Origin of the sequence: Mariniphaga anaerophila (assembly GCF_900129025.1) — a bacterium.
Lineage (GTDB): Bacteria > Bacteroidota > Bacteroidia > Bacteroidales > Prolixibacteraceae > Mariniphaga > Mariniphaga anaerophila.
In genome coordinates this window covers 1-115,343 of the sequence record NZ_FQUM01000006.1, presented here as the reverse complement: position 1 = coordinate 115,343, position 115,343 = coordinate 1, and the positions used below count along the sequence as shown (strand labels likewise).

The following is a 115,343-nucleotide window of genomic DNA, read 5'->3' as shown; positions in this document are numbered from 1 at the left end:
AGGCAGACTGAAAGGTTTGCCTTTTTTTGTTCCCGGGTTCTTTGATTTCAGTATTTGCGCAGATGGGGAATCAGTATTTTGTACCTCATAAATAGGTAAATCGAATACAACGCCAAAGGTTCGTGTTATGTACCTTTGGGTATGAAACTTTCGATTTTTATAGTGATGCTTTTATTCCTCTTGTGGAGCTCTCCTTTTTTGGCAGAAGGACAGAGCAGTGAGGCTCATCACAAGGTGAACATAGAAATTCCGGAAGTAGCGCTTTTGGGTTTGGTTTCAGAAGAGGCCGGGGCAATTGCTCCGGATGAAGCCGGAGCGCCGGTGAATCTTGAAAACTTTGATCAAAATAAAGGAGTATGGATAAATTACTCGTCGATTATCAGGAGCCAGACCCATCGGAGAAAAGTGGTTGCCACTGTTCAGGGGCAAGTTCCGGATGGTGTGCTGTTGTCGGTTGAAGCCACTGAAGCCAGAGGAGCAGGGAAAGGGGCGCTTGGAAAGCCAGCCGGCCGGGTTTATCTTTCGAACGAACCGGTTGAGGTGATTTCGGACATTGGAAGTTGTTTTACCGGCAAAGGCATGAACAACGGGCATCTTCTTTCTTACCATCTGGAGGCTGAAAGTTCAGGAACTGAATTCAAAAGTCTGTCCCAAAATCAAACAATTGTTCAGGTTGTTTATACTTTAACAGACCTCAATTAACAGATTATCCATATTGTTTTCTGTCGTAAGAACTGTATTTTAGCGATAAAATTGGAAGTTGTTTACCAAAAACCATTTTACATGATTTGTAACGCTTTTTTGAAAAGATTGTCCTTTGCGGGGATGCTCTCTTTTTTTATTCCATTATTTTCGTGGGCAAATATTGTGGTTCTGAATGGGTTAACCCACGAAAACCAGGCGCAGCCGGGAGAATCTTACCGGGGAACTATTCAGGTTCAGAATGCTTCGGAACATAACAGAAGTGTGAAAATTTATCAGCGCGATTACTGGTTTTCCTACACTGGCGAAAGCAGGCACGATTTGGCCGGCACTTCGGAGAGGTCGAATGCCAATTGGATTTCTTTTAACCCTGAATTAGTTGAGTTGCAGCCCAACGAAATTGCATCGGTAAATTTCGAAGTGAAAGTTCCGAATGATTCTCTAATCGGGACTTATTGGAGCGTACTTATGGTTGAGGGGATTGTCCCTCCGGACACTTCGGCAACTTCGGGAGGCGTTACAATTAATACCGCTATTCGGTATGCAATTCAGTTGGTAACCCAAATTGGAGAAACGGGCACCAGCGACATAAAGTTTTTGGGAATGGAGCTCGGAAAACAGGATGAAATGCCGCTGTTGCATGTGGCTCTCGAAAACACAGGCGAACGCATGCTGAGGCCGGAACTGGCTCTTGAGTTGTTCGACGACGAGGGAAATTCGGCTGGCATTGTAAAAGCTGAAAAAAGAAAAACTTACCCGGGAACGTCGGTAATGATTACCCTCGAATTGAAAGGGATAAAGCCGGGGAATTATAATGGCATTTTGGTAGCCGATTGTGACAACGATAATGTATTTGGAACGAATGTGTCATTTGAAATTTAACAATGCCCGTTAGGCTACTCACCATATTTTCGTTTTTTGTTTTTGCTGCTTCCGGCCTGTTCGGTCAGTCGGCGGGTAGTGTCAGGCTTGTTTCAACGCGGGACAAAGTGGACGTTCTGCCCGGTCAAATTGTGAACCTTGCTTTTTTTGCGGAAAATAAAACGAATACTATTCAGAATTTAGATGCCGGAATGAACGCGCCTTCGGGATGGAGGCTGATTTCTCCTGCAAAAAGTTTTTCGCTGCAGTCGGGCGAACGAAAGTTTTTGATTTTTTCGGTGCAAATTCCTTCGGTAAATCCTGTTGGCAAGTTTAAGGTGGAACTGTCGGTCAATCAGGTTGAAAACGGAGATGTTTTAGATTTAGTTCCTGTTGTGGTAACTGTAGGCGAAGTTGAAAAAATTGAAATGCACCTGGTAGAATCGCCACAACATATTAAGGCGGGAGAAGAGTTCCGTTCTGAATTTTTACTGCAAAATCTGGGGAATACTGGTAAAAAAGTATTTATCGAAACCCGTAATTGCTCCGTGGAGGGGCAGGCCGAAATTGAAATTGCTCCGGGACAATCGATTCGTTTTTTTGCAACCCACCCGTCATCAGATGCAATTACCGAAACCGTTAAAAATTATTATACAGTGCGGGCTTTGGTTTCGGGAAAAGTAACAGAAAGCATTTTCAGCTCTTACACAACTTTTCCTGTAAAAGAGGGAAAAAAGGATTTATACCTCAGATTTCCGGTTGAATTTGGTGCCACCTATCTGGCTTCCAACCAACGGGGAAGTTACGAACATGCGTATCAGTTTGAGCTTTCGGGGAGCGGTTCGCTGGACGAAAAAGGGAAGCACCGGATGGAATTTTTGGCGCGTGGTCCGAACAACACTAACCTTAGCTTTTTAGGACTGTACGACCAGTATTTTGTTTCGTATGCTAACGATAATCTTGAATTATTTGCCGGAGAAAAGTCCTTCTCTTTTACCCCGTTAACAGAATCTTCGCGTTTTGGGCTGGGGGCAGAAAGTAAGGTGAAATTTAATAACGGGCTGAATTTCGGTTTTTTATATGTTAAGCCCCGTTTCTATCAGGAAATAGATAATGAAATGGCTGCTTTTGCAGGGGTTGAGTTCAATAAAAAAAATAATGTTGGCTTCTACCTGGTGTCGAAGCAGTTGGCTGCCAGTCCCGAAATGACACAACTGGCCAGTTTGAATTCGCAGTTCCAGCCTTTCAGTCGCACTTCCGTTGAACTGGAATTTTCGAGAGGGCGTTTCGGCGAAACCTGGGATAATGCAATGCGGGCAAATTTAAGTTCGCAGTTTTCTGTTTTTAATCTGGCCGGAAACTATTATTACACCGGTAAAAACTACCCGGGGTACTATTCAAACTCAACGTTTTATTCCGGTAATTTTTCGGTGAATCTGACCCCGAAATTAAGTCTTGGAATATATGCCAAAGAGGATTTTATTAACGCCCAGTTGGACACGTTTTTTGTGACTGCCCCCTATTCCAGGTCGTTTCAATATATGGCAAATTACAACTTGGCTTCACGCGCATACCTGAAACTTTATTGGCGGCAGTACGAGCGGAAAGACCGTCTGGCGCTCGATAAGTTTCATTACAAAACAAACTCTATAAACGCCCAGGTTATTCATCGTTTTAACAGGTTGGAATATAATATTCTGGGAGAATACGGCGAAACCACGAACTTTATGTTGGAATCGGGGCAGAATCAACAAACCATGTACCGGGGCTCGGTAAATTTGGCTTACCGTTTTAATTCGAAACATGCGGTGCGGGTTTTCGGTAGCTGGTCAAATGTTAACCGGTTCATTTCCGGAGATCAGCAGAATTTTATGGCCGGTATGGCGGTAGTTAGTCAGCTCGCGAAAAATTTGCGTGCCAATTTTCATATTCAGAATGCCTATAATATTGAAGATTATTATCGCAACCGTAATCTTATGCAGCTGAATGTGGATTTTACTCCTGTTCCGCGGCACAAAATTTCTTTGCGTAGTTTTTATACGTTGTTCCGGCAGGAAACCGAAAATCCGGAACTTACATTTTCTTTGAATTACGCATACAAGTTTGGAATTCCACTCAAGAAGATTGTTGATGCCGGCGACCTGAAAGGATATGTGACTCGTGCGAACCATGAGCCTGCCGAAGGAATTGTGGTTTCGTTTTTTAACAAAACAGCCATCACGGGGAAAAATGGCGAATTCAGTTTTAAAGCTGTGCCCACGGGAACTCACATTTTGTACATCGACCGGTCCGGATTGGCAATTGACGAAATTCCGGAAATTGCCGACCAGCTTAGCGTTGAAATTCTGGAAGACGAAACAACAGAATTAAATTTCAGAATTGCAAAAGGAGCAAGGCTTCGCGGTAGTTTTGAGGTTCAGGAAAGTGCGCTGGCTATTTTGCAGAAAGGGGAGGTGAAAGTTCAAAATATTATTGTTGAACTGAAAAATGAGCAGGAACAATTTCGAATTACCAGTGAAGCAAACGGGAAATTTTCTTTTCCGTTGGTGCGGCCGGGAGAATGGACGTTCAGGGTGTATACCAACAGTTTGCCGGAGGGGTATGAACTGGAGAATCCGGTTGTCAGGATAAATTTGGAGCCGGGGCAGGACAAGCACCTGGAGTTGGATCTGAAGCCCAGGAAACGGAATATTATTTTTAAATCTGACAACAAGGTCCTTCAGCCGTTAAAGCAATTGAACAATCAGCCTGAAAGCCGCGCTGCACAACAGATGGAAATTGAAAAGGAGTCGGAGTCGCACTCCGATACTTTTTATTCAGTTCAGGTTGGGGCTTTTGGCAGTAAAAAATCAAACGATGCCACCTATTTTCAGGAGGCTCCTTATGATTTTGAAGTGCAAATTGGTACCTTGTACAAATATTTCATTGGCCGATTTCCCAAGTTGGGAGAGGCCGAAAAAGAAAAGCAAAAGTTGGAGAAAATATACAAGAATGCTTTTGTGGTGAAGTTTGAGAACGGACGCCTGGCGCAGTAAAAAAATGAGTAAGTACTGAAATAATTATGAATACATTTTCGAAATACGGATGCGTGTTAGTTTTTATTCTGTTTCCATTCATCGTGTGGGGACAATGGGATACCGGGCAGTTTTCTGTCTCTTTTTCGCTGCCTGAAGTTGCCCTGGTTGATGTTGAACCGGGCGTAGATAACAGCATTCATTTTACAATTCTGCCGGGTGCAGAGTCGGGAAATTCATTAACTGTCGGAAGCTCCAGCAATAATTCGCTTTGGTTGAATTACACATCTGCCTTGCCGGCAAATCAGCACTCTCGCAAAATTACTGCGGAAGTTTCGCAGGGGACAGTCCCTTCAGGGTTGAAGCTTTTTCTCGAAGCCTCCCGTTTTTCGGGGAACGGCGCCGGTAAGCGCGGGCAGCCTGCCGGAAGGGTAGAACTTTCCAATCAGCCGCGGCCGGTTGTTACCGGAATTGGTAATTGCTATACGGGAAATGGGGTTCGGGCAGGCCACCAGCTTACTTTTTCGGTTGAGGTTGCCGATTATTCAGAAATAGAATCTGCCGGCGAATATAATTTTGTTATTCTCTATACATTAACTGATAACTAATGAAATACAAAAGTATATATCTGTCGTTTTTGCTGCTTTTCGTTCATTTGTATTTAGCGGGTCAGCAGATGAGTGTTGTTGTAAATGGAGACGCAGGACTAAGTGGGTTTTTACCGTCGTTAACCGAGGCCGGCAATGATTACGAGCCTTCTGTTGAGAGCGAATCGTCTCTTTTTGTGTCGGTGTTGTATGCAGATTATTTTGACTACGTGTTCAGTCCAAACAAAAAGTGGAGGGTTTTTGTCCACAAGTCGGATGTTGGCTGGAACTCGGATATTAAACTTGAAGCGCGCAGAACCGGTTCAGGAACCAGGGTTAGCTGGTTCTCTTCAAATGCGAATATTCACGATGGGACAAACTACCGTGAAATCACAAATAACCCGTCCTTTTTTTTCAGAGGAAAGCACGGAATATCAACCATTCCCATTTCGCTGAAATTTAGTGGTTTTTCAGTGATTATGGGTGCCGGGGATTTTGAAACAACCCTGGTGTTTACTGTTTATGATGATTGGTAATTACCAGTCAAATTTTAAATCGTAATCATCCGGATTTAGTTGCCATTTTTCAATCAGCCATTTAGCTGCCCTCAAATCATACCGGTTTCGGGTCATCTGCGGAGAATCTTTTACCATGTTTACCACGCCGGTTATCATTTCCGGACTGTTTTCTTCAAGGCAGTCAATTGCGTTTAAGGCGCGGGTGCGTGCAAATTCGTTCGGATTTTTCAGAATAGAAAGCAGTGCTTTTTTAGCCGTTTCTTTTTCTCCGAGCCTGTAAAGTGTTTCTGCTGCAACAGCAATTACATCGGGCGATTTGTCATGAAGCACGGCTGTTAGTGCTTCTGTTGCCGGAGTAGCATTCTTTCCCAATATCAATAATCCTGTGGCTCCCCAGTATCTGATTGCGCTATCATCATTTTTTAGGAACGACTGCATTTGAGCGAGATTCTCTGGTTTGCCCAGCGTTGCAACTTCGGCTGCCTCAATAATGGGTTTTAAATCGATGTTGCCGGATCGCATATAATCATACATTGGAGTTCCGTTGGCGCGATTTTCCCAGTCAGCCTCCGGAATAAACCCGGTGTCTTTTATTTTGTAAACCCACTCCATGTTTGCGTTTCGCATGCGTTTTAGCACATCGGCATAAGCAGGGGCGTTTGCCAGGTTATTTACTTCCCACGGATCGTTTTCTGTGTCGTACAATTCTTCAACCGGCTTGGTGTTCCAGAAAATGCCTTGCGTTTCGTTGCATTCTCCGGCGAGGTAAGCTTGCTCCCAGGAGCGGATCGAAGGCGCCCTCCACAAATACTCCAGATGTTGTCCGTAAACGCGGTAAGGTACGTAGTTCCGGATGTATCGGTATTTTTGGTCGCGCACGGCACGGCACATATCATATCGTTCGTCCATCCTCCCTCTAAACATGTATGCATATTGCGGATCGTCGGTTTTTTGTTTGCCCAGAAAAGCGTTTCCCTGCATAAAGTCCGGTATTTTAATGCCGGCAATACTCAGAAGAGTTGGCGCCAAATCAACGAAACTAATAAGACGATTTATTTTTGAACCGGTTTTTTCTTTAGGAAACAGGTATTTGTATTTTTCAGGAATGCGAATCAGGAAAGGAACGCGGGTGCCTGTTTCGTACACGTAACGCTTGCTTCGTGCCAAAACACCACCGTGGTCGCCGTAATAAAAAACAATGGTGTTTTCTGCAAGGCCTGACTCTTCGAGTTCCCTGAGCTTTTCTCCAACCCACGCATCCATGTCTTCCACCTTGTCGTAATATTGCGCCCAGTCGTGCTTTATGGCCGGCGTTTTTGGATGGTACGGCGGAATCGGAACTTCGTCCGGACTGTGGCGCAGCTGCTCGTCGGGAATGGAGTCGTGCATACAGCTTTCGTGCGAAATTGTTGTGTTGAAAATGGCGAAAAACGGCTGTCCTTCGGCTCTGTTTTTATAATGGGCATCACGGCTACAGTCGTCCCAAATTTGCTTTGGGTCTATTGATTCCGTGTTGTAGTCGGTTTTTACGTTGTTGCTGCAATAGTAGCCCGCTTCGCGCAAAAATTCAGGGTAAGTTTTTACCACTTCCGATTTTGGATAGTAACTGCGCATGTGCTGGTTGCCGTTTGAGTTGGCATAAACACCGGTAATTATGGTGTTTCGGGCCGGAGCGCAAACAGGGGCATTTGCATAGGCATGAGTGTATAAAAAACCTTCAGATGCTAATTTGTCGAGATTGGGCGTGGTTGCAAATTCATCGCCGTAACATCCCAGCAGCGGGCTGTTGTCTTCGCTGGTGAGCCAGAGTATGTTGGGTAGCTCTTTCGGCGTTTTGTGCTGGCAGCCCGAAAATAAGAAAACTATGAGTGTTGCAAAAACGAGGGTAAAAAAGCAGGTGAGATTTTTTGGTTTCATATTAAAGACGTTATAGTTGAATAGTGCCTTAAATATAAGAATAGAATGCGGGAGTATTTGATAAAATACCGGAAAATATCATGCTTTAGTCTGGACAAAAGGGGATTGCACAATGGCCGGTGCATTGCGTAGTAATTTTAATTGGATGAATAAAGAAAAAGGCAGGTAGGTTTTTTAACGAGAAAGTGGAGTCAATTGCATTGGAACAAAAAGTGATGTCTGTGTTCAGTAATTGCGCGTTTGTTCTTTCTCTATTCGCAGGTGCAGGTCTCGAGGCAATCAACAATCTGACTCAGAATATCATATTTCAAATAGTAATACGTATTTTTCCCTTCACGTTTTGCGCACAAAACACCTTTGTCGCGTAAAATGCCCAAATGATGCGAAGTGGTCGATTGTTCAATTCCTAATAATTCGTGTATCTCTGTGACAGTTAGTCTCTTGCCGCCTTCCAGATGCTTTAAGATTGCAATTCGCATTGGGTGTGCGATAGCTTTTAACATATTTGCTGCAGTGTTTAATCGATTAGCATCCAACACCTTGATATCTACCATTTTTATGAATTCTTTAAAAATGCAAATATATAAATATTTAGGAACTAATCTGATGGCTTTTAAAATTTAGACACTTTATGAATAATTCATTTTTTGCCTGATTTTTTTTATTGAAATTATACTTTATTCAACTAATTTATTCTATGTTCGTTATCGAAAAGGAAAAAGTGAGTTTGTCGAATGTCGAAAATAAATGCCATAAGGCTACCTATTGAGCAGGAGCTGAAAGATTTTGAACCATATTTCAGGAAATCATTAAAGAGCGATGTGCCGCTTTTAGGAACTATCCTGAATTTTTTGTACCGTACAAAAGGAAAACAACTGCGGCCGATGTTTGTCTTTTTGTCCGCAAAACTTCATGGCGAAACCAACGATTTTTCGCAACTGGCAGCCTGTTCGGTTGAGTTGCTTCATTCGGCTACCTTGGTACACGACGATGTGGTGGATGAATCGTACGAACGACGTGGCACCTTTTCCATCAATGCTTTGTGGCGGAACAAACTGGCTGTGCTGGTTGGCGATTATATTTTGGCAAGAGGGTTGCTGTTGCAGCTGGAGCACAAAAAATACAACTTTCTGCATCTGATTTCCCAGGCTGTTCAGGATATGAGTGAAGGCGAAATTCTGCAAGTAAAAAAGAGCCGAAAACTCGACATCGACGAAGAAACTTATTTCGAAATCATTCGCAAAAAAACGGCGTCGTTAATTGCTACAAGCATGGCAATTGGTGCGGCTTCTGTAACTGATGATCCGGCGATTCCCGAAAAAATGTATCGCATTGGACAGGATGCAGGAATAGCATTTCAGATTAAAGATGATATTTTTGATTACCAGGCAAAAGGAATTATTGGAAAGCCTACGGGAAACGACATTCGGGAAAAAAAGATAACTCTGCCGTTGCTTTATGTTCTGCAAAATTCTCATGATTCTGAACGGAAGCGCATTCTGCGCCTGATTAAACGTAAAAACAAAAATGCCAAGGTGATCGGAGAACTTATTCGTTTGGTTGGTGAAAAAGGCGGAATTGAATATGCCACTGAAAAGATGAATGAGTTTAAGGACAAAGCGGTGAGCGCATTAATGGAGTTCCCCGATAGCGAAGCACGCACGTCGCTTATTGATTTGATGGAGTATATTACCACTCGTAAAAAGTAAGTTAGCTCCGCAGTTTCGGATTGTTTTTGTGGCGTTCTTTGTCGCGGTTCGTTTTTTTCTCCAGATTTTTTTGAAAAGCTTCGTTTAAATCTACTCCTGTTTGGTTGGCCAGGCAAACCAGCACCCAGAGTACGTCGGCCATTTCGTCGGCCATGTTATATTTTTCGTCTGATTTTTTAAACGACTGGTCACCATATTTTCTGGCAATGATGCGTGCCAGCTCACCAACCTCTTCGGTTAAAATGGCCATGTTGGTCAGCTCACTAAAATAGCGCACTCCCACGGTTTTAATCCATTGGTCTACCATTTGTTGTGCTTCGGAAATAGTTATCTCTTTTGTGTTCATAATCAGAAGTCTTTCATTTTTGAATCAATAATTATTGTGACCGGCCCGTCGTTAACCAGCGAAACTTCCATCATGGCACCAAAAATGCCGGTGCCGATTTTTTTACCCAAGGCCTCTTCTGTTTTTGCAACAAATTTTTCGTACATCGGTACGGCAAAATCAGGTTTTGCTGCCCGAATGTAAGATGGGCGGTTTCCTTTTTTTGTGCTGGCGTGCAAGGTAAACTGGCTAACAACAATTATATCGCCACCAACATCTTGCACCGAAAGGTTCATCACACCAGATTCGTCATCGAAAATTCGGAGCTGCACCATTTTTTTTATCAGCCAGTCGATGTCGTCGTCTGTGTCTGCGTCTTCAATTCCTATAAGTACCAGCAGTCCTTTGCCTATCGATGAAATAACTTTTTTTTCTACGGTAACTTTGGCTTCCGATACTTTTTGAATGACTAATCTCATTTGAATGTATTTTCCGCTAAATTAAAAATTTAAGCAATTACAAAACTTTTTTGCCTTTGGTTTTGTTTATGTTTTCAACACAAAAGATGAAACAAAAATGCAGAAGTTATTGATTTTCATTGTGCCCAAAACCATGTGCTTATTGCCACTCTTTTTGTTGTTGAGCTGTGCTACGCAACGAGGAATGGAAGATGAGCCAACTGTTATCCGTACTTTTCCTGCCAATTCGAGCCGGTTGCTTCAGGTTGAATTTTTAAAGGGAAAAGCATTTAATCACCCCTCTTTTGCTGTTTGGATTGAAGATTTGGAAGGCAATTTTCTGGAAACACTTTACGTAACCAATTATGTTGGAAAAGGTTGGTTTCGGTATGGAGAGTTGACGCAGGGAAAGTGGAAAGACGAACCTGGTAACGCCCGGCGTCCGGCAACTCTGCCGTATTGGGCACACAAGCGTAACATCAAGGCACCGGATGGTTTGTATGTCCCTTCGCCCGAAACTGCTGTTCCGGATGCTGTCACTTCGGCAACTCCGCTGGGCGATTTCAGGTTGGAAACGGCTACCAGCCTTTATGGCAATAGAAAGTTCAGGGTTCTGCTGGAAATTAATCAGCCGTGGGATGCCAACAAATTTTGGATTAACAGTAAATACGAAGGAAACGTAAATTATCTGGGTTCGTTGCAACCCGCTCTGGTGTATGCGGTAATTGTAAATCCGGATGACAAAGAAACCGAATATTTTATGAATCCAATTGGGCACAGCCACCCAACTGGCGCTGATGGAAAACTTTATACTGATTTGACAACCCTTACCACAGCGAAAGAAATCGCACAAAAAATAATTGTACGATTCAAATGATCCGACTCAAAACAAGAAAACCATGAAAGTACTTTACATAATTTGTTTGACGTTTATTTTACCAATACTCGCTTCCGCACAGAACGCTTCTTTAAAAGGAAGGGTTGTGGATGCCATGAGTAACGAGCCGCTTCCGTTTGTTAACGTCATTATTTCAGGAACCACCACCGGTGCGATTACCGATTTGAACGGTGATTTTATTATTTCCGGATTGAAGCCAGGGTTTGTGCGTGTTGAAGCTTCGTTTGTTGGATACAAACGTGCGGTGTCGTCAGAGGTTGAAGTGAGTGTGGCCAGCACAAATACCGTTGAAATTGAAATGGAGCAGCAACGAGAGCAGATTGAGGAAGTGACGGTAACTGCATCTCCTTTCCGAAAAACAGAAGAAAGCCCGGTTTCGTTGCGAAGTATTGGGCTGGGAGAGATTGAGAAAAGCCCCGGCGCCAATCGCGATATTTCAAGGGTAATTCAGTCGTTCCCGGGAGTTCAGTCAACTCCCGCGTATCGCAACGATGTGATTATTCGTGGCGGGGGCCCGTCCGAAAGCCGGTTTTACCTGGATGGTGTCGAAGTGCCTTTTATCAATCACTTTGCTACGCAGGGTGCTTCGGGCGGACCGGTGGGAATTATTAACGCCGATTTTTTACGCGAAGTGGATTATTACTCCGGTGCTTTTCCGGCTAACCGCGGAAATGCGTTAAGCGGCGTGCTTGAGTTTTTTCAGGTGGATGGCAATCGCGACCGACTGAAATTTCAGGGAACACTGGGCGCATCTGAGTTGGCAGCCACCCTCGACGGCCCCGTCGGAGAAAAAACGACTTTTATTTTTTCTGCCCGCCGTTCGTATTTGCAGTTTTTGTTTAGCGTGCTCGAGCTTCCTTTTCTTCCTAATTTTACAGATATGCAGTTCAAAGTTCGGTCGCGTCTCAACAAAAAAAACGAGCTTACTTTTATCGGGCTGGGAGCATTTGATGTGTTCGATTTGAATCTTGACATTGAAAATCCGGATGAACAGCAGAGTTTTATACTGAGCCAGATTCCGGTAAACGAACAATGGAATTATACAGTGGGTGCCGTGTATAAACATTTTAGTAACACCGGATATCAAACGGTGGTGCTAAGCCGGAGTCACCTGAATAACGGAGCTTACAAGTATTTCGACAATGACGACAGCTCCGAAGAAAACAAAATTTTGGATTATTCTTCTGAAGAAATTGAAAACAAAATCAGGTTTGAGAATACAATCCGAATGAATGGAACAAAACTGAATTTCGGGGCAAATCTGGATTTTGTTACGTACACAAACGCTACTCAGCAACGGAGATTTTATGGAGATGGAATTTTGAATGTGGATTACAACACATCGCTGAACGTTGTAAAATGGGGACTGTTTGCCCAAGCCAGCAGGAAACTGTTTCGGGAGCAATTGACACTTTCATTGGGACTGCGCGCCGATGCCAACAATTATTCTTCGAGTATGAGTAATTTGCTGGAGCAGTTTTCTCCACGGTTTTCTGCATCGTACAATTTAACCAGCCGGTGGAGCGTCAATTTTAATGCCGGGCGCTACTATCAACTGCCGTCGTACACCACGCTTGGATTCAAACAAAATGGAGAGCTGATAAATAAAGAAAACGACTTGACTTATATTTCATCCGACCATTTGATTGGCGGGCTTGAATTTCGTCCAAAACAAACGGTGCTTTTTACGTTGGAAGGGTTTTGGAAGGGGTACAAAAATTATCCGTTCTCGGTAAAAGACAATATCAGCCTGGCCAACAAAGGTGCCGATTACGGGGTAGTTGGCGATGAGGAAGTCCTTTCGCAGTCAGAGGGGCGTGCTTACGGAGCAGAGTTTCAGGCCAGGGTGAATGCCTCGAACGGTTTTAACCTGAACTTGTCGTATACACTTGTGCGCAGCGAATTTTTGAATGGCACCAACGAGTATATTCCAACTGGGTGGGACTCGCGGCACCTGCTAAATATAACATCTACTACCGAATTGAAGAAAAATTGGAGTATTGGCGGAAGATGGCGTTTTGTGGGCGGATTGCCTTACACTCCATACGACATGGAGCGCAGTTCGCTGGTGGAAGCCTGGAACCTGACCGGTAGCCCGTATTTTGATTTCGCCAGACTAAACGCTGAACGATTTGCTGCTTTCCATCAGTTGGATGTGCGTGTTGACAAAGCGTATTACCTCAATAAAGTAACCATGAAGTTCTACCTCGATATCCAGAATATGTACAGTTTTAAGGCGGAACAACAGGATATTATTGTTCGTGCAACCGACGACAATGGAAATTTTATTTTAACCGACAATGAAACCCGTTACTTGTTGCGACGAGTGAAAAATAGTGCCGGAACCGTGTTGCCTACAATTGGAATAATCCTGCAATTTTAACATGCTTTTTGAGAATGGTTGGTTGATGAGGCTTTAGCTGTCTGGATTTTTGCAGCTGAAGCCTTTTTTTGTCAATGTTCCTTGTGAAGATGTTTCTGTTTGTGTGGGCAAGTGAATAAAAAGTTTCTGTTACATTGGAAAATGTAAATTACTATTTGTAAATCGCAGATTGAAATTAGCAGCTATGATTTGCATTCAACTAAAAAATAAGGATCCATTTTTTTGCCTCGCCGCAGAAGAATATTTACTGAAAAATTTTTCGGATGATATTTTTATGCTCTGGCAAAGTGAAAATGCCGTTGTGGTGGGGAAGCATCAGAACGCCATGGCAGAAATTAATTATCCTTACGTTCACGAAAATAACATTAAGGTGGCCCGGCGTATTTCGGGAGGTGGAACAGTTTTTCATGATAAAGGAAATGTAAATTTTGCTTACATAAAAAACGTAACAAGCCCCGGCGAGATTAGTTTTAGCCAGTTTACCCGGCCGGTGGTGGAAGCACTGGGAAAACTGGGAATTACCGCAACCAGCTCAGGCCGGAACGATTTGCTGGTGGAGGGCAAAAAGATTTCGGGAAACGCCGAGCATGTTTTTAAGAACAGGGTACTGCACCATGGCACTCTTCTTTTTAATTCGAACCTCGAAACACTTGGGCAGTCCATTAAAGTTATTCCGGGAAAATATCACGGGAAAGCAGTGTTGTCTAACAGAAGTGCGGTGACCAACATTTTGCCGTTTTTGGGGAACAACTGGGGTGTAACTGATTTTAGCTCGTTTTTGCTGGATGTTCAGCTTGGGCATCCCGGCAATTCGGTTTATGAATTGACTGCGAACGACAACCAGTCAGTACAGAAACTTGTGGACGAAAAATTTAGTACGTGGGAATGGAATTACGGATATTCTCCCAGATATGTTTTTGTAAATGAATTTATTTCGGAAGGCAAAAATCTGGAAATTGAACTGAAAGTTGAAAAAGGAATAATTAAAGAGGCGATGGTTTCGGGGAATTATTTTTCGGAAAGCAATTTGGCGTTGCTGGGTGATTTGCTCAGGGGAGAACGGCATTCGTTCGGAGAAATTAAACGAACGCTGAGCCTAGTTGGCCAGGAGGTTTCAAAAGAGTTGGTTTTTGCTTTTCTGTAAAAAAAGACAAAGACAACGAAGCGCAAAGAGTTTATACTTTACGGCTTCGTGTCTCTGCTACTTAATTTAAAAACTATTTCGGTTGAGGATAGCCTTTTAAGTCTTTCAGGTTGTTTTGAATTTCTGATTCCGGATATTCGTAATCATTTAAAAGACCTGACATGTATTTGTCGTAACCAACCAGATCCATTAATCCGTGGCCACTAAAGTTGAACAGAATGACTTTTTCTTTGCCTTCTTCTTTTGCCTTTTTAGCTTCGCGAATGGCAGAAGCAATGGCATGCGTTGTTTCCGGGGCCGGAATAATTCCTTCGGTCTTGGCGAAGAGCAGTCCTGCTTCGAAGCATTCACTTTGGTGAACTGCCTGAGCTTCCATTAATCCGTCTCGCAATGCCGCACTAACCAGCGGAGCCATTCCGTGGTAGCGTAGCCCTCCGGCGTGAATAGGCGCAGGAATGAATGAGTGCCCGAGGCTGTACATCGGCAGCAGCGGAGTCATTTTGGCTACATCGCCGTGGTCGTACACAAAAGGAGCTTTGGTGAGGGTGGGGCAGCTGTACGGTTCTACACCAATTACCTGTATGTCTTCTCCATGTATTTTGTCGTACATAAACGGGAATGAAATACCAGCGAAGTTACTTCCGCCACCGCAGCAACCAATCACGATGTCTGGCTTTTTAATACCTGCTTTGGCCAACTGTTTTTTTGCTTCGAGCCCAATAATGGTTTGGTGCAACATTACATGATTGAGCACAGAACCCAACGAATATCTTGTTTCGCCTTTCGGGTCGGTAACAGCAGCTTCAATAGCTTCAGAAATGGCAATTCCCAAACTTCCCGGGGTGTCCGGGTATTTTTCGAGGATGTTGCGGCCAGCCTGTGTTTCGGTGCTTGGACTGGCAATGCAGGTTCCTCCCCAGGTTTGCATCATCATTTTGCGGAACGGTTTCTGATCGAAACTTACACGCACCATAAATACTTTACACTCAATTCCGCCCAACTGAGCGCAGGCGTACGAAAGGGCGGAGCCCCATTGTCCGGCACCGGTTTCGGTGGTTAATTTTTTAATGCCAAACTGTTTGTTGTACCATGCCTGCGCAACGGCAGTATTTGGTTTATGGCTTCCGGCTGGCGAAACGCCTTCGTTTTTGTAATATATTTTTGCAGGAGTTCCCAGTGCTTCTTCCAATTCGTAAGCACGTATCAGTGGGCTTGGCCTCCATTGTACCAGTATTTCGCGGATGCCTTCAGGAATATCAATCCAGCGTTCCTGGCTTACTTCCTGTTCTATCAGATTCATCGGGAATACCGGCGCCAGCATTTCCGGAGTGAGGGGCTTTCCGTCGGGCCCGAGTGGCGGATTCATCGGATTTGGCAGGTCGGGTGCCAGGTTATACCATTGTTTCGGCATTTCCGATTCTTCGAGGTAAATTTTCTTTTGTCTGGTCATGATTCTATTTTTTTAATGATCATTTATTCAATAAAAAAGGGATTTGCTGCAATACAACAAATCCCTCTTTTGATTATTCGGGTATATTAATATTTTGTTCTTGCGCTTCCATTTTTACGTTGCGCCAGTGCCATTCTTTTCCGTATGATGCTGATTGATACATGATTTCTTTTTCGAGCGTTAAAATTACATATTTTATTTTAAAAACAGATTCGCGTTTGCTATTATTCCGTCTCTGTTGGTTGTATTTCTGAGATTTTGCTACAAAACAAAATCCTATCTGTCGGGCTTTCGCATTATGCAAATGGTGTGATTGAGTATAATAGGTTTCAAAATACGTGAATTGTTGCGAATGGCAGCGGGGTTTTGAACTTGCTTTCTCTCAATATTTAAATGAAAAAGGCAAATTGCAGCAATATTTTTTAAATGATTTGTCGGGGAAGCTGTTTTTAGCTATTTTTGCACACCTGAAAAACGGATGGTCCCATAGTTCAACGGATAGAATAGCAGTTTCCTAAACTGTAGATCCAGGTTCGATTCCTGGTGGGACTACTGGAAAACGGGCTAACGAATTGAAAGTTAGCCCGTTTTGTTTTTCAGGGGAACGTAGAGGGAACGAAATCCGAAAAACACAGGTAGGGAGATGGAATTTTAGCTTTTCAATGTAAACAATACGACCATAATAATAAGTATAAATGTTCCGCCGATAACTATTATCTCTTTTTGGTCTTTGTGTTTTTCTTCTGCAACTTCCTGTTTGAATTTAGCGGCGGCCAGATGGGCGTTAATCACCTGTGTGCTTGCATCTGCTGTTGCTTGGGTTTCGTTAATCCTCGATTGGGAACCAATTCCTAGTTGAGGTAAAACAGAGGCAATATCTCCAATTGTGCCCAAAACGTATGGTAATATTCCAGATGAATTATTTTCTGAATCATTGCTCGAATCATTGCTCGAATCACTGCTTGAATTTTTATTGCCTTTAAATACGTCTGCAATATCACTTAAAGAGAATGCACTAAATTCATATTTTGAATCAGAAGATACAAGAGGACTTAATGTCAGGTTGGGATGGTTTACTAATGCAGTGGGGTTGTTAACTACATAATTCATGTTGTGTTCATTTAGGATTGCTGTTTTCCTTTGCTGGCATATTCGATTTTTGAATAAATGCTTTAAGAATTTTAGCATTAATCTTTGAATCGCCTAAATTTCCTTCAATAAGATGAGAAAGGAACATGTTGGTAAGGAAAGCAGCCATGTTGTGTCTTACTACTGTTTCCTTTTCTTCTTCGGACATGGTTTTCCTGATTGGAATGTTACGAACCCATAGTTTTTGAAGCTCCGGATCGAACAGGTGTCCAAAATACATAAGCGGGGCGTTGCCCTTTAATTTGTCAATTATACTGTTTTGTTTCTCTGCAAAATCAGGGGTGCTAAGAATATGCCCTTTGATTGCAAACATCTGGGCCGGGGTTAGTTTTATTAATAACTCATTGGCCTGGAGTGGCTTTTCAATGGTAACCGTTTTTACCTCTGGTTCACTTGGTGCAGAATTGTATTTATCCAGTAATTGCACTATGAATTCACCTTTGGAGTTTGCCCCTGATTCATCGAAACTACTGTTTAAATACTCAATTGCATCTTGTGCCATTCTTATACTTACGGTTCTCAAATTTCTTTTAGACATGTTTGCTGTATTTTAATTTGAATGGGAATAAACAGTAGGGAGATGGAATGCGCCCCGTTGTTTCTTTAATTTTGCACCATGAAATTTGCATAACGAATTGGTGAAATTTGCCATGTCACTATTGTCCGGCTTCCAATCTTCATATTCAGTCTCATCTGTTTCAACAGTGGTTTTTGGCTCTTCTTTCTTCGTGAAATTTTCAATCGTAATCTTAATTCCCTTTTGGAAAGCGGTAAAAATGTCCACTTTCTCACCTGATTTCTCAGCTGATTCTACTCCTTTTCTTAAAATGTAAATAAGAATAAAGGAAACGATTGCTGCTAAAATTGTGTTTTTCATGTTAACTATTTTTGGGGTTATTTTTCTTCTTCGCTGGTAGTCTCCGTTTTTTCTTCCGCGTCTGTTGAAGTCTCACTTTCTTCTCCCGGAGCTGGGGCAGTATCAATTGACAATTTTTTGCTGTCTTTTTTAGACCTGCTGGAATTCCTCCCAATCTTATATGCAATAAACATTGCAGCAAGTATTCCGAATAGTAGTTTCCAATTTACTGTTATTTGTTCCATGTTTAAAATATTTAAAGTTTACCATAATTGGTGTTTTTCTTTGTTTACACTGATTTACCGATGTTTTAAGGTTGTTTTGCCCACTATTCCACCAGATCATAACAATGTTTGCATCTGGTTTTAATGTTGCCCACACTGTTAAACCTGGCAGAATAGATATGGCTAAAACCAAACAATCATGCAATCACAAATTTTAAATGAACCCTTTGTCTCCATAGATTCAAATGTATAGTGAAAAATTTTGAGGTCAATTCAATTGGGGATGTATGGGAATACTAAAAAGTTTTCCGGGGTATTCTGGTTCGATTAGAATTGATTTTTTTTATTCAATCCGTAGGCTTTTTCAATCCTTTCAATGTCTTGGTCTTTATAATTGGGTATTATTTCGCAGATGCGATAAACTGCTATTTCTTGGTTTATGCCTCCAATTTCGCCGCATAACCAATAGAACATGTCTAGGGCTAATATGCTTTTTTCTTTTCTATACTTAGGAAATTTAGTAATAATTTCATCGCTCAAATGACTCATTTCCCTGTTCAATTGGCTTTTACTTATTCCTAAAACCTGTGCTAAAAGTTTTTTAGTTGTAGGAGAGAAATCTATTGGTTTATGTATTCCCGTCATGTTTGTGGTTTTTTGCAGATGAAATCGTTAAAATCGTTGTACCCCGGATAAGTGATTTTTGAATAGTCTTTTACCCCGGAATGGATGAGTTTAATTTCAGTGGCGGTTTTTTCTCCTGGTATGTCGTTATCCAGAAAGAGATTTATATGTGAGTATTCCTTTAGTTTGTCTTTTACGCTTCCCAGGTTGGTGATTGAATTTAAGATTATGATTGTACTTTCAGGTTTTTGGATTTTGAAATATTCCAGAGCTGAAAGAAAATCAAGCATTCCTTCAAAAATATTTGCTGTTTTGTCTGTTCCCTCTATTAACGTAACACCGGTTGCGCCGGCAATATATTTATTCCCGAATGCGTTTTGAAGGTTGTAACCGCCTTTGATGTTTTGCCAGCAAATTGCAAAAAAAGCTTTTGTTTGTCCTGGGAAGGCATAATAATAGCATTCCTGGATAAAACTGGCGGCTAATGATTGCGATATTTCTCTTTTGTTGAGGAATTGTATTAAGGCGCGGTTTTGAAGCGTCTGGATGTGTTTTATTTCGATACCTGGGAAGTTTGTTTTTTGCGTGTCTGAAAAAGAAAAAGATGGGGAAGATAAACCGGGTTTTTCAAGAATGCGTAAAGCACCTGTTAAATCAGTATTGTACATTAGTAATGTTAAGTCGATTATATTCCCGCCGGTTCCGGTTGTCATATCATACCAAACATTTTTTGTTGTATTTACTTTAAAGCTGGGGTTTGAGTCTTTTCGGTAGGGAGCTTTATACCAAAAAAAGTTTCTGTAAATTTTTGCCGGTGTTATTCCCTGGTTCTTCAAAAAATCCTCAATTTTTATCTGTTTGGCTTGTTTGCAATTCATAATTTTTTGTTTTTCTGTCAAGCAAAATTGATTAAACCGGTTAAGTGTTTCGTTTTTAGTGCTTTAAGTGGTTTAGTTTAATTGTTGTCCTTATATAATAGGGTAAACTAAACCGGTTTAAATGTCTTTGTTCGTATGATATTGAAAATCAACAATATAAGTGGTTTAGTTTAGTTAAACCGCTAAACTAAACCGCTAAACTTTTGGGATATTTGGTGAATAGCTTTTTGAATTTTCGTTATAATTTAGAAATTTCCTGTTTTGGAGAGAGGTAACTAGTTCTTTACACTTATTGTCACCAAACTTTATGTCAATTGTTTTTAAAGACGATTTTAACCCTTGCCACAGGTTGCCATATGTTAAAGAGCCGGTTCCGTTAAATGTTTTTCGGATAGTTTCTTCAAGTTGGTAAACTGTTAGCTCATCTACCTTCGGGTTTTGAGGCTGGTAACCTTGAACAGCATTTTCTTCGATTAAGTCGCCGTTGTCATTCAAGGAGTACGCAAATTTTTCAAAATCTCTGTGTCGGGTGAATTCCGGTTCAACAATTGTTACCCTAGTTCCGTTGGGTTCTTCTCTGCTCAACTTTGCTACTGTTTCAGCTTTATTCATTAATTCGGTTCCGAGGTGTCCCCTGGCGTTCGAATCACCTTTGTTTTGATGAAGTATTGTGAGAATATGAATGTTTTTTTCCTGAGTCCATTTCAGCAGTTTATCTGTTATTGCTGTGGCTTCTTTTTCGTCATTGATTGATGTGGCAAAATCTCGAATTCCATCAATAACTACGAATGAAGCATCTTTGAGAAAATTTATTGCATATTCTGTTATAATGCTTCTTTGTTGAGGTCCATACTTTCTTAATGATAAAAAGTACAAATTTTCAGGGTGTTTTTTTTCGTTGCCTGTTACCTTTTTTGAAATAAACCTTAGTGTTCTTACGCATTCGGACGTTCCCTGTTCTGTGTCTATCCAGATAATTTTTTTTCTTTTATCTGGCAAATTTGGAGCAAATTTTAAATGAGTTTTTGCGGAAAGTAAAGAACTTACTAGTATTGCCGAAAATGTGGTTTTCCCAACTTTTGGCCGCGCAAGTATTGTAGAGAAGTTACCGAGTGTTGAAAAAATTTGATTCCCATAATCGCCCATAATTTCAAGGCAAATAGGCGGATTTTCAAATTCATGGTCAGCTTTTAATAGAGAACCTTCGATTATTTTTTTAATTTCTTCCTGGTTCATGTTTGTTCGCTCCATTATGATGATTGTGGTTTCCGTATCTCTCTCCAATTCTGTCAATTCTCAAAACAAAATTGCACTGGTCACGGATTTTCTGGTCGGCTTTCAGAAGGCTTTTTTTTAAGTGCCTGGTTTCCCTTGTTTTTGGTAATTTCCGTAAAAGTTTTAACGCTTCTTCGGTGCGCTTTTCTTCGCAGATTAACACCAGTTCAGTCAATAATCTTAACGTGCTTTTTTCTTTCATCCCTGTGCTATTTTAAGGGGAGAGGATAATAGGCTTTCGAGCTTTTTTATTTTTTCCTGGCTTTTTTCCAGTTCTGCCTGCAGTATCGTTATTTTTTTCGATTCCTGGGAAAACATTTTATTTTCAATTTCGGCAATGATTTTTGTAACGTTGTTGAGCGTGGCTAAATCGCTTTGTATACCGGTTTCTAATAGTTCCAGGGGCATGTCGTAAATTACAACATCACGAACGTTGGCCAATTGTTTTGAGATTCCGCCGCAGTTGTCGGCAATTAATTCTTTTAAATTTTCGATGAGCTTTTCCATAATTTCAATTTTTAAATATTTGAGGTTCTTAATGCTTTTTCCATCTCAGATTTGAGCAGGTATTTTTTTACGCCAATGCTGTAAACTTTAAATTTCCCAGCTTTGATTTGTTTATTCAATGTAGGAATTGAGATACCGGCCAGTTCGGAAGCCTGCTTTTTTGTTAGCTTGTCTTTCTCGATGCCCGGAACTGTTTTGGTGTCTGTGTTAGACTTTAGAATTTCGTTGAGCACGTTTTTTAGTGTTGTGCTGTCTGTTGCGATTAATACTCTTTCTTTTTCCATTACTTAAAGTGTGTTAAGGTTATACGTATTGTCAAGTGCAAATCTGATAAAAGTAGCAAGTGAAACATTTTGCTCGTTGCAATACTTTTTGATGTTTTGGTGTTCGGTCTGAGTAACTGGTACTGCAAGCATTTTTACTTTTTTTTCCGTTTTTGGAATCTGAATTTTTTTCATGTTGTGCATTTTTTTAAAATTAATTTCAATGCAAATATAAATAAGTTTTTAATAATATAACGAAACTATATAAAATTAATTCCTAAATGGAATTTATAGTCATATGCTGCCTAGTTTGTAATCAATTATCTACTATTTTTATCATTAAATATTCCAAAAAGCAATATATTTGCATTATGGATATTTTTAAAAAAATAAAGAGGATTAGGACTGAAAAGAAAATTAGTCAGCAGGATGTTGCAGATATTCTTGGTATTACTCAAGCTGCCTATGCGAAAATTGAAAATCCCAATAATCCAGAGAGTAGGAAAATTTCTATTGAATATGGAAAAGGTATTGCCAGAGCTTTGGGAGTATCATTCAATGAGTTGTTTGAAATTGAATCACCTGCCAATATTGAAGAAATGCAGGTTGAAATTAAGAGACTTAAGACTGAAATTTCATCATTGAAAGAGCAGTTGAGTGATAAAAAAATGATTATTGAATTTTTGTCAAGTAGTGATATACTCGTTGAAGTTGCGGCAGCATTACGTAGGAAAGAGAATCCAGAACGAATTGTAAAAAGAGATTTTAACGATGTGGAAGGACTTTTAAAGGAAGTGGAGGGTCTTCCTTATGATCCTGGGAATAAAGAAAGTCTTATCAATTATATTCGTCCAAGGTTAAAAAGAATATAACTGAAAAGAACTAAATTGGTGCTGACCGGTACCAAAATAAACACAGTGTTTATTACATCTCGTATCAGAATTTTATTGGATGCCGCCAGGTTCTTTTTCCTTCGGCTCTACCAGTCCATCAAATGTTTTCTTTAATTGATTGTCTATTGTGTCGGTTGAAACTTCGAGATACCGTCTTATCGTATTCACATTTTTAATTCCGGTGCAGGCCATAATTGTTGGAATATCCATACCCCTTGCATGATTCTGGCAAATAAATGTTTTTCGGGCTGTGTGGCTGCCTATCAATTCATACTTTGGTACATATTCTTTTTCAATTCGGTTTTTCTTGAATAGAATATTTTCGGTTGTAGAAACAATCCCGGCCTCTTTGCATGCCTTTTTTAAGTACCTGTTTAAGCTTTGGTTTTGATAATTTGGAAGTAGCTTAAATTGTCCTGAATATCTGTTTAATATTTCTTTGTGGCTTTGCTGTATTGGCAAAATAACAAGATGATTGGTTTTTTCTGTTGTGAACCTTAATTGTTCCCCATAAATATTATCCCTGGTTAATTTGTTTAAATCGCTGTATCTGGCTCCTGTTAAACAACCGAAGCAAAAAAAGTCACTAATTCGCTGTAATGTTTTGTTTTTGAAAGGGAAGTTAATTAGTTGTTTTAACTCATCAAAAGTCAGGTAAATAATTGTTCCTTCTTTTTCAGATGCCGATAGTTTTGAATACTCCTGGTTGTTGTGGTATTTCCGTTCATAACTCCAATTCATAAAAGCCTTTAGTCTTTTGGTAATGGCTGGCAGATAGTTGTATTCGTGTCCCTTTGTGAAAAGGATGTATTCTTTTAGCTCATCAAAAAAGGATAGGTTCACGCTGTTAAAGGTTAGTTTGTACCCGGTATCCGCTTCAAAGTCCTGGAGCTTTTTTTTATTGGATTTGTGCATTCTGCTGGTGTTGGGTTTAAACTCTTTTTCTGCAAATTTCAGGTATTCATCATAAGCTTTCCAAAAATCCTTTTTTGCGGGTCTCAGGTTCAATTCTTCGCCGGCAAAGAATTTTTTCACCAGGTCAACAGTAAGGGGAACGTCAGATAGTTGACAGTCGTTAAACAGTCGGATTGCTTTTGCTCTCCAATCATCCAGGGCAGCGTTTATTTCATTGTAGTACTCATGAAATTTATCGGTTTTTCTGAGATTGTATAATTTTTGGTCTTCGTCTTTCCAGTTATTGCATTTCCAAACGCCTGATTTTGCATCCCTGGTAACTTTAATTTTGAAAGGTAGGTTTTTATAAACTGCCTTTGATTGGACGGATATTTTCGCCCGGATTGGAACAAAATTGTTCTTGTCCCTTTTGTTCATATTGAGGTGAAACCCTATTTTAGCCATAGATTTGAAGCTGAAAATTTACTTCAAATATAAAAAAGGGGAACGACTTGGGGGAACGATTTCTGTAAAAAAAGGGATAAAATCAAAATAAATTCAAAAAAAAATATTTCGATAAATGTCTGTTAACTAGTAGGTATAGTAAGAATGGGCTAAATCGAGAAAAGATATATTTATTCCTGGTGGGACTACAAAAGATGGATTAACACGTTGGTTGTTAGTCCATCTTTTTTTGTATGTGCCAAGAGTCCCCGAATTATCTGAAGTTGCATCGCATGCGCGTGGAAATTGTTTGCTTGTTATTTCGTGTTGAAAAATAGAATATTATATGAGAGGTCTGAAGTGAAAAAAAAGGTAAATTAGCTCAATCATATAAACTTTTTTTTATGCGTTTGACCAAAACAACATACATCAGAGGAGTATATTTTTTGTTGTTGGCCGAAATCTTTGTTTTTTCCGTTTTGATATTTTACAATTTGAAGTCCCATGAGTTTGATAGTATCAGAATAAACCTGGCGGGGCGACAGCGAATGTTGTCGCAAAAGATGACGAAGGAGACTATTCTGTTTAAAGAAGGACGTTTGGAAAAGGCTGATGTGCTTCAAACCATGAAAGTATTTCAGCTAACCGAAAGCGCGATGAAAGACGGAGGGAATGCTCCCCTGGATCTTGAAATGACCCGGTTCAGAACTTTGCCTGTAATGGAAGATTCTTCAATTGTGCAGCAAATCAGAGTAATTAATCGCTTGTGGAATGAGTTCCAACCTAAAGTTGAGGATTTTTTGGAAAACAAAAGTGAGTCATCTTTTAATTACGTCATTAATAATAACGTCCATCTTTTAAACAATATCGATTCATTTGTTGTAATGCTTCAGCGAAGTTCCGAAAGAAAAACGAAGCAATTGGTTTTTCTTGTCGGACTTTTTTCGTTGATAACATTTGCTCTGATTACTGCTCTGATTTTGTTTGTCGTTTCCAGAAAACATCAGCGTAAAATTATTGATGCAAACCGACGGTTTAAATTTATTCTTCAGGCATCAAATACTACGTTCGAAATTGTTGATGAGGATCTTAATATTCAGTATGTCGATCCTAAAACTCAAAAAGAATACGGGGAACCGGGCGGTCAGAAGTGTTTTGAGTACCGTAAAAACGCAAATGAATCATGTTCCGGCTGCATGTTGAATGATGGATTCAATTCCAGGGAGATTGCGGTGTATGACAAAAAACTTCCCTGCGAGGGGAATCGTTCGGTGCAGGTAACCAACATTCCGTATCAGGATGAGAACGAAAAATGGTTTGTTGCCCGGGTTTTTGTGGATATAACGGAGCGGGTAAAATTTGAAAACGAGCTTTTAATTGCCAAAGAAGAAGCCGAATCTGCCAATCGCGCAAAAAGTGAGTTCCTTGCAAAAATGAGCCACGAAATACGTACGCCGATGAATGCTATTATCGGCCTCAGTCACATGGCGCTGCGAACTTCTTTGGACGAAAAACAATTCGGTTACGTCTCAAAAATTCAAAAATCGGGGCAAATCCTGCTCGGTTTAATTAACGATATCCTCGACTTTTCCAAGGCGGAGTCGGGAAAACTGAAATTGGAAAACATCGATTTCGATTTGGAAACGGTTATAATGAATGTTACCAATATTGTTACGTTCATGGCTCAGCAAAAGAAAATTGAGCTTGTTACCGGAATCGACAGTAACGTGCCGTTGTCGCTTGTGGGGGATCCGCTCCGGCTTAATCAGGTACTGATGAACCTGATAAATAATGCCATCAAATTTACTTCTGAAGGAGAAGTTGTGTTAAAGGTGAAACTGGTAGAGGAAAAAGAAAATGAAGTAACGTTGCGATTTCTTGTTAAAGATACCGGAATTGGAATCGCTGCAGATAAAACCGAAATTTTGTTCGATTCTTTTTCGCAGGCTGACAGCTCAACAACCCGCGAATACGGCGGAAGCGGGCTCGGACTTGCCATTAGTAAACAGTTGGTTGCCCTATTCGGGGGAACAATTGGTGTTGACAGCGAAGTTGGTGTTGGCAGTACATTTTATTTTACCGCAAAGTTTAAAAAAGCGGCCCGGCAAAAGATGGACAATCGAGTGATGTATAGTGAGCTGAGAGGTCTGAAGGTTCTGGTTTGTGACGACAATAAAAGTTCTCTTGAGATTCTGAAAGATACGCTGGAGTCCTTTTCTTTTTTGGTGACCACGGTGGAGTCTGGCGCGCAGGCAATTGCAATACTCGAAGAGGAGGTGGAAAAGCCGTACGATTTGTTGTTGCTCGATTGGATTATGCCGGGGATGGACGGTATCGAAACTGCCGAGAGAATCAGGGAAAACGAAAAAATCAAAAATCGGCCGACCATTCTGATGGTGACTGCCCACAACGAGAAAAAAATTCAGGATGAAGTCAGGCGCCTTGGAATTTCCAGTCTGCTGATTAAACCGGCAGGCCCTTCTGCTGTGTTTGATGCGATTATGAAATCGTTCGGGAAACGGGTGGTTGTAAATGAAGCAGCCGGCGAGGTTTTGTACAAACAGGGCTCTTTTGATGCGGTAAAGGGAGCAGTTGTTCTTCTGGTGGAAGATAATGATGTAAATCAGCAGGTAGCTTCAGAAATGATAGAATCAGTTGGCTGCATTGTAGATGTTGCAAACAATGGCGACGAGGCCGTGAAAATGGTAATGCGAAACTCAGGCCGTTACGAACTTATTTTCATGGATCTTCAGATGCCGGTAATGGACGGCTACCAAGCGGCTGCAAAAATCAGGGAAAGCAAATTGTGTGACGGTATTCCCATTGTTGCCATGACAGCAGACGCTTTTCCGGGAGTAAAAGAGCGTTGCCTTGAAATGGGAATGAGCGGATATATTGCCAAGCCCATCGATCCCAACGAATTGTTCGGGACATTGCTTACTTATTTAAGCGGAAAAAAGAGGAACGCTTCCGTTTTGCCTGTGAAGAAAGATGAAGTGGCTAAAATGGAAATTCCGGAGTTGAAGCATGTTGATGTACATGCAGGACTGAAACTGATGGGTGGAAATAGAAAATTGTATTTCCGGTTTTTCGCTAAGTTCGGGAAGAACAACGAGAATTTCATTGCAAATTTACTTAAGGCATTTCATGCCGGCGACAAAAAACTCGTATTGCGGATGGTGCACACTTTAAAGGGAATGTCGGGCAGCATTGGGGCAACAGAATTGTACAAGGCTACCATTACTTTGGAAAAGGAGGTTCATGAAAATTACGATAAGACACCACAGTTGATAGAAAATTTTAAAACCGTTTTCAACCCGGTGTTGGAAGAATCTCTCGTTTATGGTCAGAGCCAGGAAAACGGAGAAAAAACTCCGTTGGCCTGAGATTTTGAAGTAAAGAAATGATCTGGAAATGAAGCGGAACATTTTTTTTTATTCCTGGTAAATATGATTTAAAAAGGTAGTGGATGGGTTGAAAGGAAGCGATTCAGCCAAATAATATTGCCCTTGATTTCTAATGTGCTGCAAATTTATTGTGTTACTTTTTTCCCTTATTTGGTTTCAGATTTGAATTAAATTCGTGTTGAACCGCACTTTTGTTAATTTTGTAGCGAAATATATTGAATAAGATGAAAGTTATTGACGTCATAAATAAATCGGAAAAAACCGTTTTTTCATTCGAGTTGTTGCCGCCGCTAAAAGGAAACGATGCTGGCCGTATTTACAATACGATTGAGAGCCTGGTAGAATTTGATCCGAAATACATTAATATTACGACTCACCGCGATGAGGTGGAATTCAGGGAGATGCCTGATGGATCCATCGTGAAACGCACCGTGCGTAAACGGCCGGGAACAGTGGCAATTGCGGCGTCTATTCAACATAAATACGGAATTCCGGTTATTCCGCATATTCTGTGTGGCGGGTTCACCAAAAGCGAAACAGAACATGTGCTCATCGATTTACATTTTCTGGGTATTGAAAATGTTCTTGCGCTGCGTGGCGATGGTGCCAAAAACCAACATGTTTTTCAACCCGAAAACGACGGGCATTCAAATGCCAATGAGTTGGTGGAGCAAATTGTAAATTTGAGAAACGGGATTTACCTGGAACAGGATTTGAAAAATAATACTCCGCTCGATTTCTGCATCGGAGTGGCAGGCTACCCCGAAAAACATTTTGAGGCGCCCAACAAAGAGCAGGATCTGTTTTACCTGAAGCAGAAAGTTGATGCCGGTGCCGATTACATTGTTACCCAAATGTTTTTTGATAACAAAGTGTACTACGACTTTGTGAAAAAATGTCGTGACATGGGAATTACAGTTCCTATTATTCCGGGAATAAAACCCATTAACATGAAAAACCAGTTGACGGTTCTGCCCAAAATATTCAATATTGATTTGCCGCAGGAACTATCGAAAGAGCTGGCGAAATGTAAAAACAACGAAGAAGCCCGCCAGGTAGGCACAGAATGGGCAATTCACCAGTCAAAAGACCTAGTGGCAAATCATGCGCCGTCGTTGCACATTTATACGTACGGAATTTCAGACAACGTAAAGCAGATTGTGAAATCGGTTTTCTAATCAATAGTTTTTTTCGAAAGACTGTTTCTCAATCGTGCACATCGTGGTTTTTTGTCGAACCGCGTAACCTTTTTCCCAAAAGCGTCGGAATATCAGAAGAGAACCCGGCACTTCTTTGGGGAGGAAGTCCCATTAAACAAGAAAAGTTCTTTGCTTTTCTTATTGCCTATATAGCAACATTTGATTCCGATTTATAGTGCACAAACTCTTTGGCCGCTTCGTTCCAAAGCCAGAAATGTTCTTCTGCTTCCTGGTTGTTTGGATCCGGAGCAGGATATATAAATGAAGTTTTTAACAGCACGCTATTTTTGTAATGCTCCACACTGTTTCCCACATCAGAATACCCCTTTTTTGTGGGCAGGTTATAGACTTTCCCATTCCTTGAATCAACCATTACACCTTCGATGCAACCGCTTCCGCATCCCCAGGTAATAACCACATAATGTCCTGCAAAATTTACCGGTGAGCTGTTGTATTCCTGTGAAATAACGGTTTTGAATCGTTTCGCTCTGGCATTACTTTCAAGGTCAACTTCTTGTTTTGCCGTATCGGCTTTTTCTGCAGGAAAATATTCAAAAGATGTACTTAATGATGCCGATTTTTCAGAATCCTCTGCAATTATTTTTTTCAATTTCTTGTAAATATATTCACGTCCATTCATTTCCAGAATCATTTTTCGCTGGTTAAATGAATCGATGGCATATTTTTCTTCGAATACTGAAGCGGTATGATTTCCCAGGCTGATAGCCGTCAGCACCAGCTCATCGTTTTCAATTTTCCACTTTTTATATTTTAATGTGGCCATGTTAATTGATGAGGCCATGCTGTCGGGCATTAGAGTAAATCCCTGCTTTTCTGCACTCTCGGGGTGTTCCAGAATCCAGGAGCCAAAAAAAACTTTGTGGCTCTCAGGTTGAATATTTTCTCCTTTATAAAGAGGCGCTTCCTGTTGAGAATCAGACTTTGTTTTGAAATAGAGCATTCCGGCACCCAGCAATGCTATTGCCAAAATAACTGCTCCTGCAATTTTTACTGTCTTCATTTTATATTGTTTAAATAATGGCTTTAATTTATTAGTACGTAAAATGGCTTTAAATATTTCCTGTTAGAAACAGGATTTAACGTTTCCGCTTTACAAAAAAAATTACGCATCAGATTACGCAGAGGTGTGAAAAGAGAAAAAGCAGGCTGTTCCTTCAATCGTTAAATTATAACTTGGTGCGGTACCACTCAGAACTACGTCCCAGCCACCGGATGCCACCCACATAACCTTTCAACTTAAGTAAGTCGTCGCTTTCCATCCATCCATAGCAATCGTATGTGTTTCCCGATTTTGGGTCGTAAATTTTCCCGCCTTTCCACTCTTTCTTTTTGGCATCGTAAACAAACCCGTTTAAAATCTGTAGTCCAATAATAGAGCGGCTTTGCAGCGCTTCATCCGGATTTTTGTCGTCTTTGGGCGGCTCCCCGTTTTTGTAGTTTTCAGGAATGGTGTACACAATGGTCCCGATATACTTTCCGTCTTTCTTTTCCACCTTAATTTTTGTGGTTTTTTCATCATTCCACCAAACTCCGGCAATTTTTTCCGCTTCCTGTGCTATTCCGGCAATTGCGTAAAAGCTCAAAAAAAACAAAACAATAAATTTCTTCATGATATTTTATTTGATTACTAATTTACCTGATTCTAATTTAAAAATATTGTGCAGTTGTTCTGCAAAAATACTCATCTTTTTGTTTTGTTGAGCTCAATAAACCAATTGCTTATAAAAACTACAGAGGTGCTCCCGTTGTTACAACAAAAATACCTGCTACGCAAAACAGCGGATAATTATCAAAAAAATAGATCTTCTTCGCAGGTTTTTTCTTTTTACTGTGTCTTATTTCTAATTTTATAGGAACAAATGCTTGAATGAACGAGGCCGAAATCATAGATAAATTACAACAAGGCAACGAAACAGCTTTTAGAGTACTGGTTGAAAACTACCGGAATATGGTAGTTAACACCTGCTTTGGATTGTTGCACAATACAGAAGATGCCGAGGATGTGGCTCAGGATGTTTTTATCGAAGTATTTCGTTCGGTGGATAAATTCAGAGCCGACTCAAAAATTTCAACCTGGCTCTACCGTATTGCCGTAAACAGATCGTTAAATTTTATCCGCGATAATAAAAAGCGCAAGTGGTTTCAGCCGTTCGATGATGTTGTTAAATCAAAAAAAGAGAAGCTTAATCAGCTTCCGTCTGCCCATGCTGAAAATCCGGAATCGGAACTGGAAAACAGCCAGCGTGCACAAATGCTGCACGATGCTATCGATTCGCTTCCGGAAAACCAGCGTGTGGCTTTTACGTTGAATAAATACGAAGACATGGCCTACAAAGATATTTCAGAAGTAATGAACCTGTCGGTTTCTTCGGTGGAATCACTCATCCACCGGGCAAAAAAGAACCTGCAAAAAAAGCTCTATCTCTGTTACAAAAAAAAGTGTATTTAGGTGCAAGTTTTCAATTAATTATGTGTCAAATTATCAAATGCAAATAAACATGAAATGCAAAACGTTACATAAAAAATTAATTTTCTTTCTGGAAGGTGATTTGCCTGATAAAGAGCAGAAAGAAGTGCGCGAGCACCTGGAACATTGCGCTGATTGTGCTGCATTTGCCCAAGAAATGAAAAAAACACTGGGCATTTTGGAATTGGAAAAATCGCCCGAGGTGACCCCGTTTTTCTATACCCGGGTGAAAGCCCGGCTTGAAAACCAGGAAGAAAAGGCAGAAGAACGCGTGGGGAGTCCGGTGTGGGAACGAGTTTTGCAACCGGTGCTTTTCTCGTTGCTGCTGCTTGCCGGTATTTATGGAGGATTCAAAATAGGGGAACCGGCAGTACCCGAATACTCTCCGGCAACATACGCAAAAAACGAGCTTATTCCGTTTTTGAATGACATGCAAACGGAACCACTCGAAACTTTTTTAATGGAACAGAACAATGGCAACTAAGAATAAATATCGAATAATGGCCTGGGCAATTGCCATATTGCTGGCAACCAATGTTTCCATGGGCATTTCATTTATGTACCACAAATACCAGGACAGGAAACAACTGGAACAGGCGGAGAAAGAAGAAATTGACCTGCCCGCCCAGCAGCGCACCCGGTTTTTTAGGGAGCAGCTCAATTTACAACCAGAACAAATGGACACATTCAGAGAATTGAACAGAAGCTTCAATCACTCTGCATGGCAAATTAACCGAAGTCTCGAAAATTTGCGAATTGAGATGGTGGATGAAATGGGCAGCAAAAATCCGGACACCGGAAATCTCGATAGAATTGCAGAAGAAATTGGCGAGTTGCATAGCCGGCTAAAAAAAGAAACCATCGACTATTACCTGGGTATGAAAAAGATCTGCAATCAGGAGCAACAGGAAAAACTAAATGAAATATTCATCTCCGTTTTAAAAAAGAATGAAGATGTCAAACTTCCGCAGGGAGGCTACAGAATGAGGGGAAACAGATAATCTGATAAAAATAACTACAAAATACCCGGAAATGAAAACCAGAAAATTAGCTTTTACCATTATTGTAGTAATGCTTGGCGTGTCTACAGTTTTTGCGCAGGGGAGGAGAAATGCCAACCGCCCCGGAGCATATTCCCAGCGAACCAGCATGAATATTCTTCTGGATTTAACCGAAGAGCAGCAGGCTGAAATGGACGAACAAGTTGCTGCTCACCAAAAGGATATGGCGGAAATGCGGGTAAAAATGCGCTCTACCTACGATCCGATTGAAAAGAACGAGATTCGTGGAGAAATGCTGAAAAAAGTCAGAGACCACCGCATTAGTGTGCGCAATCTCCTGACGGAAGATCAACAAAAAAAGTACGATATTTTGCAGAGGCAGGGATTCAATCGGGGCCGCAACATGGCAGTTGGGCAAAAAGGAATGCGTGGACGTGGCAATTTCAACGGATGCAGGAGAGGCTGCAGGTATTACGGAAGCTGAAAAAGGTCTTCATCTAAAGGAAACGGATTTGAATTCTTTTTGAAATGATACTGCCAACAATTGATAATTTGTGTGCTGTCGGTTCTGAAAATGTCTTTTGTCAGTTTTTACCGCAAAACTTTCACCTTGCTTTTTGCAGAAAGTCTCATGGTTCTCAAATCCAATCCGGTAATTAAATTGATTCCCGGCTTTTTGCCCGGCTCAAAACTTCCAAAACGTTCGGACACACCCAAAGCCCGCGCTCCGTTTACGCACCCCCACATTACCAGCTCCTGCAATGTTATTTCCCGGAAATGTTCCTGCAGGGTAACCATCTCGTCCAAAACAGATAGCGCGCAATTGGACGCAAGACTGTCGGTTCCCAGGCAAATGTTTATTTTTTCATTTTGAAAAAGCGAAACCGGCGGAAGTTTTTTTTCGATGTGCAGGTTGGAATTGGGGCAAAGCACCCAAAAAGTGTTTTCCGGGGTTCTTTGTTTTCTCAGAATTTGCAGATCTTCCTCTGTGGTAAACGTATTGTGAACCAGTAACAACTGGTTTTCTTTGGGGGTAAATGAAAGCGTAAAATCCAGCGAGCTTTTGCCTGTTGGGCGCCAGTGAGTAATGTCAACTCCCGGCATGTCAGAAAAATGCTCGGCAATCGCACCTTTCCTGTCTTCAAAAAAATGTTTTTCAGCAAGGCTTTCCTGGTTATGAACAGACAAAATAATATTCTCAGACAAAGCCTTTTTGCTGATTTTTTTGAAAAGCAACTCAGAAACGGAATAGGGAGAATGAGGAGTAATTGTGGCAACCAGCCCGGCCTCTCTGAATGCCGATTCAACTTGTTCTGCAATAGAAAAAGCTTTTTCGGCGCGCGACGGCTGAATGCCAAATGCCTCCACAAAAGTGTGGTAGTAAATGTTTGAGGCATGCTTTGTTGCAATCGAAACAGTAGAATTGGAAATATCTCCAACGGCAACAATGCCGGCGTGTTTCATTTTAAAATCAGCATTTGCCATTGCTTGCTGCACGTCCGCTTCTTCGGAATTACGGAGCTTGTTAATTCCGCGCAGGAATCCGCCCAGCCCTGTTCCTTTGGTAATTTTATTTTTTAAGTGGGAGAGTTCCAGATGACAATGCGCATTTACAAAGCCCGGAACCAAAACACCACTATATTGTTCCAACCCCGCCTGCTCGCGGAGCACTCCGCCGGTGTCAATAACATTTTTGACTGTTCCGTCGTCTTCACAAATCAGAATTCCATTTTTTAAAGGTGGTCGGGTTCCCGGGAAAATATATGAAGCGGATATTTTTCTCACTTCCGGGGCTTTTGCAGTTCCAGCTCCTCGGGCTCGATTTTCCGTCCGGAATATTCCTGTTCCATTTCGCTGAGTTTATTCATGGACTGCCGGTACATTTTTTCAAACTTCCGCGGCTGGGCTGCATAAAACACAAACGACTGTTCAAATACCGAATCAGGAACATGGTATTTATCGAGGATTGAGTAGTAGAAATCAGTAGAACTGCTTTTGGTCACCAGCGAATCGCGATTACGACGCGTATTAAAAGCAGATTCGGCCAGATGCATGTCGGCCAGCATTTCAATCATCTGGTTTTCATTGATTAATACCGCCGGTTTGTCTACCACTGGTTTGCTGCAGGAATAAATACCCAGAGCAAGAAGAAATAATATGACTATTGTTTTATATCTCACAGTATAGCAATCTGTTTTACTAACAGGCCGCCAAATTATAAATTGTTTGGGGATCAGGCAACAAACCAGACGTTAAAAATTGTGACTTTGTCGGAGATTTGTACTTCCGGCAATCCGAAGTATAAACGAAGGGAATGGATAAGAATGGAAACTTCAATAAAACAGTTTGCTTGTTGTTAATTGCTTTCCCGTGGATTCGCAAGAATTTTAAGCCAGTCGTTATTAAGCATTTCGCTTTGGGTTAGTATCCCCTGAATTTTGGGCGCGGAAATTCCATCATAAAAAAACTTGTCGCCAATAAAAATGTGGGCTTCGTCCCAAAGGCTTTGGCTGATAAAACTTTCCAGCATTTGTTTTCCCCCTTCTACAACTACCGAAAGAATTTTTCGGTGGTGAAGTTCTTCCAGAATCTGATGAGTAATCTCTTTTTCGAAATCAATTTTTACCCACTCAATCTGGTTGTTTTGTTCTTGTTTTTTTGAATTGAACACCAGCGTTTGAACACTCCCGTCAAACAAATTCAGGTTTTGAGGCAACCGCAAATTTTTATCCAGTAGAACCCGGGTGGGATTTTTGCCCGACCAGTGGCGTACGGTCAGAGAAGGATTATCTTTTTCGGCGGTGTTGGTTCCTACCAAAACGGCACTTTCTTCGGAGCGGATTTTATGCACCAGCCGGAGTGCCAAATCACCTGTTATCCAGGTTGGTTCTCCAAACTCGTTACGGCCTCTGTTGACATCAATAAATCCGTCGAGCGTTTGTGCCCACTTCAAAATCACGTACGGCCGCTTCTTCTCATGAAAAGTAAAAAATCTTTTGTTCAGATCTCTGCATTCTTTTTCGAGCACTCCAATTTCCACCTCAATGCCTGCATTTCTAAGTTTTTCAATTCCCCTGCCGGCTACTTTCGAAAACGGATCTACGGTGCCGATAACTACACGAGGAATTTGCTTTTTCACAATCAAATCAGAACAGGGCGGCGTCAAACCCTGATGGGCGCAAGGCTCCAGGGTAACAAACAGCGTACTTTCCTGCAATAATTCGGGATTCTGAACCGCGTTAATTGCATTGACTTCGGCGTGTGCCTCTCCGTATTTTTGGTGAAACCCTTCGCCGATAATTTTTCCCCTGCAAACAATGATACTTCCCACCATCGGGTTGGGAGCAACGTTCCCTGCCCCGAGGCGCGCCAGTGCGAGACAGCGTTTCATGTATTTATTGTTTGATTCCATTTGTCGGAAAAAGTATCTTTACAGCGCCAAAAGTAACACAATGAAGGCGACTATTCAATATATCGGGGAAGAATTGGGCGGTTTGTATCCACAAACTGAAGTGAAAGCTTTTACCCGGTTGATTTTAGAGCACGTTTGCGGGCTGGATTATACGGCGCAGATTTTAATGCGCGACCATGTAATAAGCGCCATCCAAAGCAAACAGATATCTGAGATTGTAACAAGGCTGAAAAATTTTGAACCCATTCAATATGTTTTTGGAGAAACAGAATTTTTTGGAATGAAGCTTAGCGTAAATCCCTCCGTTTTGATTCCGCGCCCGGAAACTGAGGAGTTACTGCACTGGATTTCAGAAATGGAGTTCAGTAAAGAGCCTTGCTTTTTGGATGTTGGGACAGGAAGCGGCTGCATTGCTCTTGGGTTAAAAAAGCAATTTCCGTATTCAAACGTCATGGCAATAGATTATTCGGATGAGGCACTGGAAACTGCTCGGGAAAATGCGGTTTTGAATGGGCTTGACGTTTCTTTTTCGCGGGCTGACATTTTGAAATGGGAAGAGCGAAGCTGGCAAAACTTCGACCTGATTGTGAGCAATCCTCCGTATGTGCGAGAATCGGAGAAAAAGGAGATGTTTGCCAATGTTCTCAAATTTGAACCCGAAAGCGCCCTGTTTGTCCCGGACTCAAATCCGCTGCTGTTTTATCTCAGAATTGCAGAATTTGCACAAAAATTTTTAACTAAAAATGGCTGGCTTTACTTCGAAATAAATGAAATGTTTGGAGAACAGACGGCTCAAGTGGTTAAAAAATGCGGGTTCGAAGCAATAGAAATAAAGAAAGATCTGTTTGGTAAAGACCGGATGCTCCGGTGCCGAAAATAAATCAGGGAAATGAAAATTAATATTCCGACAAGCTGTATATTGCAAAATCTTTGGCACTTTTACCGTTCTGAAAAATTAATGTTTTTTACACCAAAGTGAGAACGCTGATAAAAATTATCGTCTTATGCTTAAACCTGATTGCGGTTGTTGCTCTTCTTGCTGCTTATCTTTCAGGCTATGTGTCGCCTGAAAAATGGTGGATTCCTTCTTTCTTTGGGTTAGCCTATCTTGTGGTGCTTGGCGTCAATCTGTTCTTCATTGTTTTTTGGTTGATTGTCCGTCCCCGGTACATGCTGCTTTCGTTGCTTACTATTCTTGCCGGGTGGGGTGTTTTCAACCGGTTTATTCAGTTTAAAGGAAAGCACATTGAAAAAGGAGACATTAAAATATTATCGTACAATGTGCATCATTTTGGAGGTAATAAGCAGATTTCTTCCCAGCAAACTGCTGCCGAAATAGTCAGTTTTCTGGAGGAACAAAGCCCGGATATTATTTGCCTGCAGGAAGCACGGCTCAGGCAGAATAATATTTTCAACCTTGCAAAAACGGTGGAGGAGCTGAGCTTTATTAATCATTATCAATACGCCCGTACAAGCAGCACTTTCGGCTCTGTAACCCTGAGTCGTTTCCCGATTGTGAATATGGATGAGATAAGGTTTGACAACTCGCGAAATATTACCATTTGCACCGACGTAGTGATTGGAAACGACACGGTGCGGGTGTTTAACGTGCATTTGCACTCGTACGGAATTGACCCCAAAGACTACTCCATTATTGATTCGGGCGTTTCTACCGAAGAAGAATTAAAAGATGCCCGAAAGGTAGGGTCCAAGCTGAAAAGCGGATTTATGATCCGTGCAAACCAGGTGGAAACAATTCGTAAAATGATTGACGAAACGCCCTATCCAGTTGTCGTTTGCGGAGATTTAAACGATGTTCCGGCTTCGTTTTCATACCAGCAAATACAGCAGGGTCTGAAAGATGCTTTTGTTTGTTCGGGAAAAGGACTGGGGCGGACGTTTATTAATATGCGGCCTTTTCTTCGGATCGATTACATTTTTCACTCTCCGAAATTTGAATCGTTCAACTACAAAACACATAACTTTCGTTACTCCGATCATCTTCCGGTTTCTACAGAATTGGTGAGAAAAGATCGGTAGTATTTGTTTGGTGAAAAAACAGATGTCCTAAATTGCTTCGTCAGACAACACCTTCAGTGCCGCCACCTTGTCTTTTTTTAGCTGTTCGGTAAGCGCCTCAACTCCACTAAATTTATGTTCGTTTCTGATTTTTCCGACAAAAATGAGGGTAATTTCCTGGTTGTAAATATCTCCCGAAAAATCAAAAATGTGCACTTCAATACTTCGGTTGTCGGCATTTTTATTGAATGTAGGTCGGGATCCGATATTTAGCATTCCCTTGTATTCTTTCCCGGCTACGAGCACTTCCACTGCATAAACTCCGTAGCCCGGAATAAGCTTATTGGGGTCGGAAGCTTCAATGTTGGCGGTAGGAAATCCCAGTTTTCTGCCCACTCGTTGCCCTTCTACCACAGTTCCCTGCAATGTAAACCGGTATCCCAAAAATTTATTGGCCTGTTCAATCTTTCCTTCTTCCAGCGCTTTTCGGATGCGGGTGGAACTCACGTGAGACTCGTCAACCAGCAATACTTCCAGTTTTTCAATCTCGAACCCAAATTTTGCAGCGCAGCCTTGCAGGTACTCAAATCCGCCTTCGCGGTTTTTTCCAAATCGATGATCGTAACCAACAACCAGGCAGTGCGTGTGCATTTTATTTACCAGAATCTGTTCCACAAACTCAGAATAAGTAAGCTGTGAAAACTCTTTGGTAAACGGAAAAATAATTAGGTGGTCGATTCCCGAGCGGGCAAACAGTTTCTTTTTTTCTTCCAGCGTGGTTAAAAGCCTCAGATTGGTTTCTCCGGGTGCGGTAATTAACCTCGGGTGCGGGTAAAATGTAAAAACAACCGATTCGCCGTTTCGCTGTCTGGCAAAGTCAATCAGCCGGCTGAGTACTTTCTGGTGCCCCAGATGCAACCCGTCAAAAGTACCAATTGTAACTACCGGCTTGTTTGCTACAAAATTTTCTATGTTGGTATGTATTTTCACTTTCTAAATATGACCGGCAACGAACATAGAGTTTTTTCGTGAATTTCTGGGCAACTACCCCCGAAAAATTGATTCAACTTTCCATTCCTTAAATAATGTTATTTTCAAAAAATGTTATTTCCAAACAGCGGATTTTGTTAAATTTACGCCCTTTAATAAAAAACGTAATGAGCTTTAGCAGATTATTAGTTACAGGAATAATAGCAGGATTGCTGGCAGTAGGATGCAGCAAGGATAATGGAAAGTTTTCGGTAAAAGGAAAAATTACCCACGCCGAAGGGCAAACCATTTATCTGGAGGAGTTGCAGGTTGCTACGGCAACACCTGTGGACTCTGTTAAAATCAACAAAAAGGGTGAGTTTAAATTTACCGGGACAGCCACGGTGCCAACCTATTTTTTGTTAAAACTTTCGCCCAATAAATTTATCACGCTGCTGGTTGATTCGGTGGAAAATATTGTGGTGGATGCTGATGCTGCCAATTTTGACCGGAACTACCGGGTGGAAGGATCGCTTGGTTCGGTGCAGGTGAAAATGCTAAACGATAAATTGCTGGATACCCGCAGAAAAATGGATTCCATCCAGTCGCTCAATAATTTGTACAGGGGCAACCCGGATTATGACAGAATGAAGAAAGACTGGGACGCTGCTTTTGATTCCGTTAAAAAAGAACAAACCGATTTTTCTACCGAATTTGTGATGAAGAATCCGTTTTCGATGTGCAGCGTTTTGGCGCTTTACCAAAAGTTTGACGATCAGGAATACGTGATAAAGGATTTGCACACAATGAGAGTTGCTGCTTCGGCATTAAATACCATCTACCCCAACTCGGGGCACGTAAAAGCATTGTACCAAAATACGGTTCAACTGTTGCAGGAAGAACAAAATGCCAAACTGCGGCAAATGATTCAGGAACAGGGAGAAAACAGTCCTGACATTGTTTTGCCCAATCCCGATGGAAAAGAAATTGCACTTTCATCTCTTCGGGGAAAAGTGGTTTTACTTCAATTTTGGTCGGCACTCGACCGAAACTCCCGAATTTTAAACGAAGCATTAGTTGATGCATACCGCAAATACAAAAACAAAGGGTTTGAAATTTACCAGGTAAGTATTGACGATAACCGCGTTGAATGGGTAGATGCCATTGATCAGGATCGGCTAACCTGGACAAACGTGGGCGATATGCAGGGAAGCGCCCTGGCTGCAAGAATATACAACATTCAAGAAATTCCTTACAATTATTTGCTAAACGAAGAAGGGGCAATTATTGCACAAAACCTGAAGGGCCCGGGATTAGACAAAGCCCTGGCTCAGATTCTGAAATAGCTTTTAAATTGTAATTAAAAATATTCGGTTTGCCAGGACGAAAAAATATATATTTTGTTTCAGACGTACATCTTGGGGCACCGGCTCTGAACAACAACCGACAACGGGAATTGCTGTTTGCCAGCTGGCTGGATTCCATTCGCGACGACGTGGCTGAACTTTACCTGCTGGGCGATATTTTCGATTTTTGGTTTGAATACCGGAAAGTTGTTCCGCGCGGATTCACAAGAGTACTGGGGCGCCTGGCCGATTTGGCAGACAGCGGCGTATCCATTCATTTTTTTACGGGGAACCACGATGTGTGGGTATTCGACTACCTTCCGCAGGAAATTGGGTTGACGCTGCATCGCAACGAATTAGTTACTGAAATAAAAGGGAAAAAGTTTTTTCTGGCGCATGGCGACGGCCTCGATCCGCAAGACAAAGGCTATCTTTTTCTGAAAAAAATATTCACCAGCAAAACACTACAATGGATTTTTTCCCGTTTGCACCCCAACTTTGCTTTTCATCTTGCACATCAATGGTCCAAATCGAGCAGGCTGTCGAAACTAAACCAGCAAGAAGAATTTAAAGTTAAGAATGAAAGTATGTACAAATTTGCAGAAAAGTATTTGAAGAAGGAGTGGATAGATTATTTTATCTTTGGACACCGTCATCGCATGATCAATATTGAAATAAATAAAGGTTCTAAGTTGATTCTTCTTGGTGACTGGATAACAAATTTTTCGTACGGCGTTTTTAACGGAGAGAGTTTTGATTTAAAAAAATTTGAAAGATAGCGGTTAGTTGAGAAGTTGAATATTATGGCAAAAAAAATATACACACGCATTATCGGAACCGGAAGTTGCCTCCCGCCAAAAGTGGTGAAGAACAATTACTTTTTAGATAGTCAGTTTTACGACGCAACGACCAAACAACCATTTGATAAATCAAATGAGGAGATCATTCAAAAATTCTTCGAGATTACTAATATCGAAGAACGGCGCTATGCCGAAACCGATCAGGTAACATCAGACCTGGCCGCCCATGCCATTAGGGAAGCATGTAAATCGGCAGAGATTTCTGAAGAAAGCCTCGACTTTATTGTTGTTGCCCACAATTTCGGCGACATCGAACACGGAAATGTACGCACCGATATTTTGCCCGGACTGGCAAATAAGGTGAAAATGAAACTGAAAATTAAGAACCCTTCATGCATTTGCCACGATGTAATTTCAGGCTGCCCGGGATGGACGCAGGCAATGATTACAGCCGATGCTTACATTAAAAGCGGTTACCGGAAACGAGGCGTTGTTGTTGGCTCAGATGTTCTTTCCCGAATTTCAGATCCTTATGATCGTGATTCGATGATTTTTGCCGACGGCGCCGGCGCAACAGTTGTGGAAGGTGTGGAAAGCGAAGAACCGACAGGAATTATTTCTCACGCAAGCCGTTCCGATTCTGTTGTTTATGCCAATTTGCTGACGTTGGGTAATTCGAACAATCCGGATATTACAGGCAGCGAAAGATGGATAAAAATGGCCGGGCACAAGCTCTATATTTACGCCATAAAAAATGTTCCTGGAGTAGTAAAGGAAAGCATCGACAAGGCCGGGCTTCATTTGAAAGACATTAAAAAAGTACTTATTCACCAGGCGAACGAAAAAATGGACGAAGCCATTTTGAGCGGCGTTTTCCGACTGTACGGAGAGAAAGAAATTCCGGAAGGTATTATGCCCATGAGCATCAGATTTTTGGGGAATTCTTCGACCGCAACCGTTCCTACCCTCCTCGATTTAATTCTGAAAGAAAAAATTGAAGGGCAGGAAATTCACAAAGGCGATCACATAATTCTTTGCTCGGTTGGTGCCGGAATGAACATCAACTCCATCGTTTATAAGTGGTAATAAATTATCCTTTTCCCAAAAGGAATTACTGCGCTCTTTTGGTTAAATTGAGCCGTTTTTAACGTTCAAAATTTTTCCGGAATGAGTATTGAAATGGCGATTCTTCTTGTTAGCCTCGTAACCATTGGCGCGTTGGCTGTTATCTTCTTTTTTGGTCTGAAAAATCAGAAAAAAATTGCGCTTCTGAAAAATGATTTTCAGAAAAAAGAGAAGGAGATTGATGACCGGCGCAACGAGGCTGAGAAAAATGCTTCTATTTTGGAAGACCGTTTCCTCTCTTTGAAAGCTGAAGATGGCGATAGGAAGAATGAGCTGCAGAAAATACGCGAAGAAAATATTCACCTCGTCGGACGGCTCGAAAAAGCAAAAACCGAATACCTGAATCTTCAGGAAAAGTTGCATGTACAAAAAGCAGAGCTGGAGGAGATTCAGAAAAAATTCACCACTGAATTCGAGAACATCGCCTCGAAAATTCTGAAAAAAAACAGCGAAGAATTTACCCAGGCCAACCAGAAAAACCTCGGAGAAGTGCTCACTCCGCTTAAAGAGAAAATTTTTCTTTTCGAAAAGAAAGTTGAAGACACCTACCAGAAAGGGCTGAAAGACCAAACCGACCTGCGCGCCGAACTGAAAAAATTGTACGATTTAAATCATCGGATTAGCGAGGAAGCCAGCAATCTGACCAAGGCTTTAAAGGGAGATGTGAAAAAACAGGGCAACTGGGGCGAAGTGGTGCTGGAGCGTATTTTGGAGCGCTCGGGGCTTAACGAAGGCGAGCAGGGATATCAAAAGCAGTTTAGCGATGTTTCTGAAGACGGCAAGCGTATTCAGCCCGATGTGGTTATTAATCTTCCGGACAACAAGCATATTATTGTCGATTCAAAAGTTTCGCTTATTGCCTACGAGCGGGCTGTGAATGCTGCCACCGAAGAAGAACGTACAAAGTTTGTGAAAGAACACCTGCTCAGTATAAAATCACACATAAAAGGCTTGAGTGAAAAGCATTATCAGACTGCAAAAAATTTGAATTCTCCCGACTTTGTTTTGCTGTTCATTCCGATTGAATCTTCGTTCAGCCTTGCAATTCAGGAAGATCAGGAGTTGTTTTCGTATGCATGGGATCAGAAAGTGGTGATTGTTAGTCCGTCAACACTTCTGGCTACTTTACGAACCATTGCTTCCATCTGGCAGCAGGAAAACCAAACTAAAAATGCATTGGAAATTGCCCGCCAAAGCGGAGCGTTGTACGACAAGTTTGTGAATTTTGTGGGCGACCTCGAAGGTATTGGAAAAAGCATTGATGCAACACGAAAAAACTACGATCAGGCCATGAATAAGCTACATTCCGGGAGCGGCAATTTAATCCGCCGGGTGGAAAAAATAAAGAAACTTGGGGCAAAAGCGACAAAAGAACTTCCTAAAAGTTTAATCGAAAAAGATTTGCAACCCGACGCGCCGGAGGAAAGTACCCCGCTTCAGAGTCATTAAAAATCCCAGCCAACCGGCAGTCTTTTTCCGGCTCCGTTAGCATGGAAAACAAATTTCAGCTTTCCGCTTCTGGTTAATACCGCCATGGTGTCGATAATTGTTTCGTCCTCGCCGTCGCCGTCAATATCGTATTTGAGTGACAATTCGATAATCCGGATCGGCCCCGAAAAGTTCATGATGGGATTTTCTTTATCCACATTGAAAGTAATTGTCCACAAGAAGTTACCACTCTTGGTAATCACCATTTTTTCTGATCCGGAGTTAATCGTGTAAGCCACTACTCCCTGACTGTTTTTAAAGTCGATTGTAACCCCCGGATTACCTTCGGCAGTTTGTGCCCCTGCACCGGCGGCAAAAAAGAAGAGCATGACAAACGGAATAAAAGCCAGTAATCGTTTTTTCATGATTTTTGATTTTTATGTATAAATCGATTGATTTGAATGTACAGACAGAAGGAAGATAGTGGAGGGTTTTTGTGCAGATTAGTAAGTAGCATTTGTTGCAGCCACCTGTTTTTCATGATACAGAAAATTATACTGTTTTAAGAAAAATCCCCGGTTCGAAGCAGGTTTCTCCGAACTTAATTTGTTTCCCCGGAAAAGATAATAACCTAATGGATTCGGTACAGAATAAATCTCTATTTATTATAAACGAATGATTGTTAATAACTAATAGTTTTATAAATTTATAGCATGCATATTAATTATGGGACATGCTTACACATACCGGTGCGACCATTGTAGCTTTGAAGCCCGCTTTAATGAAGGGCATGGTTTTCTCATACGTCCGCAGTCGCTGGACTCTTATTTAAACGCCGGAGAGAAATTATTCCACTACAAAACTCATAGGGCTTTAAAAAAACTTGCGCAGGAGCAAAAAGAGCTTTTTGTTGATGCAGCATTTCGAATATACAAATGCCCGCATTGCAATTTGTTGTTCGACAAAGTTGATGTTACTGTTTTTGATAACGGCACTCCGGTTCATAAAAGCGAATTCCGGTGCAGCAGTTGCCGCTCTCGACTAAAACGAACCAATATTCACCGGTTGAAATACGCAGTTTGTCCGGCCTGCAAAAAGAAGACGTTTCATATTGACCCGAGAAAAATGATTTTATGGGATTAGCTGTCGGGCTGCGAATTTTCAAGAAATTCGGCAAAAATTGCATTCTGCGGATACCGTGCCGTTAATTCCCTGAAACAAATTCTTCCTTTTTCCGGGTTCTTTTCAATATTGAAATAAATTTTTCCAAGGAAATAGTTTGCCAAAGTAGACACAACCAAGTCGTTTTCGCGGGTGTACATTTCAATTTCCCGAAGCGCGTTGTTCCGTGTTATTCGTTTGCTTTCAAGAAACAGCGGGTTAAGAATGTTGTCAAAATAATCGAAAAGGGAATTGTACAAATAAAACAGCCTGACCCGGTTTTTCGAATAGGCCAGCTTCTCCGGATCAATTTCTTCCAGAAGCTTTTTTATTTTCGAGCGCAACTGAATGGCGCCCAAAATGTTGTAACGTTTAAATTCGTAGCGCAATTTGTACGAAAACATTACCAGTTGTCGTATCTGATTGTCTTCGGGTGTTGATTGGGTTTCGCCAACTCTGTTTAACGTAACTTTAAATTGCTGTAAATCTGATTTTTTTTGTGAACAAACCTGTTTCCACCAGTAAAGGTCTATGCTTAAAATATCAAAGTAAAATGAGTCAATCTGATTGCCCTGATTGTTTAGCATTGATTCTGCTTCTGAAAACTGCTGGTTGTAAATCGAGGTAAAAATATCGTCCACAATTTTTTCATTGTCGCTTGCAAAAACAGGCATGATGGAGCAAAAAAACGTCAGCAAAAATATTAGACGACAAATCATGGGCGCTGAATCAGGTTAGTTTCCACAAGTTCAATTATTTTTTGGTACGCTTCTTCCCTTTCGTGAGAAATGCGTTCCAAAGCGGCACCCCGCGCATTTTGAACACCTCCGGTGTAATATCTGTAGTACCACGGGCTAACCGAAAGCAGCGCATCAAGTAATCCGTAGGTATGCCATGTCCAAACCGCCACAACTGCGATGCCACCAACTAAAACCATCGAATTTATACCGCTGGCCAGATTCCCGCAATAAATTTGTCCAAGGCCCGGGAGCAGAATGCTCATCATTTCGATTTTCCCCGGTCTGTAACGCTTCCTCATTTTTTCGAAGCGGGAAAAAATCTGTTCCAGCTCAGGTAACGCTTCCTGCGGAAAAATCGGCGAGAGGCTGGCAAGCGCCTGGTTGTAATCTTCAATTCCGAAAAAAGCTATACCGGTGTATAACCCGGTTTTATTTGCAAGCCTTGAATTCTGAAAAGAAGTTATTGAAAGCAACTCGCTTAGGGCGAAATAGTAATTTTCCTGGGCAAAAAAGCAAAGCACTTTTTTTAACAGAATTTCGGTTTTTATGCTGTCGCTTGTTTCTATGCGCGAAGCAATGTCGAAATTTTTTGCGGCTGAATTATAATCGCCGGAAGCATAAAACAGGTCGCCAATTTTCCGGTAGATGTTTCCAAATTGATGTTCAGAGTCGAAAAATGCCACTCGCTGAAATTCAGTAAGCGCCGACTGATAATTGCCCTTCTGAAATTGTTCCTCGGCAAACCGGTAGGTTTCTTCAATGGTTTGCGAGGTGCACAAAAGCGCAAAAAAACTAAAAATGATTGTAAATATTGCTTTTGGCTTCATTGTACAATTTTTCGTATTCAATCCTGTTGTAGGTTTTGGCAGCGCGGCTCGAGCCCCAAATGTTTCCGAAATAGAATCCCAGGGTAGCACCCCCGAAAATCCAACCGCTGGCACTTTTTACGCCTCTCTTTTCAAAGCCGCGATACGACAGCCATGCATTTGATGAAACGAAAAGAAGCGACATCACTGCATCGCCCCAAAAACCGGAATAAGCTTTGCCACTGCCGGGCAATATTGCCGACATGGCCATTGCCAGCCCCAGGCTTTTTTTTCTGAAATTGTCCATCTTCTCGATGCTTTGAAAAACCGAAGGGTAACTGGCAGACAATAACACTGAGTTGCTCGTATTAAAATTGTACAGCGAGTCCAGTTCTTCTTCGAAAAAGAAATAGCCCAACCTGTAAAACGCCTGTTCTTCGTCATTGAGTGCCGTTAGTGCTTTTTGAAAGCGTCCGTACTCGTAACAACAGTTACAGGTTAGCGCCAGATTAAGAAACTCTCGGGAAACCGTGTCGTTTGAAAAAAAACGGTACAACTCCAGATTGTCGATGCGCTGAAAAGAGTTGTTGCAAATGTTTCCCAGGCGGAACGATTTTAAAAGCTGCGAGCTCACCTCTGCGTCCGGGCTTGAGATATTCAGAATACGTTCGTACTCAATTGCTGCCAGGTTGTATTGCTGTGTGTTGAATAAATAACGCGCGAATTTTTTCGAATTCCCGGCATTGAAAATATTCTGCCCGCTGCCTGAAAAGGCTAGCAACAGGAACAAGTAAAAGAAAAATGGTTTTCTACCTAACCGGATCATAATATCTTTGTTTCGAAGGATCAAAAATGTATTGGTCGTTTTTTATGAATCGATGACATCTGGAAAGTCGGTCGAATGTGTACAAAGTACCCAAAAACAGCCCTTTCTGTTGCAGTGCCTGAACGGAATATTCTGAGCAGGAAGGATGAAAAACACAACTGGGGTTATCCTGCGACGATAAAAAGGCTTTGTACACATTAAAGCTGGACGCCGTTAAAAACTCGAATTCATTTTTTGGTTTATTGCTTTCGCTTTTATACTTCGGAGCTTTGTGCTCATGCGCTTCAAACAACCCTTTAATTTCGCTTATTCCATAATAATCGGGAGACTGCGCTTTTGCAGCAAAAAAAACACAATGCACAAAAATGAAAAGGACAATTGTTCGAAGGTGTAAAAATCTATTTATCCAATCTGTAATGGTAATTGCTTTCATTTTCATTATCATTTAAAACAATGTTTTTAAATTCCATAACCTGATAGCTTTCCTGCTGATTCTCGTCGTAGAAAATCTGAACAATCGTGCCGGGGAATTCAAACCCTCCTTTTTTGATATAGTCTTTAAAAAATTGTTTACTTCTTATCTGATTGTTTTCGTCGGCTATTATTACACTGTATAAACTGTTTCCTTTTCGGGCCACAGCTATACTGCTTATCACTTCCTGAATCTGTTGCGGAATATTCCAGTACGTAACAATCAGGTCTTTGTTTTTTTCAACTTTTCCAATGGTATATTGTGCCTGATCCAGTCCGAAATAACTGAGGTTGGAGTTCAGCGACAAATGAAAAACTGTGAATTCGTTCAACGAAGGAATTTCTTCGCCAAAGTAAACAGAGTCGTCTACCAGTTTGTACATCCGCGAATCCTGAACAATCCATTTTTCTTTTTCCGGAAACTGAATGTCGTAAATCAACTCTTTCGTGTACTTGTCGTAATACACTTTCCCTTTTGTAAGATTTGCTTTCCCTTCTGCTGGTTTCGTCTTTGTGGTAAAATCCACGCTTATCCGAAAGTATTCCTGTGCATTTACACAAACGACAAAACCCAAAAAGAACAGCACTGATATTGTAATAATTCTCATCTTCAATAGTGAAATAAAGGCTGTCTAATTTGTATTAAACAGCCTTTATTTATCAAATTAATATTTGTTTACTTAGTACGTGGCATCAACAGAAGCTGCCCATGCTCCCCAAAGAACCATATACAATACAACTGAAACAACAGTTGACGCTACACAGCCCCACAATGCTTTTTTTGCTTCTTCTTTATCATTGTCGGTCATTATGTAAACAACAAGCAAACCAACAACGCCAAAAACACATCCCCAAAGGAACGAAGGAATACCTAGCGGAGGTTCACCTTCTCCTTCGGCCATTCCCATTGGAGCAGCCGAATTGTTTATATCGGCAATCAATAAACTTCCTTCATTTTCAAGATCTGAAAAAGTAACACCTTCGTTGGCTTCAACATAGGCATCTAACTCATTCAACCCTTCAAGTTCAGCGAAGAGCAATTCTTCATCGTAAGAAAAGACAGATTCGTCGAATGTTACAGAGGAACTGGTTCCGGCATAAACTGAAAAGTTTTGAGAGGCGAGCAATGTAATTGCCATAAAAACACTCAAACTTTTTAGTAGGATTTTCTTCATATTAGTATATTTAACGATTAGTAAATTTTTAGTATTAATAAAAAGAATAAGCTAATGTATGAAAAAAATGTTTTGTGAACATTATTAAATTCGGTAAAAATCAGATTAAAAAAACAAACTTGCGATTAGCGTGAAGGCTAATCCACAAAGGGCAATTATCGTTTCCATTATTGTCCAGCTTTGAAGTGTTTGTTTTTCGTTCATTCCCAAATATTTACCCACCAGCCAGAATCCACTGTCGTTTACATGCGAAAGTAGCGTGGCTCCCGAGGCAATGGCAAGAACAACCAGGGCACGTTGCGGATCGTTTAATCCGAATTCACTAATAACCGGAGCAATAATTCCTGCAGCGGTAATCATTGCTACCGTGGCCGAGCCTTGTGTAACCCGCACAACTGCTGCGAGCATCCAGGCAAGTAAAATTGGCGGTAAGGCTGAATTGGCCATCGACTCCGCCATTATTTGCCCAATTCCGCTATCTACCAGTACTTGCTTTAAAACCCCGCCGGCTCCGGTTATCAGAATAATAATTCCCGCCGGGCCAAGTGCTTTGGTGCTCAGTTCCAGTATTTTTTGTTTTTCCATTCCCCGCCTGATGCATAAAAAATAAATGGCAACCAATGTTGCAAGAATCAGTGCTGAAAACGGATGCCCGGTGAACTCAAGAATATCTGTCCAGACCGACCGGGCAATAACTTCTTTTGAAACGGCCAATCCGGTAAATGTGTTTATCAAAATCAACAGCAGCGGAATGGAAATAATAATGGCAATTAGCCGAAATGGAGGAAATTTCTTCGGGTCAACGTCTTGCGGCTCTTTGTCGAAATTAAACGGAGGCTCCAGGTATATTTTTTTGGAAATATATTTCCCCCAAATTGGGCCGGCAATTATTGCCGTGGGAAAGCCCAAAATAATTCCCAGCAAAATTACCCAGCCTAACTGGGCATTGATTATATCTGCAACGGCCACCGGGCCGGGAGTTGGCGGAATAAAACTGTGTGTTACCGCGAGCCCGGCCAGCAAAGGAATGGCATAATATAAAAGCGACCGTTTTGTATCCTGTGCAAGTGCATAAATAATAGGTACTAAAATAATAAAGCCCACATCTAAAAAAACAGGGATCGCAACCACGAAACCGGTAATTACCATTGCCCACGAAGCACGGTTTGTACCAAACTTTTTTATCAGGTAATGTGCCAGTGACTCAGCGCCGCCGGAGCTTTCCAGCATCTGTCCGAAAATGGCGCCCAGCCCTACCACTGTAGCCACAAAACCAAGTGTTCCGGCCATTCCATCCTGAATAGCTTGTATGATGCCATCCAGGGGCATCCCGGCAACAATGCCAACATAAATAGCTGTAATTAATAATGAAATGAATGCGCTGATTTTGAGTTTCAACACCATAAAAAGCAACAACGCAACTGCAGAAAGAACAATGAATACCAGAAAAGGCGTAGTCATTTTAAATTGATTTAGTTTCGGGTATAAAGTTATAACTTAACGATAGTTATGCAAGCCGGGAAAAAAAGTTTATTCGCTGCAAATTTGGCGTTTACCCTCACGTACCTCGGCTTCAACCTTCAGAATAAAAACACATATTCAGTCTTCTCACCTTGTCAAACAGGATGCATTTTTATCCTTTAATTCGGTTTCGGTACTGCCGTGGCGACAAGCCAATCTTTTTTTTGAAATCGCGGGTAAAGTAATACGGGTCGGAGTACCCCACATTAAAAGAAATTTCTTTTACTTTTTTTTCGGTGTAATCCAGCAATTCACAGGCTTTCAATATTTTTAGGTGAGAAAAATAACTCAATGGTGCATAATTGGTTTCTTTTCGGAAAAGTGTAGTAAAGTAGGTGGGAGAGTAGCCCGCTTCCCGGGCAATTTGCAGTAGTGTCAGTTTTTTATCCAAATTTTTTTCCAGAAACCGGATAGCACGGTGGATAACCGGGTTCAGTTCGTCGGCCAGATCTTCGCTGGTGCGGTTGGCGTAAATAAACGTGGCAAGCAAATGCCCAAAACAAAAGTTAACGTACTCCAGATTCTGATCGTGAAACCCCTTTGAAAGGTTGTTGAAAATTTCATCGAAAAGCATTTCACGGTTAGCCACCATATTGTTAACCGACGGCACCAGGTTGCGCACCACTAGAAATTCGCTTTCCAACTGCCGGGCTTTTTTGCCGTTGAATCCGGCCACCAAAAGGCGAGTTCCGGATTTTTGCCTGGAACAAAATTTAAAAACCTCACCGCGCGGCACAATAAAATATTGATCGTGTGAAACGGGAACCTGCTCCTCTCCCAGAACCACACTGCCCCCGCCTCTCGTGCAAAAAACCAGTAAATTGTTACTCAGCTTGGTTAACGACCGCCAGCTGCCTCCCGGTTCAACCTCAATTTCTCCGGTTTCAGTAAGGTATAAATCTTTTGTTACTGGGTTTGCCTTTTGTTCTTCTCTAAGAGAAACAGGCAGTCTGAAATACCTGATTTCTTTTGTCATAATCAAATAAAGTAATATTTTCCATCTTTTTCAAAGAAAATACTATTTTGAATGCTCTTTACGATGAATAGTTTTGTAGAAGCTAAAATAATAACCGATTAAGACATGAATGAACTTTTGCCAAAAATCGCAGAATGCATCGAATTCGGGAAAATAAATAAAGCTGCGCCGTTTCCGCCAAATATGAAGGGACAGGATGGTGCAGATGAATTGACCCGGCAGGCGATTGAACAGGGAGTTTCGGCCCAACAAATTCTTACTGATGGGTTAATGGTTGGAATGGAAAAAGTGGGCGTTAAATTTCGCGAAAACAGAGTTTTTGTTCCGCAGGTTCTCATGTCGGCAAAAGCTATGAGCACGGCCATGCTCCACCTGAAACCATTCTTCCTTTCAGGAGAAGTAAAACAGAAAGGGACTTTTATTATTGGTACAGTGGAAGGCGATTTGCACGACATTGGGAAAAACCTGGTGTCGATGATGGTGGAAGGAAATGGATGGAAGGTAGTGGATTTAGGGACCGATGTAAAAGCTGAGAAATTTGTAGATGCGTTGAAAGAACATCAGAATGCCTTTGTCGGGTTGTCTGCGCTGTTGACCACAACTATGGTCAGCATGGAAAAAATCACAAAAGTTATTAAAGAAGCTGTGCCCGGAGCAAAAGTAGCAATAGGCGGTGCCCCGGTAAACGACGATTTCCGGAAAAAGATTGGGGCAGATGTATATACGCCGGATCCGCAGGGATTAGTGGAATATTTGAATTCGCAGGTTGCCTGAATTTGCTGAAAAGGGCAGAGCCGGAAGACAGTGTTAAAATCGCCTCTTGGGGTAATTGCTGATTTTTATGGAAGCATCTGATTGGCTGACAATCAGTTTTTTTTGGAAAATAAATTTTCCGAACGTAGAAACTTTGTCCTTTCTTATTAAATAGATTTAACTCAATTTCAAATAATTATAAAAATGGATGGTCTCGAATTAATCAGGAAAGCGTTTACCCTTCAGCCGACCGACCGAATTCCGTGGGTGCCTTTTGTTGGAGTGCACGGAGGATTTCTTACCGGTACTGATGCCGCTACCTACCTGAAATCTGCAGAAGAAATAGTTGACGGAATAAGCAAATCGGTTGATCTGTATAACCCTGACGGGATTCCGGTGGTATTCGACCTGCAAGTAGAAGCAGAGGCGCTGGGATGCGAGCTCCGTTGGTCTGAAGCCGGAGTTCCTGCAGTTGTTTCTCATCCTCTTGCCGAAGGGAAAGCTTTAAGTGATTTGCAAATTCCGGGGCCAAACGACGGGCGCATCCCGGTTTGTGTAAAAGCGGCCGGCACACTTCGCAAAAAATATCCTGATTTGGCGCTCTACGGATTAATTACCGGTCCGTTTACATTGGCACTCCACCTGCTGGGAACCGACATTTTTATGAAACTGTTTGAAGCGCCCGACGAAGTAAACAGTGTGATGGAATTCTGTACGCAGGTAGGGGAAAAAATGGCTCAGTATTATCTGGAAGCAGGGTGCGATATTATTGCAGTAGTTGATCCGATGACAAGCCAAATCGATCCGCTTACTTTCGAGAGTTTTGTTACGCCTTTCGCAACACGTATTTTCGATTACATCAGACGGGAAGGCAAGCTCAGTTCCTTTTTTGTGTGTGGCCACGCGCAGCAAAACATAGAAGCGATGTGCAATTGCAACCCCGACAATATTTCCATTGACGAAAACATTCCGCTGGACTTCGTAAAAGAAGTTGCGCTGGATAAGGGAATAAGCTTTGGAGGAAATTTAAAACTTACGGTTGTTTTGTTAATGGGCACGCCTGACGATTGCCGGGAGAATGCGCTGGAGTGCCTCGACCTGGGCGGCAAAACCGGATTTATTTTGGCGCCGGGCTGCGATCTGCCCCGCGAAACGCCTCCCGAAAATCTTACAGCAGTTGCCGACCTGGTTCACGATCCGTACCTGCAAGATGTGACCAGAACGCTTGAAAAAAGGGAGAATTCCCTGGAGATATTCAATATGAAGGATTACGGGCAGGCGGAGAAAGTAATTGTGGATGTTATTACGCTCGACTCAGAATCGTGCGCTCCCTGTCAGTACATGCTGGAAGCAGTAAAACGCGTAACTCCTTATTTCGATGGCGTGGTGGAATGGCGCGAACATGCCATCAAAAAGATGGAAGCAGTCAACTTTATGTCGTCGCTTATGGTGAAAAATATTCCCACCATTTGCATCGATGGTAAAATTGCTTTCGTTTCCCAGATTCCACCCGAAAAAGAGTTGATTGCAACCATCCAGAAGCGCATCAACGAGAAATTAAAATTGAACATAAAGTCGAAGAAGGGCGAATTTGTTTTGCTGGGCGAAACAGAAAATCAATGTAATGAGCTGAAAGAGCGCGTTGTTCGTGCGCTTACCGAAACAGGGAAAGAAATAAATGTGAGAACAATAATTGGCAGGGAAAAGCTGGCGGCGTACGGAGCAAAAGGAGGGCCGGCATTGGTGGCCATCAGTTACAAACTGAAAGCTGAAGGGACGCTTCCTTCTGTTGATGTAATTAAAGAGTGGCTGAAAGAGTTGTAAGGTTTTTTCGTAACTTCGTTAGAAACAATAACAATGGGGAAAATACTGGATAAAATAAGTAACGGAAAAGTGCTGGTTTCAGACGGAGCCTGGGGAACTTTTCTGCAAAAGAAGGGGCTCAAAACCGGCGAATGCCCCGAGGAATGGAACCTTTCGCATCCGGATAAAGTATTGGATATTGCTAAAAGTTATATCGAAGCCGGTGCTGATATGATTGAAACCAACAGTTTTGGCGGAACCTGCTTTAAACTTGAAAAGTACGGACTGGCAGACAAAACTTTTGAGTTGAATAAAGCAGCTGCCGAAATCAGCAGGAAAGCTGCCGGCGAAAAATTTGTTTTGGGCTCTGTGGGGCCAACCGGTAAAATTTTGATGATGGGCGATGTAACCGAAGACGAATTGTACGAAGCGTTTAAAGTTCAGGCTAAAGGGTTGGAAGCCGGTGGAGCAGATGCAATAATGATTGAAACCATGAGCGACCTCGACGAAGCGCGGATCGCTATTCGGGCGGCCAAAGAAAACACTCGCCTGGAAGTATTTTGCACCATGACTTTCGAAAAAACAGTTATTGGCGAATTTCGTTCTATGATGGGGGTTTCGCCTGCCGACATGGTACAAACACTTGTGGATGCAGGGGCCGATCTCCTGGGTGCCAACTGTGGAAATGGAATTGCCGGGATGGTTGGAATTGTAAAAGAGATTCGTAAAACAGATTCCGCTATTCCCATTTTAGTGCATGCCAACGCTGGAATGCCGATTTATCGGGACGGAGAAACCGTTTTCCCGGAGCAACCTGCAGAGATGGCGAAACTTATTCCGGAAATTGTTGCTGCCGGAGCAAATATAATCGGCGGGTGTTGCGGCACTACGCCGGAGCACATTGCCAAAATCCGGCAAGTGATTGATGACAAATAAAGCCAAATGAACTCCGGAACAATAAATCTACGACACCTGAAGACGAAAAGTCCGGCATGAAAAAAATCCCATTTTATATTATCTCCGGATTTTTGGGAAGCGGAAAAACCACTTTTGTAAAAAGAATTATCGATTCGTATTCCGACAAATACAAGCTGGGGGTTATTCAAAACGAATTTGCCCCTTCCAATGTTGACGGGGAAGAGTTAAAAAAGTCGGGTAAAAATTTTCACCTGCTGGAAATTAACCGGGGATCGGTTTTTTGCGTGTGCCTGCTGGGAGATTTCGCTCGTTCACTCGAAAAATTTATAGATGAATATCAGCCGGAACTATTAATTATAGAGGCTTCCGGACTTTCAGACACAACTTCGGTAGCCGAAGTAATATCTTCCGGTTCGCTTTCTGAGAAAATGTATCTCGCTTCCAATTGGTGTGTTGTTGATGCGTTTAATTTTAACAAGGCGGGTTTGATGCGGCAAAGGATGGGGCATCAAATAAGAATGGCCGACCGGGTGCTGGTAAATAAAACAGACCTTGTTGAAAACGCAGATAGAACTGTAAATGAAATAAAGAAAATAAATCCGTTTGCGCGAATTCAGAAAACGTCTTTTTGCGATGCCCCTTTTTATTTGAAAGATGACGTTGTTGCCAAATTTTATCCTGATTTGGCGAAACCTCTTGCACGACCCGACGTAAATTCAATGGTTATAAAAAGCGGGAAAAAGTTTGAAGAGCATGCTTTGCTTCAGTTTTTAAACAAGTGGGCGCCAAAAGCGTATCGAATTAAAGGATATGCCAACCTGAAAAACGGCACGGTGCTGGCGGTTCAGTGTGTTTTCGAAAATGTGGAATGTCGCCTTGTGGAAAACAATTTTCATCCCACAGAGCTGGTTGCATTGTCAGACCGGTTTACATTAAAAGAATGGAATCGATCGTTTAAAGAGCATGTTGGGAAATAGTGGTTCAGTTAGCAATAAAACCCCGCTTTCTGTGTTTAAAACAGCCAGTGTTAACTGAACTTCTTAGAACCAATTTAAATTAGCTATTTTAGAGCAAACTTTTTGGGGGAACAGGTGGCTTACGCTACTTTTGTGACCAGTTTTTGATGTTAACACAATTAAATAAATAATTTATGAGCAAGTTTTTAACTGCGTCGATTGGCAGAAAGTTTATTATGAGCATCTCAGGGCTCTTTTTGGTTGTGTTCATTGCTGTCCACTTGACAGTGAATCTGTTTTTGATTTTTGATGACAGCGGCGAACTTTTTAACCTTGCGGCTAATTTTATGGCCACTAACCCTGCAGTAAAAATAATGGAACCTCTGCTGGGACTTGGATTTTTGGTTCATATTCTCTGGTCTTTCTTTATCGAATATGAAAACTGGCGAGCACGCCCGGTAAAATACGACAAGAAGAACACGGGAATTTCAAGTTCATGGGCATCCCGGAACATGTTGATTTTAGGAGCACTGGTTCTGGTCTTCCTCGTAGTCCACATCATTCATTTTTTCTGGGTTATCAAATTTAATCCTGAAGCAATGAGCACTGTTGTTGTAGGTGGCGAACACATGGAAGATACCTACAAGTTGGTAGCAGATCTGTTCAAAAGCAGTGTAGCATACGACATTTTTTACATTTTTGGGGGAATTCTCCTGGGGATTCACCTTTCACACGGGTTCTGGTCCGGGTTTCATACCCTTGGCTTAAGTAACAAAAACTGGATGAGCAGGCTACAGATTGTAGGCCGGATTTATGCCATTGTTGTGGCCGTCGGTTTTTCTGTTATTCCGTTGTATTTCCTCATTAAATTTTAATCTCGAAAAAGCATTGGGTTATGAGTATATTAGATTCAAAAATACCTGAAGGGCCACTTGCCGAAAAGTGGAACAAACACAAGGCAGGTATCAAGGTGGTGAGTCCTGCGAACAAACGCAAACTTGAAGTAATTGTTGTTGGAACCGGCCTTGGAGGAGCTTCTGCTGCTGCTTCGCTGGCCGAGTTGGGGTACAAGGTAAAAGCGTTTTGCTATCAGGATAGTCCGCGCCGCGCCCACTCCATTGCAGCGCAGGGAGGTATTAATGCCGCAAAAAACTATCAGAACGATAACGATTCAGTTTTCAGACTGTTTTACGATACTATTAAAGGAGGGGACTACCGTGCCCGCGAGGCTAACGTTTACCGTTTGGCCGAGGTATCTCCTAATATTATTGACCAGTGCGTTGCCCAGGGGGTACCGTTTGGTCGCGAATACGGCGGCTTGCTGGCCAACCGCTCATTTGGTGGTGTTTTGGTTAGCCGTACTTTTTATGCCAGAGGACAAACAGGTCAGCAGTTGCTGCTGGGTGCTTACCAGGCATTAAACCGGCAAATTGCCAAAGGCAACGTTGAAATGTTCAGCAGGCACGAAATGCTGGACGTTGTAAAAATTGACGGAAAAGCCCGTGGTATTATTGCCCGCGACCTGGTTTCCGGAGAAGTAAAACGTTTTGGAGCACATGCAGTGGTAGTTGCAACAGGTGGCTACGGAAATGTATTTTTCCTCTCTACCAATGCAATGGGCAGCAACGGGTCTGCAGCATGGCAGTGCTACAAAAAAGGTGCATTCTTCGCCAACCCTTGTTTTGTTCAGATTCACCCGACATGTATTCCGGTTCACGGCGACCAGCAGTCGAAACTGACATTAATGTCGGAATCGTTGCGTAACGATGGTCGTGTATGGGTACCTAAAAAGAAAGAAGACGCCGAAAAACTGCGTAAAGGCGAAATTGGCGCTAATGATATTCCGGATGAAGACCGCGATTTCTATCTCGAACGTCGTTATCCTTCATACGGGAACCTGGTGCCACGCGACGTGGCCTCTCGCGCTGCAAAAGAAAGATGCGATGCCGGATTTGGTGTAAACGCCGAAGGAAAAGCAGTGTATCTCGATTTTAAATATTCAATAGAACGGTTAGGGAAAAAGGTAATTGAAGCCCGTTACGGAAACCTTTTCCAGATGTACGAAAAAATTACCGATGTAGATCCCTACAAAGAGCCGATGATGATTTACCCGGCCATCCACTATTCTATGGGTGGAACCTGGGTCGATTATAACCTGATGACTTCAGTACCCGGTTTGTATTCAATCGGAGAAGCCAACTTCTCGGATCACGGAGCTAACCGTTTAGGAGCTTCAGCATTGATGCAGGGTCTGGCCGACGGATATTTTGTGTTGCCATACACCATTGGCGATTACCTGGCCGATGAAATTATGACACCGACAGTAGACACTAATGCGCCCGAGTTTGACGAAGCCGAAAAATCAGTTACAGCACGAATCGAAAAGCTGTATAATATTAAAGGCTCGAAACCGGTGGATTACTTCCACAAAAAACTTGGCCATGTAATGTGGAATTACGTTGGAATGTCGCGTAACGAAGAAGGTCTGAAAAAAGCAGTTCAGATGATTCGTGAAATTCGCGAAGAGTTCTGGAAAGACGTAAAAATCCCGGGAGAACTCGACAACCTTAATCCTGAATTGGAAAAAGCCGGTCGTGTTGCCGATTTCTTTGACATTGGCGAACTGATGGCGATGGATGCCCTTGACCGCAAGGAATCATGTGGCGGCCATTTCCGCGAAGAATCGGTTACCGACGATGGAGAAGCAAAACGTAACGATGACAAGTTCACTTACGTTTCGTGCTGGGAATACAAAGGCGAAAGCCAGGAGCCGGTGCTTCATAAGGAAGATTTGGTGTTTGAAAATGTTAAGCTGACTCAAAGAAGCTACAAGTAGTAAATGCAAATTTTGAGTAGAGCAATTACACAAAAAATTCAATTGATATGGCAGACAAAATTCTAAAAAAACTCAATATAAAAGTCTGGAGGCAAAAAAACGCCGCAGACAAGGGAAGGTTTGAAACTTACACCATCGAAAACATATCTACCGGGTCGTCATTTCTCGAAATGCTCGATATATTAAATAACCAACTGATAATTGATGGGAAGGATCCAATAGCTTTTGACCACGACTGCCGCGAAGGTATTTGCGGTACATGCAGCCTGTACATTAACGGGCGGGCTCACGGGCCAGATACAGAAGTTACTACTTGCCAGTTGCACATGAGGAAATTTAAAGATGGCGAAACAATTACCATTGAACCCTGGAGGGCAAAAGCTTTTCCGGTAATCAAAGATCTGGTAGTTGATCGTACAGCTTTTGATAAGATTCTTCAGGCAGGCGGGTTTATTTCTGTAAATACCGGCGGTGTTCCTGATGCCAATGCTATTCCGATTGCATACGACGATGCAGAAGAATCCATGGATGCTGCAGCTTGTATTGGTTGCGGTGCGTGCGTGGCAGCTTGTAAAAACTCATCGGCAATGCTGTTTGTTTCGGCTAAGGTTTCTCACCTGGCAAAACTTCCGCAAGGAAAAGTAGAAGCCAAAGACCGTGCGCGTAACATGATTGCAAAAATGGACGAACTCGGATTCGGTGGTTGTACCAATACCGGCGCCTGCGAAGTGGAATGCCCCAAAAGTATTTCCATTTCCAATATTGCCCGCCTCAACCGCGAGTATTTAAAGGCACGGTTCAGCGAATAATATAAGCGTTTTATATATACTGGTTGTTAAAAAGGCTGTCTCTCGAGACAGCCTTTTCTGTTTTTTGTAGGAGTTGTTTTTGAAAATCGGTCTTTTAATTACACGTTTTCGGGCTGAATATCAATATCGATTTGTTGTTCGTTTAATTTGTCGTTTTCTTCCTGGCTGTTCAGCTTCATTGAGTAGAGCATGGCTTCAATTTGCCGCAACAGATTTCTTTTGTCTTTGCTCGGAGCATAAACGTATCCGTAAGCAACAACAACCCTCTGGTTAGCTGCGTCGAGTTCTGCCAGCGAAATGTAGGGGCCGCCCATAAAATCGTTTACCAGCCGCCACAGTCCGCGCATTTCCGAAGCATAATTTCCGTTGTGTTTTCTGAAGTTGTAAAACTGTTCAACCCTTCTTTCGGTAGCCATAAAACTTCCTTCAGTGGGGCCGGGAACATTTGCCTTTAAAAGGCTGTCGCGAACTTTTAACTGGTAATCAATTGTAAAAGCACTGTCAGATACATAGGGGAATGTATAGATAACGATTCCTTGTGAAATTTCAGGTGTTTCGTAGCGCAACCAGATAAAATCCTTTTTTTGTTCGCCAATTTGAAAACCCGGGGCTAATTTCATGGTTAGTCCAAAATCATCGTTCAGTACGTTGTAAATTCCCCGTTCAAAATATTTTTCGTAATTCATGGCCAATCGGTCTTTTTCGGCTTTTATGAAATACGACATGATTTGGCTTTTGTTTTCTTCGAACAGTTTTTCAAATTCGTCTTCGCTTTTTGCCTGAATAATGACTACTGCCTGCGGACTGGCCCACACATTGTCTTTAAATGTTACTCCTTCTGAATCTACATTGGGCGAGATGCGCGTCTGCACAATGTTGCGGGTTGTTTTAAAAATGCTTTTGAAAGCTTCGTGAGGCACTTTTATCAAATCGAAAAGCGGCTCGTCTTGCGGCAGCGCCAGATGCGGTTGCGCCAGGGTGTTGCGAATCGTATTTCCGGGATTTCCTTCCCACGCTTCGTCGCTGATTACAACTACCAACTCGCCTGCTTTGCCTGTTACGTTTTTGGAAAGCCCTGTGTTGCTGCTGTTTTTGCACGAAATAAGTACGCTTAACACGAGCAACGGAAACAAACGGAATATTAATTTCGGTTTCATTTTTAACATTTTTTGGTTCGCACTAAAGCAACAAAAATCTTACCATGATTAATTGCTTTTGAAACATTACCACGGCATACAAAAATCCCGTTGCAGTGTTCTGCAGCGGGATTTTTGTAAAACTTCGAACGGGCTATTTTTCAATCTTCCCGGGTTCGGCTGTTTCGTTGTCGTCGTCTCCCTCTTTAGTAGCCTTTTTGAATTCTTTCATTCCTTTTCCCAGGCCTTTCATTAATTCGGGAATTTTACGACCGCCGAAAAGAAGTAATACTATAATTAAAATGATAATTATTTCCTGTGGTCCGATAAATCCTGCGATAACAAATAAATTCATGATTCAAAGTTAAAAATGGTTCGATGCAAAAATAGAATTTTTTTAATTAAAATGTTCCATTAATCATTTTAATTATGTCGTTTGCATTTGCAAAAAGTACGAGAGCCAACAATATAATCATACCGGTAATTTGAGCATACTCCAGAAATTTTTCACTGGGTTTTCGTCCCGAAATCATTTCAAAAAACAGGAACATTACATGGCCTCCGTCGAGCGCCGGAATAGGCAGCAGGTTCATAATTGCGAGGATGATGGAAATAAAAGCGGTCATGTTCCAAAACGAGAACCAGTTCCATTTGGCGGGGAAAATATTTCCGATTGTAGCAAAACCACCTAATGATTCGTAGGCTTTTGTTTCGGGTTTAAAAAATAATTTGAACTGTTTCAGGTAATCTTTCGTTGTCTGTACTCCTCGGCTAATCCCGGCCGGAATAGATTCCATCAACCCGTAATCAATGGTTTTCAGTTCAAAAACATCGTCAACAAACTGTTTTATCTGGATGCCAATCATCCCTTCATCCGAAAGGTTCATGGCTATTTCTGTAGGTTTGCCGTCTCTTTCTACCAGTAAAGAAATGGGCTTGCCTTTGTGTTTCTGAAGTTCGTTGGTCCATTCATCGTTAAACTGAAATGCCTTTCCGTTCAGCCCCTTAATTTCGTCCCCTATTTTTATGCCGGCGGCTTCTCCCGGAGAATCGGGCGTGAAGCCTTCCACACGCATGCGAAACGGGATGCGCGGAGTCATTACCGATTTGCTTTTCAACAACAGGGCAAGATCTGCGTCGGTTATTTCAATATCGGTTACTTTTCCGTCGCGTTCAACCTGAATGCTTTTTGCATCGTCGAGTACAATCGTTGGGATTATTTTGTTGAAATTTTCTATTTGCTGGTTGTCTACAGTAAGGATTTTATCGCCTGTTTTCAACCCAATTTGTTCACCTGTTTCACTTACCTCAATTCCATATTTTACATTGGACGTGGGAAGATAAGTTTCGCCCCAGGCGTACAATACGCCAATGTATATGATAAAGGCAAAAATAAAGTTCATCAACACCCCGCCGAGCATAATTAACAACCTTTGCCAGGCCGGTTTCGCTCTGAATTCCCACGGTTGCGGCGGTTGTTTCATGGCTTCTTTATCCATCGATTCGTCTATCATCCCCGATATTTTTACATAACCACCCAGGGGAAGCCAGCCTACGCCGTATTCGGTTTCTCCTTTTTTTACTTTGAAAAGTGAAAACCAGGGATCAAAAAACAGATAGAATTTTTCGACGCGGGTTTTAAAAATTCTTGCAAACATAAAATGCCCGAACTCATGTAACACAACCAGAATAGAAAGGCTTAAAATGAGTTGAGCTGCTTTGATTAGTATTGTCTCCATTTAAATATGTTTCTCTTTTTTACGATTTTCCCTCAGTTAACAATTGTGCTACCGTTCTTGTTTCGGCATTGGTCTGAATCAGATCGTCGATGTCCGGATTTTTCACGAAATCAATCTTCTTCATTGCTTTTTCAATGATTTCGGGCATCTTCAAAAAACCAATTTTTTTATTCAGAAAAGCCTCTACAACTACTTCATTCGCAGCATTGAGTACACACGGAACATTTCCTCCTGCATCCAATGCGTCGAAAGCGAGTGCAAGGTTACGAAAAATTTTTGTATTCGGCTTTTCAAATTGAAGGGTAGGATAATCCAGAAAGCTGAACCGCGGAAAGTTGTTTTTTATCCGGTGTGGAAAACCCAGCGCATACTGGATTGGCAGTCGCATGTCGGGAAGTCCCATCTGCGCTTTAATAGAGCCATCCTCAAATTGTACCATCGAATGAACAATAGATTGAGGGTGGATGACTACCTCTATTTTTGACGAGGGGAGACCAAACAGCCAGCGCGCTTCTATGGCTTCAAAACCTTTGTTCATAAGGGTTGCCGAGTCGATGGTTATTTTTGCGCCCATGTCCCAGTTAGGGTGGGCAAGTGCGTCTTTCACCGTTGCTTTTTCCAGTTCTTCTATCGTTTTTTCCCTGAACGGACCACCGGAACAAGTCAGGTAAATTTTTTCAACCGGATTATAAATTTCACCCATCAGGCACTGAAAAATGGCCGAATGTTCCGAATCTACAGGAAGAAGGTCTACCTGTTTTTCTTTTGCCAGTTGCGTAATTATTTCACCCGCCACAACGAGTGTTTCTTTGTTTGCAAGGGCGATGTTTCTGCCGGCTTTTACTGCGTGCCACGTAGGTATTAGTCCCGAGTAGCCAACCATTGCTGTAACAACCAGATCGATGGTTTCCATTTGCACTACCTGGTTCAGCGCTTCGGCACCGGCAAATACTTTTATGGGGTCGTTGCTGAGTGCTTCTGATACAGTTTTGTAGTTTTTCTCATTGGCAATAACCACGGCATTTGGCTGGTATTTTTTTGCCTGGGAAATTAATAAATCTACATTATTGTAAGCGGTTAAAACTTCTACTTCAAATAGTTCGGGGTTCTGGTCAATTACGTCAAGAGATTGGGTTCCGATGGAACCGGTTGAGCCAAGAATGGCAATTCTTTTCTTCATAATTCTAAAAATCAATGTATTGTTCCGGGTCAATTGCTGCGCCGTTGTGCCACAATTCAAAATGAAGGTGAGGCCCGGTGGAAAGTTCTCCGGTGTTGCCAATTATTGCAATTGCTTCTCCGGCTTTTACCCTGTCTCCTTCGTTTTTTAACAGCTCCGAATTGTGCTTGTAAACCGACACCAAATCTGCGTTGTGTTGCACGTAAATTGCGTACCCGGTTTCTATGGTCCATCCCGAAAAAATAACCGTTCCGTCCATTATCGCCGAAATTCGTGCGTTTGGTTCGCTCACCAAATCAATCCCGAAATGGTCTGTTGTGGATTTAAACTTGTTGGTGATAACACCTTTTACGGGCACAAAAAAATGAATCTGGCTCAAACTCAAATGGCGGTTCGATTTTCCGCCGGGCATTAAATTTATCTGTTCTGCCAGCAGTTTGTCCTGAAAAACCGAATCGTGGTTAAACGTTTCAAATTCTATCTGGTTGGAAAAGCTGGAGGTATCTATTACCAAATTATCTTCAGGCACTTCGCCCGAAACAATTGCCTGAATTCCTTTGAAAAACTGATCGCGTTTGTAAAGCTCATTTTCCAGCGAATCAACTTTCAGTGCTGTTAAAACCAACATCTGCCTGTACTCGGCTTTCGGGTATCCGGGAATGTATTCGCGCAATCCGGTTGTTGCAATAAGCAAAATAACCAGAATTACAATAATTGCAGACAGAAGGCTGGTAACGGTAAATACTTTCAGGCGGGTGAGTTTCATACTCCATACCGACTGAAATGTAGTGTCGTTGTATATAATTAAACGATAGCGATCGTTTAACTTTCTCATTAGTTTTTTCTTCACGTGCTCTCAGCTTTTATTTTGAGAGCAACAAAATTAGTAAGAATTGATAAAACACAGTGTGGATTATAGTTTTTTAACCAAACCTTACTGTAAACAGAACATAAATCGTGACCCAATGAAAAGCGAAATATTATATTTGCAGTTTTAAAATTTAAAAATTAGTTGATTATAATGAGAAGATTGAGTTTCCTACTGCTCTTGACGATTTTATTGGGGGGAAGAGCAATGGCTGATGAAGGGATGTGGCTGCCCTCGTTAATACAAAAACTGAATATTTCCGACATGCAGCAGATGGGATTTGAGTTGTCTGCAGAAGATATATACAGTATTAATAATTCAAGTTTAAAAGATGCAGTTGTTGCATTAGACAGGGGGTCGTGTACCGCCGAACTGATTTCAAAAGAAGGGCTTCTGCTTACAAACCACCATTGCGGATTCGATGAAATTCAGAACCATTCAAGCGTAGAACACGATTATCTTCAGGATGGATTTTGGGCAATGACCCGCGAAGAAGAGCTGCCCAACCCAGGCAAAACAGTTTCTTTTCTGGTGCGTATCGAAGATGTTACCCAAAAGGTTACTGCTGAGCTTTCGGATGATATGACAGAAGAAGAGCGGACAAAAAAAATAAGTAGTGTTACCAGGGATTTGGAAAAAGAGGCCAAAGGTGATACTCATTATGAAACTTATGTGCGTAGTTTTTTCAATTCGAACCAGTTTTTTCTGTTCGTGTTGGAAACTTTCAACGATGTACGTTTGGTTGGCGCTCCACCGCAGGCGCTGGGTAAATTTGGCGGCGATACCGATAACTGGATGTGGCCCCGCCATACTGCCGATTTTTCGCTGTTCAGAGTTTATTCAGGCCCCGACGGAAAGCCTGCAAGCTACTCTGAAGATAATATTCCTTACTCACCGAAACATTTTTTCCCGGTTTCTCTGAACGGAATAAAAGAGGGTGACTTTGCAATGATTATGGGATACCCGGGAAGAACAAACCGTTACGAAACATCGTACGGTGTTGAATACACCATGAATGTTACCAACCCGGTGAGGATACAGGTACGCGGAGAAAAGCTGGGCATAATTGACCAGTACATGAGCACCAGTCAGAAAGCACGCATTCAGTACGCATCAAAATATGCCGGAAGTTCAAACTACTACAAATACAGCATCGGGCAAAACCGTGGGTTGGAAAACCTGAACGTTGTAGCAAAAAAGAAAGATTTGGAAACCAAATTTACTCAATGGGTAAATGCTGACGACAGCCGCAAACAAAAGTACGGCGAAGCACTGGAATCAATTAAAGAAGCCTACGAGAATACTGAAGTTAGAAAAGCACAGGAATACATGGCAGAAGCAATGGTTCGCGGTCCTGAAATTTTTATGTTTTCATACCGGGCGCTCCCGATTTATCGTTTGCTTGGCGAAGGCGAAACCCGCACCGAGTTTATGGAGATGATAAAAAAACGTGTGTCCATGGGCATGGATACCCATTTTAAAGATTACGACGCGGAAACCGACCAGAAAGTGGTTGCTTCTCTTATGAAGTTGTATGCCGATAATGTAGACCCAAAATACCATCCTGCATTTTTTGCCGAAGTGCTGAAAAAGTACAAAGGTGATTTTGGCAAGTACGCCGAAAAAATGTTTAAAAAATCTGTTTTCGACGATAAAAACGAATTGGCTCAGTTCCTGGAAAACCCGAAAATGAAGGATTTGGAAAAAGACATGGCTTTTCAGGCTGCGCTCGATATTTTCGATAAATTCAGAGAATTGAATGATTTGTCGGAAGAAAACGAAGATATGTTGGATCGAGGGAATCGACTTTTTCTTGCCGGATTAATGGAAATGGAGAATGGCACAAATTTCTATCCCGATGCCAATTCTACCATGCGTGTTACATACGGACAGGTACACGACTATGAACCGCGCGACGGAGTTATTTACAAATATTTCACAACTGCCGACGGATACCTGGAAAAAGAAATTCCGGGCGACAGCGAATTTGATGTGCCGGCCCGCATGAAAGAGCTGCTGCATGCAAAAGATTTTGGAAGATATGCCGCCGAAGATGGCGAACTGCATACCTGCTTTATTACCAATAACGACATTACCGGAGGAAACTCGGGTAGTCCGGTGCTCAATGCCAACGGCGAATTAATTGGCGTAGCTTTCGACGGAAACTGGGAAGCAATGAGCGGCGACATCGCTTTTGAACCCGAGTTGCAGCGTTGTATTAATGTAGATATCCGTTTCGTGTTATGGATTATCGACAAATATGCCGGAGCAACTCATCTCATCGATGAAATGAATATTGTAGAATAGAAGCAATAACCATCTTCTAACGTAGATGGAACGATATTTTGATTGGAATTGTCCCCGTCAGTTTTCGGCGGGGATTTTTTTTTGGATTTAGCCGGGAAAAGAAGTTAGGGCACATTTGTGTGAAAAATTAAGAAAAAGATATATTTTTGATTTTACATAATAATCAAAACGAAAAATAATGAAAATAGAACACACGTTTATCAACTTCAGATGCTTTTTGTTGTGTAAGTATTTGATAATATTATCAATTATAGTTTTTAATGTGTCGTGTGAAAAAGAGCCCATATTTTTTGAAGAAGAAGATATCGAAGATATTAAAACAGAACGATATAGTTTTCGGGATTATTCTTTCATTGATGGCATAAAATGTTATGATGCGAAAGGGAATACACTTGATTCTTTGTCTTACATGTATTCTCCGGATGATTTTGTTTTTTTTGATGAATTTGAATTTCCTTATGAGAAGATTGAGATTAAAGGAGACAGTACTGTATCGTACTATTGCATTACAGGTGATACAACAACCATTAGAAATGGGAATGTAACTCAAGTTAATGATACTTTATGCTTTTATTTTAATGAATTAGGCTCTAGTGGTCTTCTCTTTAAAGGATTAATTGTTGATAATCAAATTAGAATATCAGGATACGGATGCAGATATTATATTTTTACGAGCGATGGCAGTAATACAGGGGAAATTGCAGATAAAATTGTTGAATTGAAAATTCCTGATTTGGAATATTTATTAAAGACATCGCCACAACTTCATTTTGACAATCACATTATAACGATTCATAACTTATATATTCAAAGATTTGACTTAGTCTATGAGATAGAGACTGAGTAAAACTTGCTCAATAGTTTATATAAAAAAAGGGATGACTTTAATAAGTAAAAGAATTGTTGCCCATTTCAGAATATCACAATTTGATAAGTTCGATGCCGAAACTGCCTGCTTTGTATATGCGAGGCTGAACGATTCGTTTTTATTTTGTTTTACTTTGTACTTTAGTTCCAATATTCAGACATGGCAACACCTAAAATAACAATTTATACCGATGGCGCTGCCCGCGGAAATCCTGGGCCCGGAGGCTACGGAGCTGTGCTGCTGTCGGGGCAGCACCGGAAAGAGCTTTCAGAAGGGTACCGCCTTACCACCAATAACCGGATGGAACTACTGGCTGTGATAACAGCGCTTGAAGCATTAAAAGTTCCCGGGTGTGAAGTTACTGTGTACACCGATTCAAAATATGTGGCCGATGCCGTTGAAAAAGGATGGGTGTTCAACTGGGTAAAAAAAAGGTTCAAAGGGAAGAAGAATCCGGATCTTTGGACGCGTTTTCTCGAAATTTACAAGAAACATCATGTGAGGTTTGTTTGGGTGAAAGGGCACGCCAATAACCCGCTGAACGAGCGGTGCGATCAACTTGCGGTGGAGGCGTCGATGAAGCCCCATCTGCTGGAAGACAAAGGATATCAGGATTCAATTTAGGAGAATCCTCTTGGTGAATGAACTTTTTCTGGTTTTTTCGCTAATTTAGTGTCTGATTAAAAATCAATCGGTTATCCATGGAAAACGAACAAAAATCTATACAGGAAGTATTTGCCAAAATGGCTGCTCTTTGCAGTCGTTCAGAGCAGTGCTCTTTTGATATTCAGCGAAAGATTACGGCTGCCGGAATTGATGACGAGCAGGCAACTGAAATGATTTCAAAACTGAAAGAAGAAAAATTTATTGACGATGAGCGGTACGCCCGGTCGTACGTTTCCGATAAATTCAAATTTAACAAGTGGGGAAAAGTAAAAATGCGCCACTACCTGAAAATGAAGGGACTTTCGGACAGTTTAATTCTGAATGCCCTGGAAGAAATAGATCAGGATAAATACCGGGACGTGCTGATTAAAACAATGAAAGAAAAAGCACGTGCAGTAAAAAAGAAAAATAAATTTGAAAAAATGGCGCAGATCATTCGTTTTACACAAAACCGCGGTTTCGAACCGGAATTAATTCACCGCTATTTAAACGATGTTGCCGGATAATTGAGATTCTTTTTACCTTTGCAACCCACAAAAAAAGCAGTAATAATGATATTGAAAGACCAGATAAAAGATCTTCTGGAGCGCCGGGATGCGCTGAGGAGGCATCTTTGACTACGATGCAAAATTAATTCAACTACAAGAAGAAGAGCTAAAAACGCAGGATCCTGATTTTTGGTCCAATCCGCAAGATGCTGAAAAGCAGATGAGAACCATCAAATCCATTAAGGAATGGACTCGCGGATTTGAGCAAGTAAATCAGGCAGTGGAAGACCTTGGTGTTTTGTACGAGTTTTTTGAAGCCGAAGAAGCAACCGAAGAAGAGATTGAGAAAGCTCACGCTGAAACGCTCGATTTGGTGGAAAAACTGGAAACAAAAAACATGCTGCGAAGCGAAGAAGATCATTTGGGGGCAGTTCTTAAAATTAATGCTGGCGCCGGTGGAACAGAAAGTAACGACTGGGCCGACATGCTTTTTAGAATGTACACCCGCTGGTGCGAAGATAAAGGCTACAAAATTAAAGTGGCCGACATGCAACACGGCGACGAGGTGGGGATTAAAAGTTGTACGCTGGAGGTAGATGGCGATTTTGCCTACGGTTACCTCAAAAGCGAAAACGGAGTACACCGCCTGGTGCGTCTTTCTCCGTTTAATGCACAAAACAAACGAATGACCTCTTTTACTTCGGTTTATGTTGCGCCTCTGGTTGATGATACCATTGAAATTGAAATTAATCCTGCTGATATTACCTGGGAAACTTTCAGGAGTAGCGGTGCCGGCGGACAGAATGTAAACAAGGTTGAAACCGGCGTGCGACTGCGGCATGCTCCCACCGGAATTATTATTGAAAATACCGAAAGCCGTTCGCAGGGCGGAAACAAAGAAAATGCACTTCGCCTGCTGAAATCTCAACTCTACGAAATGGAGTTGCGCAAACGCCGCGAAAAGGAAGCAGAGATTGAATCTCAGAAAAAGAAAATTGAGTGGGGTTCGCAAATCCGGTCGTATGTGCTGCAGCCCTACAAAATGGTGAAAGACCTGCGCACCAATTACGAAACCGGCAACGTAAATGCGGTGCTCGACGGCGAACTCGATGGATTGATAAAAGCTTACCTGATGGAATTTGGCGGGCAGTAGTCGTTAAAATCATTTGCCGGTCTGCTATCTTTTTCTATTTTTAAGAAGGAATCAACAAAAGAAGTATTTTGTACGTTTGCTTCTTTAAAATAGTCTGGGTATGTATTCAAACGAAAACTTCATAAACAGGGAAATTAGCTGGCTCTCGTTTAACGAAAGGGTTTTGCAGGAAGCGAAAGACCCAAATACTCCGCTTTTCGAACGCATCCGCTTTATCGGAATTTTTTCCAATAACCTCGACGAGTTTTTTCGTGTTCGTGTGGCTACTGTCCGCCGCATGGTTGACATAGGCAAGGACGAAGAAAATCTTTTGGGGAATTTTACGCCCCGCGAGTTGCACGATAAAATTCAGAGTATCGTTTACGAACAGCAGGAAAAAGTTCAGCAGATATTTAAAGATATTTTGGCCGAACTGAATGAGAATGATATTTTTATTGTTAACGAAAAGGATCTGAGTCGCGAGCAGGGCATTTTTGTGAAAAAGTATTTTTACGAGAAAGTTTTGCCAAACCTGGTTCCAATTATGCTGAGCAAAAAGAATAAGTTTCCTTATTTGCGCGATCGCTCGGTGTATCTGGCAGTGAAGTTGATGAAAAAGTCAGATCCCTCTGATTTTGCTTATTCGTTAATTCGTATTCCGGGCAGGTCGGTTTCGCGGTTTTTCGTGCTGCCCAAAGAGGGTAAAAAAACGTATGTAATGCTGCTCGACGATGTTATCCGGTATTGCTTCGACGACCTGTTTTTTTACTTCGATTACGACATGTACGAAGCGTATACCATAAAAATGACGCGCGATGCCGAGCTGGATATCGACGATGATATTTCGAAAAGCTTCATCGAAAAAATGTCAAACAGCCTGAAAAAAAGGAAAAAAGGCAAGCCAGTGCGGCTGATTTACGATCGGGAGATTCCAAAAGATATGCTGGATTTCATTTTGAAAAAGATGAAGCTGGATGACAAAGAAAATGCCGTTCCCGGGGGAAGGTACCACAACCGGAAAGATTTTATGAGTTTTCCCGAAATAGGGAAGAAGCGCCATTATTATACCAAGTTGCCGCCGTTCACCCATAAAGACTTGCCGCCTCACACCAGTATTTTGCGGGTTCTTCGCAGAAAGGATGTGATGCTGCATTACCCGTATCAGACATTTAATCACTTTATCGATTTCCTTCGGGAGGCTGCAATTGACCCGCAGGTAAAAGAAATTGGGATTACCATCTACCGGGTCGCTCCGGCATCGAGAGTTGTAAATGCGTTGCTAAATGCAGTCCGAAACGGGAAAAATGTGACTGTGGTTATTGAATTGCAGGCGCGGTTCGACGAAGAGGCCAATATTATGTGGTCTAATAAATTGCAGGAAGAAGGAGCCAATGTAATAAACGGCGTTCCCGGAATGAAGGTGCACAGCAAACTGGCCTGGGTAAAACGCGACGAAGAGGACGGGTATAGAAATTACGCCTACATCGGAACCGGCAATTTTCATGAAGGCACCGCAAAAGTGTATGCTGACGACGGGTTGCTCACTGCAGATCCTCGACTGGCAGATGAGGTTGAAAAATTATTCGGTTTTTTTAAGCAGAATTACCAGCACTACAATTACAAACATTTGGTGGTGAGCCCGTTTTTTATGCGCGACGTGTTTACCGAAAATATTGAGCGGGAGATTGAGCTGGCAAAAGCCGGGAAAAATGCCTGGATGGTTTTGAAGATGAACAGCCTGATTGACCCCGGAATGATGGTGAAATTATATAAAGCTGCTAAGGCCGGCGTTAAAATAGACTTGATTGTCAGAGGTATTTTTGGGCTGCAGATTGATCGGAAAAAGCTTTCTGAAAATATTAATGCCATAAGTATTGTGGATAAATACCTTGAACATTCGCGAATTTTTCTGTTTGGGAATGATGGCGATGAAAAAATGTACATTTCGTCTGCCGACTGGATGCCGCGAAACCTGAACCGCCGGATTGAAGTGGCCTGCCCGGTTTACGACGAAAACATTCGGGAAGAACTGAAAGAGATGCTGAAAATTCAGTTGCGCGACAACACCAAAGCCCGTATTCTCGATCCGGAATTGCAAAACAGGTACAATAAACCAAGCCTGGAGGAAACTTACCGTGCCCAGGAAGATTATTACAACTACATAAAAAAAAGACACCATACTGTTATGAAAATTTATCACAATCCGCGTTGTACAAAAAGCCGTGCGGGGTTACAATATCTCGAAGAGAGAGGTTTTGATTTGGAGATAATAAAATATTTAAACACCGGCTTATCGGAAGCCGATTTGAGGGAAATTGTCGAAAAATCAGGCAAAAAACCGTTTGAGCTGGTTCGTACACAGGAAGCCGACTACAAAGAAAAATACAAAGGCAAAGAATTATCCGACGACGAGTGGATAAAGGTTCTCGTTGAAAATCCGAAACTGCTTCAACGGCCCATTGTAGTTAACGGAAACAGAGCGGTTTTGGCCAATCCTCCGGAAGTGGTGGAAGAAATAATTTAGCTGATGTTGAGTTGCTTTTGCAAGCTGTTTATTTCAGCTTGCAGCTTGCTTCTTTGTTTCAGTGCTTTTGAAAGTGCAAGTGCATCTTTCACGGCCTGTTTGTCGTATGTTTCCAGAATAATGTAATAGTATTTATTTCCCAGGAAAACGGCTTTCAGGTTGCGGTCAGCGTTGTTGGCAATGAATTCCATTACGCCGTTATCTTTTCCGTTTCGGTAGCTTACTTTTTCCCATTTTGCCTCCATAAAATCGCTCCGGTGGTTGTCGGGCGAACCAATGGGAATCTCTTCCGTTTTTGCATCATCACCCTGGTCGTAAACGCGCAGTGCCGTGTGGTCGAGCCATTTTTCTCCGTGGTAGTTGCTGCTCAGGTAAATCTCTCCCCGTTCATCCAAATGCACCTGAATGTATGAGCGATCCCACGCCCTTTGAAAAGTCTGGCGTTTGTGCACATATTGGGTGTAGCGGTCAAATTCCGTTTTCTCTTTATTAAAAGGTTTTTCCAGCTCTGCTACTTTTACTTTCAGTGAGTCGAGTTCTGCTTCTTTGCGGTGCAGCAAATCAAACTGCACTTCGTTTACCAGGTTTTTGGCGGCGTTCAGCGCGTAAACAGCTTTCGGGTACAGGCGCGGAATGCTATCCAGGTGGCGCAATGCCGCAGTTGTATCATTTTTCTCCAAAAGTGACTGGGCAAGGTTTAGCTTCACCCGGGCTTTGTCTTCATCCGAAGGGCCGCAGCCGGCAATAACTAACGCCAGTAAAACGGCAGAGATAAAAAACGAAAATTTCATCTGTATAAAATTTTTTAATTTCTGAATGTTCAAAAAAATTGAAGCCATTCAGCAACTCACATAAATTTTAATCATTCCTGTTTGTGAATTTTGAATGAAAAAAATTCATGTTCGTTTCATTGCTACATTGTTTTCTGCAAAATTAAGATTTTCTGTCATAAGCAACTTTATTTTTGCCATGGTATATTTTCCCCAATTGAAATAGGAAAGCATATTAGCCCTTGGGTTCAAGTCTTAATGTATAATCCGAATTGTCATATTGACTGATAATGGTTATACGTTTTGGGAAGAAATCTCTTCAGTCAGTAAAAGAAACATTGGAAGGATGTTTTCTGAGTGGAACCAATTCTGTTCAGATGATGTTTTACCATTTGAAAGCAATTTCATTTTTTGGAACACATATGAACGAGATTGGTACAGGTCTGCAAAAAGTTTAGGAGAAGCCTCCAGAAACAATACTACCATGTATTTAGGTGGAAACAGAAAATATTCGCATGAATGGTATATGTATGATCCTACAGAATTAAGTAACAATCCGTTAGATTTAAACACAATTTTCTATTCGTGGGCAAAATGGCATATAAATTCAAAAACTGAATTTAGAATATGGAGAGTTGAATTGTAGTATATAGCTGGGAGCAAGATTTCTTGCTCCCAATTAATTTAATTTGAAATGAAATATTTGTTATTCACTTTATTTTTGTTCATCGTCATTGCTATAAATGCTCAAACAGAATTGTCTTCTTCATTTAATTCGACCCACTCGGGCAGGAATGTTACATTTGCCTTTTCCAAAACTTATAACGCCCGGCATGAATTGGGAGGAGGAATTCGTTTCAACATTAATAAACCTGAAATGAGTGATGACCAGAATAAAGTTTATATGAACATCTCCAAGGGATTGAAGGATTCTACCACTACCATGTTTTCTGAAACTGGACGCATATAAAGCCTTTTTTTTATGATGTACAAGCTACTTATTCCACCACGCGGAACAGAGATTTATTACCATATACTTATGATTTTAATGGAGATGTTTTATACAAAGAACATTTAAACCGGTTTGGTCCCTTTACATGGATTGACCAAAACGTCGGGTTTGGATTTAAAGCAGACCTGCCGGGCAAGTTTTTTATAACCCGGAAAATTGGGGTAGGAACTTCTTTTATCCTCGGTAAAGAAAAAAGATTATTATCGAAATATTTTGATTGGTTTGCGTGGGAATTTGGCGGCTCAATCAATGCCGGAATTGGTTGCCGTTTTTAAATAAATAGGTTGTTACCGACTCACTTTATCCCGCCTTTCTTTTTGCGTCAGACAATTAATTTCTATTTTTAGCGGAAAAATCTATACGCCATGATTACGCTGACCCAACTGGAGTATATAGTCGCGGTAGACACTTATCGCCATTTTGGCAAAGCCGCCGAATCCTGTTTTATCACACAGCCAACCCTTTCCATGCAAATCAAAAAGCTGGAAGAAGACCTGGAAATCATCATTTTTGACCGCAGCAAACAACCGCTTATTCCAACCGATGTTGGCCAGCGAATTATTGAGCAGGCGCGCGTGGTTTTAAAAGAGGCCGAAGAACTTAACAATATCGTAAAAGAACACAAAAATCAGGTCTCCGGAACATTGCGTATTGGAATAATCCCGACGCTGGCACCATATCTCCTGCCCCTGTTTATTGGGCGTTACAAAAAGAAATACCCTAATATTTACATTAAGGTGGTGGAGCAAACTACCAACGAAATTGTGAAGCTGCTGAATAAAGATTTGATTGATGTGGGGATTCTGGTAACGCCTCTCAAAGAAGATAAAATAATTGAGAAACCGGTTTTTTACGAAGAGATGTTGATTTATGTAAATCCGGAAAGCAAGCTCTACAAGAAGAAGGAGATTACGCTGAAAGACATTGCAACGCCTGAGATCTGGCTGTTGAGCGATGGCCATTGTTTTCGGGATCAGGTAGTGAATCTTTGCTCTTTTTTGGGTACGGTCGATAGTCAATTGCCGTTCCATTTTGAAGCCGGATCGCTCGAAACACTTATGAATATTGTTGATCGTGAGGGAGGTATTACGCTGATTCCTGAGCTGGCAATGCTCTCGATGCAGGGCGAACGGAAAAAGAATGTGCGCTGGTTTAGTAACCTGAAACCGTTGCGGGAAGTGAGTTTGGTTTACTCCCGCCATTTTGCAAAGCACAAGCTGATAAACCTGATGTGGCGCGAGATTAAAGACGCCATCCCCCAAGAACTTCAAAATGAACAAAGAGGAACTGTTGTAGAATGGAAATAATTTTTTATTAATTCAAAAAATTAATTATCTTTGCGCCCTGTTTTTTTGCGGACGTGGCGGAATTGGTAGACGCGCTAGACTTAGGATCTAGTGCCATACGGCGTGGGGGTTCGAGTCCCTTCGTCCGCACAAACACCGCCGGCTAATCCATTCAGCGATTTTGCCGGCGGTGATTTAATGGAATGTTGGGAAATTAATTTTATCGTTTCAAAATGAAGGTTACCAGAGAAAATATTGACAATGTAAATGCGGTAATTAAGGTCTTAATTGAAAAATCGGATTACGAACAATCAGTTGAAGATACCTTAAAAGATTACCGTCATAAGGCTTCAATCCCAGGATTCAGGCCGGGAAAAGCTCCTATGGGGCTCATCAAAAGGCGTTTCGAAAAATCGGTAATGGTAGAAGAAATCAACAAAGTTCTGTCGCAAAACCTTACCCGTTATTTGGTTGACGAAAAATTACAGGTTTTGGGTGAACCGCTTGCAAGTACAGAACATCAGAAACCAATTGATTGGGAAAACGATGAAGCTTTTGAATTTGCATTCGACGTGGCTCTGGCGCCAACAGTTGAGGTTCCGCTAAGTGAAGAGGATAAACTCCAGTACTTCACCATAAAAGTTTCTGACGACATGGTTGAAGAGCAGGTGAATATGATTACTTCGCAAATGGGGCAAAACGTTGATGCCGACGAAGCTAAGGACAAGAGCCTGGTTAGAGGCGACTTTGTTGAATTGGATGAGGAAGGAAATCCAAAAGAAGATGGCATTAAAGCAGATGGTGTTTTGCTTTCTGTTGACCTGATTAAAAACGAAGAAATTAAAAAGCAGTTCCTCGGAAAACAAAAGGGTGAAGTGCTCACTTTCGACCCGGTTGCCGCTTACGAAGACAGACACGAAGTGGGACATTTGCTGAAAATCAGTCACGAACAGGCAGATGAACTGAACAGCAATTTTAGCTTCACCATTACAGAAATACTGGATTACCAGAAAGCAGAGCTGAACGAAGAACTGTACAAAAAAATATACGGCGAAGATACCGACGTAAAAACCGAAGAAGATTTAAGAAACAAGTTGAAAGAAGAAATAGCAAACAGCTTGCTGCACTCTTCTGACACAAGGTTTGCTTACGATACACGGGATGCGCTGGTTGAAAAAGTTAATCCGGAGTTACCGGAGGCTTTCCTGAAACGCTGGCTAAAAGAAGCGAATAAAGAAGCAACCGACGAACAGATTGAAAAAGACTTCGACGGATTTTTGAAAGATTTGCGTTGGCAGCTCATCAAAGACTTCATTATTAAAGAAAATGAATTGAAAGTAGAGGACGAAGAAGCTGTTGATTTGGCCAAGAAAATTGCACATGCTCAGTACAGTCAGTACGGCATTTACAACGCGCCTGAAGATCAGCTGGAGTCGTTTGCCAAGATGATTCTGGAAAAACCGGAAGAAAAAGAAAGATTATACTCCAAAATTCTGGAAGACAAGGTAATTGATGTTGTTAAAGGGAAAGTTACCCTGGAAAGCAAAGAAGTTACCCGCGAAGAATTTGAGGAAATGGCCAAATAGCATTTGCTGAGTGTTTCAGCAAATAACTTTTTTGTAACTTTGTAATTCGTTTTCTAACATAAGACAGAATTACAAAGTTACTTTTTTTATAAAGGGAAGGAAAAATGGAAAATTACGACGAATTCAAAAAATACGCAGTTAAACACGAAGGCATTAGCAGTTTAACTTTACAGCGGTATAACTCAGCCTACGGAAGTTACATTTCGCCAACCATTATCGAAGAACGCCAGCTCAACGTTGCATCCATGGATGTATTTTCGCGGTTGATGATGGATCGTATCATCTTTTTGGGCGTTCCCATCGACGATACAGTGGCCAACATTATCCAGGCTCAGTTACTGTTTCTGGAATCAACCGACCCGTCGAAAGATATTCAGATTTACCTGAATTCGCCGGGAGGACAAGTACATGCCGGTTTGGGAATTTACGACACCATGCAATACATCTCTGCCGATGTGGCAACAATTTGTACCGGAATGGCTGCTTCTATGGGAGCTGTGCTGCTTACTGCCGGCGCCAAAGGAAAACGTTCTGCGCTGAAACACTCAAGGGTGATGATTCATCAGCCCATGGGCGGAGCACAGGGACAAGCGTCAGACATTGAAATTACAGCTCGTGAAATCATTAAAATTAAAGCCGAACTTTATAATATTATTTCAGCTCATTCAGGAAAACCAGTAAAACAGGTAGAAAAAGATGCCGACCGCGATTACTGGATGACCTCGGAAGAAGCTGTTAAATACGGAATGATTGACGAGATTTTAGTGAGAGATAAAGCAAAAAAATAATCAATGGCAAATAAAATCAGAATGGATAAATGTTCTTTTTGCGGACGCGAAAAAAAAGAAGTGAACCTTTTAATCGCCGGGATCGACGGGCATATCTGCGATCGTTGCGCTGAACAGGCTTACTCAATTATCCAGGAAGAAATAAAAAAAGATAGTTCTTTTGATTTGTCCGGGATTCAACTTCTTAAACCAAAGCAAATTAAGGAGTTTGTAGACCAGTATGTAATTGGACAAGACGAAGCAAAAAAAATTATTTCAGTAGCAGTTTATAACCATTACAAAAGGCTTACCCAGCCAATGGATCAAGACGAAACTGAGATTGAAAAGTCAAACATTATTTTGGTGGGGGAAACCGGTACCGGCAAAACTCTTTTGGCGCGTACCATTGCAAAAATGCTTCACGTTCCTTTTACCATTGTTGATGCCACCGTGCTTACCGAAGCCGGTTATGTGGGAGAAGATATTGAAAGCATTTTAACCCGCCTGCTGCAGGCTGCCGATTATAATGTGGAAGCTGCCGAACGCGGCATCGTTTTTATCGATGAGATTGATAAAATTGCCCGTAAAAGCGATAATCCGTCCATTACACGTGATGTTTCCGGAGAAGGTGTTCAGCAGGGGCTGCTGAAACTTTTGGAAGGAGCCATTGTTAATGTGCCCCCGCAGGGAGGAAGAAAACATCCGGAGCAGAAATTAATTCCGGTGGATACAAAAAACATCCTGTTTGTTTGTGGAGGTGCTTTTGACGGAATCGAACGGAAAATTGCCAACCGGTTAAATACTAAAGTAATTGGTTACAGCGCAGCGAAAGCGGTAGATCGTATCGAGCGCGAAAACCTTCTTCAGTACATTTCTCCCCAGGATTTGAAATCGTTTGGACTGATTCCGGAAATTATCGGACGTTTGCCGGTTCTGGTTCATCTCGATCCACTGAATAAAGAAGCATTGCGTAGTATTCTTACTGAACCGAAAAACTCGGTAATCAGGCAGTATAAAAAGCTTTTCCAGATTGATAAAATAAATTTGGAATTTGAAGAAGACGCGCTTCAGTATATTGTGGATAAAGCCATTGAATTTAAGCTGGGAGCTCGTGGCCTTCGTTCTATTTGCGAAAGTATAATGAATGATGCCATGTATGAAATGCCTTCTGAAAAAGCAGACAGTCTGCTTATTACACAGGAGTATGCCCAAAGTAAGATGGACCGTTCAAATATCCGCAGGTTAAAAGCAAGCTGATTTTCTTTCGGGAGAAACGAATTTTTGCTTGAAAAAATATAGAAAATAAGAAACAGGCTCGGTTTTCTTCCGGTAAGAAAGCCGGGCCTGCTTTAGTAAATGTATAACTTCCCAATTAATAATCCGGCAGATGAAGGTTTTTTACACAGCTATTGTTCTAATAATTGGTTGCATCCTAGCTATCCAGGGGAGCATAAATACCCAGTTAACCACTTACCTGAAACATCCTTTACAAGGAGCCCTGGTCAATTTTTTGGTCGGTTTTGTTTCGTTGGTGGTAATCAACATTTTGTTTCGCACTCAAACTCCCGATTGGGGCTATGTGAAAACAGCTCCTTGGTATTTGTTTATAGGAGGAACGTTGGGTGCACTTTTTGTCTCTTCAATCATTTTTTTTATTCCCCGGATTGGCGTTAGCACGGTTTTGGCAGCTTCCATTGCCGGACAGTTAATTGCTGCCTCAATAATCGACCACTTTGGATTTTTTGGCCTTGCAGTCCATCCGATATCCGGAGGCCGAATTGCTGGCGTTCTGCTTTTGATTGCCGGAATTTTTCTGATTCAGCGCTATTGACTTTAATTTTTTGAAGCTATCCGGCTGGGCACAAAAAAAGAGACCGTTTGCTATTTAGAACGGTCTCTTTTTTCGGGATTCATGCGTGCTGGTTATTCCTTGGTTACCATGTATTTCTTATCAACTAAATCTAACCTCCATGATTGATTAAGTTTTAATTTCCACCCTTTCCCATATATTAATGTATCTGTTATTAATTCAGGATATGAAATTATTACTTTATTCCAGGCAGGCCCAATCAGAGCACCACAACTGTCAACTTCGAGTATTCCCCAGTTGTCAGTAACTCTTAAATTCGGATAAACCGTTCCCGATGAGTCCAGCGGCATAACGTTAGAAGGGTCGAACCCTAGGTTCAAAGCCTCTAAACCTATAACAACAACACTATCGCTGAGAAACTTCTTTTTGTATCTGTTTTTCAATTCTTCTTTCTTGTTTTCCCGCTCGGTTTCATTCTCAATAATTGAGTCGATTCCGTACGTCTTTCCAATTTCCAGGATGGTGTCGTCTGTCAATTCCTGACAGTCCACATTCCAAAAACCAGTGAAAAAGTCGGTTAAATTAGTGTCTTTCGTAATCTTTAAATTCCAACCTTTATCTGTTTTTTGCAAAAAATAACCGTAAACAGGAATTGTAAAATAGGGAAAGGAACGAACAAATGCCGGCAAGGTATAAAACCAGTCAATTTGAGAAATATAGTGTTTCTTCAAGTCAGAATCTGTTCGTTTACTTAGAATCGACCCCGTGTATTCTGCCAGTCCCTCATTTATTTCCAGTGAGTTTTCTGCCTGTTTAGCATCAGGAAAACTCTGATAGCGATGTTGCCTGAAAAGCAATGCGTTTTTTATATGAATTTCAGGTTCATTTGAATCTAATGCTTTTTTCAACGCCTCAAGTTCCAGCTTTAACCAAACTCGTCCATTTTTAGAATCCAGATGAACACTTTGAATTTCAGCTAAAGAACCAAAGCCTATTGCAGGCTGAATTCGGTGAAAGGATTCGTGAATCAGTAAATTCAATCGTTTTTCTTTTGTGTCAGGAAGAGGAAAGGCAACCATTGTCCATTTTTTTCCATTCCAGTCAAATGCTGTATTGGCAATGTTAATATTCTCCGGAAGTTTTCCTACAAAAAGGTTTTCTCGTTTTACCAGTTCTCCGGAGTTGTCGCTTTCGTTGGCTATTATTGCTCTTGTATCTCTGTTTACAAAAATCAGCGGTCCTTCTAATGAATGATTCCAGGTTTCTCCGTTTTCTTTTTTCAGCGTTTCTTGAAGCTCTTTAAATGCAGTTACAGCTTGTGCCCAATCAGGATCTGTTGTTTCGTTTGTTTTACTGCTTTTGTTACATCCCCAAAGGAATGTAATAGCCAAAATTGTTAAAATCGTTTTCATTTTTCGTTGTGACGAAGGGTGTTTTATATAATGAGTAGAGGCAGATGATGTGGTGGCTTTTCATCAAAATGCTATACCGTTTGATGAGTCTGCAAGCCTTGATGAGTCCACATTGCCTGCCACTACTTTTATTCACGGGGAATGTTAGTAAATATTCAAGTCATAAGGCATGCGTGCAAAAATGCCTTCCATCGAAGATGTTTTTTTCAGGTACTCGTAATATTTGTATTTTTCTCCTAATTCGTTTTTCAGGAACCGGGCACGTACATTGTCGCTGCCGGTTTTAAGCAGTTGCTGGAAAGGATCCAGTTGCTCCGGTAACGAAACAGTGCGGTAGTTTTCTAATCCTTCAATTTCAGCAGCCAGGTTAATGGCATCCTGCAATCCGCCAAACTCGTCAACTAACCCGATTTCTTTGGCATTCTCGCCACTCCAAACACGGCCTTGTCCTATTTCATCCACCTGTTCTTTGGTCATGCCCCTGCCTTCGGCAACATGCGAAATAAACAGGTCGTAACCGCTTTCAATCGTTTCCTGCATGAGGTCTCTTTCGTATGCGGTCATTGGGCGGGTTGTCGACAACAAGTCTGAATTTTTGTTGGTTTTTACCACATCGGTAGTAATTCCCAGTTTTTTGTTCAATAATTCACCCATATTGGGAATCATACCGAAAATACCAATTGAACCGGTAATGGTGTTGGGCTGCGCAACAATCTGGTCGGCAGCACACGAAATGTAGTATCCGCCGGAAGCCGCAACATCGCCAAACGATACAACAACTGTTTTTTCTTCAGCGGCCAGTTTTACTTCACGCCAGATTACTTCCGAGTCAAAAACGCTTCCTCCGGGAGAATTCACTCTGAAAACAATGGCTTTGTACGAGCTGTCCTGCCTTACTTTACGGATTTCCTTGCCAACTTCGTCGCCGATTATTGCTGCTCCGCTTCCCATTGACATACCAATATCGCCGCTGGCGTAAATTACCGCAATTTTATTCCGGCTGAACGATTTTTCTGCTCCTTTAACCGGTACACCTGCGTAGCTGGTTGCACTAATGATTGGTACTCCTTTTTTCTTGGCAATTCCTGTAATTTCGCGCAAATCATCCAGAACTTCATCTTTGTATTTTGCGGCATCAACCAATCCCGATTCTACGGCTTTATTGCCTTGTTTAAACGTTTGTACTTCGTCAGCAAGAGTATTCAACTGTTCAACCGGAATACTTCTTTCTCCTGAGATGCCATTCAGCATGTGGTTCCAAAGGCTGCCCATATAAACCAGGCGTTGTTCGCGGTTTTCTTCGCTCATCTTTTCGAGCATAAACGGTTCAACCGCAGCTTTAAACTTTCCGTGTCTTACAATCTGCATTTCAACACCCAACTTTTCAAGCGCCTTGGTGTAAAACATTAATTCTCCGCCAAGCCCTCTAAAATCTACTGTTCCGAGCGGATGTAAAATAACCTGATCGGCTACTGTTGCCAGGTAATACGATTTTTGGTCGTAACTGTCGCCGTAAGCATAAACCGGTTTGTCGCAACTGTCTTTAAAAGCGATAAGTGCATTTCTGATTTCTTCAACAGAAGCCATTCCCCCGTTAACCGCCGAAAGTTTAAGGTAAATCCCTTTTATGCGGTCGTCGTGTATTGCTTTTGATAAAGATTCAGTAATATTATCCAGCCCGATAGTTTTTTGCTGCGGAAATCCCGGAATATCCAGATCCTGAAAAGGATCGTTGGGAGCCCGGTCAACAATCTGGCGTTCCAGATCAATCACAAGCATGGAATTGTCCTGCACAGAAACTTTTTTCTCTGTGGTAGAAACCAAAATTCCAATTGTCATAAACAGCAGCAAAAGACCAATGATTGAAATTGCAGCCATTCCAACCACTGTTGCCAGTACATACTTAAAAAAATCTTTCATACTTTTTGAATTTATATTTTCATTACCGTTATTTGGTAAATGATGGGTAATTTTATCTCTCAAATAATTACAAATATACTACTCAATGCACCATGTTTTTTTAGGAATTGGCGGAAACCTGGGAAATAAACAGGATAATTTGACAAAGGTTCTACTTATTATTGAGAATAAGTTAGGTGCCATTGTTAAAAAATCGTCAGTTTACGAAACTCCGCCCTGGGGCTTCGATGCGGAGGAGAATTTCTGGAATATTGTTGTTCAGATTAAAACCGAACTGGCACCGGAAGAGCTTCTTTTGTCAATTAAAACCATTGAAAAAGGGTTCGGACGGAAACCCAGGAAAGAGAACTACACCTCGCGTGAGATGGATATTGATATTTTGTATTACGACAATATGGTGGTTGACACAGAACAGTTAAAAATACCACATCCTCATATTCCCGAAAGGCTTTTTGTTCTGGTTCCGCTTGTGGAAATTGCCCCCGGATTCAGTCATCCGGTTTTAAAAAAGAGTAGTGTTCGACTGTTGGAGAATTGTAAGGATGCTTCGAAAATAACAAGAATTGAACTATAAAATAATTGACCATGAACACTCAACCTGAAATTGAAGTAGGAATAGTTGCTCTGGAAAAGCTGCATTTTGCGCTGGGCTGCAATTTTATATCAGAGAAACAAGAAAGCTTGCCTGCCGGAAAGTACCGCGCTGTTATTGAGAACAGGCAGCTTGCGGTGTATTCGGCCGCCCGAGAAAAAATGGCCGCCAGCCAACTGCTTTCTCCGGAAGACAACAATTCTTTTTTTGAACTCAGTGATGTAGTTATTGGAGTAGGATTTCATTGGGAACAGAACGAGAACCAGCGGTTTCAGGGAAAACTGAAACTCATTGCTGAAAATGAGAAAGTTCGTGCAATAAATGTAGTTGGCCTCGAAGATTACCTTAAAAGCGTAATTTCTTCGGAGATGAGCGCTACCAGTTCGCCGGAGTTGTTAAAAGCACATGCCGTTATTTCAAGGAGCTGGCTGCTGGCGCAAATTGAAAAAACGGAGTCGCTGAAATCGGGTGGTGGCATTTACCGTACATCTGAGGAAACAGAGACGGAGATTATTCGTTGGTACGACCGCGAAGACCATTCCACTTTTGATGTTTGCGCCGATGACCACTGCCAGCGCTACCAGGGAATTACCAAAATTCATTCTGAAAAAGCGATAGCCGCAGTGAACGAAACATTTGGAGAAGTGCTTGTTTATGAAGGGAAAATTTGTGATGCGCGGTTCTCTAAGTGTTGTGGGGGATTAACAGAGAATTTTGAGAATGTTTGGGAGCCGGTGCGCCACCGTTACCTCACCAAAGTGGTAGATTCGGAATTCGGAGGAACAACTTGTGTCGATCTTCGGCAGGAAGACGAGGCCGAGTTGTGGATTCGCAACAAACCTCATGCTTTTTGCAACACCACCGATCAGAAAATTCTCTCGCAGGTGCTGCCTGATTTTGACCAGAAAACAACCGACTTTTACCGCTGGAAAGTGGAATATTCGCAACAGGAACTGGCTGAGCTGATTAAAAAACGTTCGGGAATTGATTTTGGCGAAATTGTTAAGCTGGAACCGGTAAAACGCGGGCATTCTTCCCGCCTGATTAAGCTGAAAATCCATGGTACAAAACGGACACTTACAGTGGGAAAAGAGCTGGAAATTCGTAAATGGTTATCAGAATCGCATTTGTACAGTTCTGCTTTTGTGGTGGATCATTTGAATGAGAAAAACGGCATTCCGCAAAAGTTTGTGTTAACCGGCGCCGGATGGGGACACGGCGTTGGCCTTTGCCAGATTGGCGCTGCGGTGATGGGGGAAAAGGGATATTCGTACAGCGAAATTTTAAATCACTATTTTAAGGGAGCCGAATTGAAGAAGAATTATTAGTCATAGAAAATTCGGTTTTAATTGTATTCCTTCGTGATTACGGTGCTCGGTAGAAAATTCTTCTAAACTAAAATACGATGAAACTAAGATTTTTCCTGCTTGCTTTGAGCCTGTTCCTTTTCTCGGCCAACCTGGCCGGGGCAGTTCGGGTAATTCGTATTAACCAGTTGGGCTACCTGCCGCAGTCGGTAAAAGTAGCTGTTTTTTTGTCCGATGAAGAAGTTTCCGCTCAGGGTTTTTCGTTGCACAATGCTGTTACCGATGAAGTTGTTTTCGAGGGAAGTACAAAAATAAAGAATGCCGTGCGATGGGGGATGAAGACGGCTTTTCGTATGAATTTCTCCGGGTTTCAACAAGAAGGAGGGTACTACTTGAAAGTTGGCGATACCCGCTCTCCGAACTTCAGAATTAATGCAGATGTGTTTGAAGGAACTGCCGATTTTATTCTCAATTACATCCGGCAGCAACGTTGCGGTTACAATCCGTTTTTAAAAGATTCCTGTCATTTGCACGATGGTATTATTGTCGAGCATCCTACCCGCTCGGGCGAATTTATTGATGTTGCCGGAGGCTGGCACGATGCCACCGATTATCTGCAATATTCAACAACATCAGTAAATACAATATTTCAGATGATGTTTGCCTATCAGAAATACCCGGAAACGTTTGGTGACCACTTCGATGCCAACGGAGAACACGGCGCCAACGGTATTCCCGATATTTTAGATGAAATAAAGTGGGGTTTGCAGTGGATGCTGAAAATGAATCCGGCGCCCGGAGAAATGTACAACCAGATTGCTGACGACCGCGACCACGTTGGTTTTCGACTTCCTGTTAATGACCCTGCCGATTACGGATTGGGGAAATATCGGCCGGTCTATTTTGTCACCGGAAAGCCGCAGGGACTGGCAAAGTATAAGAACAATACCACGGGAGTTTCTTCCACTGCCGGCAAATTTGCATCTGCCTTTGCATTGGGTGCTGATGTTTTTAAAAACTCAGACCCTGAAATGGCAGAGCTTATGGAACAAAAAGCGGTTGACGCCTGGCAATTTGCCTTGTCGGACACCGGTTTTACCCAAACTGCATGCAACGTTTCGCCTTATTTTTACGAGGAGAGCAATTTTGCCGATGATCTGGAGCTGGCAGCAACGCAACTGTACAAGCTTACAGGTAACCAGCACTATTTAGGCGAAGCTGAATACTGGGGGAAGCAGGAACCGGTGAGTCCGTGGATAAAAAATGATACCGCCGGGCATTACGAATCTTATCCGTTTATCAATTTGGGACACTATTTTATGATGGAGAACCGCAAGGAAGATTTTGCGGATTTTTATAAAACCGGCCTGCAACTTCTTTTTGAGCGTGGAAAGGAAGATCCGTTTTTTAATGGGCTGCCGTTTTTGTGGTGCTCAAACAATTTGGTTGCCGCAGCAATAACGCAGGCACTGTTGTATCGAGATCAAACCGGCAACGATGCGTTTGTCGAATTGGAGGCTGCTCTTCGCGATTGGTTGTTTGGCTGCAATCCATGGGGAACAGCAATGATTTGCGGGCTGCCCGGTGCTGCAGATTCGCCTGTGCTGCCGCACTCATCGTACACCGTTTTGCTGGGAGACATCACTCCCGGCGGCCTCGTTGACGGCCCCATTGATGCTAATCGCAATAAGAACCAAATTGGAATGGTGCTGCAAAATCCGGATGAATATGCAGATTTTAATAAGGGCATTGCAGTTTATCACGACGATATTGGCGACTATTCTACCAACGAACCAACGCTGGATGGTACAGCAAGCCTCAGTTTTTACCTGGCCTCTCTGGAAAATGATGGCAAAAAAATGGCAAAACAAACTGCAATTGTGAAAGATTTGCAAGGCGCAATTGTTCGGATCAACCCTGATGAGAAGAACATCTACCTGGCTTTTACTGCCGACTCGCGATTTGAAGGTGGCAAACATATTTTGCAGGTTTTGGAGAAACACAACATCAAAGGTTCTTTCTTTTTTACGGGAAATTTTCTGAGAATGCCAGAATTCAACGGAATAATCAGCACGGTTGTGGATGGCGGGCACTACGTCGGGGCACACTCCGACGGGCACTTGCTTTACTGTGATTGGGAAACCCGGGACTCTTTGCTGGTATCGTTCGATGAGTTTGAAAGCGATTTAAGAAGCAATTTCGCCGAGCTGGAAAAATATGGTGTGAAGCCCGGAGATGCCACGTATTTTATGCCGCCGTATGAATGGTATAACCGGCAGATTGTAGACTGGTGCCGCAATTTGGGACTCGATGTGGTTAATTTTACACCGGGAACAGGAACCAATGCAGATTATACAACTCCTTCGATGAAAAGTTATAAATCCTCCGTAAAAATTTACAGAGATTTGTTGCAATACGAACAGACACATTCTGCCGGGTTAAACGGAGCAGTTTTGCTTATTCATCCCGGGACAGCGCCCGAACGCAAGGATAAATTTTACCGGATTCTGGAAGATGTTATCAGACATTTTTCTTCCAGAGGATATCAATTTAAATCATTAAAACAGTAAATATGTCAAAGCCAACAACCCGCAACCCCTGGTTCTGGATTCCTTCACTCTATTTTGCAGAAGGACTTCCATACGTTTTTGTGATGACCGTTTCGGTTATTATGTACAAACGGCTCGATATTTCCAATACTGATATTGCTTTGTACACCAGTTGGCTTTATTTGCCCTGGGTAATTAAGCCGCTTTGGAGCCCGATTGTGGAAATATTAAAAACAAAGCGCTACTGGATTGTGGCCATGCAGTTGCTTATTGGAGCAGCGCTGGCCGGGGTTGCTTTCACTTTGCCGGGCGGAAAGTTTTTTCAGTACTCGCTCGCATTCTTTTGGCTGATGGCGTTTTCTTCTGCAACACACGACATAGCCGCCGACGGGTTTTATATGCTGGGGCTTACCAAACACGATCAGGCATTTTTTGTGGGAATTCGAAATACGTTTTACCGTTTTGCCATGCTGGCGGGGCAGGGGCCGCTGGTTATTCTTGCCGGCGAAATGGAAAATATTGCCGGAGGAAACAACCAGTGGGCGTGGAGCATTACTTTTTTTGTTTTTGCAGCACTTTTCCTGGCTTTTTTTATCTGGCACCTGTTTGTCCTTCCATATCCAGTGTCTGATGTAAAAAGAGAGTCAAAATCAGTTAAACAGGTTTTTTCCGATTTCGTGGAGACTTTCGTGAGTTTCTTTAAGAAAGACGGGATAGTTCTTTCGCTGCTGTTTATTCTGATTTTCAGGCTGGGAGAAGCACAATTGGTGAAACTGGCCTCGCCATTTTTATTGGACGACCCGGAAGTTGGCGGGCTGGGACTTACCACCAGTAATATTGGGTTTGTTTACGGAACTGCGGGGATGATTGCTCTTACGCTAGGCGGAATTTTGGGCGGGATTGTGGTTTCGCGCAACGGGCTTAAGCACTGGATGCTGCCCATGGTATTTGCCATGAATCTGCCAAACCTGATGTATGTTTTTCTTGCTTTTGTGCAGCCGCAGAGTTTGTGGATTGTAACCGGCTCAGTAATTATTGAACAGTTTGGGTACGGTTTCGGGTTTACCGCTTTTATGCTTTACCTGATTTATTTGTCCGACGGAAAACACAAAACTGCGCACTACGCACTTTGTACCGGTTTTATGGCGCTCGGAATGATGCTGCCGGGGATGGTTAGCGGCTTGATTCAGGAATTTTTAGGATACAAGTACTTTTTTATTTGGGTGATGATTTGTACCATTCCCGGATTTGTAATCATTAATTATTTAAAGTACGATCCGAAATTCGGAATGAAAAACGGAAAAGAGTAGATCGCTACTAAGGTTCGGCTCTTTCAAACTTATTTATTTCCTGGAATAGTTCTGCAAACTTGCGTCGGTCTTTAGAACTGAAATGAACAGTGATGCCTTCGGTTGCAATGTACAGGCGGAGCCTGATTTGTTGCATCCGGCTGATTTCGTGCCAAATGTCGCGTGGGATTTCGACGGTTCGCTTCATAATCTGCAAGGTTACATCACTTGTTGTGACTTGTGTTGTGGTAGAAGTTTTTTCGGTGTCTTTGCTCTCATCTTCGTCGTCTTCTTTTTCAATCGAAGTGGTAATGCTTGAGGAAGTGGAGCGGTTCACAACGTGGCGCGAAGCATATTCGTGCGAGTAAAGTTTATACTTTGTCTGGTCTACTTCCAGAAATATGAGTGAATCGAGTTCTTCAGGACGGGATTCGGTTTTTATGGTGAATTCTGCCGTAACGATTCCTTCCTGGTTTTCCGGTTTTGAATAAACTGTTTTTACAGTTACCCAGTAGTCTAACCCTCCAATTCTTTCCGGGCCTTCGTCAGAATATCCTTTGAGGTACTGGATAAGCCGAATGCTTTTTTCATTTTTAAATTCGTCGTTTACGGTTATTATTTTATTGATGGGCGAGCAGGTAAATAACAGCGTAGCAGCAGAAATAAGTGTAATTATCTGTTTCATCTTTTTGATTTTTGAAAGTTCAAAAATAGAACGGTATTTAGCAACTCACATAAGTTTTAGTCATTCTGGCCTGTGCAGGTTAAAAGAACAAAACTCGCGTTCGTTTCATGACTTTTATTTATTTCGAAACTCAAACTTTATACCATAATCTGCTTTTTGTAAAGTACAGATACTAGCCCGGAGCCAGTTCAGAAAAGGGGAACTCCGAAATATTACGTAACACCCAGAAAAGTAAAATGATAGCAAGAATTACCCAAGGCGTGTTCTTCAGGTAAAAAATATTTGGAAGGTTCCATCCGAGTTTTCTGTTAAGAATTTTATGCAGAAAATGGTATCCGATAGTGAGCACCGCCGGAATAAAAAGAAGATTGCTCTGAACCACTCCGGCGAGGTTTAGGTGCAACAGGCTGTGAATTGCCCGTTGAGAACCGCAGCCCGGACAATAAAATCCGGTTAGGGAGTAGAATGGGCAGCGGGGGAAAATAATATTTTTGTTTGGGTCGAGAACAAAAAAGAGGACTGCCAGCGCTGCCAAAGCAACCAGCAATCCTCCTTTTAATAGCGTTTTCATTGGTCAGACATTGATTCCTTCTAGGGCTCCAAGCCCCAGTCCGGCAACTATGCCAAAAATAACCAAAAGCGCCCACACAATTACTCCGGCAATGGCAACTCCAAAAGATACCCATGCCCAAATTTTTGCATTTTTACTGGACAATTTTGCCCCTTCGTAATCGCCCATTTGCCATTTTGTGTTTACCTGTGCAGCATAAATAATTGATACAACGCCAAAAGGCAGGCAGCACAGAATGGTGGTAATTATTGCCCACGCAAGGTAGTTGGGAGGAGGAGCCTGTTGGTTAAACGATGAGTTTTGTTCAAGCTGTTCGTTCATTATGTATGATTTTTAAAGTTTTGGTACGAAGCATTTAGAACAAAATTACCATTTGAATTTGTAAAACGAAATCATTCATCCAAATTATTGAACACAAAAAAAGGCAGGTGACGCTCCTGCCTGATAAATATTCCGGAGATGTGTCCTTTAGTTTTCAGTAATTGTATATACTACCTGTACTGAAAATGATTGTGCCATCACCTTATCGAATTGATTCTTTTTCGTACCCAGTGTGTATGTTAACCTGTGTCCTTTTCCTTCGCCTTTTTCTGTGTAGCAGCTTCCGATGTTATCCACAACTGTTGACGGGCCTTTCTTCAACAGCACTTTTTCTTGTTCGGCAGCGCCGGTCTGTCCACTTCCCGAACTGATTGGAGCAACTTCCAGATAGAGTTCCAGCCCGTTGGGGAGGTTTTCATTCAATTCGGCCCTTATTTTTCGTGTTTTACCGCCGGCTTTTTCATTTCCGTTGCCAAGGCTTTTAATTACCGATGTATAATTTAACCAAAGAGTGCTGTTGCTGGCTGTGCCGAAATCAACTTTTTCACCCGCTTCCAGATTTGAAATTTCAGGCGTTAAATTGATGGTTGTTCCTTCTCCGTCGGCCCCTGCGATTCCCACCAGTGCAACTTCGGGAATGGAAATTGCCACATCGTGGTTGGTTGTTTCTGTTTGAGCACTTACGTTGAAACTTTGGCTCCAAAAGGCAACTGTTGCAATTGCAATAATTAATCGATTCATGTTTTGTGTTCTTTTAATAAATGGTTTGTAAAAATCTTCAAGCGTTTCCAGTTTGTTATTACCAATTCAGGTGCCAAAACTTGTAGATTGTTGACTGTGTGTTGTTTGAGGGTATTTTGTGTGGAAAAGGGAATTCCAAAATCAGAATATATGTTTCATTCTGGGACTGTTCCCTGTTTTTTGAGGAGTGTGGAGTTAAACGCAGGTATGGAATTAAGGCAATTGCTTTTGGTAAGTGACCGATATGCCAGAACGAAAGACTGATTCTAATGCAGCACACCGGAATCAACTCAAAAAAAAGAGGAGATAAAGGAACGGTTTTTTGCGTGTAAAAACAGTGCGTGGGTTTTTTTCCTAAAGATGAATATTACGCCAAACGGCTTTGCTTTTGGTCTTCGAGGTAGTTGCCGGCAATCTCAACTTCTTTATACCACTCTTCTCCGTATTTTCGAATGAGCGGCTCTTTCAGAAATTTGTAGAGCGGGACTTTTTGTGATTTTCCACAATCGCGGCCCGGTTTGCAAATGTCAAGTTCCTGGTAATTTACTGCATCAAACTGTTTGTATTCAGTAATTCTGATTGGAAAAAGATGACAGGAAACAGGTTTTCTGAAAGTAGTTTCGCCGTTGAAAAATGCTTTTTCAATAGCACATTTAAGAATGCCTTTATTGTCGTAAAAAGAGTAGGCACACTGGCGTTGGTTAACCAGCGGAGTTACCAAATCGCCATCGCTGTCGATCATGGAGAACCCTTGTTTTTTTATTTCCCGCTTGTGGCTTTCCGGAAGGTATTTTTCGAATTTAGGAAATTCTTTTTCCGTAATTTTTGCCTCTTCGGGAGTTAGCGGCGCACCAGAATCACCTTCGATACAACATGCTCCTTTGCATTTAAACAAGTCACAAACAAAATGCTGGTCAAATATGGCGTGGCTTAAAATAGTGCGTCCGATTTCAATCATTGTAGTACTTTATAAATGTTCTTTTAGCTAAAGAGAGAAGCCTCGTTGAAGACTTCTCTCCTTATTCAGAACGAAAATTCGTTATTACTTTTCAATCAGATTTTTTCCTGTCATTTCTTTTGGAACTTCCAGCCCCATAACGTTTAACAAAGTAGGCGCCACGTCAGCAAGAATACCGTTTTGAAGTTTTACATCGGTGTGGTTGTTGCTGACGTAAATACAAGGAACCGGGTTCAGCGAATGCGCTGTATTTTGAGAACCATCCTCGTTGAGCGCATTGTCGGCATTTCCGTGGTCAGCAATAATTAATACATCGTAATTGCCTTCCAGCGCTGCTTCTACAACTTCTTTGGCGCACTGGTCAACAGCAGTTACTGCTTTGTAAATGGCGTCGTAAACGCCGGTGTGACCAACCATATCTCCATTTGCGAAGTTCAGACAAACAAAGTCTGCTTCCTGATTTTTCAATTTGGGAACAATTTTATCCTTCACTTTTGGAGCCGACATTTCGGGTTGCAGGTCGTAAGTAGGAACTTTTGGAGACTGTACCATAACACGTTCTTCTCCGTTGAAAGGCTCTTCGCGTCCACCGCTAAAGAAGAAAGTAACGTGAGCGTATTTTTCGGTTTCTGCAATTCGGATTTGTTTTAGCCCTGCTTTTTCAACCATTTCGCCCATGGTGTTGACAACGTTTTCTTTGTCGAAAATGACATTTACATTTTTGAAATCTGCTTTGTAGTTGGTCATTGTGTACCACTGCAGATTCATTTTGTTCATGCCGTATTCGGGAAGGTCTTGCTGGGTGAATGCGATGGTGGTCTGGCGCAACCTGTCTGTGCGGAAGTTGAAACAGATTACTACATCATTTTCTTCAATTTTTGCCAGCGGTTCTCCCTGTTCGTTTACCATTACAATTGGTTTCAGAAACTCGTCGGTTACTCCGTTGTCGTATGATTTCTGAACAGATTCCAGAATATCTGTGGATTTTTCACCTTTTCCAAGCGTGTAAAGATCGTAAGCCAGTTTTAAACGGTCGTAATTTTTGTCACGATCCATTCCGTAATAGCGGCCAATAAATGAAGCAAATTTTGCATTGGTATCCTTTAAAGCCTCCAGATCATTTTTTATGAATCCGTATCCGGAGCGCGGGTCGGTGTCACGTCCGTCAGTTAGCCCGTGAACGAAAACATCTTTCAGACCCATGTCGGTGGCGATCTGGCTCAACGCTACCATATGAGAACTCAGTGCATGCACTCCTCCGGGGCCAATCAGCCCGATGAGGTGTACTTTTTTGTTGTTCTCTTTGGCGTATTTGTAAGCTTTTACAATTTGAGGGTTTTCCCAAAGCGATTTGTCTTTTATGGCGCGTGTAATTTTTACCATATCCTGGTAAAGCACACGGCCAGCACCGATATTAAGGTGACCTACTTCGGAATTACCCATTTGTCCGTCGGGCAACCCTACATTTTCGCCAGATGCAAGTAGTTGAGAATTTGGGTATTTTTTAAACAATGAATCGATAAACGGAGTGGGTGCCTGTGAAATAATATCACGTTTCGAGCCGTCTCCAATTCCCCATCCATCAAGGATCATCAATAGTGTTTTTTGTACTCCTGCCATATTATTATTTTTTGTTTTTTTATGCGAACAGACAAAAATATCTTTTTTTTGATCATTTATAAAATAACAACTAAACTGCTGAAATTGATTTAACTCAAATTAATCATTGCAAAAAAAAAGCTGTCTGAAAAAAATCAGGCAGCCTTTTCTTTATTTAATTGAAATTTTATTAATAGAATTTGCTTCTCTCGTCTTCTATTTCAGCTTTTTCGCGGTGAACGTTGTAAGCCTGAGAAGCAGCCCTGAATGTAAGACTCTGGGCAAGACGGGCTCTTTCGCCCTCTGTATCCTGATTATCGCCTTCGTTAACAGTGATAACCTTTATAATATATACGCCATTTTTGCCAGCTACAGGTTGGGAAATCTGGTCGGGCGACATGTTTGTTGCAGTGCCGACAACTTTCGGTTCCATTCCTATTCCGGGAATTTGAATGGAAGTAAGGTTAATGTTGGCTGCATTTTTAACAGTAGAGCCAAGTTCAGAAGCAATGGCTTCCAAGTCAGTTTTCCCTTCCATGGCTTTTTTCGCTTTTTCAGCCAGGAATTGTAATTTCTTTTCTTTTAATACGGCCAGTTCAACACGGGCTTTTACACTTTCGAAGCTCGCAACGCCTTCTTCAGACGCTGAAACAAGGGTAGCAATTACGAAATTATCGCCGAAGTCGAAAATGGTAGAACCCTGCTGGTCTTCCACAATTGAACCAACTTTTGAGCTGAATGCCGCTCTTACCAACTGGCGTGAGTTTTCCAGTGCAGCAACCTGGCGATCTGTTTCGCGGAGTGATGCACTTCTTTTATTGATTTTTTGCTCAGTAGCGGCTGCATCAAAATCTTCTTTGGTGACGTTTTTCCCTGCAAACTCGCTGGCTTTTGCGTAAACACTCTGGTAAGTCTGAGTGCTGGGCGTTACGTTTCTTACAAGGTAGGCAATTTGCACCTGGCGCGACAACTGACCGCGAGCGGTGGTTTGAATAATATGAATTCCGAACTGGGAAGTTACAACAGATACTTCTTTAACCTTGTTATTGAAGGCTGCTTCTTCAAATGGTTTTACCATCTGGCCGCGGCCAAACCATCCCAATTCACCTCCCTGGATTGCAGACCCCTGGTCGGCTGAAAATTCCATCGCCAGTTTAGAGAAATCACTGCCATTTTCAATTGCAGTTTTTAAACTGTCGGCAAGTGCTTGCTGTGCAATAAGCTCCTGCTGTGTATTTACCTGCAATAAAATGTGGCGTGCTTCAACTGAATCAGGCAACATTTCAGATGCGTGTAATTTCGCAAGTTTGTAAGCGTTGTCTTCAAAATAAGGGCCGAAAATGTCGTTGATTTTTGCATCGTTTTCAAAAACCCAAGTTGCAATATCTTCCGGAAGATCCGATTGTTTGTACCAGGTGTCGTCAAAGTCGACATCAGAGTTTGAGTTTACAAAAGCAGCATTGTCAGTTGCTGATGCAAAGTCGGAAACAACATCGTTAATCCATTTCTCAGTGTCTTTAAAATCCTGTTCCGAAGGCTCTACCGGAAATGTAATGTATTCTATCTGACGTAATTTTTCCTGTTTGTAGGTGTCCTGATTTTTATTGTAATAGTCTTTCAGGTCTTTTTCTGTTACAACTACCTGACTGTCTGCTACCGATGTGTGATTCAGCGCAACGTAGTCGAAACTAACTTCTTTGTTTCTTCCGGCGAGGCTGTTTGATGCTTCCTGTGAAGTAACGTACAATCCTTTCCCAACCAGACTGTTGTATTTTGATTGAATGCGCTCGTCTACAATTTGGTTTTCGAGATAAAGCCAGTAATGGCGCTGTTCCGGAGCAACACCTGTTTCCAGGTTTTTGAGGAACTGTACTACTGCACCACGATCAACCTGCCCGGTGTTCGGGTTTCTGAAAAGTTGCTGAACAATAGGGTGGAGGTTTGTTCCCTGAAGCATATCAAAAAGTTCGTCTGAACTAACTGTAATCCCAATTTTTTTGTACACATCATTCATCACAATGTCTCTGATCATAGTCTGCCAGGTTTGTTCACGAACCTGTACCCATGTGTTTTCATCTAACTGGTTTTGCGATGTATTCATGCGGTAGATATCACCCAATTTTTCAACTTCTTGTTGGAATTGAGGGTATTGAATCGATTCTCCATTGACTTCTCCTACTTCCATGCGGTTGCCTTGAAGGATGGAGCTTCCCCCCTGAAACATGTCGCCCAGGATAAATGCAGCAAGTGAGATACCAATCACAATTGCTACCAGTAATCCTGCTTTTGTTCTAATCGTTTGTAACGTTGCCATTGATTTACAGTTATTTTAATGCAAAATTTACTTGTTTTTTTCGAGCTACGAATATAGTAATTTTCAAAGGAATCCGCGAGATTTTATCCACTTTTGGAGGTGTGGTTTAATATCGGACGTATGTTATTGTTTATCAGTAAAATAACTCCTGTTTTTTGTGTTGTTGCCGCGCGATTTTTAATGCTTCCTCCGTTTATAAATGCCTGAGAACGGAAAGCTTCGGGCTAATTTCCGAGATTCAGCGGTTTTTGCAAAGTATTTTGTTTCGGAGCCTCCTGGAGTGTTGGTGGAACAGAATCGGCTGGCTGAGGCTGCGGATTTTCCATGTCGATATAAATTGTTCCTTTTGGATTTTTTATTCTCCAGTTTTGCAGCGACTGGTCAGACTGAAATCCAATTCCGGTAATAATCTGGTTTTCGCGGATAATCCGGACGAATTCTTCCGTATGAATTTTCTCGTCTTTTTCTTCCCAAATGAGGTGCTCGGTTTTCAGTGTGTCACCCTGAGCATTGGTTGCCACAACATTGTTTTTTGCCTCCCACTTTTCTTCTTTTTCGAATTGTTTGGCGTAATCGGCAGTAATGCTGGAAATCACCTGTTCGTGCTCGTCGTATTTTATGAGCTCAATACCGTCGGGAAACTCGAAGTATGGTTTTCCCTCGCCGTCGAAATGCAGAACTGTTGGAGCTTTCAGAAAGAAACGCACCTCACCACTGTCGGTAAACATGGTTTCAAAGGTGGCAGCTTCCATGTCGGGCAGATTGTCGGAAGAGCTGAATGCTTTTATCTTCTCGATGTTATTTTCGCAGCCAAAGAAAAGAAATGCAGCCCCTGCAAAAAGGGCTGCAATTCGCAAATAATATAATATTTTGAAGGTTCTAGAACCTGACTTTTGTGCTTTCATTGATCCAACCTCCTACTTTGTAGGTTTGTCCTTCCTGCAAACTGCGGAAGAAAGCTTCTTCTTTATTTGGGAAGTACTTGCGGTAGTCTTTTGCTTTTTTAGATGCATCTACGGCGCAGTCCGGATTTGAACGAGCGCGTTCGTAATAATCTACAGCCAGCCAGAATACGGTTGATTTTTCAAAATCGTCTGACCCGAACGAACGGCTTGCTGCTACATAAATATCACCAATCAACATTAAGGCTTCGCAGTAATCAGATTTTATATCCATCGCTTTTTTAGCGTAAGTTCTGGCTTCCTGCAAAGCGTGTTCTTTTGCGTAAATGAACAGAGCGTATTCGTAGTAATATTTAGCCAACAATTCGTTGTCGGTTTCCTGCTCCATTGCCTGCTGGTAGTAATTTTTTGCTCTTTCGGCGTCGTCTCTTTTAACGAAGCGGCGTGCCATGTTAAATGCAGCCTCTGCCGATGGTTCAAGCTCATACAATTTTTCTGTTGCTTCAGAAAACAGCGGAGTTTCGTCACAATTGGCGTTGCCGAGGCGGCGCAACATGGTTTTAATGAATTCCACATCGTCTTTTTTACTTTCGTACTGCGGTGTGAAAATATTTACCAAAGCTTCGCAATCAGCAGCTCCCGATGTGCCAAATATGTCTTCGATGTAGGCCTGAACGTCGCCGATGTTCTTAACCGTTTCGGCATCTGTTGTTTTATCCAGCGTAGCATTTAGAATTGAATTGCAGGTGTCGTAATTTTTTACAACTGTTTCTTTTGGTAATTCGCCCAGTTTGAATAACGAACGCGAAGTCTGCATTAATAAAACCAGTACCGGAAGTTCAGACTCGTTCCCTCTTTCTGTAACTGATTCGTTCAGCCAGTCGTAACCTTTTTTCAGAGTTTCTTTCAAATCTCCATTGTCCAGAGCCCGGTCGTTATCCAGTTTATACTTCAACCATGCTGTTGCTTTTCTTCCTAAAACATAGCCTTTTTCTCCAAAGTACTTGGTTCTCTTATCGTAAAGCTTCATTAATTCATCAATGAGTTTGCCTTTTTCTTCGGGAGTAGCAGCTTTTTCGATGAGTTTTTCGTACATATTGGAACCGTGGATGTATATATTCAGGGTTGATTTTGGATATGTAGTGTAAACTTTTTTCCAGTGAGGCATTGCAGATTCAATATTGTCCTGCTTGTAGAATTCGTTGTATAAAGACAATTCGTTCATAAAGTCCCTGTCTTGTTCACGAATCAGTTCTTCTGCAGATTTCAATATCACATCACCCGATTCAGTTTCTTCTCCATTTCCGGGAAGTTTTCCGTCAAATGCAAAATCGAACACATCACCTTGCTTATCTGAAATGTCCATCCTTTCAGATTCGTTGATAAAAGTAAATCTGATCCACTTGGTTTTAGCGTCAGCTTCAATTTCATATTTCCCATCGAAACTGGTCATCATTGAGCCGCCACGGTGTGCTTCAACAGTAACTCCGGCAGCCGGTTTGCCTTCGCGGTAAACAGTGCCTTTGATTATTCGTTGAGCCTGAATGGTAGTGACGGCTGCTAAAACCAGGGAGGCCATTAAGAGTGATATGCGAAAAACAGCTTTCATAGTCTCGTAATTTTTATTTGTTTTTATTTCGTTTTTAATCAAATCTTCGTTTAATAAACCACAAGTCGTATAAGTTAACGCTCAGGTTTAATTTTGCATAATTTTCAAGAATAAGGTTGTCTTTTTTCGTTCCTCTTCTGCCCAATTCTGCTGAAACATTTATTGTTGAGTTGGAACGATAAACCGGTAATCCAACTCCAAAACTTATGCCAAAATCATTAATTTGCTGATTGTCAATCAGAAGATAAGTATTCTCATATTTCAGACCTGCACGATAAGCGATTCGGCTGAGGTAACTGCGAATAGAAAATCTATCAGGAATCCATTCAGCACCAACGGCAAATTTATTTAAATCTGTTAAAACATCGTTGCCTCCGCCCGGTAAATTTACGTCTGACCAGGATTGGTGGTAATAATCTGCGTTTATTTCCAATTGGTTGTCTTTTACATAAGAAATTCCAAACCCATAAGTGAGCGGAAATTGAATGTTTATGTTGTCCTCGTTGACGTTGCTTATTGTGTCTAGGTCGCTTGCATAGTTGTTGCTACCCAGAGGAATAGAAATATATTTTGTATTCAGATCGGAATAAAAACCGGTGTATTTGGGTTTGTTCTCGATAACAGCTCCTAACGTAACGCGCTGGTCGCTTTTAATTGGAATGGTTCCCTGTATTCCGAAATTTAAATTAAAATCTCTGATTCTGAGGGTTTCGTTTCTCTGGTTTTTGTAAAAGCTGGATGATTCCAAAAAGTAAGTTTGCCCGGTGCGGCTAAGCAAACCGAACATGTAATTCAGGTTTGCTCCAACCGAAATGTTTTTAACCGGATTAACTGCCAGTCCAAAGTAAGCTTTCGACAACGAGCCTCCTCCGGTGTACTGGTAAAGGATTTTTCCTGCGTTCTCAATCTCGTCGGTTATATTTACATCGTAGCCTACGTCAGAGTATGGGGTAAGTCCCATTGAAGTTCCCAGCCAGTTTGTAATTTGAAAGTTCATGGCAAAATACCCGAAGTTTACATCGTTGGCATTCATGCTTGTAATATCGTTGCTGTAATTTGCAAACTTCCCGTTCACCCCGAATTCAAACATAAATCCAAGAGAGTCAACCGCTGTGTAAGATGCCGGGTTCGACATATTAATTTGCTGGTTGTTGCGGCTGGCCAATGATGCCCCTCCCATGGCAGCAGTTCTTCCGAAACTGTATGAATGAAGGTCTCCTAAACCAAACCGTGAATACGGTGAAGTGGTGTTATTATTAAATTGTGCAAATAATAAAGCCGGCATTATAAGCAGTCCGGCCATAAAAACTACGCTTCTAATTCTCCCCATTATGTTCTAATATGCGGTTTAACCCGATGGCTATTAAATTGAAATGTACAAAGAAAGAATTTTTTAATTTCTTATCAAAAAAAATGGTATCGCCACCGGTAATAATTACGTTTAAATTTTTATAAAATTCCTTAAAAGTTTCAATTGCTTTATCTACCTCAAACACAGTGCCATGCTGTACTCCGGCACGTATTGCTTCTGATGTGGTTTGGCCAAACAATTTTCCGAAATCTTTTTTTTCGACTAATGGCAGGCGCCCTGTAAAATGGTTTAGCGCCTTAAATCGCATTTCCAGTCCCGGAGAGATGTTCCCGCCCAGGTACTGTCCTTTTTCATTTATTAAATCGTAGGTAATAGCAGTGCCTGCATCAATTATCAATACGTTTTTGTTAGGGTAAAGATGAAATGCGCCAACGGCTGCTGCCAGTCTGTCTTTTCCTAAAGTTTCTTTTGTGTTGTAACAGTTTTCAACAGGTAGCGGAGTTTCTTCATCCAGTTCAATAAAAGTATTGAACGTTTTCTGAAGATACTTTTTTAATTCCTGCGAGTAGTTTTTTACTGACGAAAGAATAACACTATCGATGGAAGGGTGTTCTTTCAGAAGCACATCGACATGCGATGGCAGAAACTCATCCACGGGCACAGAAATCATCTCTTCGCCGTGATTGAACACAGAGAATTTCGTCCGCGTATTACCTATGTCAATAATAAGATTCATTTTAATCGACAATACGCTGACTGATGTCGAGTGCTTTTACAGAGTGTGTGAGCGCCCCAATTGAAATGTAGTTTACTCCTGTGGCAGCTACTTCTTTGATGCGCTTAAGGGTCATATTTCCGGAAGCCTCAACTTTTGCCCTTTTGTTAATAAGTTCAACGGCTTCCTTCATCATTTTCAGATCCATATTGTCGAGCATGATGATGTCAACATCTGCATCAATTGCTTCCTGTACCTGTTCCATGGTAGTTGTTTCCACTTCAATTTTGATGCTTTTGGGTATTTTGTACCGTATGGCATCCACTGCCTGTTTTATGCCTCCTGCTACCTGAATGTGGTTATCTTTGATCATAACCATGTCGTAAAGTGCAAACCGATGGTTGGATGCGCCTCCCATTCGCACTGCATATTTGTCGAGATGACGATATCCGGGCAGCGTTTTTCTGGTGTCGAGTATTTCTACGTCGTAGTCTGCTACTTCTGTAGCACACAAATTGGAAAAAGTAGCTATTCCGGAGAGCCTTTGCAGAAAATTAAGCGCAGTGCGTTCGCCTGTCAGTAATGCCCTGTAACTTCCTTTAAATTCAACAATTGTATCTCCTTTTTTTACTTTGCTTCCATCCGGCAGAAAAACTTTCCATTCGATGTTTTCGTCGAGCTTTCTGAAACCCATTTCTGCAACCTGCAGGCCGGCAACAACGCCGTCTTCTTTTGCCACCAGAACAGCAGTTTTGCTGGTTTCTGGTGGAATCAGGTTATTGGTGGTAATGTCTCCGTCGCCAACATCTTCGGTATAAGCCAGTTCGAATAGTATTTCAGCTGCTTCCAGCGTTCTTTCATCCATCATGTGTTTCTCGTCTTACAGGTTCAAAATGAATATCTTTATTTTTTTGTTGTACAATGTGCACTTCAAAGTTTTTTTGCTCTTCCGGAAAATCGGACCGAATGTGTCCGCCCCGGCTCTCTTCGCGGGTGAGCGCTCCTTTTGCAATTAATCCGCAAACTGTTGCGCTGTTCCTTATTTTTTGCAAATTGTAATCGTTGTTTGTGCTTTCGTATTGTTTGGCAATGTCCTCAAAATTCGTTTTTGCTTCTTCCAACCCGGCCTTATTTCTTACGATGCCCAGGTTTGTCATCATTACAGAAGCAATTTTGTTTTGCATTTCAAGGAAAGTATTTTCAGTGGAAGTGTTGTTATGTACAGGTTTTATTTCCGGAAGATCTCCCTTCGTCCAAACAAGTTTTGCTGCGGTTTCGCTGGCACGTTTCCCAAACACCAGACACTCCAGCAGCGAATTGCTGGCCAGACGATTGGCTCCCATTACTCCGGTTGAGGCTGCTTCTCCGCAAACAAAAAGTCCTTTAATGTTGGTTTCTGCGTCCAGATTGGTTTGAATGCCTCCAACCATGTAATGTGCCGCGGGCGCAACCGGAACCAAATCTTTGGTTAAGTCAATTCCAACGGCCTGCAGATGCAAATAAATATTGTGGAACCTCGTTTTTATTTTCTCTCCATCCAGATGCTTTAACGAAAGGTAGATGAAGTCCTTTCCTGACTGTTTAAGTTTTTTGAAAATATTAAATGCCACCACGTCGCGGGGAGCCAGCTCTGCGAGCGGATGAATTTCTTTCATGAATCTTTTTCCGTCGTGGTCGAGCAACCAGGCACCTTCTCCGCGAACAGCTTCGCTAATGAGGTAAGCTTCTTCTCCCGGCACACAAAGTGCTGATGGGTGAAACTGAATAAACTCAATGTCGGAAATTCTGGCGCCTGCCTCCCATGCCAGTGCAATTCCGTCGCCGGTGGCAGTATGTGGATTGGTAGAGCGGGCAAAAATACGCGACAATCCACCTGTGGCCAAAATAACAGCTTTTGTTTTGAAAAGCAGGTTCTCTCCGGTTCTGAAATCGAGCGCCTGCACTCCAACAATAGCACCGTTGTTTTTGAGTAATTTAACAACGGTAGTGTATTCGAACGGAGTAATATTTTTTTTCTCTTTTACTTTTTGAAGCGTAAAACAGGTGATCTTCTTTCCGGTTGCATCACCGTCGGCATGTAAAATGCGGCGTTTACTGTGTGCTCCCTCCAGTCCGAGAACAAGGTTGCCGTCTATTTTGTCGAACTGCATTCCCATATCAATGAGTTCCAGCACCCGCTCTTTTCCCTCGTTTACAAGGATTCGAACAGAATCTTCGTCGCAGAGCCCGCGCCCTGCTGTAAAAGTATCTGTCATATGCTCTTCGGGCGAGTCGTCGCTGCCAATAGCAGCAGCTATTCCTCCCTGTGCATAATAGGAATTACTGGTGTCGAGCTCTGACTTGGTGATTACTGCTACAGAGCCAAATTTTGAAGAGTGGTAAGCCGCAGTTAGTCCTGCAAGTCCGCTTCCAATTACAATAGTGTCAAATTCAAATGTTTGCATGAAACATGCTTTTGGTAAATGCGCGGCAAAGTTACTATTTCTTTCAAGTAATTGCGCTTTTTTTTTCCATGCTTTTTTTGTTGCCTATATAATAAGGTATAACCGGAACAAATATGTGGAGTATTGAACGTGGCAGATTCTGTAAAATCAGTTTTCTTAAGTTGTCGCATTAAAACCTCGCGGCTTATACAACGACCGTATTTTTATGAAGATTAAGTTGACGTGGGTTTTGTGATTTTCCCCAGCTACTTTTCAATGCCGTTTGGATTGATCTGACCTGTTATATAAGGTATGAATGAATTTTTATGCGTAGTCCATAATTTTTCCGGCAATCTGGAGCAGCGAAATCTCCGCCAGCTTTGTTTGGTATTTCACCGAAATCAAACGTTCTTCTGCATCGAGCAGGCTTTTTTGTACTTCGCGCAGTTCCAGACCCGACAAAGCACCCAGCCTGTAGCGTTCCAGTGCAATCTCCAGATTCTCGCGGGCAACATTCAGGTTTTCTTCTTCCAGTTGTACCAGCCGTAAATTATTTTCGTAAGCATAATACACGGTAAGTAAGTCGGCCTTAATTTCCTGTTCAACCTGCTGGAAACGGTACTGCTGGTTTTCTACTTCAATTAGCGCATTACTTTTTTCACGGCGTCGGTTAAACCCGTCAAAAATATTCATGCCCAGTGTAAGCCCGTAATTCAGCGTATTGGTTTGCTGGCTGCTTAATGCCAGTTCTCCATAGTCGCTAATATTTCCGGTGCCGTATCCGCGGTAACCGTAATTATAGTTCGACGAGAGGTTGAGATACGGATAGGCCCGAGAGGCAATAATTTTATAATCGAGTTCGGAAATAACGTGATTTTTTTTAGCGATTTGCAGACTGGTGTTCAAATCGAGGGTCGAATTTAAAAGTTCGGCATAAACCAGTTCTGAATTAAACACTATTGAAGTGTCGGCTAACTTTATTTTTTCTTCCAGATTTTCGAGCGACATGAGTTTTTTTAGCCGTACTTCCGATTCCAGAATAGATTCATTCTGGCGTGCAAGCCGCGAGCTGTCTTCATTTAAATAGACGATCGACTGCAGCAGTTCCAGTTTTGAAGATGCTCCCAACAAATATCGGTCTTCGTCGATGCGTGCGCGTTCGCGCGAAAGTGAAACGGCGTATTCCATGTTGTTTTGGTAGTTTAGTTGCTGAATGTAGTAATAGTATTCAGCTACAATTTGTGCAACCAGGTTTTCCATGGACATTTGGGTGTTCAGCGCCCCTTTTTGTTTGAGTTCGTTTAGCTTTTGCCAGGTGGTCTGAACATTGAATCCGTTAAACAGTGTCATGTTCAGCTCCAGTGCAGCTGAACCGGTTGTGTTGTAAACTCCCCGCGAATTATTCTCCGATCCGTCATTCATTTTCTGGGTGGTTGACGTTAAGTTCCCACCCAACCGGTTTGTAGTAGTTACCGTTGGTAGAAATCCGGCATTGCCACGGGTGTGGTTGTTTTCAGCAACCTCCTGCTGATTGCGGGCTACTTTAACCGAAAAATTTTGTTCGAGTCCGGTTGCAACGCAGCGGGTAAGATCGTAAACCTCCTGTGCCCGGCCATTTCCGATTGAAAAAATAAGCAGAAACGCCAGTGTAATATTTTTTAAATTGAACGGATTATTTCGCTTTATCAAGGGTGTTGTCATTTTCATCTTTATTTTTTGATTCGCTTGAAATTAACAGGTAAATTCCCGGAACAACGTACAATGTAAGGAAAGTGGCGATGAGAAGACCGCCAACTACAGCAGTACCCATTGCTACCCGGCTTTGAGCTCCTTCGCCCAGTCCCATTGCCAGCGGCAGAATACCGAGAATGGTCGAAAGGCTTGTCATTAAAATCGGGCGGAAGCGTGCTCCCGAAGCAAATTTTATGGCTTCAAGCTTGTTCATCCCTGCATTTTTTCGTTGGTTGGCGAATTCTACTATTAAAATTCCATTTTTCGATACCAACCCAATGAGCATGATAATTCCGATTTGGCTGAAAATATTCATGGTAATGTTAAAGTACCACATGAAAATAAGAGCTCCTGTAAGTGCCAGCGGAACGGTCATCATTACGATAATCGGGTCTTTAAAACTTTCGAACTGTGCAGAAAGAACCAGAAAAATAAGTACGATGGCCAGCACAAATGCAAACATCAGGCTGGATGAACTTTCTCTGAAATCCTTTGAGTCGCCGGCAAGTGCTGTGCGGAATGAGTCGTCAAGTACTTTTGCCGCAATTCTGTCCATCTCTTCAATCCCTTCGCTAATGGCTCTTCCGTCGGCTAAGTTTGAAGAAATGGTGGCCGACACAAACCGGTTGTAGCGGTAAAGTTCCGGCGGGGCAGTTGTTTCTTTCAGGTTTACAAAGTTGTCCAGTTGAATCATCTCGCCACTGTTGTTACGCACGTAAAGAGATTTCAGATCGAGCGGCTTGTTGCGCTCCTGGCGTGGCAATTCTCCCAGAATTTCGTATTGTTTTCCGTTCATTATAAAATAGCCAAAACGCTGGCCGCTGAGCGCCAACTGCAACGTTTGCCCAATGTTTTGGGTAGAAACGCCCAACAGGTTGGCTTTGTCTCTGTTTATTTCAATCTGAAGTTCGGGTTTGGTGAATTTCAGGTTGACATCCGGCTGAACAAAAACCGGACTGTTGTTTACTTCTGCCATAAATTCGGGCAGTATTTCACGCAGGCGTTCAATTGTTGGTGCCTGCAACACATATTGGATGGGTTGGCGTGCGCGCCTTCCACCAAATGTCGATTGTTGAATTACACTGGCTCTGGCTTTGGTCATTTTCCGCAGTTCGCGAGAAACGTCAGCGGCAATCTCCTGCTGCGAGCGTTCCCGTTCAGAAGGATCAACCAGAACAACTCTTACAAACGCCCAGCTTCCCCTTACCATTGTAGTTACTTTTTCGGCCTCGGGAACCATTTCTTCCACCAGCTCGCCAACTTTTTCAACATAATCGTAGTTGAACTCGTAAGTAGCGCCTTCTGGAGGAGTAACGTTTATGTTGAACTGCGACCGGTCTTCCATCGGAGCCATTTCTGCCGGGATAATTTTCCAAAGGCTGAAAATTAAAAATCCTGCGCCGATAAGAATAAATACAGAAATGTATTTTCGGGTTAAAAAAGACTCCAGCGAATTTTTGTAAACGTTGTTGAGTCGTTCAAAAAACTTTTCGGACCAGTTGTAAAAACGGTTATGTTTTTTTCGTGATTTTAACAGTTTGGTGGAAAGCATCGGGGTAAATGTAAGTGCCACAAACGACGAAATAGCCACTGCCCCGGCAATTACAATACTAAATTCGCGAAATAATCTTCCGGTCATCCCTTCAAGAAAAACAATGGGGAAGAATACCGCTACCAGTGTAATTGTGGTGGCAATAATGGCAAAAAATATTTCGTTGGCTCCTTCGTGCCCCGCTTGTAACGGAGTCATGCCCCGTTCAATTTTCACATAAATATTTTCCATCATAACAATTGCATCGTCTACCACAAGCCCGATGGAAAGTACAATTGCCAATAACGTAAGTACATTAATGGTAAATCCGGCAATGTACATTATAAAAAACGACCCCACCAGCGAAACCGGAATTACAAGAATAGGAATAATGGTGGTGCGCCAGTCGCGTAAAAAGAAAAAGATAATAACCACCACCAGGAAAAAAGCCACGTAAATGGTGGTTTTTACTTCATCAATGGATGACCTGATGTATTGAGTATTGTCAAATCCGATTTCTATTTCCACGTCGTCGGGAAGGTCTTTTTTTATGAATTCGAGCCGGTCGTAAACAGCGTCAACAATATCGATGTGGTTGGCGCCGGGTTGCGGAACAATTACTGTGGCAACCATGGGAACGTTATTCATTTTCATGATTCCCCGCAAATCTTCGGGGCCGAGTTCTGCACGACCCACATCGCGCACCCTGATTAACTGGTTGCCCTCCTGTTTCAGAATGAGGCTGTTGAATTCCTCTGGCGTGGTCATTAATCCCAAAGTGCGAATGGTTAATTCGGTGGTGTTTCCTTCGATGCTGCCTGCCGGAAGTTCAACATTTTCGCGCTGAATAGCATTGCGAACATCGAGCGGAGTCATTTGGTAACCGGCCAGTTTTGCCGGGTCGAGCCAAATGCGCATGGCGTATCTTTTTTCTCCCCAAATGCCAACCGAACTTACTCCCGAAATTGTCTGAAGTTGTTCTTTGAATGTCAGTTCAGCAATTTCCGAAAGCTCGAGCAGCGACCGTTTCGGACTTTTAACTGCTACCATTAAAATAGGGCTGGCATCGGCATCTGCCTTTGTTACTGTTGGCGGGTCGCAATCGCGAGGAAGGTAGCGCTGTGCCTGAGAAACTTTATCGCGCACATCGTTGGCTGCTGTTTCCAGATCAACCGACAACTCAAATTCCACGGTAATTCTACTTCTGCCCTGGCTACTGCTACTGGTAAGTGTACGAATTCCAGGAATTCCGTTGATGGACTGCTCCAGCGGTTCTGTAATTTGCGATTCAATTACATCTGAATTGGCACCGGGGTACGATGTGCTAACCGAAATAATTGGCGGGTCTACACTAGGAAATTCCCTGACACCGAGAAATGTCATTCCTATTCCTCCGAAAAGCAATATTACCAGGGAAAATACCGTAGCCAGTACCGGCCTTTTTATGCTGACTGATGAAAGACTCATGTTATTTGTTTACAGTTTGTTGTTGGTTGGTAACAAGTGTGTCGAGTTTTACCGGCAAGCCTTCTCGTAACTGAAGAATGGCCGTTGTTAACAAGGTATCGCCAAAATTCAGCCCGGTGCGGATTTGAATGTGCGATTCGGTGCGCAGCCCGGTAGTTACTTTTACCTCTTTTGCCTTGCCTTTTTCATAAATGAAAACTTTTTCTCCCGACATTTCTGCAATCAGTGCTTCGGTAGGTATCGAAACCGTGTTTTCAATTTCTGAAAGCCGGGCACGCACACTGGCAAAACGACCTGGTTTTAACTCTTCGCCGCTGTTCGGATAAAGCGCGCGCACTACAATTGTGCGGGTATTAATATCTACTTTTGGGTCGATTGCATAAACTTTAGCATTGAAAGGTTCAGCAAAACCATCAACTACAAAGGAAATAGGAAACCCGGGAGCTACTTCGCCGGCGTATCTTTCCGGGATGGAAAATTCAATTTTTAAGGGACGCGTTTTGACCAGCCGTACAATTTTGGTCTGGGTTGTGGCGTAGGCACCTTCCGAAATCATTCGTAATCCCACAACTCCGTCGAACGGAGCGCGCATTTCTGTTTCGGCAATCCGCGCCTGAATAAGCATAATATCGGCTTCGATGGATTGCAGTTCTGTGGCCACCTGGTCGTAACTTTCGCGGCTGATGGCATCGCGGTCGAGTAACTGCCGCTGCCTGAATTCGCGTTCTTCAACAAGTTTTTTTTGCGCCTGCAGTTTCAGCAGTTGCGCCTGCAAGGGTTTGTCGTTTATTTTTGCAAGGAGTTCGCCTTTTTTTACACCTCGGCCTTCGTCAAAATAAATACCTACTACTTTGCCCGATGTTTCAAAGGCAAGGTCGACCTCTTCATCAGGAAGCAGCGAACCTGTACTGTAAATTAGTTCACTCATTTTTGACGGCACCAAAACATATCCGCTGGCAAAAAGCGGTTGTCCGGCTCCCATTCCCCGCGGATTGCGCTGGAGGGCGGGTTCTTCGTTTGATTTAAACAGCGGTTCCAGCTTGGGGTAAAAAACAATTCCTGCCAGTACCAGTATTAATACAATGGTAATTGAGAGTCTGAAAATATTTTTTTTGGCCACGTTCTAGTTTATTAAGTGAATTTTTAACTGGTTTATTTCTATTTCGAGCTTATTTGACTAAGCAAGGTGAAAAAGGTTAAATTTAATAACCAACAAATTTAAAAAAATGTTTGAGCCAACTATTGTGCGGGTTGGATTACTTCTGCAGCCATTTCTTTTAAAATGTGCCCTGCGGTTTCTACATTAGAAACGTTTGCATAAGTTAATGTGAGCTTATTGTTTTTTTCCCGCATTCGGCCTTTTGTTGTTCCGTGCTGCACAAACTGCACTATTTTTAAAAATAATTCAGACTGATAAAATGAAGATTGCTGGTCGGAAACAAAGTGACAAATCATTTTGCCTTCTTTCAGGATGATTTTTTCCATTCCCAAATCGAGGGCTCTCCAGCGCAGTTTTACCACTTCCAGTAGTTCGCGGGTTTCCTGAGGCAGTTTTCCGAACCTGTCTTGCAGCCCAAGGCTGAATTGTTCCAGTTGTTCGCGGTTGTCAATGTTATCCAGTTCGCGGTACAACAACATTCTTTCCGAGTTACCGGGCACATAATCCTGCGGGAAAAGCAACTCCATGTCGGTGTCGATTTGGCAATCGTGCACCGGTTTGATATTTAAAAATGCCCGGGTTTGTTCTTTGCCCAAATCTTTGAAAACACCGTTAAACTCTTCCTGTTTCAGCTCCTGAACCGCTTCGTTAAGAATGCGGTGGTAGGTTTCAAAACCGATATCAGCAATAAAACCGCTTTGTTCGGCGCCCAGCAGGTTTCCGGCTCCACGAATATCAAGGTCCTGCATAGCAATGTTGAATCCGCTTCCGAGGTCTGAAAACTCTTCGATAGCTTTTAGCCGGCGCCGGGCTTCCGGACTTACGGTTGCCAGGGGCGGAGTAATAAGGTAACAAAATGCCTTTTTGTTGGAACGCCCCACGCGTCCGCGCAACTGGTGAAGGTCGCTTAACCCGTAATTTTCGGCATGGTTTATTATAATGGTATTGGCATTTGGAATATCCAGCCCTGACTCGATGATGGTTGTTGCCACCAAAACATCGTAATCGCCGTTAATAAAATCGAGCATTACTTTTTCCAGCTTGGGGCCTTCCATTTGGCCGTGCCCCACCACTGTAGAAATTTCCGGCACAATTCTTTTTATGGCGGCTTCTACTTCGTAAATATTTTGTACCCGGTTGTGAATGAAAAAAACCTGCCCGTTGCGGGATACTTCGTACAATATTGCTTCGCGGATGATTTGCTCGTTAAAACCATGCACTTCGGTAATAATGGGGTAGCGGTTGGGAGGCGGTGTTTGAATGATGGATAAGTCGCGTGCGCCCATCAGCGAAAATTGCAATGTTCGCGGAATAGGCGTGGCAGTTAATGTTAATGTGTCTACATTTACTTTCAACCTTTTTAGTTTCTCTTTTACCGATACTCCGAATTTTTGTTCTTCGTCGATAATGAGCAACCCCAAATCTTTAAACTTTACATCTTTGCTTACTAACCGGTGGGTCCCGATTAAAATATCCACCTTTCCGGCAGCTGCGTCGGCTAAAGTTTGTTTTATTTCTGCCGAAGTTTTAAAACGACTAATGTATTCTATGCGTACCGGGAAATCAGCAAGCCGTTCGGAAAATGTTTTGTAATGTTGTAATGCCAGAATGGTAGTTGGCACCAGAACCGCCACTTGTTTGCTGTCGGTTACTGCTTTAAAAGCAGCCCGGATTGCTATTTCTGTTTTCCCGAAGCCTACGTCGCCGCATACCAGCCTGTCCATCGGAATGTGTTTTTCCATGTCTTCTTTGACGGCACCGGTTGCTTTTTCCTGGTCGGGAGTGTCTTCGTAAATAAACGACGCTTCCAGCTCGGTTTGTAAGTATGAGTCGGGCGAAAATGCGAACCCTTTTTCAGAAAGACGTTCAGCATATAATGCAATCAATTCTTTCGCAATATCTTTTACTTTGGCTTTGGTGCGGTTTTTCATTTTCTGCCATGCACCTGTGCCGAGCTTGTTCAGCGTGGGTTCCGAACCATCTTTCCCTTTATATTTTGAAATGCGGTGAAGCGAATGAATGTTTACCAGCAACGCATCGTTGTTTTTATACGTTAACCGGATTGCTTCCTGTATTTTCCCGTTTATTTCGGTACGAACCAGCCCGGCAAATTTTCCGATTCCGTGGTCGATATGCACAACGTAATCGCCGGGGTGGAGCATGCTCAGCTCTTTTAGCGAGATGGCTTCGCGCTGATCTTTTTTTGTTTTGAGTTTAAACCGGTGGTAACGTTCAAAAATCTGGTGGTCGGTGTAACAGCAAATTTTTAAATCGTGGTCAACAAATCCTTCGTGCAGCGTAAAATATACCGGGGTAAAATTTACGGTGGCTTTAATATCGCCGAAAATCGCCTGCAATCTTTCAATCTGCTTTTTATGGTTTGAAAGAATGAAAACCCGATATTCGTTGTTCTGGTGCTCTTCCAGGTTTTCAGCCAGCAGATCAAACTTTTTATTGAAAACCGGCTGCCGGGCAAATGAATACTCAAAAGTTGAATCCGGTTCAAAACAGAGGTTATTCCCCCAGTCGCAAACAGTTTTTGTTTGAAGTTGCTCTTTCAGCGTTTCGCCCGGAACAATCATTTCCATGAGGTTTTCCTCTTCGGCCTTTGCCAGGATTGCCTGCCGGTGGATATCGTTTACATGATGAAAACACTGGTTGAGGTCTTCCCCAATATAAATGGTGTTTTCGGGCAGAAACTCAAACAAAGGTACCCGATTCCCTTCCAGATTTTCATTTTGAATGTTGGGAACGATTGTTATTTTTTTGAATGTCTCTTTCGAAATCTGATTGTCGATGTTGAAACTGCGGATGGAATCTACTTCATCGCCAAAAAAATCGAGCCGGTACGGGTCTTCATTGGAATAGGAAAAAATATCCACAATGCTGCCGCGTACCGAAAATTGCCCGGGTTCGTAAACAAAATCCACCCGTTCGAAACCATATTCGTATAAAAATTCGTTGATGAATTCGATGGAGATTTTGTCGCCAACACTTACCTGCAACGTATTTTGATCGAGGTTGGCCTGCGAAATAACAGATTCGACCAGCGCCTCCGGATAAGTAACTACTATATTAATGGTATCGTGGTCGGATAATTTGTTCAACGTTTCTGTCCGCTGAACAATATTTTCCTGCTCCGGCTTTCCGTACTGAATGGATCGTTTGTACGATGAGGGAAAAAACAGAGTGAATTCCTCGAACCCAAGATTGTTTAGATCATCGAATAAATAAGCTGCTTCTTCCCTGTCGTTAATAAGTAGCAGCATGTTTTTGTTAAGCTTCCGGAAAAGGTTGGCGGCTAATATCGTTTTTGCAGAGCCAATAAGTCCGTGCAGGTGAATTTTTTCACCCGGGGGGGCAGAGAGTTTTTTTACCAGTTCGGAAAAATCTTTTTGCCCTTCGAAATATTTTAGAAATGTTACAGGTTCCAAACTTCCTGAAAATTTTCGCAAAAGTATAAATAATGTGTGGTTTGGTAATGCTTTTTCAGGGTAAACACCGTTCGTTAATTTTTGCGTTGTTTTTTATGTCTGTTGCAACAATAAATGTGAATGGTCTGTTTCAGTATTTTCGTAGATTTGTTTCCTTCAATTTAACACAGTATAATGGATAAAATCACAGCAAAAAGTGAGCTCCCAAGATTTGGAATTGCCCTGAGCGGAGGCGGTGCTCGCGGAATTGCCCATATTGGCGTTTTGGATGCTTTGGAAAATTTCGGAATAAAACCGCGTGTAATTTCGGGCACAAGCATGGGTGCCATTGTGGGTGTGTTTTATGCCGCCGGTTGTTCTCCAAAAGAAATACTGGCCATTTTAACGGAAAGCAAATTTCACAAAATGATTAACTGGCACATGCCATTTAGCGGACTGATTGATATTGGGCAGGTTCAGAAAGTGATGAAAGATATGATTGGAGAGGATGATTTTGCCGCTTTGAAAATGCCTTTTTATTGTGCTGTTACCAATCTGAACAGCGGGCAGGAAGAGATAAAATCAAAAGGAAAACTTTTCCAGTGGGTTATGGCGTCGGCATCTATTCCGGTTGTTTTTGAACCTCAGATTATCGACGGGCAAACTTATGTTGACGGAGGTTTGCTGAACAATCTTCCTGCCGAGGCAATTCGTGATAAATGCCAGCTGTTGATTGGAGTGCACGTAAATCATAATGGTCCCGAGGGAAAAGTGAAGGGAATGAAAGCTATTGCTGAGCGTGCGTTTCGTCTGGGAATTGCACAGAATGTGGAAGACAGTAAAAAGGTTTGTGATTTTGTAATTGAACCACCCGAAGCACGCGAGTTCAGTACTTTCAATTTTAATAAGGCTGAAGAAATTTACCGGGTTGGATACAACGCCACAGTAAGGCAAATAATGAAGCTGTTTAACGACATCGATCTGGAAAAGGTGATGGAGCTCAAGAAAGCCAGCGACGGGAAGCCCGGTATTTCAGAATTGGGAAAATAATGATTATGCTTTCCCCTGAAATTTCTTAAAATAGTTGTCAGGCCAGAAAACTGAGTCGCATCCCCGTCAGTCCGTCTTGCACCACGCCGTTTTTGTACACTTCCTGGCCGTTAACAAAAGTTGAAACCACCTGGTGCGAAAATTCCTGGCCTTCGAATGGCGACCAGCCACATTTATACAATATATTTTCTGGCGAAACCTGCCAGGATTTATTCGGATCGATAAGCACCAGATCAGCATAGTATCCTTCGCGAATGTACCCGCGGCGGTCGATACGAAACAGATCTGCCGGCGCATGACACATTTTCTGAATCACTTTTTCTATTGAGATTACACCTTTGTTTGTCATTTCGAGCATGGCAGTCAGAGAATGCTGAACCAACGGCCCGCCTGACGGCGCTTTAAAATAGGTGTTGTTTTTTTCTTCACGGGTGTGCGGCGCATGGTCGGTGGCAATCACGTCAATTTTATCGGAAAGCAAAGCATCCCACAAAGCTTCTTTGTCTTTTATCGTTTTTATGGAAGGGTTCCATTTTATATAATTGCCTTTTGTGATGTAGTCACGCTCGTCGAACCACAAATGGTGCACACAAACTTCGGCAGTAATGTTTTTGTTTTTTACCGTTCCGGGAGAAAATAAACTCATCTCTTTTGCAGAGGAGAGGTGCAGTACATGCAGGCGTGTGTCGAATTTGGAAGCTAGCTCCACTGCTTTTGACGAAGATATGTAGCAGGCTTCATCATTGCGAATATGTGCATGGCGCGAAACAGGCACATTTTCTCCATACCTGGCTTTTGCAATCGCAATGTTTTTCTGAATGGTAGCTTCGTCTTCACAATGGGTGGCTACTAAAGTGGGCGCATTCTGAAATATCTCAGACAGTGTTTTCTCGTCGTCAACCAACATGTTGCCGGTTGAAGAGCCCATAAAAACCTTAATGCCGCACACTTTTGTGGGATCGGTTTTAAGCACTTCGTCGAGGTTATTGTTGGTTGCGCCCATGTAAAACGAGTAGTTGGCCGGTGAAACTTCAGCCGCACGGTCGTATTTCTTTTGTAATTCTTCCTGGGTTACAGATTGTGGTTTGGTGTTTGGCATTTCCATGTACGAAGTAACGCCTCCTGCTACTGCGGCCCGACTTTCGGTGGCAATCTCGCCTTTGTAGGTAAGCCCCGGTTCTCTAAAATGCACCTGGTCGTCTATTGCTCCTGGAATTAGTAAAAGGCCGCTTGCATCAATGATTTCTACTCCTGTAAAATCAAAGTCTTTCGGAACAGCGTATGGAAATACTTTTTCTATTGTATTGTTGTCGATCAGAACACTCCCTTTAAACTTCAGTCCTTCGTTGACTATGGTTGCTTCTTTGATGAGTTTTTTCATCTGTATAAAATTTTTTGATTTCTGAATGTTCAATAAATTTGAAGACATTCAGGAACTCACATAAATTTACTCATTTCTTATTATGACTTTTGAATTGAGAAAATCCATGTTCGTTTCATAACTCTGATCTTATATATAGTATATATTTCGAAGTAAAATAGGAGTGCTGGCACAAATTGTCCGTTTTATCGTTTATAGTTTCTGGACCAGCTTCTGATTTTCATTTTCATAACGCCCCAAAGCGCTTCGTTGAAAATTCCTCCGCTCATTTTTGAGGTTCCTTCTTTACGGTCAGTAAAAACAATCGGAACTTCTACAATATTAAATCCGAATTTCCACGCCGTAAATTTCATTTCTATCTGAAACCCGTAACCAATAAGTTTAATCTTTTCGAAGTCGATAGTCTCAAGAACTTTTCTGCGGTAGCATTTAAACCCTGCCGTGGTGTCTTTTACATTCATTCCGGTGATAATGCGCACATACATTGATGCGAAGTACGACATCAGTACTCTTCCCAACGGCCAGTTGACTACGTTTATTCCCGAAATGTAGCGGGAGCCAATGGCAACATCTGCACCGTTCAGCGCAGCTTCGTGGAGACTGAGCAGATCGTCGGGGTTGTGCGAAAAGTCACAATCCATTTCAAATATAAATTCATAGTCACGCTCCAATGCCCATTTAAAACCGGCAATGTAAGCCGTTCCCAGGCCAAGTTTCCCTTTTCTTTCCAGTATATGCAGCTGGCCGGGAAATTCATCCTGCAATTTTTTTACGATGAGCGCCGTGCCGTCAGGCGAATTATCTTCTACTATTAATAAATGAAAAGGTGTTGGTAGCGAAAATACCTTTCGTATCATCTTCTCCACATTTTCCTTCTCATTGTATGTCGGAATAATTACAAGGTTTTTTGACACTTTCGAATATTTTATTTGTGAGAACGAAAATACACTTTTGTTTAACAAATCCTATCAATAAAAGGCTCTAAAATTTTGAGTGTTATCGATTATTCAAACAGGTATATATAATGAGGTAGGCAGAATTTGTCAAAATTGATTTAAACAATAGTGTGCATTTCGAAAATTTGCCGAAGCTCCTTCGTTATTGTATAGAAGATGAGTTAGAGACGGAAAAACTTGTGGACGTATATTAATGTGGGGGGAAAAGAGTATTCGGCATATTGTCTTCTTGTGATATAATAAACGGCGAATATGCTGTAATTGCTAATTGTAATCCCATTTTCGACGCTGTTCAAATAAGTGTGTCAAGTTAGAAGGATATAAATTTTTAGTTTGGCAAAATGAAAAGAGAATCAAGTTTTGATTTTGAAGAATTTGA

106 protein-coding genes and 2 tRNA genes are annotated in these 115,343 nt (G+C 42.0%); 49 read left to right on the top strand and 59 right to left on the bottom strand.

Features of this window, described 5'->3' with window-relative positions; genetic code table 11:
* Positions 1 to 141: 141 nt before the first annotated feature.
* From BUB08_RS13335 to BUB08_RS13315, 5 genes are all read left to right on the top strand, one after another.
* Complete coding sequence (locus BUB08_RS13335; protein ID WP_073002389.1) at positions 142 to 702, top strand: hypothetical protein; 561 nt, start codon at positions 142 to 144, stop codon at positions 700 to 702.
* A gap of 81 nt (positions 703 to 783) precedes the next feature.
* Positions 784 to 1,584: a COG1470 family protein gene (locus BUB08_RS13330; RefSeq protein WP_139249709.1), complete on the top strand. Its 801-nt coding sequence runs from the start codon at positions 784 to 786 to the stop codon at positions 1,582 to 1,584.
* A 2-nt stretch (positions 1,585 to 1,586) separates the two neighbouring features.
* Entirely contained in the window at positions 1,587 to 4,598 is a 3,012-nt protein-coding gene (locus tag BUB08_RS13325) for an SPOR domain-containing protein (protein ID WP_073002387.1), read from the top strand.
* 26 nt (positions 4,599 to 4,624) lie between these two features.
* Positions 4,625 to 5,185: a hypothetical protein gene (locus BUB08_RS13320; protein ID WP_139249708.1), complete on the top strand. Its 561-nt coding sequence runs from the start codon at positions 4,625 to 4,627 to the stop codon at positions 5,183 to 5,185.
* On the top strand, positions 5,185 to 5,700 hold the full coding sequence (locus tag BUB08_RS13315) for a hypothetical protein (protein ID WP_073002385.1): 516 nt from the start codon (positions 5,185 to 5,187) through the stop codon (positions 5,698 to 5,700). The genes BUB08_RS13320 and BUB08_RS13315 overlap by 1 nt, the downstream gene beginning before the upstream one ends.
* On the opposite strand, the gene BUB08_RS13310 is transcribed toward BUB08_RS13315, so the two are convergent.
* Positions 5,701 to 7,599, bottom strand: a complete 1,899-nt coding sequence (locus BUB08_RS13310) for a sulfatase-like hydrolase/transferase (protein ID WP_073002384.1) — start codon at positions 7,597 to 7,599, stop codon at positions 5,701 to 5,703. It abuts the gene before it with no gap.
* A gap of 251 nt (positions 7,600 to 7,850) precedes the next feature.
* Positions 7,851 to 8,153 (bottom strand): ArsR/SmtB family transcription factor, encoded by a 303-nt coding sequence (locus BUB08_RS13305; protein ID WP_073002383.1) that lies wholly within the window; start codon positions 8,151 to 8,153, stop codon positions 7,851 to 7,853.
* Between the two features lie 180 nt (positions 8,154 to 8,333).
* Here BUB08_RS13305 and BUB08_RS13300 point away from each other — a divergent pair, with 180 nt between their 5' ends.
* Positions 8,334 to 9,308, top strand: coding sequence for a polyprenyl synthetase family protein (locus BUB08_RS13300; RefSeq protein ID WP_073002382.1), 975 nt, complete (start codon positions 8,334 to 8,336; stop codon positions 9,306 to 9,308).
* A 1-nt stretch (position 9,309) separates the two neighbouring features.
* Here BUB08_RS13300 and BUB08_RS13295 read toward each other — a convergent pair whose 3' ends face one another.
* Positions 9,310 to 9,654: a nucleotide pyrophosphohydrolase gene (locus BUB08_RS13295; RefSeq protein ID WP_245820203.1), complete on the bottom strand. Its 345-nt coding sequence runs from the start codon at positions 9,652 to 9,654 to the stop codon at positions 9,310 to 9,312.
* 2 nt (positions 9,655 to 9,656) lie between these two features.
* Complete coding sequence (gene dtd, locus BUB08_RS13290; protein WP_073002381.1) at positions 9,657 to 10,112, bottom strand: D-aminoacyl-tRNA deacylase; 456 nt, start codon at positions 10,110 to 10,112, stop codon at positions 9,657 to 9,659.
* A gap of 97 nt (positions 10,113 to 10,209) precedes the next feature.
* Between dtd and BUB08_RS13285 the strand changes: the two genes are divergently transcribed.
* The 3 genes from BUB08_RS13285 to BUB08_RS13275 all read left to right on the top strand — a co-directional run bounded on the left by BUB08_RS13285 (position 10,210) and on the right by BUB08_RS13275 (position 14,516).
* A complete protein-coding gene (locus tag BUB08_RS13285) occupies positions 10,210 to 10,968 on the top strand; it encodes a hypothetical protein (RefSeq protein ID WP_139249707.1) in 759 nt (252 codons plus the stop codon).
* A gap of 22 nt (positions 10,969 to 10,990) precedes the next feature.
* Positions 10,991 to 13,372 (top strand): TonB-dependent receptor, encoded by a 2,382-nt coding sequence (locus BUB08_RS13280; RefSeq protein WP_073002607.1) that lies wholly within the window; start codon positions 10,991 to 10,993, stop codon positions 13,370 to 13,372.
* 184 nt (positions 13,373 to 13,556) lie between these two features.
* A complete protein-coding gene (locus BUB08_RS13275; protein WP_073002379.1) occupies positions 13,557 to 14,516 on the top strand; it encodes a lipoate--protein ligase in 960 nt (319 codons plus the stop codon).
* Between the two features lie 73 nt (positions 14,517 to 14,589).
* Here the strand turns inward: BUB08_RS13275 and BUB08_RS13270 are convergent, their stop codons facing one another.
* A complete protein-coding gene (locus BUB08_RS13270) occupies positions 14,590 to 15,966 on the bottom strand; it encodes a TrpB-like pyridoxal phosphate-dependent enzyme (protein WP_073002378.1) in 1,377 nt (458 codons plus the stop codon).
* A gap of 480 nt (positions 15,967 to 16,446) precedes the next feature.
* Between BUB08_RS13270 and BUB08_RS13260 the strand changes: the two genes are divergently transcribed.
* Positions 16,447 to 16,518 (top strand) — tRNA-Arg (locus BUB08_RS13260).
* Between the two features lie 99 nt (positions 16,519 to 16,617).
* Here BUB08_RS13260 and BUB08_RS13255 read toward each other — a convergent pair.
* From BUB08_RS13255 to BUB08_RS20365, 11 genes are all read right to left on the bottom strand, one after another.
* Entirely contained in the window at positions 16,618 to 17,076 is a 459-nt protein-coding gene (locus tag BUB08_RS13255) for a hypothetical protein (RefSeq protein ID WP_073002376.1), read from the bottom strand.
* A 7-nt stretch (positions 17,077 to 17,083) separates the two neighbouring features.
* The gene (locus BUB08_RS13250) at positions 17,084 to 17,653 is read right to left on the bottom strand and encodes a hypothetical protein (protein WP_139249706.1); all 570 of its coding nucleotides are present in this window, start codon (positions 17,651 to 17,653) and stop codon (positions 17,084 to 17,086) included.
* A 12-nt stretch (positions 17,654 to 17,665) separates the two neighbouring features.
* The gene (locus tag BUB08_RS13245; protein ID WP_073002374.1) at positions 17,666 to 17,992 is read right to left on the bottom strand and encodes a hypothetical protein; all 327 of its coding nucleotides are present in this window, start codon (positions 17,990 to 17,992) and stop codon (positions 17,666 to 17,668) included.
* A 17-nt stretch (positions 17,993 to 18,009) separates the two neighbouring features.
* A complete protein-coding gene (locus tag BUB08_RS13240) occupies positions 18,010 to 18,216 on the bottom strand; it encodes a hypothetical protein (RefSeq protein WP_073002373.1) in 207 nt (68 codons plus the stop codon).
* Between the two features lie 306 nt (positions 18,217 to 18,522).
* Positions 18,523 to 18,840 carry a hypothetical protein gene (locus BUB08_RS13235; RefSeq protein ID WP_073002372.1) on the bottom strand — a complete coding sequence of 106 codons (318 nt, stop codon included), beginning with the start codon at positions 18,838 to 18,840 and terminating at the stop codon, positions 18,523 to 18,525.
* Positions 18,837 to 19,697, bottom strand: coding sequence for a toprim domain-containing protein (locus tag BUB08_RS13230; protein WP_139249705.1), 861 nt, complete (start codon positions 19,695 to 19,697; stop codon positions 18,837 to 18,839). The genes BUB08_RS13235 and BUB08_RS13230 overlap by 4 nt, the downstream gene beginning before the upstream one ends.
* Before the next feature lie 195 nt (positions 19,698 to 19,892).
* On the bottom strand, positions 19,893 to 20,933 hold the full coding sequence (locus tag BUB08_RS13225) for an AAA family ATPase (RefSeq protein WP_217651619.1): 1,041 nt from the start codon (positions 20,931 to 20,933) through the stop codon (positions 19,893 to 19,895).
* Positions 20,914 to 21,174 (bottom strand): hypothetical protein, encoded by a 261-nt coding sequence (locus BUB08_RS13220; RefSeq protein ID WP_073002369.1) that lies wholly within the window; start codon positions 21,172 to 21,174, stop codon positions 20,914 to 20,916. The genes BUB08_RS13225 and BUB08_RS13220 overlap by 20 nt, the downstream gene beginning before the upstream one ends.
* Entirely contained in the window at positions 21,171 to 21,479 is a 309-nt protein-coding gene (locus BUB08_RS13215; protein WP_073002368.1) for a hypothetical protein, read from the bottom strand. Before BUB08_RS13215 ends, BUB08_RS13220 begins: the two co-directional genes overlap by 4 nt.
* Positions 21,480 to 21,490: 11 nt before the next feature.
* Positions 21,491 to 21,763 carry a helix-turn-helix domain-containing protein gene (locus BUB08_RS13210; protein WP_073002367.1) on the bottom strand — a complete coding sequence of 91 codons (273 nt, stop codon included), beginning with the start codon at positions 21,761 to 21,763 and terminating at the stop codon, positions 21,491 to 21,493.
* 3 nt (positions 21,764 to 21,766) lie between these two features.
* On the bottom strand, positions 21,767 to 21,937 hold the full coding sequence (locus tag BUB08_RS20365; protein WP_175550008.1) for a hypothetical protein: 171 nt from the start codon (positions 21,935 to 21,937) through the stop codon (positions 21,767 to 21,769).
* 86 nt (positions 21,938 to 22,023) lie between these two features.
* Between BUB08_RS20365 and BUB08_RS13200 the strand changes: the two genes are divergently transcribed.
* Complete coding sequence (locus BUB08_RS13200; RefSeq protein ID WP_083570766.1) at positions 22,024 to 22,614, top strand: helix-turn-helix domain-containing protein; 591 nt, start codon at positions 22,024 to 22,026, stop codon at positions 22,612 to 22,614.
* Between the two features lie 72 nt (positions 22,615 to 22,686).
* On the opposite strand, the gene BUB08_RS13195 is transcribed toward BUB08_RS13200, so the two are convergent.
* Positions 22,687 to 23,994 carry a site-specific integrase gene (locus BUB08_RS13195; protein ID WP_073002364.1) on the bottom strand — a complete coding sequence of 436 codons (1,308 nt, stop codon included), beginning with the start codon at positions 23,992 to 23,994 and terminating at the stop codon, positions 22,687 to 22,689.
* Positions 23,995 to 24,377: 383 nt separating this feature from the next.
* On the opposite strand from BUB08_RS13195, the gene BUB08_RS13190 reads away from it, so the two are divergent.
* Together BUB08_RS13190 and metF are read left to right on the top strand one after the other, a co-directional pair.
* Positions 24,378 to 27,359: a response regulator gene (locus BUB08_RS13190; protein WP_073002363.1), complete on the top strand. Its 2,982-nt coding sequence runs from the start codon at positions 24,378 to 24,380 to the stop codon at positions 27,357 to 27,359.
* Positions 27,360 to 27,604: 245 nt separating this feature from the next.
* Positions 27,605 to 28,558 carry a methylenetetrahydrofolate reductase [NAD(P)H] gene (gene metF / locus BUB08_RS13185; protein ID WP_073002362.1) on the top strand — a complete coding sequence of 318 codons (954 nt, stop codon included), beginning with the start codon at positions 27,605 to 27,607 and terminating at the stop codon, positions 28,556 to 28,558.
* Positions 28,559 to 28,724: 166 nt separating this feature from the next.
* Here metF and BUB08_RS13180 read toward each other — a convergent pair whose 3' ends face one another.
* Together BUB08_RS13180 and BUB08_RS13175 are read right to left on the bottom strand one after the other, a co-directional pair.
* The gene (locus tag BUB08_RS13180; RefSeq protein ID WP_073002361.1) at positions 28,725 to 29,600 is read right to left on the bottom strand and encodes a lipocalin-like domain-containing protein; all 876 of its coding nucleotides are present in this window, start codon (positions 29,598 to 29,600) and stop codon (positions 28,725 to 28,727) included.
* Between the two features lie 166 nt (positions 29,601 to 29,766).
* The gene (locus BUB08_RS13175) at positions 29,767 to 30,210 is read right to left on the bottom strand and encodes a DUF2147 domain-containing protein (protein WP_083570765.1); all 444 of its coding nucleotides are present in this window, start codon (positions 30,208 to 30,210) and stop codon (positions 29,767 to 29,769) included.
* A gap of 257 nt (positions 30,211 to 30,467) precedes the next feature.
* Here BUB08_RS13175 and BUB08_RS13170 point away from each other — a divergent pair, with 257 nt between their 5' ends.
* The 4 genes from BUB08_RS13170 to BUB08_RS13155 are packed head-to-tail and all read left to right on the top strand — an operon-like array spanning position 30,468 to position 32,552.
* Positions 30,468 to 31,049 (top strand): RNA polymerase sigma factor, encoded by a 582-nt coding sequence (locus BUB08_RS13170; RefSeq protein WP_073002359.1) that lies wholly within the window; start codon positions 30,468 to 30,470, stop codon positions 31,047 to 31,049.
* A gap of 49 nt (positions 31,050 to 31,098) precedes the next feature.
* A complete protein-coding gene (locus BUB08_RS13165; protein WP_175550007.1) occupies positions 31,099 to 31,551 on the top strand; it encodes an anti-sigma factor family protein in 453 nt (150 codons plus the stop codon).
* On the top strand, positions 31,541 to 32,068 hold the full coding sequence (locus tag BUB08_RS13160; RefSeq protein ID WP_073002357.1) for a Spy/CpxP family protein refolding chaperone: 528 nt from the start codon (positions 31,541 to 31,543) through the stop codon (positions 32,066 to 32,068). The genes BUB08_RS13165 and BUB08_RS13160 overlap by 11 nt, the downstream gene beginning before the upstream one ends.
* Positions 32,069 to 32,099: 31 nt before the next feature.
* The gene (locus BUB08_RS13155; protein WP_073002356.1) at positions 32,100 to 32,552 is read left to right on the top strand and encodes a Spy/CpxP family protein refolding chaperone; all 453 of its coding nucleotides are present in this window, start codon (positions 32,100 to 32,102) and stop codon (positions 32,550 to 32,552) included.
* A 107-nt stretch (positions 32,553 to 32,659) separates the two neighbouring features.
* Here the strand turns inward: BUB08_RS13155 and BUB08_RS13150 are convergent, their stop codons facing one another.
* The 3 genes from BUB08_RS13150 to ribD form a co-directional block, all read right to left on the bottom strand.
* Positions 32,660 to 33,853 (bottom strand): amidohydrolase family protein, encoded by a 1,194-nt coding sequence (locus BUB08_RS13150; protein WP_073002355.1) that lies wholly within the window; start codon positions 33,851 to 33,853, stop codon positions 32,660 to 32,662.
* Positions 33,850 to 34,248: a DUF4296 domain-containing protein gene (locus tag BUB08_RS13145; RefSeq protein ID WP_139249704.1), complete on the bottom strand. Its 399-nt coding sequence runs from the start codon at positions 34,246 to 34,248 to the stop codon at positions 33,850 to 33,852. The genes BUB08_RS13150 and BUB08_RS13145 overlap by 4 nt, the downstream gene beginning before the upstream one ends.
* Before the next feature lie 176 nt (positions 34,249 to 34,424).
* Positions 34,425 to 35,480, bottom strand: a complete 1,056-nt coding sequence (gene ribD / locus BUB08_RS13140; RefSeq protein ID WP_073002353.1) for a bifunctional diaminohydroxyphosphoribosylaminopyrimidine deaminase/5-amino-6-(5-phosphoribosylamino)uracil reductase RibD — start codon at positions 35,478 to 35,480, stop codon at positions 34,425 to 34,427.
* A 40-nt stretch (positions 35,481 to 35,520) separates the two neighbouring features.
* On the opposite strand from ribD, the gene prmC reads away from it, so the two are divergent.
* Together prmC and BUB08_RS13130 are read left to right on the top strand one after the other, a co-directional pair.
* Complete coding sequence (gene prmC, locus BUB08_RS13135) at positions 35,521 to 36,360, top strand: peptide chain release factor N(5)-glutamine methyltransferase (RefSeq protein WP_073002352.1); 840 nt, start codon at positions 35,521 to 35,523, stop codon at positions 36,358 to 36,360.
* Positions 36,361 to 36,455: 95 nt separating this feature from the next.
* Positions 36,456 to 37,520 (top strand): endonuclease/exonuclease/phosphatase family protein, encoded by a 1,065-nt coding sequence (locus BUB08_RS13130; protein WP_073002351.1) that lies wholly within the window; start codon positions 36,456 to 36,458, stop codon positions 37,518 to 37,520.
* Between the two features lie 27 nt (positions 37,521 to 37,547).
* On the opposite strand, the gene BUB08_RS13125 is transcribed toward BUB08_RS13130, so the two are convergent.
* A complete protein-coding gene (locus tag BUB08_RS13125; RefSeq protein ID WP_073002350.1) occupies positions 37,548 to 38,489 on the bottom strand; it encodes a bifunctional riboflavin kinase/FAD synthetase in 942 nt (313 codons plus the stop codon).
* A gap of 167 nt (positions 38,490 to 38,656) precedes the next feature.
* On the opposite strand from BUB08_RS13125, the gene BUB08_RS13120 reads away from it, so the two are divergent.
* The 4 genes from BUB08_RS13120 (at position 38,657) to rmuC (ending at position 43,188) form a co-directional block, all read left to right on the top strand.
* On the top strand, positions 38,657 to 39,814 hold the full coding sequence (locus tag BUB08_RS13120) for a TlpA disulfide reductase family protein (protein ID WP_073002606.1): 1,158 nt from the start codon (positions 38,657 to 38,659) through the stop codon (positions 39,812 to 39,814).
* Between the two features lie 29 nt (positions 39,815 to 39,843).
* Positions 39,844 to 40,593 (top strand): UDP-2,3-diacylglucosamine diphosphatase, encoded by a 750-nt coding sequence (locus BUB08_RS13115; RefSeq protein ID WP_073002349.1) that lies wholly within the window; start codon positions 39,844 to 39,846, stop codon positions 40,591 to 40,593.
* A gap of 24 nt (positions 40,594 to 40,617) precedes the next feature.
* Positions 40,618 to 41,700 (top strand): 3-oxoacyl-ACP synthase III family protein, encoded by a 1,083-nt coding sequence (locus tag BUB08_RS13110; RefSeq protein ID WP_073002348.1) that lies wholly within the window; start codon positions 40,618 to 40,620, stop codon positions 41,698 to 41,700.
* Positions 41,701 to 41,781: 81 nt separating this feature from the next.
* Positions 41,782 to 43,188, top strand: coding sequence for a DNA recombination protein RmuC (gene rmuC / locus BUB08_RS13105; protein WP_139249703.1), 1,407 nt, complete (start codon positions 41,782 to 41,784; stop codon positions 43,186 to 43,188).
* On the opposite strand, the gene BUB08_RS13100 is transcribed toward rmuC, so the two are convergent.
* Positions 43,185 to 43,592, bottom strand: coding sequence for a hypothetical protein (locus BUB08_RS13100; protein ID WP_073002347.1), 408 nt, complete (start codon positions 43,590 to 43,592; stop codon positions 43,185 to 43,187). The genes rmuC and BUB08_RS13100 overlap by 4 nt on opposite strands.
* Positions 43,593 to 43,893: 301 nt before the next feature.
* Here BUB08_RS13100 and BUB08_RS13095 point away from each other — a divergent pair, with 301 nt between their 5' ends.
* On the top strand, positions 43,894 to 44,310 hold the full coding sequence (locus BUB08_RS13095) for a hypothetical protein (RefSeq protein WP_073002346.1): 417 nt from the start codon (positions 43,894 to 43,896) through the stop codon (positions 44,308 to 44,310).
* Here BUB08_RS13095 and BUB08_RS13090 read toward each other — a convergent pair.
* The 8 genes from BUB08_RS13090 to BUB08_RS13055 all read right to left on the bottom strand — a co-directional run bounded on the left by BUB08_RS13090 (position 44,307) and on the right by BUB08_RS13055 (position 50,843).
* Positions 44,307 to 44,969, bottom strand: coding sequence for a hypothetical protein (locus BUB08_RS13090; protein WP_217651618.1), 663 nt, complete (start codon positions 44,967 to 44,969; stop codon positions 44,307 to 44,309). The genes BUB08_RS13095 and BUB08_RS13090 overlap by 4 nt on opposite strands.
* Before the next feature lie 74 nt (positions 44,970 to 45,043).
* Positions 45,044 to 45,895 (bottom strand): outer membrane protein assembly factor BamD, encoded by an 852-nt coding sequence (locus BUB08_RS13085; protein ID WP_073002344.1) that lies wholly within the window; start codon positions 45,893 to 45,895, stop codon positions 45,044 to 45,046.
* The gene (locus tag BUB08_RS13080) at positions 45,861 to 46,700 is read right to left on the bottom strand and encodes a hypothetical protein (protein ID WP_073002343.1); all 840 of its coding nucleotides are present in this window, start codon (positions 46,698 to 46,700) and stop codon (positions 45,861 to 45,863) included. The genes BUB08_RS13085 and BUB08_RS13080 overlap by 35 nt, the downstream gene beginning before the upstream one ends.
* Positions 46,684 to 47,133 (bottom strand): membrane protein insertion efficiency factor YidD, encoded by a 450-nt coding sequence (yidD, locus tag BUB08_RS20090; RefSeq protein ID WP_083570779.1) that lies wholly within the window; start codon positions 47,131 to 47,133, stop codon positions 46,684 to 46,686. Before yidD ends, BUB08_RS13080 begins: the two co-directional genes overlap by 17 nt.
* Positions 47,099 to 47,779 carry a hypothetical protein gene (locus tag BUB08_RS13070; RefSeq protein WP_073002342.1) on the bottom strand — a complete coding sequence of 227 codons (681 nt, stop codon included), beginning with the start codon at positions 47,777 to 47,779 and terminating at the stop codon, positions 47,099 to 47,101. The genes yidD and BUB08_RS13070 overlap by 35 nt, the downstream gene beginning before the upstream one ends.
* 72 nt (positions 47,780 to 47,851) lie before the next feature.
* The gene (locus tag BUB08_RS13065) at positions 47,852 to 48,346 is read right to left on the bottom strand and encodes a hypothetical protein (RefSeq protein ID WP_073002341.1); all 495 of its coding nucleotides are present in this window, start codon (positions 48,344 to 48,346) and stop codon (positions 47,852 to 47,854) included.
* Between the two features lie 105 nt (positions 48,347 to 48,451).
* Entirely contained in the window at positions 48,452 to 49,807 is a 1,356-nt protein-coding gene (locus BUB08_RS13060; protein WP_073002340.1) for a GntT/GntP/DsdX family permease, read from the bottom strand.
* Positions 49,808 to 49,979: 172 nt separating this feature from the next.
* The gene (locus tag BUB08_RS13055) at positions 49,980 to 50,843 is read right to left on the bottom strand and encodes an AraC family transcriptional regulator (RefSeq protein WP_073002339.1); all 864 of its coding nucleotides are present in this window, start codon (positions 50,841 to 50,843) and stop codon (positions 49,980 to 49,982) included.
* Positions 50,844 to 50,948: 105 nt separating this feature from the next.
* Between BUB08_RS13055 and BUB08_RS13050 the strand changes: the two genes are divergently transcribed.
* From BUB08_RS13050 to BUB08_RS13020, 7 genes are all read left to right on the top strand, one after another.
* Positions 50,949 to 51,617 carry a cobalamin B12-binding domain-containing protein gene (locus BUB08_RS13050; protein WP_073002338.1) on the top strand — a complete coding sequence of 223 codons (669 nt, stop codon included), beginning with the start codon at positions 50,949 to 50,951 and terminating at the stop codon, positions 51,615 to 51,617.
* A 183-nt stretch (positions 51,618 to 51,800) separates the two neighbouring features.
* Positions 51,801 to 53,420 (top strand): uroporphyrinogen decarboxylase family protein, encoded by a 1,620-nt coding sequence (locus BUB08_RS13045; RefSeq protein ID WP_073002337.1) that lies wholly within the window; start codon positions 51,801 to 51,803, stop codon positions 53,418 to 53,420.
* Positions 53,421 to 53,453: 33 nt separating this feature from the next.
* Positions 53,454 to 54,335 (top strand): homocysteine S-methyltransferase family protein, encoded by an 882-nt coding sequence (locus BUB08_RS13040; protein WP_073002336.1) that lies wholly within the window; start codon positions 53,454 to 53,456, stop codon positions 54,333 to 54,335.
* 56 nt (positions 54,336 to 54,391) lie between these two features.
* Complete coding sequence (locus BUB08_RS13035) at positions 54,392 to 55,294, top strand: CobW family GTP-binding protein (RefSeq protein ID WP_073002335.1); 903 nt, start codon at positions 54,392 to 54,394, stop codon at positions 55,292 to 55,294.
* Between the two features lie 173 nt (positions 55,295 to 55,467).
* Positions 55,468 to 56,148, top strand: a complete 681-nt coding sequence (locus BUB08_RS13030; RefSeq protein WP_073002334.1) for a succinate dehydrogenase cytochrome b subunit — start codon at positions 55,468 to 55,470, stop codon at positions 56,146 to 56,148.
* Between the two features lie 20 nt (positions 56,149 to 56,168).
* A complete protein-coding gene (locus BUB08_RS13025; protein ID WP_073002333.1) occupies positions 56,169 to 58,109 on the top strand; it encodes a fumarate reductase/succinate dehydrogenase flavoprotein subunit in 1,941 nt (646 codons plus the stop codon).
* Between the two features lie 47 nt (positions 58,110 to 58,156).
* Complete coding sequence (locus BUB08_RS13020; protein WP_073002332.1) at positions 58,157 to 58,918, top strand: succinate dehydrogenase/fumarate reductase iron-sulfur subunit; 762 nt, start codon at positions 58,157 to 58,159, stop codon at positions 58,916 to 58,918.
* Positions 58,919 to 59,016: 98 nt separating this feature from the next.
* Here the strand turns inward: BUB08_RS13020 and BUB08_RS13015 are convergent, their stop codons facing one another.
* The 5 genes from BUB08_RS13015 to BUB08_RS12995 form a co-directional block, all read right to left on the bottom strand.
* A complete protein-coding gene (locus BUB08_RS13015) occupies positions 59,017 to 60,075 on the bottom strand; it encodes a DUF4837 family protein (RefSeq protein ID WP_175550006.1) in 1,059 nt (352 codons plus the stop codon).
* A gap of 133 nt (positions 60,076 to 60,208) precedes the next feature.
* A complete protein-coding gene (gene tatA, locus BUB08_RS13010) occupies positions 60,209 to 60,409 on the bottom strand; it encodes a twin-arginine translocase TatA/TatE family subunit (RefSeq protein WP_073002330.1) in 201 nt (66 codons plus the stop codon).
* A 46-nt stretch (positions 60,410 to 60,455) separates the two neighbouring features.
* The gene (gene rseP, locus BUB08_RS13005; protein ID WP_073002329.1) at positions 60,456 to 61,793 is read right to left on the bottom strand and encodes an RIP metalloprotease RseP; all 1,338 of its coding nucleotides are present in this window, start codon (positions 61,791 to 61,793) and stop codon (positions 60,456 to 60,458) included.
* A 19-nt stretch (positions 61,794 to 61,812) separates the two neighbouring features.
* Positions 61,813 to 62,973, bottom strand: a complete 1,161-nt coding sequence (locus BUB08_RS13000) for a 1-deoxy-D-xylulose-5-phosphate reductoisomerase (RefSeq protein ID WP_073002328.1) — start codon at positions 62,971 to 62,973, stop codon at positions 61,813 to 61,815.
* A 4-nt stretch (positions 62,974 to 62,977) separates the two neighbouring features.
* The gene (locus BUB08_RS12995; protein WP_073002603.1) at positions 62,978 to 63,808 is read right to left on the bottom strand and encodes a M23 family metallopeptidase; all 831 of its coding nucleotides are present in this window, start codon (positions 63,806 to 63,808) and stop codon (positions 62,978 to 62,980) included.
* 186 nt (positions 63,809 to 63,994) lie between these two features.
* On the opposite strand from BUB08_RS12995, the gene BUB08_RS12990 reads away from it, so the two are divergent.
* The 6 genes from BUB08_RS12990 (at position 63,995) to ppk1 (ending at position 71,826) form a co-directional block, all read left to right on the top strand.
* Positions 63,995 to 66,148, top strand: coding sequence for a S46 family peptidase (locus BUB08_RS12990; RefSeq protein WP_073002327.1), 2,154 nt, complete (start codon positions 63,995 to 63,997; stop codon positions 66,146 to 66,148).
* Between the two features lie 178 nt (positions 66,149 to 66,326).
* On the top strand, positions 66,327 to 66,995 hold the full coding sequence (locus tag BUB08_RS12985; protein WP_073002326.1) for a hypothetical protein: 669 nt from the start codon (positions 66,327 to 66,329) through the stop codon (positions 66,993 to 66,995).
* A 180-nt stretch (positions 66,996 to 67,175) separates the two neighbouring features.
* Entirely contained in the window at positions 67,176 to 67,640 is a 465-nt protein-coding gene (rnhA, locus tag BUB08_RS12980) for a ribonuclease HI (protein WP_073002325.1), read from the top strand.
* Between the two features lie 77 nt (positions 67,641 to 67,717).
* Entirely contained in the window at positions 67,718 to 68,188 is a 471-nt protein-coding gene (locus BUB08_RS12975; protein WP_073002324.1) for a regulatory protein RecX, read from the top strand.
* A 45-nt stretch (positions 68,189 to 68,233) separates the two neighbouring features.
* Positions 68,234 to 69,323, top strand: a protein-coding gene (prfB, locus tag BUB08_RS12970) for a peptide chain release factor 2 (RefSeq protein WP_217651617.1) whose coding sequence is annotated in 2 segments (ribosomal slippage) — positions 68,234 to 68,296 and positions 68,298 to 69,323 — 1,089 coding nt in all. Because the reading frame shifts where the segments join, the coding sequence is not laid out codon by codon here.
* A 100-nt stretch (positions 69,324 to 69,423) separates the two neighbouring features.
* Positions 69,424 to 71,826, top strand: coding sequence for a polyphosphate kinase 1 (gene ppk1, locus BUB08_RS12965; protein WP_073002322.1), 2,403 nt, complete (start codon positions 69,424 to 69,426; stop codon positions 71,824 to 71,826).
* Here ppk1 and BUB08_RS12960 read toward each other — a convergent pair.
* The gene (locus BUB08_RS12960; RefSeq protein ID WP_139249701.1) at positions 71,823 to 72,617 is read right to left on the bottom strand and encodes an outer membrane protein assembly factor BamD; all 795 of its coding nucleotides are present in this window, start codon (positions 72,615 to 72,617) and stop codon (positions 71,823 to 71,825) included. The two genes, ppk1 and BUB08_RS12960, sit on opposite strands and share 4 nt — an antisense overlap.
* Before the next feature lie 673 nt (positions 72,618 to 73,290).
* Here BUB08_RS12960 and BUB08_RS12950 point away from each other — a divergent pair.
* The 7 genes from BUB08_RS12950 (at position 73,291) to BUB08_RS12920 (ending at position 79,078) form a co-directional block, all read left to right on the top strand.
* Positions 73,291 to 73,566 carry a hypothetical protein gene (locus BUB08_RS12950; RefSeq protein ID WP_073002319.1) on the top strand — a complete coding sequence of 92 codons (276 nt, stop codon included), beginning with the start codon at positions 73,291 to 73,293 and terminating at the stop codon, positions 73,564 to 73,566.
* Between the two features lie 407 nt (positions 73,567 to 73,973).
* Positions 73,974 to 74,915: a LysR substrate-binding domain-containing protein gene (locus BUB08_RS12945; RefSeq protein WP_073002318.1), complete on the top strand. Its 942-nt coding sequence runs from the start codon at positions 73,974 to 73,976 to the stop codon at positions 74,913 to 74,915.
* Positions 74,916 to 74,962: 47 nt separating this feature from the next.
* Positions 74,963 to 75,044, top strand: a tRNA-Leu gene (locus tag BUB08_RS12940).
* A gap of 83 nt (positions 75,045 to 75,127) precedes the next feature.
* Positions 75,128 to 76,480, top strand: coding sequence for a trigger factor (tig, locus tag BUB08_RS12935; protein WP_073002317.1), 1,353 nt, complete (start codon positions 75,128 to 75,130; stop codon positions 76,478 to 76,480).
* Between the two features lie 104 nt (positions 76,481 to 76,584).
* On the top strand, positions 76,585 to 77,268 hold the full coding sequence (gene clpP, locus BUB08_RS12930) for an ATP-dependent Clp endopeptidase proteolytic subunit ClpP (RefSeq protein WP_073002316.1): 684 nt from the start codon (positions 76,585 to 76,587) through the stop codon (positions 77,266 to 77,268).
* Between the two features lie 3 nt (positions 77,269 to 77,271).
* Positions 77,272 to 78,504: an ATP-dependent Clp protease ATP-binding subunit ClpX gene (clpX, locus tag BUB08_RS12925; protein ID WP_245820201.1), complete on the top strand. Its 1,233-nt coding sequence runs from the start codon at positions 77,272 to 77,274 to the stop codon at positions 78,502 to 78,504.
* A 130-nt stretch (positions 78,505 to 78,634) separates the two neighbouring features.
* Entirely contained in the window at positions 78,635 to 79,078 is a 444-nt protein-coding gene (locus BUB08_RS12920; RefSeq protein ID WP_073002315.1) for a DMT family transporter, read from the top strand.
* 92 nt (positions 79,079 to 79,170) lie between these two features.
* Here the strand turns inward: BUB08_RS12920 and BUB08_RS12915 are convergent, their stop codons facing one another.
* Both BUB08_RS12915 and sppA read right to left on the bottom strand, forming a co-directional pair.
* A complete protein-coding gene (locus BUB08_RS12915) occupies positions 79,171 to 80,469 on the bottom strand; it encodes a hypothetical protein (protein WP_073002314.1) in 1,299 nt (432 codons plus the stop codon).
* A gap of 144 nt (positions 80,470 to 80,613) precedes the next feature.
* Complete coding sequence (sppA, locus tag BUB08_RS12910; protein ID WP_073002601.1) at positions 80,614 to 82,389, bottom strand: signal peptide peptidase SppA; 1,776 nt, start codon at positions 82,387 to 82,389, stop codon at positions 80,614 to 80,616.
* Between the two features lie 85 nt (positions 82,390 to 82,474).
* Between sppA and folK the strand changes: the two genes are divergently transcribed.
* The 4 genes from folK (at position 82,475) to BUB08_RS12890 (ending at position 88,147) form a co-directional block, all read left to right on the top strand.
* Positions 82,475 to 82,963 carry a 2-amino-4-hydroxy-6-hydroxymethyldihydropteridine diphosphokinase gene (folK, locus tag BUB08_RS12905; protein ID WP_073002313.1) on the top strand — a complete coding sequence of 163 codons (489 nt, stop codon included), beginning with the start codon at positions 82,475 to 82,477 and terminating at the stop codon, positions 82,961 to 82,963.
* An 11-nt stretch (positions 82,964 to 82,974) separates the two neighbouring features.
* Entirely contained in the window at positions 82,975 to 84,309 is a 1,335-nt protein-coding gene (locus tag BUB08_RS12900; RefSeq protein WP_073002312.1) for a SpoIID/LytB domain-containing protein, read from the top strand.
* A 77-nt stretch (positions 84,310 to 84,386) separates the two neighbouring features.
* Positions 84,387 to 86,858: a bifunctional glycoside hydrolase family 9 protein/polysaccharide deacetylase gene (locus tag BUB08_RS12895; protein ID WP_073002311.1), complete on the top strand. Its 2,472-nt coding sequence runs from the start codon at positions 84,387 to 84,389 to the stop codon at positions 86,856 to 86,858.
* Between the two features lie 2 nt (positions 86,859 to 86,860).
* On the top strand, positions 86,861 to 88,147 hold the full coding sequence (locus BUB08_RS12890) for an AmpG family muropeptide MFS transporter (protein ID WP_073002310.1): 1,287 nt from the start codon (positions 86,861 to 86,863) through the stop codon (positions 88,145 to 88,147).
* A 7-nt stretch (positions 88,148 to 88,154) separates the two neighbouring features.
* Here BUB08_RS12890 and BUB08_RS12885 read toward each other — a convergent pair whose 3' ends face one another.
* The 17 genes from BUB08_RS12885 to mfd form a co-directional block, all read right to left on the bottom strand.
* Positions 88,155 to 88,811, bottom strand: a complete 657-nt coding sequence (locus tag BUB08_RS12885) for a hypothetical protein (RefSeq protein ID WP_073002309.1) — start codon at positions 88,809 to 88,811, stop codon at positions 88,155 to 88,157.
* A gap of 172 nt (positions 88,812 to 88,983) precedes the next feature.
* A complete protein-coding gene (locus BUB08_RS12880; protein WP_073002308.1) occupies positions 88,984 to 89,382 on the bottom strand; it encodes a DUF2752 domain-containing protein in 399 nt (132 codons plus the stop codon).
* 3 nt (positions 89,383 to 89,385) lie between these two features.
* Entirely contained in the window at positions 89,386 to 89,703 is a 318-nt protein-coding gene (locus tag BUB08_RS12875) for a CD225/dispanin family protein (protein ID WP_073002307.1), read from the bottom strand.
* 147 nt (positions 89,704 to 89,850) lie between these two features.
* A complete protein-coding gene (locus BUB08_RS12870) occupies positions 89,851 to 90,444 on the bottom strand; it encodes a hypothetical protein (RefSeq protein WP_073002306.1) in 594 nt (197 codons plus the stop codon).
* Between the two features lie 367 nt (positions 90,445 to 90,811).
* Positions 90,812 to 91,402: a DUF3109 family protein gene (locus BUB08_RS12865; protein ID WP_073002305.1), complete on the bottom strand. Its 591-nt coding sequence runs from the start codon at positions 91,400 to 91,402 to the stop codon at positions 90,812 to 90,814.
* A gap of 84 nt (positions 91,403 to 91,486) precedes the next feature.
* Positions 91,487 to 93,022, bottom strand: coding sequence for a 2,3-bisphosphoglycerate-independent phosphoglycerate mutase (gpmI, locus tag BUB08_RS12860; RefSeq protein ID WP_073002304.1), 1,536 nt, complete (start codon positions 93,020 to 93,022; stop codon positions 91,487 to 91,489).
* Between the two features lie 169 nt (positions 93,023 to 93,191).
* Complete coding sequence (locus tag BUB08_RS12855) at positions 93,192 to 95,315, bottom strand: peptidylprolyl isomerase (RefSeq protein WP_073002303.1); 2,124 nt, start codon at positions 95,313 to 95,315, stop codon at positions 93,192 to 93,194.
* A gap of 224 nt (positions 95,316 to 95,539) precedes the next feature.
* Complete coding sequence (lptC, locus tag BUB08_RS12850; protein WP_175550005.1) at positions 95,540 to 96,172, bottom strand: LPS export ABC transporter periplasmic protein LptC; 633 nt, start codon at positions 96,170 to 96,172, stop codon at positions 95,540 to 95,542.
* Positions 96,173 to 96,194: 22 nt separating this feature from the next.
* Positions 96,195 to 97,826: a tetratricopeptide repeat protein gene (locus BUB08_RS12845; RefSeq protein ID WP_139249700.1), complete on the bottom strand. Its 1,632-nt coding sequence runs from the start codon at positions 97,824 to 97,826 to the stop codon at positions 96,195 to 96,197.
* A gap of 34 nt (positions 97,827 to 97,860) precedes the next feature.
* A complete protein-coding gene (locus tag BUB08_RS12840; protein WP_073002300.1) occupies positions 97,861 to 99,156 on the bottom strand; it encodes a BamG family beta-barrel-assembly machinery protein in 1,296 nt (431 codons plus the stop codon).
* Complete coding sequence (locus BUB08_RS12835) at positions 99,143 to 99,874, bottom strand: type III pantothenate kinase (RefSeq protein WP_073002299.1); 732 nt, start codon at positions 99,872 to 99,874, stop codon at positions 99,143 to 99,145. Before BUB08_RS12835 ends, BUB08_RS12840 begins: the two co-directional genes overlap by 14 nt.
* Position 99,875: 1 nt before the next feature.
* Positions 99,876 to 100,721 (bottom strand): carboxylating nicotinate-nucleotide diphosphorylase, encoded by an 846-nt coding sequence (nadC, locus tag BUB08_RS12830; protein ID WP_217651616.1) that lies wholly within the window; start codon positions 100,719 to 100,721, stop codon positions 99,876 to 99,878.
* Positions 100,711 to 102,297, bottom strand: coding sequence for an L-aspartate oxidase (gene nadB / locus BUB08_RS12825; protein WP_073002298.1), 1,587 nt, complete (start codon positions 102,295 to 102,297; stop codon positions 100,711 to 100,713). The genes nadC and nadB overlap by 11 nt, the downstream gene beginning before the upstream one ends.
* 303 nt (positions 102,298 to 102,600) lie before the next feature.
* Positions 102,601 to 103,977 (bottom strand): TolC family protein, encoded by a 1,377-nt coding sequence (locus BUB08_RS12820; protein ID WP_073002599.1) that lies wholly within the window; start codon positions 103,975 to 103,977, stop codon positions 102,601 to 102,603.
* The gene (locus BUB08_RS12815) at positions 103,949 to 107,005 is read right to left on the bottom strand and encodes an efflux RND transporter permease subunit (protein WP_073002297.1); all 3,057 of its coding nucleotides are present in this window, start codon (positions 107,003 to 107,005) and stop codon (positions 103,949 to 103,951) included. The genes BUB08_RS12820 and BUB08_RS12815 overlap by 29 nt, the downstream gene beginning before the upstream one ends.
* Position 107,006: 1 nt before the next feature.
* A complete protein-coding gene (locus tag BUB08_RS12810) occupies positions 107,007 to 108,125 on the bottom strand; it encodes an efflux RND transporter periplasmic adaptor subunit (RefSeq protein WP_083570757.1) in 1,119 nt (372 codons plus the stop codon).
* A gap of 119 nt (positions 108,126 to 108,244) precedes the next feature.
* Positions 108,245 to 111,598 carry a transcription-repair coupling factor gene (gene mfd / locus BUB08_RS12805; protein ID WP_073002597.1) on the bottom strand — a complete coding sequence of 1,118 codons (3,354 nt, stop codon included), beginning with the start codon at positions 111,596 to 111,598 and terminating at the stop codon, positions 108,245 to 108,247.
* A gap of 174 nt (positions 111,599 to 111,772) precedes the next feature.
* On the opposite strand from mfd, the gene BUB08_RS12800 reads away from it, so the two are divergent.
* Positions 111,773 to 112,627 (top strand): patatin-like phospholipase family protein, encoded by an 855-nt coding sequence (locus tag BUB08_RS12800; RefSeq protein WP_073002296.1) that lies wholly within the window; start codon positions 111,773 to 111,775, stop codon positions 112,625 to 112,627.
* Between the two features lie 37 nt (positions 112,628 to 112,664).
* On the opposite strand, the gene BUB08_RS12795 is transcribed toward BUB08_RS12800, so the two are convergent.
* Entirely contained in the window at positions 112,665 to 114,008 is a 1,344-nt protein-coding gene (locus tag BUB08_RS12795) for a dihydroorotase (protein WP_073002596.1), read from the bottom strand.
* 185 nt (positions 114,009 to 114,193) lie between these two features.
* Positions 114,194 to 114,922 (bottom strand): polyprenol monophosphomannose synthase, encoded by a 729-nt coding sequence (locus tag BUB08_RS12790; RefSeq protein ID WP_073002595.1) that lies wholly within the window; start codon positions 114,920 to 114,922, stop codon positions 114,194 to 114,196.
* Positions 114,923 to 115,343 lie beyond the last annotated feature (421 nt).

Excerpts from the sequence above, each read along its gene's own strand:
- BUB08_RS12975 (WP_073002324.1), top strand. The coding sequence starts at position 67,718 with ATGGAAAACGAACAAAAATCTATACAGGAAGTATTTGCCAAAATGGCT.
- BUB08_RS12950 (WP_073002319.1), top strand. The coding sequence starts at position 73,291 with ATGAAATATTTGTTATTCACTTTATTTTTGTTCATCGTCATTGCTATA.
- BUB08_RS13070 (WP_073002342.1), bottom strand. The coding sequence starts at position 47,779 with ATGAGAATTATTACAATATCAGTGCTGTTCTTTTTGGGTTTTGTCGTT.
- BUB08_RS12815 (WP_073002297.1), bottom strand. The coding sequence starts at position 107,005 with ATGAGTCTTTCATCAGTCAGCATAAAAAGGCCGGTACTGGCTACGGTA.
- dtd (WP_073002381.1), bottom strand. The coding sequence starts at position 10,112 with ATGAGATTAGTCATTCAAAAAGTATCGGAAGCCAAAGTTACCGTAGAA.
- BUB08_RS13065 (WP_073002341.1), bottom strand. The coding sequence starts at position 48,346 with ATGAAGAAAATCCTACTAAAAAGTTTGAGTGTTTTTATGGCAATTACA.
- BUB08_RS13330 (WP_139249709.1), top strand. The coding sequence starts at position 784 with ATGATTTGTAACGCTTTTTTGAAAAGATTGTCCTTTGCGGGGATGCTC.
- BUB08_RS13015 (WP_175550006.1), bottom strand. The coding sequence starts at position 60,075 with ATGAAACCGAAATTAATATTCCGTTTGTTTCCGTTGCTCGTGTTAAGC.
- BUB08_RS13245 (WP_073002374.1), bottom strand. The coding sequence starts at position 17,992 with ATGAAAAACACAATTTTAGCAGCAATCGTTTCCTTTATTCTTATTTAC.
- BUB08_RS13220 (WP_073002369.1), bottom strand. The coding sequence starts at position 21,174 with ATGAAAGAAAAAAGCACGTTAAGATTATTGACTGAACTGGTGTTAATC.
- BUB08_RS13270 (WP_073002378.1), bottom strand. The coding sequence starts at position 15,966 with ATGACCAGACAAAAGAAAATTTACCTCGAAGAATCGGAAATGCCGAAA.
- BUB08_RS13305 (WP_073002383.1), bottom strand. The coding sequence starts at position 8,153 with ATGGTAGATATCAAGGTGTTGGATGCTAATCGATTAAACACTGCAGCA.
- BUB08_RS13155 (WP_073002356.1), top strand. The coding sequence starts at position 32,100 with ATGAAAACCAGAAAATTAGCTTTTACCATTATTGTAGTAATGCTTGGC.
- BUB08_RS12890 (WP_073002310.1), top strand. The coding sequence starts at position 86,861 with ATGTCAAAGCCAACAACCCGCAACCCCTGGTTCTGGATTCCTTCACTC.
- BUB08_RS12840 (WP_073002300.1), bottom strand. The coding sequence starts at position 99,156 with ATGGGGAGAATTAGAAGCGTAGTTTTTATGGCCGGACTGCTTATAATG.
- metF (WP_073002362.1), top strand. The coding sequence starts at position 27,605 with ATGAAAGTTATTGACGTCATAAATAAATCGGAAAAAACCGTTTTTTCA.
- ribD (WP_073002353.1), bottom strand. The coding sequence starts at position 35,480 with ATGGAATCAAACAATAAATACATGAAACGCTGTCTCGCACTGGCGCGC.
- BUB08_RS12800 (WP_073002296.1), top strand. The coding sequence starts at position 111,773 with ATGGATAAAATCACAGCAAAAAGTGAGCTCCCAAGATTTGGAATTGCC.
- BUB08_RS13215 (WP_073002368.1), bottom strand. The coding sequence starts at position 21,479 with ATGGAAAAGCTCATCGAAAATTTAAAAGAATTAATTGCCGACAACTGC.
- BUB08_RS13250 (WP_139249706.1), bottom strand. The coding sequence starts at position 17,653 with ATGTCTAAAAGAAATTTGAGAACCGTAAGTATAAGAATGGCACAAGAT.
- BUB08_RS12835 (WP_073002299.1), bottom strand. The coding sequence starts at position 99,874 with ATGAATCTTATTATTGACATAGGTAATACGCGGACGAAATTCTCTGTG.
- BUB08_RS13235 (WP_073002372.1), bottom strand. The coding sequence starts at position 18,840 with ATGACGGGAATACATAAACCAATAGATTTCTCTCCTACAACTAAAAAA.
- BUB08_RS12990 (WP_073002327.1), top strand. The coding sequence starts at position 63,995 with ATGAGAAGATTGAGTTTCCTACTGCTCTTGACGATTTTATTGGGGGGA.
- prmC (WP_073002352.1), top strand. The coding sequence starts at position 35,521 with ATGAAGGCGACTATTCAATATATCGGGGAAGAATTGGGCGGTTTGTAT.
- BUB08_RS12960 (WP_139249701.1), bottom strand. The coding sequence starts at position 72,617 with ATGAAATTTTCGTTTTTTATCTCTGCCGTTTTACTGGCGTTAGTTATT.
- yidD (WP_083570779.1), bottom strand. The coding sequence starts at position 47,133 with ATGAAAGCAATTACCATTACAGATTGGATAAATAGATTTTTACACCTT.
- sppA (WP_073002601.1), bottom strand. The coding sequence starts at position 82,389 with ATGAAAGATTTTTTTAAGTATGTACTGGCAACAGTGGTTGGAATGGCT.
- BUB08_RS20365 (WP_175550008.1), bottom strand. The coding sequence starts at position 21,937 with ATGAAAAAAATTCAGATTCCAAAAACGGAAAAAAAAGTAAAAATGCTT.
- BUB08_RS13035 (WP_073002335.1), top strand. The coding sequence starts at position 54,392 with ATGAAAAAAATCCCATTTTATATTATCTCCGGATTTTTGGGAAGCGGA.
- clpX (WP_245820201.1), top strand. The coding sequence starts at position 77,272 with ATGGCAAATAAAATCAGAATGGATAAATGTTCTTTTTGCGGACGCGAA.
- BUB08_RS13285 (WP_139249707.1), top strand. The coding sequence starts at position 10,210 with ATGCAGAAGTTATTGATTTTCATTGTGCCCAAAACCATGTGCTTATTG.
- BUB08_RS12820 (WP_073002599.1), bottom strand. The coding sequence starts at position 103,977 with ATGACAACACCCTTGATAAAGCGAAATAATCCGTTCAATTTAAAAAAT.
- BUB08_RS13315 (WP_073002385.1), top strand. The coding sequence starts at position 5,185 with ATGAAATACAAAAGTATATATCTGTCGTTTTTGCTGCTTTTCGTTCAT.
- BUB08_RS12855 (WP_073002303.1), bottom strand. The coding sequence starts at position 95,315 with ATGGCAACGTTACAAACGATTAGAACAAAAGCAGGATTACTGGTAGCA.
- BUB08_RS13210 (WP_073002367.1), bottom strand. The coding sequence starts at position 21,763 with ATGGAAAAAGAAAGAGTATTAATCGCAACAGACAGCACAACACTAAAA.
- BUB08_RS13020 (WP_073002332.1), top strand. The coding sequence starts at position 58,157 with ATGGCAGACAAAATTCTAAAAAAACTCAATATAAAAGTCTGGAGGCAA.
- BUB08_RS12795 (WP_073002596.1), bottom strand. The coding sequence starts at position 114,008 with ATGAAAAAACTCATCAAAGAAGCAACCATAGTCAACGAAGGACTGAAG.
- folK (WP_073002313.1), top strand. The coding sequence starts at position 82,475 with ATGCACCATGTTTTTTTAGGAATTGGCGGAAACCTGGGAAATAAACAG.
- BUB08_RS13085 (WP_073002344.1), bottom strand. The coding sequence starts at position 45,895 with ATGAAGCCAAAAGCAATATTTACAATCATTTTTAGTTTTTTTGCGCTT.
- rmuC (WP_139249703.1), top strand. The coding sequence starts at position 41,782 with ATGAGTATTGAAATGGCGATTCTTCTTGTTAGCCTCGTAACCATTGGC.
- BUB08_RS12865 (WP_073002305.1), bottom strand. The coding sequence starts at position 91,402 with ATGATTGAAATCGGACGCACTATTTTAAGCCACGCCATATTTGACCAG.
- BUB08_RS13060 (WP_073002340.1), bottom strand. The coding sequence starts at position 49,807 with ATGACTACGCCTTTTCTGGTATTCATTGTTCTTTCTGCAGTTGCGTTG.
- nadC (WP_217651616.1), bottom strand. The coding sequence starts at position 100,721 with ATGATGGATGAAAGAACGCTGGAAGCAGCTGAAATACTATTCGAACTG.
- BUB08_RS13280 (WP_073002607.1), top strand. The coding sequence starts at position 10,991 with ATGAAAGTACTTTACATAATTTGTTTGACGTTTATTTTACCAATACTC.
- ppk1 (WP_073002322.1), top strand. The coding sequence starts at position 69,424 with ATGTATTCAAACGAAAACTTCATAAACAGGGAAATTAGCTGGCTCTCG.
- BUB08_RS13310 (WP_073002384.1), bottom strand. The coding sequence starts at position 7,599 with ATGAAACCAAAAAATCTCACCTGCTTTTTTACCCTCGTTTTTGCAACA.
- BUB08_RS12845 (WP_139249700.1), bottom strand. The coding sequence starts at position 97,826 with ATGAAAGCTGTTTTTCGCATATCACTCTTAATGGCCTCCCTGGTTTTA.
- BUB08_RS12995 (WP_073002603.1), bottom strand. The coding sequence starts at position 63,808 with ATGAGAAAGTTAAACGATCGCTATCGTTTAATTATATACAACGACACT.
- BUB08_RS12985 (WP_073002326.1), top strand. The coding sequence starts at position 66,327 with ATGAAAATAGAACACACGTTTATCAACTTCAGATGCTTTTTGTTGTGT.
- BUB08_RS12915 (WP_073002314.1), bottom strand. The coding sequence starts at position 80,469 with ATGAAAACGATTTTAACAATTTTGGCTATTACATTCCTTTGGGGATGT.
- BUB08_RS12895 (WP_073002311.1), top strand. The coding sequence starts at position 84,387 with ATGAAACTAAGATTTTTCCTGCTTGCTTTGAGCCTGTTCCTTTTCTCG.
- BUB08_RS12880 (WP_073002308.1), bottom strand. The coding sequence starts at position 89,382 with ATGAAAACGCTATTAAAAGGAGGATTGCTGGTTGCTTTGGCAGCGCTG.
- BUB08_RS12870 (WP_073002306.1), bottom strand. The coding sequence starts at position 90,444 with ATGAATCGATTAATTATTGCAATTGCAACAGTTGCCTTTTGGAGCCAA.
- BUB08_RS13045 (WP_073002337.1), top strand. The coding sequence starts at position 51,801 with ATGGATGGTCTCGAATTAATCAGGAAAGCGTTTACCCTTCAGCCGACC.
- BUB08_RS13160 (WP_073002357.1), top strand. The coding sequence starts at position 31,541 with ATGGCAACTAAGAATAAATATCGAATAATGGCCTGGGCAATTGCCATA.
- gpmI (WP_073002304.1), bottom strand. The coding sequence starts at position 93,022 with ATGGCAGGAGTACAAAAAACACTATTGATGATCCTTGATGGATGGGGA.
- BUB08_RS13255 (WP_073002376.1), bottom strand. The coding sequence starts at position 17,076 with ATGAATTATGTAGTTAACAACCCCACTGCATTAGTAAACCATCCCAAC.
- BUB08_RS13200 (WP_083570766.1), top strand. The coding sequence starts at position 22,024 with ATGGAATTTATAGTCATATGCTGCCTAGTTTGTAATCAATTATCTACT.
- BUB08_RS13080 (WP_073002343.1), bottom strand. The coding sequence starts at position 46,700 with ATGATCCGGTTAGGTAGAAAACCATTTTTCTTTTACTTGTTCCTGTTG.
- BUB08_RS13325 (WP_073002387.1), top strand. The coding sequence starts at position 1,587 with ATGCCCGTTAGGCTACTCACCATATTTTCGTTTTTTGTTTTTGCTGCT.
- BUB08_RS13030 (WP_073002334.1), top strand. The coding sequence starts at position 55,468 with ATGAGCAAGTTTTTAACTGCGTCGATTGGCAGAAAGTTTATTATGAGC.
- BUB08_RS13190 (WP_073002363.1), top strand. The coding sequence starts at position 24,378 with ATGCGTTTGACCAAAACAACATACATCAGAGGAGTATATTTTTTGTTG.
- BUB08_RS13025 (WP_073002333.1), top strand. The coding sequence starts at position 56,169 with ATGAGTATATTAGATTCAAAAATACCTGAAGGGCCACTTGCCGAAAAG.
- BUB08_RS13295 (WP_245820203.1), bottom strand. The coding sequence starts at position 9,654 with ATGAACACAAAAGAGATAACTATTTCCGAAGCACAACAAATGGTAGAC.
- rnhA (WP_073002325.1), top strand. The coding sequence starts at position 67,176 with ATGGCAACACCTAAAATAACAATTTATACCGATGGCGCTGCCCGCGGA.
- BUB08_RS13000 (WP_073002328.1), bottom strand. The coding sequence starts at position 62,973 with ATGAAGAAAAGAATTGCCATTCTTGGCTCAACCGGTTCCATCGGAACC.
- BUB08_RS12885 (WP_073002309.1), bottom strand. The coding sequence starts at position 88,811 with ATGAAACAGATAATTACACTTATTTCTGCTGCTACGCTGTTATTTACC.
- BUB08_RS13175 (WP_083570765.1), bottom strand. The coding sequence starts at position 30,210 with ATGAAGAAATTTATTGTTTTGTTTTTTTTGAGCTTTTACGCAATTGCC.
- tig (WP_073002317.1), top strand. The coding sequence starts at position 75,128 with ATGAAGGTTACCAGAGAAAATATTGACAATGTAAATGCGGTAATTAAG.
- BUB08_RS13120 (WP_073002606.1), top strand. The coding sequence starts at position 38,657 with ATGAGCTTTAGCAGATTATTAGTTACAGGAATAATAGCAGGATTGCTG.
- BUB08_RS13055 (WP_073002339.1), bottom strand. The coding sequence starts at position 50,843 with ATGACAAAAGAAATCAGGTATTTCAGACTGCCTGTTTCTCTTAGAGAA.
- BUB08_RS13335 (WP_073002389.1), top strand. The coding sequence starts at position 142 with ATGAAACTTTCGATTTTTATAGTGATGCTTTTATTCCTCTTGTGGAGC.
- BUB08_RS13230 (WP_139249705.1), bottom strand. The coding sequence starts at position 19,697 with ATGAATTGCAAACAAGCCAAACAGATAAAAATTGAGGATTTTTTGAAG.
- BUB08_RS13040 (WP_073002336.1), top strand. The coding sequence starts at position 53,454 with ATGGGGAAAATACTGGATAAAATAAGTAACGGAAAAGTGCTGGTTTCA.
- BUB08_RS13180 (WP_073002361.1), bottom strand. The coding sequence starts at position 29,600 with ATGAAGACAGTAAAAATTGCAGGAGCAGTTATTTTGGCAATAGCATTG.
- nadB (WP_073002298.1), bottom strand. The coding sequence starts at position 102,297 with ATGCAAACATTTGAATTTGACACTATTGTAATTGGAAGCGGACTTGCA.
- BUB08_RS12875 (WP_073002307.1), bottom strand. The coding sequence starts at position 89,703 with ATGAACGAACAGCTTGAACAAAACTCATCGTTTAACCAACAGGCTCCT.
- BUB08_RS12900 (WP_073002312.1), top strand. The coding sequence starts at position 82,975 with ATGAACACTCAACCTGAAATTGAAGTAGGAATAGTTGCTCTGGAAAAG.
- BUB08_RS13110 (WP_073002348.1), top strand. The coding sequence starts at position 40,618 with ATGGCAAAAAAAATATACACACGCATTATCGGAACCGGAAGTTGCCTC.
- BUB08_RS13165 (WP_175550007.1), top strand. The coding sequence starts at position 31,099 with ATGAAATGCAAAACGTTACATAAAAAATTAATTTTCTTTCTGGAAGGT.
- rseP (WP_073002329.1), bottom strand. The coding sequence starts at position 61,793 with ATGGAGACAATACTAATCAAAGCAGCTCAACTCATTTTAAGCCTTTCT.
- clpP (WP_073002316.1), top strand. The coding sequence starts at position 76,585 with ATGGAAAATTACGACGAATTCAAAAAATACGCAGTTAAACACGAAGGC.
- BUB08_RS13320 (WP_139249708.1), top strand. The coding sequence starts at position 4,625 with ATGAATACATTTTCGAAATACGGATGCGTGTTAGTTTTTATTCTGTTT.
- BUB08_RS13300 (WP_073002382.1), top strand. The coding sequence starts at position 8,334 with ATGTCGAAAATAAATGCCATAAGGCTACCTATTGAGCAGGAGCTGAAA.
- BUB08_RS13095 (WP_073002346.1), top strand. The coding sequence starts at position 43,894 with ATGGGACATGCTTACACATACCGGTGCGACCATTGTAGCTTTGAAGCC.
- BUB08_RS12945 (WP_073002318.1), top strand. The coding sequence starts at position 73,974 with ATGATTACGCTGACCCAACTGGAGTATATAGTCGCGGTAGACACTTAT.
- tatA (WP_073002330.1), bottom strand. The coding sequence starts at position 60,409 with ATGAATTTATTTGTTATCGCAGGATTTATCGGACCACAGGAAATAATT.
- BUB08_RS13225 (WP_217651619.1), bottom strand. The coding sequence starts at position 20,933 with ATGAACCAGGAAGAAATTAAAAAAATAATCGAAGGTTCTCTATTAAAA.
- BUB08_RS13050 (WP_073002338.1), top strand. The coding sequence starts at position 50,949 with ATGAATGAACTTTTGCCAAAAATCGCAGAATGCATCGAATTCGGGAAA.
- BUB08_RS13240 (WP_073002373.1), bottom strand. The coding sequence starts at position 18,216 with ATGGAACAAATAACAGTAAATTGGAAACTACTATTCGGAATACTTGCT.
- BUB08_RS13275 (WP_073002379.1), top strand. The coding sequence starts at position 13,557 with ATGATTTGCATTCAACTAAAAAATAAGGATCCATTTTTTTGCCTCGCC.
- BUB08_RS13195 (WP_073002364.1), bottom strand. The coding sequence starts at position 23,994 with ATGGCTAAAATAGGGTTTCACCTCAATATGAACAAAAGGGACAAGAAC.
- BUB08_RS13170 (WP_073002359.1), top strand. The coding sequence starts at position 30,468 with ATGAACGAGGCCGAAATCATAGATAAATTACAACAAGGCAACGAAACA.
- BUB08_RS13100 (WP_073002347.1), bottom strand. The coding sequence starts at position 43,592 with ATGAAAAAACGATTACTGGCTTTTATTCCGTTTGTCATGCTCTTCTTT.
- BUB08_RS12920 (WP_073002315.1), top strand. The coding sequence starts at position 78,635 with ATGAAGGTTTTTTACACAGCTATTGTTCTAATAATTGGTTGCATCCTA.